Genomic DNA, 115,343 nt, shown 5'->3' with positions numbered 1-115,343 from the left:
CAGCGGCATAGGCCAGGCCTTTATCGATCAAAGTCTGAATCATATTGAGCATAGGCTGCATAGCTTCGGTGGCACGAGGCTCAAGATCTGGTCTTAGTACACCTAAAGCATCTGCATCAGCATGCATTTCATTGATATAGCGATCGGTCAACGTCTGAATTGTTTCGCCGTTTTCCGCTGCCCGTTTAATGATCTTGTCATCTATATCGGTGATATTACGGATGTAGGTCACGTCATAGCCACTGGCCCGCAGGTAACGCGTCACTACATCAAACACCACCATCACCCGCGCATGACCGACATGACAGAGATCGTAAACCGTCATGCCGCAGACATACATTTTAACTTTGCCTGGCTCTATCGGTTTAAAGACTTCTTTCTGCTTGGATAAAGTATTGTGAAGTTTTAACATTTTTTATTTATCTGAAGTATCTTTTAAGCCAATGGTCAGATTGAATACCGGCGTATCAGCGGTGTGATCATAACGATCACTGACAAAATAGCCTTCTCGTTCAAACTGGAAAACAGTTTCCGGTTCACAATTCACAATGGCCGGTTCGGCAATTGCTTTAATGACCTTTAACGAATCGGGGTTCACATCATCAAGATAGTTACCCGTTGCTTTTCCGGGTGCTTCCGCCAAAAACAATCTGTCGTATAAACGCAACTCGACTTCTTTGCCTTCTGTGGCTGAAACCCAGTGAATCACGCCACGTGGTTTCATCTCAGGGGGCGGATTTTGGCCGACAGTATCGGGCACTAATGAGGCAATCACTTCAATGATTTCACCGTTATCATCCTTGATAACATCATCAGCCTTAATGACATAAGCACCACGTAACCGCACATAATCACCAATCACCAGACGCTTGAACTTTTTCCGGCTCAGACTGGTGTCTTCGGTAAAGTCGCTGGCATCAATAAAAATTTCTTTGGTGAACGGCAATGCACGCTGTCCCATGGCTTCCTGTTGCGGATGGTTCGCGACTTCCAGCCATTCAACGCTTTCAGCAGCATTAGAGATGGTCACCTTCAGAGGAGTCAAAACACACATGGCACGTGCTGCGTTTTCATTTAAATCTTTGCGGATCTCAAATTCCAGCTGGGCAATATCAACAATACCATCTGTTTTGGCCACGGCCAGATCGTCACAAAAAGCGCGCAACGCCGCAGCCGTATAACCGCGCCGTCTCATACCTGAAATGGTTGGCATTCTGGGATCATTCCAGCCAGCAACTATTTGCTCATCGACCAGTTGTTTTAAATTGCGCTTACTGGTCACCGTATAGTTCAGATTGAGACGGCCAAACTCATACTGCTTTGGTTTTGAAGGAACGGGCAGATTTGCAATAAACCACTCATACAACGGACGATGGTCCTGAAATTCCAGCGTACAGATACTGTGGGTGACGCCTTCAATTGCATCGCCTTGCCCGTGGGCAAAATCATAACTGGGATAAATACACCATTTGTCACCGGTTTGATGGTGCGATTTCTTGCGAATACGATAAAGAATCGGATCACGCAGGTTCATATTGGGCGAAGCCATATCGATTTTTGCGCGCAACACACAAAAACCTTCAGCAAAATCGCCTTGCCGCATTTTTTCAAATAAAGTGAGATTTTCTTCTACGCTGCGATCACGAAATGGCGATTCTTTACCCGGCTTGGTCGCCCAGCCACGGTATTCACTGGCTTGTTCAGCGGTGAGATCACAAACATAGGCTTTGCCTTGCTTGATCAGATGGACAGCCCAATCATAAAACTGCTCAAAATAGCTTGATGCATAACGTACGTCACCCGCCCACTTAAAGCCCAGCCACTGGACATCTTCCATGATGGCTTCAATGTATTCCTGCTCTTCTTTGGCTGGATTAGTATCATCAAAGCGTAAATGACAATCACCGCCGAATTCCTCAGCCAAACCGAAGTTCAGGCAAATAGACTTGGCATGACCAATATGCAAGTATCCATTGGGCTCAGGGGGAAAGCGAGTAACGACTTTTCCGGCGACCCTGCCAGAATCAATATCTTCCTGAATAATGGGACGTATAAAATTATGATTGGCAGCAGATTCTGACATAGTGAATGTTTACAGTTAAATGTGAACGCGCATTATACGCTGTCAGCAGCGTCGGGTGACAGTGCTGTTTAGGTATGTTGGATCTGAAAAGGTCTTTAATTGTCTTCACCTGAATTGCTTTGATGCTCTATCATGATGGTTTTTGCAATTTTTGGACAAGCTACCATGAAATTACTCTATCGCCATCTGGCCCCCCTGTTTTTTGCTTCGTTTTCGCTGGCTGCCCACGCGGAAGGCGGCGGCGCACAACCCAAAGTGAAACTCAGCACTAATCATGGCGATATTGTTATCGCACTGAATGCTGATAAAGCACCGGAAACCGTTAAAAACTTTATTCAATATGTTGAATCCGGTTTTTACGATGGCACTATTTTCCATCGTGTCATTGAAAATTTTATGATCCAGGGTGGTGGGTTTGATGAATCCTTCAAACAAAAGAAAACCGAAGCGTCCATCCAAAATGAAGCCGATAACGGCTTGAGCAATAAGAAAGGCACTGTCGCGATGGCGCGGACAGGTGATCCGCATTCTGCTACGGCACAGTTTTTTATTAATACCAAAGACAATGACTTTCTGGATCATCGCGATAAAACCATGCAGGACTGGGGTTATGCTGTGTTTGGTGAAGTCATTGAAGGTATGGATGTGGTCGATGCGATTCGCAAAGTAAAAACTACTATGCGTGGTGGTCATCAGGATGTTCCTGCAGAAGCTGTAGTCATTGAAAAAGCGTTTGTGGTCGAATAATTGATCCTTCAAATTCAATGAAAACCCTGTTTATTTCAGATTTGCATCTTAGTCCTGACCAGCCGGAGCTTATCCGGCTGGCCACTGATTTTGTTGCCCAGCAGGTTAATGTCGATGCGTTTTATATAGTTGGAGATATTTTTAATACCTGGTTGGGAGATGATTTAGTCCCGACTGAGTTTGATCCATTTATTCAGGCATTACAAAATCTTCAGCAGCAAGGCAGCAAAATTTATCTGATGGTTGGCAATCGGGATTTTATGCTGGGTAAAGATTTTGCCAGACGGGTGGGCGGTACCTTACTGGATGATCCGGTCATGATTGATGTATACGGACATAAAATCTTATTAATGCATGGGGACAGTTTGTGCACTGATGATGTGAGTTATCAACGTTACCGAAAAGTGGTGCGTAACCGCTGGTTACAAAAACTATTCCTGGCAATGCCCTTAACGGTTCGCCAAGGAATTTCCGATAAAATCAAAGCCAAAAGCAAACAGCAGAAGCAGTACAAGCAAGCTCAGATTATGGATGTTAATCCTGCATCTGTCAGACAGGTAATGCAGCAATACAATGCGACTCTACTGCTGCACGGTCACACTCACCGTCCCGCTATTCATACACTGCAATCTTCGCAAAATAATTCAAACTATCGAATCGTATTAGGGGATTGGCAACCTGATGCGAGTTATATTGAAATTACCCCTGAGAAAATACGCTTAGTCGATAAACGTTTGTCTGAGGGGCAATCTATACTCTCACTCAATTAGCCGAGATATTCATCCAGAATTTCACGCAATTTCTGCGGTGGCACATATCCGGGTAACATCTGACCATCTTCAAGGAAGATTGCCGGCGTACCACGCACTCCCAACTTGCTACCAATTTCAAACTGCTCGGCGACAGGATTGTTTTCACAGAGAGATGTTTTTTTCACTTCGCGCTGGGCTTTTGCATCCGTCATGGCTTTCTGCTGATCCTTGGCACACCAGACTTCAATTAATTTATTAGCTGATTCGGATTCTGCCCCCGCCCGAGGATAAGCCATATAACGAATGGTGATTCCCAAATCATTGTAGTCTTTGACCTGACGATGCAACTCACGGCAATAGCCACAATCAACATCGGTAAATACGGTAACAGTGTAGTCCGGCTTTTTGGCGGCAAAAATAATCAGATCATCTTCATCTACACGATCCAGTAAAGCCTTTTTCACTTCAATACGCCGTGCTTCTGTAATGTTTTCACGCGTTTCCAACGCCAGTAAATCACCTTGAATCAAAAATTGACCATCTGCTGTGAAGTAATAAATACGATCATCAATGACTGCTTCATATAAACCACTTTTGCCAACTGGTGATAGTGATTGCAATTGCATATCAGGTAATTGTTTATTAAGTTCAGCTTTGAGTTCTGTCATCTCATCTGCATGCGCCAGACTCATGCAAAGCAATAACGGCAACCATACCAATCGGCTTAAATTCATTTATTGGTTCTCTTAATCTCGAAAATTATTGAATTGCAACGGCATATCAATCGAATCATGACTTTTCAACAGTGCCATAACCTGTTGCAAATCATCACGTTTTTTGCCGGTTACTCTGACACTATCGCCCTGTACTGCTGCCTGAACTTTAATTTTGCTTTCTTTAATCAGTTTGACGATGGTGCGTGATAGATCTTTTTCGATGCCTTCACGAACCAGCACATCCTGCTTTCGCATCTTGCCATAACCCACAGGATCCTTAAGTTCAAGACAACTGATATCAATACCACGTTTCACCAGTTTCATTCTAAGAATATCGAGCAACTGATCTAATTGAAAATCACTGTTGGCAAACATGGTCAGTGTTTTGTCTGACTGCTCGACTTTGGCATCGGTTCCGCGGAAATCAAAGCGATTATCCAGTTCACGGTTTGCCTGATCAACCGCATTGGTCAGTTCATGCTTGTCTACTTCAGAAACAATATCAAATGAGGGCATCTAGCTTCTCCCAATCAAATTAAATTTTAGCCGGACAGTTTACCATCAGCTTTCATGGCAGCGGAAAATCAACCACGTGGATGATGCTGATTATGCATTTGCTGGAGTCTGGCTTTGGCAACATGGGTATAAATTTGGGTAGTGGATAAATCAGCATGGCCAAGTAAAAGCTGAACCACTCGTAAATCTGCTCCATGATTCAGCAAATGGGTGGCGAAAGCATGTCGTAACGTGTGTGGAGAAAGCGGCTTATCAATCAGCGCCAGTTTGGCGTAACGTTTGATAATGTACCAGAATGCCTGTCGGGTCATTGAATGTCCCCGCCGGGTCGGAAATAAATCATCCGTCACTTGACCTTGTAATAACTGAGGTCGACTTTCAAGCAAATACAATTGCAACCAGTCCAATGCCGTTTCGCCTAAAGGGACCAATCTTTCCTTATTGCCTTTACCAATGCAGCGTATTAAGCCCTGACGCATATTGAGTTGTTCAAAGGTTAAAGCCACCAGTTCAGATACCCGTAAGCCAGTGGCATAAAGTACTTCCAACATCGTTCTGTCGCGCATACCCAAGGCTGTCTCAGTATCTGGTTGCGCTAACAGATTGATAACATCTTCTTCTGACAAGCTTCCCGGCAATGATTTACCCAATCTCGGAGACTCAAGCATTGCGGTAGGATCTGAATCACGAATGGCTTCACGACATAAATAGCGGTAAAAACGGCGAAGGCTGGATAACAGGCGTGCATCGCTGCGTACCTTTTTACCCTCTCGCATTCGTTGCTGAAGATAGCGCTGAATATGTTCACGTTGCGCATTGGCCAATGTCACATCAAACGGCTGCAACCAACTGGCAAAAGCCACTAAATCATGTTGATAGGCCGTTACTGTATTATCGCTAAGCCCTGATTCAAGCCATAAAGAATCAAGAAAACTCTGTAAATGACGTTCGTGTTTATCAACAGCTTGTTTCATTGAATTGCTTCAGTTTGACTATAGTGCATGTCGATTTAACCGCATAAAAAAAGGACAAAGCTGAAAATCAACTTTGTCCCTTTTTCTGTAATAACGGATCAATCGATCCGCTGAATTACAATTTTTCTTTAATACGTGCCGCTTTACCAGTCAAATCACGCAAGTAGTAAAGTTTCGCACGGCGAACGTCACCACGGCGTTTCAATTCAACACTGGCGATGGTTGGGCTGTGAGCCTGGAAAACACGCTCAACACCAACACCGTTAGAGATTTTGCGAACAGTGAAAGCTGAATGCAAACCACGGTTACGTTTAGCGATAACAACGCCTTCAAAAGCCTGTTCACGTTCACGCTCACCTTCTTTAATACGAACCTTGACAACAACTGTGTCACCGGCAGAAAAATCCGGAATATCGGTTCTTAATTGTTCAGCGTTAAGCTGATCGATAATGTTACTCATTGTTTGCTCCCAACTAATCCTGCCCGCGCTCGGCAATAAATTCTTCCAATAAAGCAGCCTGTTCTGTTGATAATGTCATCGATTCCAACAAATCAGGTCGCCGTAACCATGTTCGTCCTAAGGACTGTTTGAGGCGCCACTGACGTATTGCCTCATGATTTCCACCTAACAGTACGGCTGGTACTGTCTGGCCATTTAACTGTTCCGGGCGGGTGTAATGTGGATGGTCCAGCAGACCACTCATAAACGAATCCTGCTCAGCAGATTCGGCATCACCCAACACCCCGGGTAATAAACGGGCAATACCATCAATCATCACCATGGCTGCCAGCTCACCCCCACTGAGGACATAGTCACCTATCGACCATTCCTCATCAATTTCCTGTTCAACCAGTCGCTCATCAATACCTTCGTAGCGACCGGCCAGCAAAATCATCGATCCACGTTTGGCCATTTCGCCTAACGCGTGCTGATTCAGCTTTTGTCCCTGTGGTGATAAATAAATGACTTTCACATCATCACCAAGTTGTTGTTTTGCTGTTTTAATCGCATCCAACAAAGGACTGACTTTCATTACCATTCCGGGACCACCACCATAAGGTCGGTCATCCACGGTTTGATGTTTGTCGGTTGTAAACTCTCGCGGGTTTAAATAACTCAGGCTTAATCTGCCCTGTTTTACCGCCCTGCCGGTTACACCATATTCTGTTATCGCCGCAAACATCTCCGGAAACAATGAGATTACTGACAGCTTCATTTTAGTTCATCAAAGATAGTCAGCTTGCCAATCGACCTGAATCTGCTTGTTTTCCAAATCAACTTTTAAAACAGTTCGATCCAGAACAAACGGAATCAGATACTCCGTATCTGGCTCTGTTCCACTTACCACCAGAACATCATTTGCACCTGTTTCTAACAGATGATCAACGATTCCCAGTTTTTCATTTTCAGCATTAATAACTGTCAGGCCAACCAAGTCAGCCCAGTAAAACTCATCTTCATCAGTTTCCAGCAATTGTGAACGTTTTATCGCCAGTTCTGAACCAATCAATGTCATGGCCTGATTTCGGTCAGTGACCTTCTCCAGACTCATCACAACCGCCTTACCCTGTAACTGACCACCATTCACTTCGATTGGTATCCAATCTCCATGACGATGCACATAAAGCGGTTTATATTCCAGAATGTTGTCGCGAGGGTCGGTATATGAAAAAACTTTAACCCAACCCTTTACGCCGAAAACACCTGATATTTTCCCTACCGGGATGTATTCGCTGGCATCAGCCATCACGAGACTCCCGGATAGAAATTAAGCAGACTTTTGTGCTTGCTTGATCAGCTGGGCAACACGCTCAGAGGTTTGTGCACCTTGGCTGATCCAATGTTTAACGCGCTCTAAATCAATGCGTAGCTCTTCTTCCTGGCCTTTAGCAATCGGGTTAAAGAACCCCAGACGCTCGATGTAACGACCATCACGTTTACTACGTGAATCTGTTACGACAATGCCGTAAAAAGGACGCTTTTTTGCGCCGCCGCGTGTCATTCTGATTGTTACCATAAACCTACCCGTTGAAAATCTGGATGGAAAAATAGAGTTATTTTACGCACTTATCCAAGGTTTGCAAAGCTGTAAATGCGATTGTGTTAAAAAGGCATGCCACCGCCGCCCATTGGCAGTTTTCCACCAAGGCCGCGCATCATTTTAGCCATACCACCTTTCTGTCCCATTTTCTTCATCATTTTCTGCATTTGTGAGAACTGTTTCAGTAGGCGGTTAACATCCTGGATCTGTGTGCCAGAGCCAGCTGCAATACGTTTTTTCCTGGAGCCTTTGATTAATTCAGGACGACGCCGCTCTTTCGGAGTCATTGAATTGATCATCGCTTCCATTCTGACCAGTTCTTTATCATTGGCCTGATTTTTAACGGCATCTGGAATTTGTCCCATTCCAGGCAACTTATCCATCAATGTGCCAATGCCGCCCATTTTGCTCATTTGCTGTAGTTGATCGCGAAAATCTTCAAGGTCAAAACCTTTGCCTTTCTTGAGTTTGTTAGCGAGTTTTTCAGCTGAGTCGGTATCAATTTTGCGTTGTGCTTCTTCGACCAGAGAAAGTACGTCGCCCATTCCCAAAATTCGCGAAACAATACGATCAGGATGAAACACTTCCAGCGCAGTAGTCTTTTCACCGACCCCCATAAATTTAATGGGCTTACCGGTGATATGCCGAATGGATAAGGCCGCACCACCTCGTGCATCACCATCGGTTTTAGTCAGAATCACACCGGTCAGTGGCAATGCTTCATTAAATGCCTTGGCGGTATTTGCCGCATCCTGACCAGTCATGCTATCAACTGTAAATAAGGTTTCAGTTGGATTAATTGCTGCGTGGATGCGTTTAATTTCGCCCATCATGTCGTCATCAATGTGCAGCCGACCAGCCGTATCAATAATGACTACATCAACATATTCTAGTTTTGCTTGTGCCACTGCAGCCTGAGCGATTGCTACCGGATCCTGACTGGCATCACTGGGAAAAAACTTGGCTTCAACATCACTTGCCAACGTTTTAAGCTGCTCAATCGCGGCTGGACGATAAACGTCAGCACTGGCGACCATCACCGATTTTTTTTGTCTTTCTTTCAGAAAACGGGCCAGTTTGGCCACACTGGTTGTTTTACCGGCACCTTGTAAGCCTGCCATCAAAATAACAACCGGCGGCTGACTATTCAGATTAAGACTATTGTCTTCATCGCCCATAACGGCGACCAGTTCGTCGTTAACTATTTTGACGAAAACCTGGCCAGGACTGAGGCTGCGCATCACATCCTGTCCCATTGCCCGTTCTTTTACTCTTTCAATAAATTCACGAACAACCGCTAAAGCAACGTCGGCTTCAAGCAGAGCCATACGTACTTCACGTAAAGTTTCTTTAATATTATCTTCGGTGATTCGACCCTGACCACGTAATTTTTTGAGGCTGCCGGCGAGTCTGTCACTTAGGCTGTCAAACATAATGTATCCTGCATCGTTTCGTTACTGAAAAATCAGTACTATTTGGATAGGGTCTGTTTATTTTCAGAAGCATATGAAAGTTAAACAGACTCTAGATATTGCATTATAACTGATATGATATCCGGTGAAGCAGTTTACCGTTTATGATTAAGCTTGAAGGTTTAACTGGATAATCATTATTGGAACTTAAGGATCTCCCCTCATGGCCATTGCCAACGCATTAGCCTTTCTACTGTATTTAAGTAGCAGCGTTATTTTGATCCGAGACTTTGTCAAACGCGATCATAACGCCAATAAACTTGCCTTACCGATAGGCATATTGACCACTTTAGCGCTGTTATTTCATGCTGCAGATATTTATTTCACCATGAAATTTGCTCAAGGCTGGGATCTCAGTCTGATGAGCATGTTATCTATCGCAGCCTGGTTAATGGCATTTATCGCGATGTTAGCCGGTTTGCGATCTCCCGTAGCCCATCCTGGAATTGTAGTATATCCACTGGTCGCCTTATGTTTAATGTTCAGGGTCGAGGCTCCGGGTAGTAGCCAACAAACTCTTAGTGATCCCGCTTTGGAATGGCATATTTTATTATCACTTACAGCATATGCTCTGCTGGCACTTGCTGCTATGCAATCGATCATCCTGGCGATTCAGGAAAAACAGTTACGTAATAAACATGCCGGCGGCTGGGTCCGTAAACTGCCTCCACTGCAGACAATGGAAAAGACATTATTTCAATTACTTTATGCCGGCTTCATTTTACTGACGTTGGGTCTGATTACTGGATTTCTGTTTGTTGATAATTTCGTCGCTCAGCATCTGGCCCATAAAACCGTTTTTTCAATTATCGCCTGGCTGGTTTTTGCAGGATTGCTATGGGGCCGTAAACAGTATGGCTGGCGAAGCCAGACAGCGGTTAAATGGACTTTATCCGGTTTTGGTTTTTTATTGCTGGCATATGTTGGCAGCAAACTTGTTATTGAATTTTTGATTAAAAGTTAACTGATGGAAGATATTTCTTTAATTGGCCTGTTTATAATTCTGTTTTGTCTATTAGTGTTGTCGGCGTTTTTTTCAAGTTCCGAAACAGCATTGATGTCATTAAATCGCTATCGATTAAAACATCTTGCTCAACAAGGACATCGCGGCGCAATGATTGCCAGCAGTTTGCTAGCCAGACCTGACCGTTTGATTGGCCTCATCCTGCTGGGCAATAACTTTGTGAATATTTTTGCCTCAGCTATTGCTACCGTCATTGGAATTAAACTGCTGGGTGAGAACGGTATTGTGGTAGCAACCTTCACCTTAACGTTGGTCATCTTGTTATTTGCTGAGGTCACCCCCAAAACGCTTGCAGCCTTACACCCCGAGCGAGTCGCTTACCCTGCCAGTTTTGTATTAAAGCCATTATTATTCTTTTTGTATCCCTTGGTATGGTTTACCAGTGCGATTACTAACCGATTGCTGAGCCTATTTGGTGTGTCTCGTGAAGATGCGACGTCTACGGCTATTAACATAGAAGAATTAAGGGTGGCGCTGATGGAAGCAGGCAGTATGATCCCAAACCGCCACAAAGATATGCTAATGAGCATTCTGGATCTGGAGCAGGTTACGGTAAACGATGTAATGGTGCCGCGTAATGAAATTGAAGGTATCGACATCAATCAGCCATTTGCTGAAATTGTAAAGCAGCTTTCACATTGTGGTTACACCAGGTTGCCAGTCTACCGCGACAGTATGGATAACATTGTTGGTATCTTGCATGTACGCAAGGCATTAAATCTGATGACTCAGGACAACCTGAATCAACAAACCTTTGAGAGTATTGTAAAAGAAGCTTATTTCGTTCCAGAGGACACACCTCTGAATACTCAGCTGATTCAGTTTCAGCGTAAATTGCGTCGCACAGGTCTTGTAGTGGATGAATACGGCGATTTACTGGGTTTGATTACATTAGAAGATATTTTTCGGGAGATTGTGGGGGAGTTTACCGCCAATACCATTGATGATGAAAAGGAAATTCATCCACAAAGTGATGGCAGTTATCTGATTAATGGCTCAGCCAATATCCGTGAATTGAATCGAACACTGGATTGGCTATTACCAACCGATGGTCCTAAAACGATCAACGGCCTGGTGCTGGAACATCTGGAAAGCATTCCTGATCCCGGGGTAAGTTTGCGTATTGATGATTACATTATCGAGGTGATTCAAACCGCAGATAATGCCATCAGAACTGTGCGACTACGGCAATTGCAGCCTTCCAAACCAACAGCTGAGACGGAGCAAAGTTAAATTGGCTAATCTGCAGATACGATGCTTCGGCTTCACTGACGCAGATCATCAACAGCTGCAAGCCCTGTTATCGCAGTACAACTCATCATTAAACCACCAATGGCAAATAAGTCGTTTAGGTCATGCTGTTTTGTATTTTTATAACGTTGATAACGCGGAAGGTTTAAAAAGCTGGCAGCAACGTGATGTCGAACTGCTGAATATATACTGTAGCCGGCGCAAAACCACTCATCAGCAAAACTTGCTGCAGATAAAATTACCCTTAACCAGCAGTAATTTATTTTCCCTGTTCGCTTTTGCTGAAAGACATTTTGCTCAATCAAGAAAATTATCCGCTAAAGGGTTTCATTTTCTGCAATCACCGGCAAAAGTGATTAATCCCCGTTTATTCAGTATGTGGCTTGGTAATGCTCTCTTACGTAACCAGTCCAAACCAGCTGCCGATCTCCCCAAACTAAATTTATTGATCTCTGTCGTAACGGATGAACGACGAGGTGACATTATTACTGATCCTGCTTTATTAAAAACCTGGTTATCCCAACTTACCGATGATTTATCTCAACGCCTGTCAATTTTGTTAGCAAATCTGCAGGCAATCAAACATCACCATATCTCTGAAACTCGACAGATAAATCTTTTGGATGTCTATTTCCACGAACTCAAACGTCTTTTACTGACCCGTGACAGCAAAGTTATCGCCGCAGAGTCCAGCCTGAAAAGACCCGCTCAAAAAAACCTGAGCAATTTCAGTCAGACCATACGCTGCCTCGCTGAGTTATATTTCAACCTGGCTGACAAACATTATCAACGTGGTGAACGGCCTGCAAATTCCCCCCGTTTTCTATTCTGTTTGAATCGTGGCAGCGAATTAATTTCGTTACAGATTCTGCATGCTTATCTGTATTACAGAGCTGCACCAAAGGATTGCTGGTTACAATTAAACCAATTATTGATATATCTTGAAAAGGCAAAAGCTCTGCAGCAGGAGCCGGATGTTTCGCCACTTGGCAGCAGTGATAATTTTGAGCATATATATAAGCGTATTGCACTAACAGCCATTGCAGATCCCTACAGCTTGTCTAAATACTCCGTCATTCGCCTTTACTCAATGATAGCGGAGGTCGTTAATAAGGCTGTGATTACCGATATCCCCCCTCAACAACAAGTTCTGGAAAATGCTTTTTTATTAACCGGATATTTTTGTGTTGAAGCAGAACAAGATCAAGCGCCAAAAGCCTTGTCGAAAACACCACAATTAACACGCCAGGCGTCTGATAACCGCATGCTACAAACTCAGGATGTTTTAACCATCCTCGGACAAAAACTTATTCTATCCAACAAGCGGGAAAATGCTTTGGATTTGCAACTGATTCGACAGGTAATGCCCCAACTTGCAGCCAATTACCAACGACAATCCCCCAGAAAACAGTTAATTGATAACGGTTCTGTAGAAATCGTCCACGGTTACGACAATATTGTGGATTTTCTTAATGGGGCTTCCAGTAACAGCATGCAGGCAAAAGTGCTGAACGACTCCGAACATGGCAGCTTATTGCTTATTAATAAATGCGAAGACACGATTGATGTAAACGAACTGGTTTTACTGAAACTGCAAAATAAATTGCAATTAGCAACTATTTGCTGGTTCTGTAACGATTGGCAGAACAACGCTCAGGCAGGTCTAAGCTTAATAGAAGGTACGCCGGAAGTTGTAACCTGCCAGCCAATACCCGGAAATTTCCTCTATCCAGGGATACAACTCAACACACAGCCCCCGGCACTTATTACCCAAAAAGGGGTCTTTAGTCCTAAACGCCAACTGACAATATCTAACTCCAAAGAGGCTTCAATCAATGCTGAAACCAAAGACCTGTTTTCAGCGACATTGGACTATGAACGTTTCACCTATATTGTCAAAGCCGGTTCATAAACCCTGTCAAATGACTTATCATCTTGGCAATACACCCATCTAAAGTACAGGATAAAAGCATGCGCACCTTTATCAAAGTGATTATTGCAATAATCATCATCGCTATTGCTGCTCTCGCAGCACTTCCCTTCATTATCGATCCAAATGACTATAAAGATGAGATTGCAGCGCAGGTTGAAAAAACCACAGGGCGTAAATTGACTTTGCAAGGTGATATCGAGCTATCGGTGTTTCCCTGGATAGCTTTAGAACTCGGACCATTATCACTTAGCAATGCCAGTGGCTTTAAAGCCGAATCTTTTGCCAGCGTCGAAGCTGCCGAAATTCGCATTAAACTGATGCCTCTGCTGAAAAAACAGCTGGAAATGGACACCATTGTGCTCGACGGTCTGTTGCTGAATCTGGAGACCAATAAAGAAGGTGTGACCAACTGGGATGATCTGACAAAAACCAGTGATGAAGTAGAACAACCCCCTTCAGCTGAAGCTGACAGTGTTTCGGACGAGCCATCCAGTGGATTATCTGCAGTAAAAATTGCCGGCATTAAACTAACCAATGCCAATGTATTGTGGTCTGATGCCAGCAAAGATGAAAACTTCCAGTTACGTAATCTTAATCTGGAGACCGATCCTCTGGCTCCCGGCGATCCCACTTCACTTACAACGTCGTTTGATTTGATCAGCAGTAAGCCTGAAGTCAAAGCACATATCGAACTTGAGAGTAAGGTAATCGTCGATCTTGAAAAGCAGATCTACGCACTGGAGTCACTGAAGCTCAATACCGTTGCCAATAGTTCTGCAATGCCATTGCAACAGGCTAATCTGGACCTTCAAGCTGACATTCATGCCAACATGGCGAGTGAATTGGTGACAATCCAAAATTTAGCAATTAATTTACAAGCTACCGGATCTGAACAAAATATCGACGCCAATATAGAGGGTTTAATCGAAGCCAATCTGGCATCGCAACAACACAGCATTACAAATCTTGTTATCAGCGCGGATATTGAAGATAAAAATCTACCCGGTGGCAAAAGCAAACTGGATGTCACAAGCAACCTCATAGCTAATCTCGCAGATGAAACATTGCAGGTTAATGATCTTGCCATCAAATTTGCAGATCTGACGATGAATGGACGAATACTGGCGGAGAAAATCCTGTCTGATGATCTGGCATATAATGGCAATATCCAGGTGAAACCTTTCAACCTGCGTAAATTAGCCGAAGATTTAAAAATTGAACTGCCTGAAATGGCCGATAATAGTACATTGGAACTGGTTCAGCTGAGTAGTGAAATCAGTGGCAGCAAACAATCGCTTAATACCAAAGATTTACAATTGACCCTGGATCAAAGTCAATTAACCGGTCAATTTGGTATCAACAATTTCGAAAAACCCGCTTACACATTTAATCTGATGCTGGATCAAATTGATGCTGATCGCTATTTACCACCAGCGAAAGAAGAAGTTGAGGATAAAACGGCTAAAGAAGTTTCTACACCTGCTTCATCTGCAGCCGGCGGCTCCAGTGAATTACCATTGGAAACACTGCGGGACATCAACGCCAAAGGCAGTTTGAAAATTGGCAAACTCAAAGTCAGTGGCATTAACAGTGAAAACATTGTCATTACTATTGATGCAAAAGATGGTCTGATCAAACTGAGTCCCCTGGCTGCAGAGTTATATCAGGGAAAGTATCAAGGTAATGTCAATCTTGATGCCCGTGGTGACAATTTGAAGCTTGCAGTAGATGAAAACCTGCAAGGGGTTCAGGCCGGTCCCCTATTAAAAGATCTGACCGGTAATGATCGTATTGCCGGCACAGCAAATGCCAATGTAAAGCTCAATGGCAGTGGTAAAGATATTGATGCCATCAAACAAAGTCTGAACGGTAATGGTGCATTTTCTTTTACGGATGGCGCATTAAAAGGCATTAATATTGCAGAAGCCATTCGCCAGGCTAAGGCTGTTCTGTCCGGACAAAAAGCTGCAGAGACTAACGAACCGGTGCAAACTGATTTCAGCAGCCTGAAAGGCACATTCACCGCCAATGAAGGCATCGTAAATAATCAGGACCTTGAGTTAATGTCTCCATTATTGCGAGTCACCGGTGCGGGTGATATTGATCTCCCCAGAGAAGTCATTGATTATGCTGTTCGCGTTTCAATCGTCGGTTCAGCTGAAGGCCAGGGAGGCAAAACTCTTGAAGATCTGAAAGGGATTACCATTCCGGTAAAAATTACCGGCAGTTTTGATAATCCAAGACCCAAAGTGGATTTGGCCTCTGTCTTAAAAGAACAGGCCACTGGTGAAATTAAAGCCAAAGCTGAAGAAAAACTAAAAGAAAAACTGGGTGATGAGCTTGGTGGATTACTGGGTAAGAAACTGGGTGGCGATTCAAAATCTTCAACTTCTGATGAAACTACTGAAGAGCCTGCTACCGATGAGCAAACATCCGATGAGGCAGACTCTGCAGATGAACCCTCAGAAGAGGACTTGTTGAAGGAAAAACTGAAAAGTTTATTCTAGGCCGTGTTCACAAAGGAACATGGCCTGATTCTATTTTGACTAACAGCTTCAGTGAACGTTTATTAGCCTGGTATGACCATCACGGTCGTAAGGATTTGCCATGGCAGCAAAAACCATCGGCTTATCATGTATGGCTTTCTGAAGTGATGCTTCAGCAAACTCAGGTTGCTACCGTTATTCCGTATTACCAGCGTTTTATTGATCGTTTCCCGGACATTAACGCTCTGGCAGATGCCCATATAGATGATGTCCTCGGCTTATGGTCAGGGCTTGGATATTATGCCCGTGGACGAAATCTGCATAAGGCAGCTGTTCAGATGCAACAGCATCATGACGCAAAGGTGCCAGAGGATTTTCAGGCGCTTTTGGATTTGCCAGGAATTGGTCGTTCTACTGCCGGAGCCATTATGGCGCTGGCCTTTCATCAGCGCTATCCGATTCTGGATGGCAACGTAAAACGCGTTTTGGCGCGATATGATGCCATTAATGTCTGGCCAGGTGAGAAACACGTAGAAGCTGCAATGTGGCAGCGAGCCGAGACATTATTGCCCGAACATCGCATTGCTAATTATATTCAGGCACAAATGGACCTGGGAGCCACCTTGTGCACCCGCAGTCGCCCAGCCTGCCAGCAATGCCCTCTTCAAACTGATTGCCAGGCTTTTGCATCCGGTGAGCCGACTTTATTCCCGGTACGTAAAGCTAAAAAAATCCAACCTGTACGTCAGACCAACTGGTTTATCTATATAGATCAAAATAACCACATATTATTGGAACAACGTCCGCAAAATGGCATATGGGGGGGGCTATGGAGTTTTCCAGAGGGTAAAACTGCAGAGGCAGCAGATAACCGTTTGCCGATAAAAAATACCTTACTGGAATCGTCATTGCCTGAAATCAAACATGTTTTCAGTCACTTCAAATTAACTATAACCCCTTATTTGTTTACTGCTGAGCCAATCCACCTTGTGGCTGAGAATAATAGACATATCTGGGTTAAAATAGATCAGGCGTTAACTTTGGGCTTACCTGCTCCGGTTAAACAATTAATTCAATTTTTATCATCAACCGAGAGGATGCTATGACACGTACTGTGCATTGTGTAAAACTCAACAAAGAAGCAGAGGCACTCGATTTTCCCCCTTATCCTGGTGAACTGGGGAAAAAAATCTATGAAACAGTCTCTAAAGAAGCCTGGCAAATGTGGGTAGCGCATCAAACCATGTTAATTAATGAGTATCGTTTATCATTGGCTGATCCAAAATCCCAGACTTTTCTGAGAACCGAATTAGAGAAATTTTTCTTTGGAGACGGCTCTGAAAAGCCAGCTGATTTCAAGCCGGTTTAGCCTATGTTAAAGGCAAAATCGCGCATTTTATCCGCTTTTACAGCTGCCAAACTGAGATTCAGAATAGTTATTAAAAATGAATTTTTTGAATACTGCCTTACCGGTAAACATAATAGATTCAACGGTTAAGCGTTTTTTTTCCGCTTTCTTAACGTGTTTTTCAAGCAAAAAAAAAGTTGTTATGGTCAAAATAAATGTGACTTTTTGTTAAATTTTGGGCGTACAATGCGATTAACCCCTTTTTTAAGGGGTAGTGTAAGCTGACTTAGGAGTTAAGTTAGCAGAAGATTTAAGATATTGAGGTTGATATGGCAGAGCAAGTTACAGGCACAGTGAAATGGTTCAATGACGCAAAAGGATTCGGTTTTATTGAACGCGCCGATGGTCCAGATGTATTTGTACATCACAGCGCGATTAAATCAGATGGTTTTAGAACTCTGAAAGAAGGCCAAGCTGTCACTATGGAAGTGACACAGGGTCAAAAAGGTCCACAAGCGGAAAACGTTGTCCCTAGCTGATAACCAGATCCGATAGACATGAAAAGCCGGTTAAGCAATTAACCGGCTTTTTTTTGTGCGTTATTCCAATTGATAATAATGGATAACTTGACGCTTATAGAGTCATACAGGCACTATCGAAGCTGAACAGGTAAGGATTTACAGCATGAAATTTTCAGTAATGGTTACTTCGGCACTTTTTATATTTTTTTTAATGGCAACATCACCCAGCCATGCTGACTGGAAAAAATTCCTCGAAGACTTCAGTAAATCTGGTACTACCGCGCTGGGCACATCGGAAGGCACGGATTTAAGTTCTGACACGATTGCCAACGGCCTAAAAGAAGCGTTAGAAGTCGGCACCAGAAAAGCTGTCGAAAATGTCAGTAAAGAGGGAGGTTATCTAAACAACCCGAAAATCCACATTCCATTACCTCCTCGCGTACAACAAGCAGCTGGATTAATGCGTCAGCTGGGCCTGAATAAAATGGCAGATGATTTTGAACAAAGTATCAATCGGGCGGCAGAAAAAGCCGCACCACAGGCAACCTCAATCATGATCGATGCTATTAAAAGTATGACCATTGACGATGCCCGTAATATTTTGAATGGCGAGAATGATGCTGCCACACGGTTTTTTGAAGATCGTACTCGTGGCAAGCTCGCTGACTTATTTGAGCCTGTAATCGATACATCATTGAATGAAGTGGGTGCAACCCGCTATTACAATCAGCTAAACGATAAACTCAGTTCAGTGCCTGTAGTAGGTCAGGAGTTGGATATGGATCTGCAGGATTATGTAACTGACCAAGCGCTCAATGGATTGTTTGTTATGTTAGCAGAGGAGGAGCAAAAAATCCGTGACAATCCTGCGGCACGTACTTCGGAGATTTTGCAGCAGGTTTTTGGCAAATAAATAGTTTTTTTACTACTCAGTAAAAGCGCTATGTACTAAAATAAACACAATAAAAATAAGGGAAACAACATGGCAAGAAATCACAACCTGAATCTCGCAAGTCAAGGCACCTCATTAAAAGCACTTTTTACCGGTTATTTGGTTGTGGTGGCAGTAGGTTACCTGATGGCAATTGTGCAAATTCAGCTTACCCATGGTCTGGCTGACGGTAAATATGGTCTCTCAGTTGATGATATCGTTTACAGCTATTACGGAAACAGAACTAATTCACTGCTCGAAAATAAACTGCATGGTTCGATGAAACCGATGGCAACCGACGATGAACGTGAAAAAATCATTAGTTGGGTACATGCTGGAGCAACAGAAGAAGCCTATGAAAATGACGGCATCAGACAGATTTTTGATGCCAAATGTATTATCTGTCATAACGCTGAAGCTGGTGGTGCCGTTCCAGACTATTCCGATTTCAAACAGATAAAAGAACGTGCTGTCGTTGATACCGGTGCCAGTATTGCATCACTTGCCCGTGTTTCGCATATTCACTTATTTGGTATCGCCTTTATCTTTATGTTTGTTGGCTTGATATTCAGTTTGGCAGCAGGTGTACCTAAACCTTTGAAAGTTATCGTCATTTCCATGCCATATATCTTTTTGTTAATCGATATCAGCGCCTGGTGGTTGACTAAACTGCATCCTAATTTTGCCTGGTTCGTTATCATTGGTGGTGGCGCAATGGCATTATCATTTGCATTTATGTGGGTGGTATCCATGTATGAAATGTGGATCTTGCCACGCATCCGCGAAGATAATCGTGATGCGTTATTAGACGAATAAAATAACAAAAAAGAGCCGCTGTCTTGTTACCAGGACAGCGGCTTTTTTATTTTAGGGCTTGTTTATCTTTCATCTCCGCCTCTGGTGTGAGCTGAAAAAGCGTCAATCAAGGCACGAGGAGCGCCTTTTGTGAGATACATCCATGTATCTCCCCCATTGGCTTGCGTCTGTAAATTTCAGATTAGGCGTTTTGCAACGCTTCCAGTTCTGCCCATTTATCAAAGGCTGCTTCCAGAGATTTTTCTAACTCTGCCATCTGTGTTTGAACTTGTTTAATCTTATTAGCATCCTGCTGATAAAAATCAGCTGCTGCCATTTTTTCTGTTAACGCCGCAATTTGTTGCTCCAGTCGTTCAATCTCTAGCGGCAACGCTTTCAAATCCAGTTGCTGCTGATACGTTAGTGTCGACTTTTTCTTAACCGATTTTGCAGCAGAAGCAGGTTCAAGTTTGGCTGCAGGCTTTTCCTGTTTAACAGTCTTTTGGCGTTGTGCCAGCCAATCATCATAACCACCAACATATTCACGGACCTGTTTATCTTCATCGAATACGATACAACTGGTCACCACATTATTCAGAAAGCTTCGATCATGGCTGACCAACAGCATGGTGCCGGTAAAGCCCAGCAACAAGTCTTCCAGCAATTCCAGCGTTTCCGCATCCAGATCATTGGTTGGCTCATCCAAAACCAATAAATTGGCTGGCTGAGTAAATAATTTTGCCAGTAAGAGACGGTTACGCTCACCGCCAGACAAGGCTTTTACCGGTGTTCTTGCACGATCTGGGGTGAACAGGAAATCTTGCAGATAACCAATCACATGTTTAGGACTGCCATTAATTTCAACAAAGTCTCTACCCTGCCCGACGTTATCTACAACACTGGCCTCTTCATCCAACTGGCTACGTAATTGATCAAAATACGCCACTTGCAGATTAGTACCTAAGCGCACCGTACCCGATTGAGGTTCAGCCCGACCCAGTAGAATCGACAGCAACGTACTTTTACCACAGCCATTGGGTCCGATAATACCAATGCGATCACCGCGCTGAATGACCGTTGAGAAATCTTTGAATAACTGTCGGCCATCAAAGGCCTGACTGATATTCTCAACTTCGACCACCAGCTTGCCACTCCGATCGCCTTCCTGGATCTTCATCGACACATTGCCTAACACCTCACGGCGTTGACCACGTTCCCGGCGCAGCTTCTCCAACGCTCTCACCCGTCCTTCATTACGTGTGCGACGTGCTTTGATGCCCTGACGAATCCAAACTTCTTCCTGAGCCAGTTTTTTATCAAACTGTGCATTTTGCTCTGCTTCGGCCGACAGTAAAGCTTCACGTTTCTCCAGAAAGCTTTTGTAATCACCCGGGAAACTCACCAGTTGCCCACGATCCAACTGCACAATACGGGTGGCCAAGGCCTGTAAAAAGCTGCGGTCATGTGTAATGAACAATAAGGTACCACCATAACTTTTCAGAAAACCTTCTAGCCAGGTGATAGAACTGATATCCAGATGGTTGGTTGGCTCATCCAGTAATAAAATATCCGGTTGGCGTACCAGTGCCTGAGCCAGGAGAACCCGTCTTTTCATCCCGCCGGATAAACTGGAAAACTCAACATCTGCATCCAGCGATAAACGGGAAATGACGGTTTCAACCTGCTGTTCCAGACTCCAGCCATCCACTGCTTCGAGTTTATGTTGAGCTTTTTCCAGCTTGTTGAGGATTTGTTCACTGCTATCGTGTTCGAGTTGCTGAACAATATGGTGATATTCCACTAGTAGAGGCCCAACTTCGCCCAGTCCGGCAGCGACAACATCAAACACACTGCCAGCCGTGCCAGCAGGTACTTCCTGCTCCAGCCGGGCAATTTTCAATTCTTGCAAGCCCACCATCTCACCACCATCAGGGGTGATCTCTCCCGCAATGACTTTCATCAAGGTGGATTTACCAGCGCCGTTACGGCCAACCAGACAAACCCGTTCACCTTTATCGAGCTGAAAGTCGACTTTATCAAGTAAATTTGGGCCACCATAACTGACGGTCAGCTGTTTTAAAGACAATAATGCCACGGATTAAACCTCTGCAGTTTCTGCGTTTTCAAGTATTTCACTGGCTTCAAGCCAGTCCATTTCAGCCTGTTCCAATGCCGCCTTGGTGGCAGCTTGCTGTTGTAACAGGTCTTTGAGCTTTTCTTTATTGGCCGCTTCATACAGCGTTGTATCAGCGAGTTGTAATTCAATTTTGGCAAGTTCAGCATTCTGTTTATCGAGGACTTGCTCTGCCTTTTTAACCTGGTTACGCAAAGGCTGTAATTTCTGACGCTGTTGTGCTGCCGCCTGTCGATCCAGTTTTTTGCCATTGTTGACGGCAGGACTTTTATCAGCAGACGCATTAACCGTTTCACGGCCTAAACGCAGCTGCCGGTAATCATCAAGGTCACCTTCAAAAGCAGCGGCTTTGCCATCAGCTACCAGCCAGAGATCATCGGTGACATTGCGCAGGAAATAGCGATCATGCGAGACCACTACTAATGCTCCTTCGTACTCCTGCAAAGCCATGGTCAACGCCAGCCGCATTTCCAGATCAAGATGATTGGTAGGTTCATCCAATAACAATAAAGCCGGACGCTGATAAACCAGCAGGGCCAGAACCAGCCTGGCTTTTTCGCCACCAGAAAATGGTGCAACCGGTTCCAGAGCAGTATCACCATTAAAGCCAAAACCGCCCAGAAAATTACGGCAATCCTGTTCGGTCGCCATGGGGTCCAATCGCTGCAAATGCTTCAACGCACTCTCATCAGGACGTAATTGTTCTAATTGGTGTTGGGCAAAATAGCCGATAACAATATCTTTGCCTTCCCGACGTTTACCACTGAGCGGTTCCAGTTCACCGGCAATCAGTTTGATTAATGTCGATTTACCGGCACCGTTAGGGCCTAACAAACCAATACGATCGCCGGGAGCAAGGTGGAGCTTGATATTATCAATTAACGGTGTTTGCTGGTAACCAACACTGGCTTTATCCAGCGCTAAAATTGGAATGGTTAAACGTCGCGGCTGAAAAAAGCTGAAATGAAACGGCGAATCAACATGCGCCGGAGCGATCTTTTCCATGCGCTCCAAGGCTTTGATACGACTTTGAGCCTGCTTGGCTTTAGTCGCTTTTGCCTTGAATCGATTAACAAAATCACGGATGTGGGCGATTTCAGATTGTTGTTTCTGATAAGCCGACTGCTGATTTGCCAGATGCTCGGCACGAGCGATTTCAAAGTCAGAATAATTACCGGTATACAGTTTGATGCGTTGTTGTTCGATATGGGCGATATGGGTAACCACTCGATCGAGAAACTCACGATCATGGGAAATTACCAGCAGCGTTCCCGCATAACTGCGTAGCCATTCTTCTAACCAATAGACAGCTTCGAGATCCAAATGATTGGTGGGCTCATCCAGCAACAATAAGTCACTACGGCACATCAATGCCTGGGCAAGGTTAAGTCGCATACGCCAGCCACCTGAAAAGGTTCTGACCGGGTGTTCCTGCTGCTCAGCAGTAAACCCTAATCCATGCAATAATTTTGCAGCCCGGCTTCTTCCGGTGTATCCATCAATCAAGCCTATTTTGTCATGCAGCTGGGTTTGCAAATGACCATCATTGTTCTGTTCTGCTTGTGCCAATTGTGTGAGAAGTTGACTCAGTTCAGCATCGCCCTGCAACACATAGTCAAGAGCAGTTGTATCAACCGCGGGCGTTTCTTGTGCAACATGAGCAATCACCCAGGATTCAGGAAACGTCAGATCACCGCTGTCAGCATGTATTTCATTGCGGATCATCGCAAACAGACTGGATTTACCGGTGCCATTGGCGCCGGTCAAACCGATACGTTGTCCGGGATGAATCACCAGATTGGCAGCTTCAAACAGTAGTCGGGGTCCGCGGCGTAAAGAAAGTTGGCTGAAATTTATCATGGCGCGAATTGTATCAAGCCTGCCCATCGGCTGTATTGGATAAATCTCTGCTGTTGGTTAAATCTAAACAAAAAATCTAAACTGATGACGGTAACTGCCAATCAATAGGTGTTTGTCCGTGTTGCTGTAAATAGTCATTAGCCTGGCTGAAATGCTTGCAACCGAGAAAACCGCGGTGAGCTGACAATGGTGATGGATGCGGTGCTTTTAAAACCAGATGCCGCTGGTTGTCAATAGCAGCCCCTTTTTTCTGGGCATAACTGCCCCACAGCATAAACACCACATTATCACGCTGTTGATTGACCACACTGATCACTCGATCAGTAAATTGTTCCCAACCTTTTCCCTGATGCGCATTGGCTTGTCCATGTTCCACCGTCAATACAGCATTCAGTAATAAAACACCTTGCTTGGCCCAAGCTTCCAGGTAACCATGTTTTGCAGGAGCAATACCAAGGTCATTATTCAGTTCTTTATAGATATTCATTAACGAAGGTGGAATTGCCACACCGGGTTTGACTGAAAAGCATAAACCATGCGCCTGTCCTGGCTGGTGATAGGGATCCTGTCCGAGAATGACAACTTTTACGTTAGATAGCGGCGTTGTTTCCAGGGCATGAAACCAGTTGGATGAGTGAGGATATATCACTTTCTGCTGGTTTTTCTGCTGCTGTAAAAAAGCCTTTAGCTGCTGCATATAAGGCTGTTCAAATTCCCTCTCAAGTAAAGCCTGCCATTCAGGCGCTTTCTGCAGAACCATTTTTGCTACCCACCCCAAAGTTAAAATCACATCATACTTGCTTCGATTTTATTACTCATCATTGCAACTCAACTATCAGGTTTTCAGTCAGAGCTTATTAATTTGCAACAATTTGATTTACCCCAGATTATTGAGACGGATAGACAAGTAATATAGTTACTGTTATTTTCAGCAGCTACCATTTGCAGTCAACAAAGGATTGCCGCAACAGTATCTGCACACAAGGAATCGCGATGGATAATAGCGCCAATGTTTTAATCGTCGATGATGTACCTGACAATATTCAGGTAGCGATGAATTTTCTTAAGGAAGAGCCTTACAACCTGTCATTTGCCACCCGAGGTCAGGAAGCCCTTGCGCTAATGAAAACGCATGAATATGACCTGATTCTGCTTGATATTATGATGCCTGAAATGGATGGTTATGAAGTTTGCCGACGCATCAAGGCAGAACCCCGCCTTCAGGATATCCCGATTATTTTTGTTACGGCCAAGGTCGACGTAGATTCGATAAGCCAGGGATTTCATGCTGGCGCAGTCGACTACCTCTGTAAACCGTTTCATGCCGAAGAACTGCTGGCCAGAGTCAATACTCATCTTTCTTTATATCGCGCTAAAAAACTCCTGCAACAAAATAACCTTTCTCTACAGCACAAATACGAACAGAATCAGCAACGGCTGATGACCGAGCTGGAACAGAATCAACTGGAAATGATTTATGTGCTGACTGAGTTAATGGAGTCAACTTCAGATGAAACCGGCAAACATATTCGTCGGGTAGCCGAGTGTTCCAGGTTATTAGCGTTATATCATGAAAGTCTGACAGACGAAGATGCCGATATCCTGTTTCATGCCGCGCCAATGCATGATATTGGTAAAATCACTATTCCCCACTCGATTTTGCATAAACCCGGTAAACTCACTGAAGATGAATTTGCCATCATGAAAACGCATACCACGCGTGCCTTTAAAATTCTTCATAATTCCAAACGCAAATACACCAAAGCTGCCGCTATCATCGCTCACCAGCACCATGAAAAATGGGATGGCAGCGGTTATCCCCAAGGACTCAAAGGACAGGATATTCATATCTACGGTCGTATCGTTGGTTTGATTGACGTGTTTGATGCGTTAATGCATAAACGGGTCTACAAAGAAGCCTGGTCCCTTGAAGACACCTTGGACTACATCAGGAAACATAGCAGTAGCCAGTTTGATCCCTATCTGGTGAGCATACTGCTGGAACATATTGATGAATTTGTGGCTATTTCCGATCAAAACTAACTGGTTATTATTTTTTTTCCTGCTGTTTATCAGCTGCCGATTATCGGCACTGACATTTACTGAACAAGAACAGGCCTGGATTGCCGCTAATCCTGAAGTCACACTGGGTGCCGATTTCAGTTGGGCACCCTATGATTTTCTCAATGAAGAAGGCGAACATGATGGTATCGCCTCTGATGTGTTAGCGCTCATTAGTGAAAAAAGCGGTCTTAGAATCACCGTGGTAGCTGATGTCTGGGCCAACACCATGGAAAAAATGCGAGCAGGCGAAATCATGGGCCTGAGCTGCGCCGCGGCGACTCAACAACGTCAGGAATTTTTGTTATTTTCCAAGCCCTACGTGAGCCTCTCACTGGGTATTATTGTTCAGCAACATCGTGATGATATTCAGTCAATGGATGATTTGATTGGCCTTACTGTTGCTGTAAATGAAGATTCCTACCTGCATACCTGGCTGAACATCAATTACCCGAATTTGGATCTGCTGCTGACTGATTCCAATGATGAATCACTGGAAGCCGTTTCGTTTGCTCAAGCCGACGCCTATATCGGGAATATTGCTGTTGCTACCAATGTCATCAAACAGCGTTACCTTTCCAATCTTCGAGTGGTCGCCAAAGTACCGAGCTTCACAACAGATACCTCCGTCGCAATTGATAAACGTTATCCATTACTGCATAGCATTATTGATAAATCGTTATCGGCAATTACCGCGGCTGAAAAACAGCAAATTATTGACAAATGGTACGCAGTTGTCAGTGATAGCAGTGCATTTGAAGTCTTACCTTATGAGCAAAGCCGACTGGATTTAACCGAAAAAGAACAACAGTGGATAGACCAACACTCCGTTGTCAGGATTGGGGTTGATCCGTATTGGCCACCATTTGATTTTATTGATAAAAATGGTCAGCACAAAGGCATCAGTGCTGACTATCTAAATCTCATCAGCAAACAGACCGGCCTGCAATTTCAGCTCGAACCCTTCACTGACTGGCAGTCTGTTATTGATGCAGCCCAAACCAAAGAGATAGAGCTCATTGCCGCCCTTTCACGCAATACGTTTCGTGAAACCTTTCTCGATTTATCGATTCCCTATCTGGATTACCCACTGGCCATCGCTACAACCAAATTCGGTCATCTCACCAGCCTGGCTGACTTCAGTAACAAACCTGTCGGTGTGGTGAAAGGTTATTTTGCTGAATCTATTTTGCTGGCCTATTACCCGGAAATCGATATTGTTTATGTCCCTTCTGTACGTGAGGGACTGTCGATGTTAGCTGCCGAAGAAATAGATGCCTATTTTGATATTATCGCAACCATCACCTATACCGCCAGTCAATCCGGATTAACACATCTCAATACCAGCATTATCAGGGAATACTCTCCTGCTTTGCATATGGGCATCGTCAAGGGGCATCCCGAGCTATTAACAATTATCAATAAAGCCCTTGCATCAATTACAGCCGAAGAGAGGCGCACAATCGATCAGCAATGGATGTCAGTTAATACCATTGAACGTACCAATTACACGCTGTTGATCCAGGTTGTAACAATCTTGCTGATTTTCCTGCTTGCCAGCTTCTACTGGAATCGTCGCTTACGTGCTGAAGTAGATAAACGCCTTATTTCAGAGCAGAAACTTCGGGATAGTGAGGCGCAGCTATTGCATTTGATTAATGTGATGCCAATGAGCCTGATGGTTACTTCCGCAGAGGATGGCCATATTCTGCTAGCCAATGAGCATTGTTATGAAGAATTAGGATTTTCAGCTAAGTTACAGAAAACCATCAAAGTTCAGGAGTTTTATGCAGATATTACGCAACGTAAACAAGTCCTGGAACAGCTTGCTTCGGAGGGCGAAATTAATGGAATGATGCTCAAAATCAAAACTCGGAATGGACAGATCATCCAGGGATTATTTTCAATAATTTCGATTCAATATCAAGGCAAGCCGGCTTTTCTGGGTTTTTTCATGAATATGGATGATCGTATTGCACTTGAAGATTCACTAAAAGAATCCAAGACCCATGCTGAAGCAGCGAATTTGGCCAAATCACAATTTCTCGCCAATATGAGTCATGAAATCCGCACCCCAATGAACGCTATTCTGGGGTTTACCGAACTGCTGGACGAGCAGGTTACAGAGCCCAGGCTTAAATCATTTATTAAAACCATCCGCAGTGCAGGTAATACCCTTTTACTGCTGATCAACGATATTCTTGATTTATCGAAGATTGAAGCCGGAAAACTGCAACTCAATAAATCCGCTACCGATCCTCATCAGCTGTTTGATGAAATAGCCAATATGTTTGTTCTGCAAATCCGCAATAAGGATTTGGCGTTACATTTAGATATAGATCCCGATTTACCCCATGGCCTGTTACTCGATGCCACTCGTCTCAGACAGGTGTTATTTAATTTAATCAGTAATGCTGTCAAATTCACTGATACCGGTCATATACGTATTCACGTTCATGCCGATAATGTAGATGATCATCTCAGTAAACTGGATTTACATATCCGGGTTGAAGACACTGGTATTGGTATTCCCGAAGCTGAGGTTGAACATATATTTGAAATTTTTGCCCAGCAATCAGGCCAGGATGTTCGCAAATACGGTGGGACCGGTCTTGGCTTGTCAATCACCCGCCGCTTGATTGAGATGATGGGTGGTCATATCCATCTGCAGAGTAAAAGTGGTGAAGGGTCAGTATTCAGTATTGATTTACCAGGAATTGATATTGCCGCCATTGCCAGTGACAAAATTCGTCAGCAGGCGTTAGCTTTTGATGCCAGCCATATACGTTTTGAGCCGGCCCATATGCTAATCGTTGATGATGTCGCGCATAACCGGGAACTGATACGTCAGCATTTTATCAACAGCCTTATTCAAACCAGTGAAGCTGAAAATGGTCAGCTGGCTGTGGATTTTGTTAAAAAGAATCCGGTAGATCTCGTGTTGATGGATATTCGTATGCCAGTGATGGACGGTTATGAAGCCGCAAAACAAATCAAAATGATTAAACCGGATTTACCTGTGGTTGCACTGACAGCTTCAGTAATGAAAGACGCCTATGAACAGGATAGATTGGACCATTTTGATGCCTATCTGCGAAAACCTGTTTTACGCAACGAACTGTTTCATGCGCTGAGCGTATTTTTACGATACCAGACGGTTGACGTTGACGTTATAAAAGCACCACAGCAGGATTGGTCAATGCTGGACAAAGAACAGCTGTTATCGATTTTTAATCATTTTCAAACCGATATCGATGAAATATGGCGTTTAGCCACCCAAAGTAACAGCATGACCGACATTAAAAACTTTGCCCACGAAATCGCCAGACTGGCTGGCAATCATCAAATTGACACACTGGATCGATATGCCAGCCAGTTGCTGGAACGGATTGATGCGTTTGATATTGAGGGCATGCAGATTTTGTTAAAACAATTTCCTTCAATGCGCAGCGCGATCCAACAGGCGATCCGAAGTCATTAGCACACAAGTGTGCTTTGCTTTGCAGTTTTTTATACAATGCCCGACACGTTGCAATGAGATGAGCAAAATGAACTCCGATTTAAAAACGGATGCACAGTGGCGCCAACAACTTAACGAAGAACAATATCGCATCACCCGGCAGGCGGGCACAGAACCAGCTTTTTCCGGGGAATATGTCGATCACGATGAGAATGGGTGTTATCACTGTGTTTGCTGTGGCCAGGCCTTATTTGCTTCTGATGACAAATTTGATGCCGGTTGCGGTTGGCCAAGTTTTTCCTCACAGCTGGAGCATGGAGTGGTGACTCATCATCCGGATTACAGCCACAATATGGATCGTACCGAAGTTCGCTGTCAGCAATGTGAAGCCCATTTGGGTCATGTATTTGATGACGGCCCCGCCCCTACTGGCCTGCGCTATTGTATTAATTCGGTGGCGCTTGAATTTAATGACAAAGACTGAATGGACGCTGTATATCATTCAAGCTGCTAATGGTTATCTTTACACCGGTATAACCACTGATTTAGAACGTCGTTTAAAACAGCATCAAAACCATAACGGTGGGGCGCGTTTTTTTCATACCAGTGATGCTCAGAAAGTGGTGTATCAGGAACAGCATCCTGATCGCAGCAGTGCCAGCCGTCGGGAAGCTGCAATCAAGAAACTCAGCAGGCAACAAAAACTGAACCTTATCGGTAACCCATCAGACCATGTATAATGGCGGGTTTTTTCAGCACGTCTGAATTTCTCCTTTAGATACAGGATTTTAACTTTGTTAAGCACTGCTAACATTACCATGCAATTCGGGGCCAAGCCCCTGTTCGAAAACGTCTCGGTCAAATTCGGTGGCGGCAATCGCTACGGTCTGATTGGCGCCAATGGTTGCGGGAAATCGACGTTTATGAAAATTCTGGCCGGCGTCCAAGAGCCCACCTCCGGTAATGTGAGTTACGACCCCAATGAATCTTATGCCGTATTAAAACAGGATCAGTTTGCTTACGAGGATCAACGCGTTATTGACGTGGTGATTATGGGGCAACCTGATTTATGGGATGTGCATCGTGAGCGCGATCGCATTTATAACCTGCCGGAAATGAGTGAAGAAGATGGTCTGAAAGTCGCTGAACTGGAAGGTCAATATGCGGAAATGGACGGTTATACTGCTGAATCCCGAGCTGGAGAATTATTATTAGGCGTCGGTATTCCGGTTGAACAGCATTATGGCCCGATGAGCGAAATCGCTCCCGGTTGGAAACTACGTATTCTGCTGGCTCAGGTACTGTTTGCTGATCCCGATATTATGTTGCTCGATGAGCCGACCAACCATTTGGATATCAATACTATTCGCTGGCTGGAAGAGGTATTAAGCCAACGTAGCAGCACCATGATCATCATTTCGCATGATCGCCATTTCCTCAATCGCATCTGTACTCATATGGCCGATATGGATTACGGCGAATTACGTATTTATCCGGGTAATTATGATGAATACATGATTGCTTCCACCCAGGCACGTGAACGTCTGCAATCAGACAATGCGAAGAAAAAAGCGCAGATCAAAGAGCTGCAGGAATTCGTCTCACGATTCTCTGCCAATGCTTCCAAAGCAAAACAGGCAACGTCCCGTCAAAAACAAATGGAAAAAATTCAGCTGGATGACATTAAACCTTCCAGCCGGGTGAATCCGTTTATTCGTTTTAATCAGGAAAAGAAACTGTTCCGAAATGCACTGGAAGTCAGCAAGCTGACACAGGGCTACGATAACGAAAAACCGCTGTTTGAAAACTTCAGTTTTATGGCAGAAGTGGGTGAAAAAATTGCCGTGATTGGTCCTAACGGTATCGGTAAAACCACCTTTGTGAAAACACTGGTCGGTGAACTGGCCCCAAAATCCGGCAATGTAAAATGGTCGGAAAATGCCAATATCGGTTATTACGCACAGGATCATGATCATCTGTTTAAAAACAATATGACTCTGTTTGAGTGGATGTCCCAATGGGGTAGCCCTGAAGATGATGAACAGGTTATTCGTGGCACTCTAGGCCGCCTGCTGTTCTCCGGTCATATGATCGATAAAAAGGTCAATGTGCTGTCTGGTGGTGAAAAAGGCCGCATGTTGTTCGGCAAGCTTATTTTGCAAAAACCCAATATTCTGGTGATGGATGAGCCGACCAACCATATGGATATGGAATCTATCGAATCACTTAACCTGGCATTGGAAAATTACGAAGGCACATTGATCTTCGTCTCCCATGACCGTGAATTTGTATCGTCATTGGCAACACGTGTGTTTGATATGGAAAATGAAGGTATCACTGACTTTACCGGCAGCTATGATGAGTACCTTAAAAGTCTTGGTATTAATAACTAGGGCTTGTTGGTCTTACATCTCCGCCTCTGTTGTGAGCTGAAGGGCTGTGACTATTTTTGCGGCCGCCTGCGTTGTATGAAATACATCCCTGTATTTCACCGCTACGCGGCCAGCTAAGCTGTTCAAATGAGTTCCAGACTCATTTGTCAATCACTTATGTAGGAAGGCTACACTGCGTGCTTTCCGCCTTGTCGGACACAAAAATAGCCGCCAGCAGTGGTGGATATGAAAGAGCAACAAACCCTAGGCTCGACACTTCTAATCCGGGTCAATGCGCTTTATCGGCGCATTGACCGACCTACTTCCCTGTATTCATTTCGCATGCTATTTTGAAATCCCAATAACGTCGTTGAGGATTTTCAGCATGTTATACCGACAAATGTTTTATCTCCCTGTTTTATTAGCGATATTTTTCGCTTTTGCATTGTTTACTCTATCTGCACCATCCCAAGCAGCATCTGCCACTGAAATTGATATCAAAGTCGATGAAGCTCTGAAACGTTTCAAGAGTGAAGTTTCTGGTGGAGATCGTTTCCTCGAAAAAGCAAAAGGCGTATTAGTTTTTCCGGATGTCATTAAAGCCGGATTTGGTATTGGCGGTGAATATGGTGAAGGTGCACTTCGCATCGGCGGCAGCACTGTGGATTATTACAATACTGCGGGTGCCTCTATCGGCTTTCAATTGGGAGCCCAACAAAAAACGGTGATCCTGGTATTTATGAATGATCAGGCTTTAAAACAATTTCGTGACAGCGAGGGTTGGAAAGCCGGGGTTGATGGTTCGGTAGCAGTAGTTGAATGGGGCGTGGGTGAAGATATCAATACTACTGATATCAAAGATCCGATTGTTGGCTTTGTCTTCAGTAACAAAGGGTTGATGTATAACTTGACGCTCGAAGGCGCCAAGTTTACCAAGCTCAATAAGTAGTATTGGAGGCCTGTTTTTAGCCTTCGATACGAAAACCGATTTTGATAGTGACCTGCCAGTAACGGACTCCGCCGTTTTCGATATAACCGCGAGTGTCCGTTACTTCAAACCAATGCAGGTTTTTAACGGTCTCAGCAGCTTTTGCAATCGCGTTCTCAATGGCTTTATCTGAACTTTCAGCAGAGCTGCCAGTGATTTCAATATGTTTATAAACATGTTCAGTCATAATAATTCCTTGTTATTTGCGTAAATAGATAAACCAGTAAAACAGGCCGACAAAGATACTGCCTCCCAGCATATTGCCCAATGTCACCGGGATCAAGTTATGCCAGAAAAAACCACCAATCGTTAACTGTTCTGAAATGACGAGTGAGGTTCCTGCTTGTGTTTCTGCCAGTAACCCAGCCGGAATAAAAAACATATTAGCAACAGAGTGTTCAAATCCAAGAGCGACAAAGGCGGTAATAGGAAAAATTACTGCCAGCACTTTATCAGTCACACTGCGCCCCGCCATACACAACCAGACGGCCAGACATACAAGGATATTGCACAATACACCACGAGTGAACGCCTCAATCCAGCTCATATTCACTTTACTGTCAGCAATCGCCACCACTTTATGGCCAAGAGCCCCATCGCCCTGCCACCATAAGCCACTTAAATACATCAACAATAAAATGCCAATTGCCCCCATAAAATTACCAATATAAACAATTGCCCAATTCTGAATCAGTTGCCTAAAACTAATCAGGCCATCGATACAGGCCATCACCAATAAGTTGTTACCGGTAAATAATTCTGCCCCGGCAACCACCACCAGAATCAATCCCAGGCAAAATGCCAATCCGCCAATTAGTCGCATAATTCCAGCAGGCATATTGCCAACGTCAAAGGTCACCAGTGTAAAGAATGCCGCTCCCAGCGCGATAAACGCTCCAGCTAATAATGAAAGAGCAAAAACTCTTAATGGATCTACAGTACATTTGCTCATACTGATTTTTTCCAGACGACGAGCAATTTCTGCCGGGGTATAAGCATCAACTGAAAATGGATCCATGATATTTTCTCAATTATGAAAAACAAGTTAGATGATAATCACATACATGTGCTTACAGCACCATGCCCATCGAAATAAATGAATGATTTTGCTATCTTTTCATTGAGTGGGCACGTATAATTGCATGCTCGCAAATGTCACTTTTACAGCTTTGTTTCCAAAGCTGCCCATCACAGGTTATTCAATGTCCACACCAGAAAACGATTCAACACCCTCATTCGCTGAGTTAGGGTTAGCTGCTCCAATTTTACAAGCTGTACAACAAGCCGGTTATGAAACACCTTCGCCAATTCAGGCGCAAAGTATTCCACCTTTACTTGCTGGTAGAGATTTACTTGGTCAGGCCCAAACCGGTACCGGTAAAACCGCTGCCTTTGCCTTACCGCTGTTAAGCCGTATAGATCTGAAAAACAAAGCCACCCAAATGTTGGTGTTAGCACCGACTCGTGAATTGGCTATTCAGGTTTCAGAAGCGATCCAAAGCTACGCTCGTCACCTGAAAGATTTCCATATTCTGCCAATTTATGGCGGTCAAAGCATGGGCATCCAATTACGCTCATTACAACGTAAACCACAAGTTGTTGTCGGTACGCCGGGTCGTATTCTGGATCACATTCGTCGTGGCACATTGAAGCTGGATAAACTTGAAGCATTAGTGCTTGATGAAGCTGATGAAATGCTGCGTATGGGCTTTATTGATGATGTAGAAACCATCCTTAAAGAAACCCCCGAAAAACGTCAGGTAGCTTTATTCTCCGCTACCATGCCTGGTCCTATTCACCGTGTTGCACAGAAATATCTGAAAGATCCGGTGGATGTACGCATTCAATCCAAAACATCAACTGTCACCACCATTAACCAGCGTTACTGGCAAGTAACCGGTATGCACAAACTGGATGCGTTAACCCGCATTCTGGAAGTCGAAGACTTTGATGGCATGATCATCTTCGTGCGCACCAAAAACGCCACTGTTGAGCTGGCTGAAAAGCTGGAAGCTCGTGGTTATTCTGCTTCGGCGATTAATGGCGATATGAATCAGGCATTGCGTGAAAAAACCATCGAACGCATGAAAAAAGGCAGTATTGATATCCTGATTGCCACCGACGTCGCTGCACGTGGTCTGGATATCGAACGCATGAGCCATGTGGTCAACTACGATATTCCTTACGATACCGAGTCCTATGTGCATCGTATTGGCCGTACCGGTCGTGCTGGTCGTAAAGGTGAGGCCATTCTGTTTGTCTCCCCTCGCGAAACACGTATGTTAAGTGCCATCGAGAAAGCCACGCGCCAGGTAATTACCAAAATGCAATTACCGAGCAGTGAAGATATTGCTGATCGCCGTGTTCTGCAATTCATGGAACAACTCAGTGAAACCATTGAGTCTCAGGAACTGGCTTATTTCGAAACCTTAATCAGTCAATATCAACAGGAACATAATGCCGACCCGATTGAAATCGCTGCCGCATTAGCCTTTTTGGTACAGAAAGACCGTCCGTTAAAACCGGTTAAACATGTTACACAACGACCAGCTCGTGAAGAACGCGAACGCGGACCACGTCAGGAACGTGGTGAACGTCCTGCCCGGGGCAGCCGTGAAGACCGTCCACCAAGAGAAAAACGGGCTCCACGTCCACATCCAAATGAGCCGGATATGGATACTTACCGTGTTGAAGTCGGTCGCGCCGACAAAATTGAACCACGGAATCTGGTAGGCGCAATTGCTAATGAGTCAGGTATCGAAAGTCAATTTATCGGCCGTATTACCATTAATGAGGATCATAGTCTGATTGACTTGCCACAAGGCATGCCAAAAGATATGTTCCAGCAAATACGCAAGGTTTGGGTCAATAACAAACAACTGAATATGAGCCTGGCGACTGATGAAGCTGTTGCGGAAAGTGCGGCAGCCCGCCCATCACGCCGTAACTTCAGCAAAGATCGCAAAGACGGTCCAAAAAGCAAACCAGCCAGGAAGTTTAAGAAAAGCTAAAAACTAAACTCTCTCAATAATAAAAAGTCACTGCCAGCAGTGACTTTTTTTTTGAGCATGCCACAATAGCGTTCATGCTGAATATCATCTGGGTCGCCTTTTTTCTCATTGCCTTTGCAGTAGCTTTATTTAAGCTGCTGGTGTTAGGCGACACCGAAATTTTCAACCAGATCATGCAGGCAATGTTTGCCCTGTCCAAAACAGCTTTTGAAATTGCACTTGGCCTGACCGGTATTCTTGCCCTGTGGCTGGGTATTATGAAAATTGGCGAACGCAGTGGCTTTGTCGAATTATTGACCCGAGGATTATCCCCGCTTTTTACACGGCTGATGCCAGAGGTACCAAAGAATCATCCGGCCCTCGGAGCGATGGTGATGAACATCTCAGCCAATGCGCTTGGACTGGATAATGCCGCGACTCCATTAGGTATTAAAGCAATGCAGGAACTGCAAAAGCTTAATCCGTTAAAAGATACCGCCAGTAACGCCCAGATCTTGTTTCTGGTAATTAATACCTCTGCCGTTACGTTATTTCCAGTCACTATTTTTACCTATCGCGCTCAGATGGGTTCTGCCAATCCTACAGACGTATTTATACCATTGTTAATTGCCACCTATTTTTCCACCTTGATTGGTTTAATCACTGTGGCGGCAGTACAGAAAATTAACCTTCTGGACCGGGTAGTGTTGATGTATCTGGGGGGATTCAGTGCCTTTGTATTTGGTCTGTTAGCCTATTTTTCCAGTCTGGAACAATCACAGATGCTGGTGCAATCCGCCATTATCAGCAATGTCGTCATTTTTTCATTGGTCATCGCATTTATAGTGGCGGCGGCATGGCAACGGGTCAATGCTTACGAGGCTTTTATTGAAGGGGCCAAAGAAGGTTTCTCGACGGCAGTAATGATTATTCCCTATCTGGTTGCCATGTTGGTGGCAATTGGCGTTTTCCGTGCCAGTGGGGCGCTTGACTTGATTGCAGATGGTATTCGTTCCGGCGTACTGGCGCTGGGAATGGATGATAGGTTTGTCGATGCATTACCCACTGCGTTAATGAAGCCTTTCAGTGGTAGCGGGGCTCGTGCCATGATGATCGATACCATGGAAGTACATGGGGCAGATTCATTTGCCGGAAGACTTGCTTCAATAGTTCAGGGCAGCACTGAAACCACTTTTTATGTGTTGGCGGTTTATTTTGGTGCGGTTGGAATTCAGAAAATCCGTCATGCTGTTGCCTGTGGACTGGCAGCAGATGTTGCCGGCATCACCGCAGCCATTCTGGTCGCCTACTGGTTTTTCGGTTGAAAGATTATTGCCTGATTTTTTTTGCTGCCAGCAATAACGACACCAGCACAAAATAATCCTTCAAAGAAAATCAAATTCTGCTACATTCTATCGCCCGTTCAATGGCTTAGCTATGTCAATTAACCATAACAAAGTTACTCACTCTTCTGGAGAATCGCTTCTTTGAACGCTCAGTCTGTTGTTGATTATGCCGTATTTGATCTGATTGCTGATGCGCTGACCACCCACGGTTATTGCATCCTGCCACAATTATTGCCTCCCGCTTTAACCCATGATCTATACCGCAGAGTTGCCCGTCTGGATGAGCATAATGACTTGAGTCAGGCAGGAATAGGCCGGGAACAACAACATCAGCTAAATGAGAAAATCCGCACCGATGAAACCCGTTGGCTAGACCCGGATAATAGCATCGACCTGGCATATCTCACCCATATGGCAGATTTCCGGCTGGCAATGAATCAACGGTTGTTTCTCGGCTTGTTTGATTATGAATCACATTACGCCCATTATCCTTCAGGGGCCTTCTACAAACGTCATGTCGATGCATTTAAAGGTCAGTCCAACCGTGTATTAACAACGGTGATGTATTTAAATCCATTCTGGCAAACTCAGGATGGTGGCCAATTGCAGATCTATGACATCAATGATGATAATCTGATTCTATCTGTTGAACCTGAAATGGGCACATTTGTGGTTTTTTTAAGTGAGCAGTTTCCGCATGAAGTTCTCCCCTCGAAACGGGATCGTTACAGCATTGCAGGCTGGTTCCGGATTCAGGATCCATTGCAGGCCCCGATAATATGAACACATCTTTTAACATTCTGGAATTAGGTCAGGATGATTTACGTCGAATTGCCCCGCCGGTATCCGAGATAAACGACCCTGTATTACAACAAAAAATTGATGATCTGATCACCTTTGTTCAACAGCGTGGGGGTATGGGGATTGCCGCCACGCAAGTTGGTATTAACCAACGCTTTTTTATTATGTCGAGTCATCCTAATGAGCGTTATCCCTATGCACCCGAGATGCCGGCAACCTGTGTAATAAATCCCGAAATTGTCTGGCACTCAGCGCATACAGAAAAAGACTGGGAAGGTTGTTTGAGTGTTCCCGGTCTTCGAGCTCTGGTACCACGTTATCAGCAAATACAAGTGCGCTACTGGTTGCGTGATGCTACTCAGGTTGAAACCACATATGAGGGCTTTATGGCTCGATTGTTTCAACATGAACTGGATCATCTGGACGGAAAAGTTTTTGTCGATCGGGTGGAATCGACAATGGAAATGATGACCGAATCCAGCTGGCGTTCAATGCTGGCTGAAAAATCCAAGGGCAGAGACAATAATGGCACAACAGTTTGATTCGCTATCTGATCGTTTGATTGAGTTTATTCATCAACAACATCTGTTTTTTGTAGCAACAGCGACGGCTGACAGCCGTGTTAATGTTTCCCCAAAGGGAATGGACTCGTTAAGAGTTTTAAACAGTAATCGTTTAGTCTGGCTGAACGTGACCGGTAGCGGCAATGAAACAGCTGCGCATATTGAGGAATCCCCTCGAATGACCATCATGTTTTGTGCATTTGAAGGAAAGCCATTGATTCTAAGAGTCTATGGTCAGGCTCGTGCAATACATCAAAAAGATCCTGAGTGGCAGAGTCTGTATGGCTTATTTGATCCGTTACCTGGTGCCAGACAGATTTTTATTCTGGATATTGATCTGGTTCAGACTTCATGTGGTATGGCTGTACCTTATTTTGAATTTGTCGGTGAACGCGAACTACTGAATAACTGGGCTGAACGCAAAGGTGAAACTGGTATTAAAGAATATTGGCGGGAAAAAAATCAATTCAGCCTGGATGGAATTGAAACTGATATTGTAAAAAAGAATATTTGATCCTATTGACCGAACATTTCCCCAACGGCTTTTGCCAGAGTTTCCGAACGTTTTGGATTACGCAAAGCCTGCATAACCGGCTCTCGCATCCCTGGTATAAATAACAGATCGGCCAATAACTGGCTGAAACCGGCCTGGCCAGCATCGTTATGAGCAAGTTGCTCAAGATACAGCTCACAGATTGGCTGTTTGGCCAGTGCCAACCAGATTCGACCACTTACTATTGCCAGCACTTCAATTTCGCGACTGCAACGATGTTTCAGCACCTGAGTCACCATACGCTCCACTAAACCACGAGCAGGACTATTGGAAGCTGCCCGTAAACAGGAAATGATTTTGGCTGTATCGGGTTGTTTTTCCTGTAGCTGATTATCTACTTGCTGTGCCAATACTTCGACTACCCCTGCTGCAGGGCTTGCATGCTCCAGCAAAACGCATAAATTATGAAATGGTTCCTGAGGCAATTTAGGCAATGTATTAATCAATCCTAATGTACCTTCATTGGTATCCAGACGAATAGCAAAATCAGCTAATCCCTGCATCGCCAAGCCAGGCCATTTATCCAAAGGGAGATCGCCAGTGAAGTAACGATAGGCGGCATCGTAATATTTGGAGGGGCGCTGTTTCAATGCATGCGTAGCGTGAGCATTAAATGCGGCCATTCGATCCTGACGTGGCTGAAAGGTGAACGGACTGTCCTGCAGAGCTCCCTGAATTTTTTCACCATCGGCGGCGGCCAACATTGCTTCGCCGAGCCTTTCCAATAACATCTTCAGAAAAGCATCACGGGCATCTGGAACCAGCAGTCCCTGCTCATCCAGCGGAAACTTAAGAAACCATACATAGTGATTTTCTGGGGCATCCGGATGCCAGAAGATAATGCCTATTTGGGCGTGACGTTTGAAAGGATAAGGGTAAGGCTGCTGGCAATTATCAAAACTGACAAACTGTTCCGGGGTTAATTTACCAACCCGGCGCCCCATATCAAACACCCGGTATTGTGCACCACTTTGCCTGAGAAACTTGCTAAGTGTGTTGAACTGTCCAATATCCATATCCTGCTCCGTATCAGGTACGGTATTCTGCGTTTATCTTGACGTAATCGTAAGAAAAATCACAGGTCCAGACTGTTTTGGCAACGTTGCCTCTACCCAGTTTTACCCGAATGGTTATTTCAGATTGTGACATGACCTGCTGGCCTTTTTCTTCAGTATAGTCAGCAGCAGGCTGGCCCCCATCGACAATACATACGTTATCCAGGTAAATGGCGATTTTCGATAAATCCAGACTGGGCAAGCCACTTCGACCGACCGCTGCCAGAATTCGCCCCCAGTTTGGGTCAGAGGCAAACAATGCAGTTTTTACCAACGGTGAATGAGCAATGGTATAGGCGACCTGCCGACATTCATCTGCATCAGCACCCTGTTGAACATCAATGCTGATAAATTTGGTTGCGCCTTCGCCATCGCGAACAATGGCCTGGGCCAGGAAGCGACTTAAACTATTTAAGGCCTCAATAAATTGTTGTGCATCACTGCTATCAATATCATCAATAATCGAATTACCTGCCAGACCAGTAGCAATCAAGACACAGGCATCATTGGTTGAGGTATCGCCATCAACGGTAATACTGTTAAAAGACTGCTCCATCGAAACGTCAAGCATCTTTTGTAATGTGGAGGCACTTATAGCGGCATCCGTGGCGATATAAGACAACAAGGTCGCCATATCTGGTCGAATCATGCCTGAGCCTTTTGCGATGCCTGTCAGTGTGATTGGCTGTCCATTTAACGACAGTTCAACTGAACGCGCTTTGGCAATGGTGTCGGTGGTCATGATGGCGTGTGCTGCAGCAAACCAGTTATCAGCAGCTAGTTTGGTAAACGCCTCAGGTAACGCATTGGTAATTTTATCAACAGGTAACGGCTGCCCTATAACGCCGGTGGAAAATGGCAATACAGCACGGGTATCACATTCTGCTAGCTGAGCCACCGCCTGGCAACATGCTTTTGCTGCCGCCATACCCGCGTCACCGGTTCCAGCATTGGCGTTTCCAGAATTGATCAGTAAATAGCGTGTAGATGATTGTTGCTGATGCTCTCTGGCTAATAATACCGGGGCTGCACAAAATGCATTACGGGTATAAACCGCTGCGGTATGACTTCCAGATGCCAGCTCAATTAAAACCACATCCTGACGCCCAGGCTTTTTAATCCCAGCGCTCGTAGTGGCAAGGCGAACACCTTTTACAGGCTTTAATTCAGCAGCAATTGGAGCAGATAAATTTACTGCCATTATTTGACAGCGCCGTGGCAATTCTTGAATTTTTTACCACTGCCACATGGGCATGGATCATTACGACCAACTTTTTTACCATCTCGCGTTAGCGGCTGGTTCGCAGTAGGATGTTCTGCCTCGGCTTCTGCTTCAGAGGAGGCACTTTCATGCTGATATTCCACATCAGCAGATTGACGGCGTTGCTCATCAACCGCCGCGACATCTTCCGGCGCACGCACTTTAACACGGGAAATCAGGCTGATAACTTCATGTTTCAGGCTGTCCAACATAGCAGTAAACAACTGGAAAGCTTCACGTTTGTATTCCTGCTTGGGATCTTTTTGGGCATATCCACGCAGATTGATACCCTGACGTAAATAATCCATTTGAGCCAAATGTTCTTTCCACTGCGTGTCCAGAGTTTGCAGCATGATGGCTTTTTCAAAATGACGCATCAACTCAGCCCCGACAGTAGCTTCTTTTGCCTGACAGGCTGCTTCGGCTTCCTCGATAATTCTTTCACGCAAACTTTCTTCGTGCAGATTATCATCTGCCTCCAACCAGCCGCTGATATCTAGTTCCAGAGCGAAATCATCGCGTAAAGCCTGTTCCAGTCCACTGACATTCCATTGTTCATCAATACTATTAGGTGGAATGTACAGACTGATAACGTCGTTAATGACGCTGCTACGCATTGAAACAATTGTTTCTGATACATCATCCGCGGCCATTAATTCATTACGCTGCTCATAAATTACTTTACGTTGATCGTTGGCAACATCATCAAACTGCAGTAACTGTTTACGAATATCAAAGTTGTGTCCTTCAACCTTACGTTGAGCATTTTCAATGGCTCTGCTGACCCATGGATGCTCAATAGCTTCACCCTCTTCCATACCCAGTTTCTGCATCAATCCGGCCATGCGTTCAGAAGCAAAAATCCGCATCAGGTTATCTTCGAGCGACAGATAAAAACGGGTTGAGCCCGGATCACCCTGACGACCGGAACGACCACGCAGCTGATTATCGATACGACGTGATTCATGTCGTTCGGTACCGATAATATGTAAACCACCCGCTTGCAAAACCAAATCATGACGTTGTTGCCATTCGGCTTTCACTTTAGCTTTAGCAGCTTCATCAGCCTCTTCACTCAGCTTGTCCAGCTCTGCTTCAAGACTGCCACCGAGAACAATATCTGTACCACGACCCGCCATATTGGTTGCGATAGTGACTGATCCCGGTTTACCCGCTTCAGCGATAATATGTGCCTCTTTTTCATGAAATTTTGCGTTCAGAACTTCATGTGGAATTTTGGCTTTGGTCAGTAATTTATCCAGATATTCTGAGCTTTCAATTGAGGCCGTACCGACAAGAACAGGTTGTTTTCGCTGCACACAGTCCTGAATATCAAGCAATATCGCATCAAACTTTTCTTTTGCTGTCAGATAAATTCTATCGGCTTCGTCTTTACGCTGCATTGGACGATGTGTCGGAATAACCACAACTTCCAGACCATAGATTGACTGCAATTCATAGGCTTCAGTATCCGCTGTACCGGTCATGCCGGACAGCTTTTTGTAAAGACGGAAGTAATTCTGGAAAGTAATGGAAGCGAGGGTCTGGTTTTCGTTTTGAATTTTGACCCCTTCCTTGGCTTCAATAGCCTGGTGTAAGCCTTCTGACCAGCGACGTCCGGGCATGGTACGACCGGTAAATTCGTCGACAATGATTATCTGATCATCCTGAACAATGTATTCAACATCCCGATGAAATAATACATGTGCACGAAGCGCTGCAGTTACGTGATGCATCAAACCAATATTGGCCGCATCATACAGGCTGGCATCTTCATCCAACAGGCCTGTTTCGGTTAATAACTGCTCAATTTTTTCATGGCCAGCTTCGGTAAAATGTACCTGTTTGTTTTTTTCATCAATGGTGTAATCACCCGGTACAGTGATATCTTCATCTTCACCTTCCTGTAGGGTCAGACTGGGAATCAACTTGTTTATCTGCACATAACGCTCAGAACTGTCCTCAGCTGGCCCAGAGATAATCAATGGCGTGCGGGCTTCGTCAATTAGAATGGAGTCAACTTCATCGATAACAGCAAAATTTAATGGACGCTGCACTCTATCTTCGAGACGAAAGGCCATGTTATCGCGCAGGTAATCAAAACCAAATTCGTTATTGGTACCGTAGGTAATATCTGCAGCATATGCTGCACGCCGTTCGTCACCACTCAGTCCACTGACAATGACGCCTGTGGTCAAACCGAGGAAACCATAAAGTTTGCTCATCCAGGCCGCATCACGTTTGGCAAGGTAATCATTGACGGTAATAACATGGACGCCTTCCCCGCTCAGGGCATTCAAATATACTGCGAGCGTAGCTACCAGCGTTTTACCCTCGCCGGTTTTCATTTCGGCAATTTTTCCGTCATTCAGCACCATACCGCCTATCAACTGCACGTCAAAATGGCGCATTTCCATAATGCGTTTACCGGCTTCACGTACGACAGCAAATGCTTCTACCAGGATATCATTCAGTGTTTGCCCATCATCCAGTCTTTGTTTGAATTCTATGGTTTTGGATTTTAAAGCGGCATCGTCAAGCTTTTCATACTCGCTTTCCAATTCATTGATGAGGCTGACCTGTTTTTGCAGTTTTTTGATTACACGATCGTTACGACTGCCAAAAACCTTACTGAAAAACTTGCCTACCATGACTTAAACTACCTGTTGAATGTGCCGAATTGACGACAGTTTGATTAAACGCGTGATTATAACGCGTACTGTTGGGAAGATCGAAGACTCACCGCATTTTTTTAAGTGGTGTCTGATTTTTCAAATACAAGAGGAATTATTCGATGTAATTAAACGGATTAACGGATTTACCGTCTCTTAATACTTCGAAATGAACATGAGGTCCAGTTGAACGACCAGTTGATCCCATCAGCGCAATAACATCTCCTTTGTTAACACGATCTCCGGTACTGACATTGATGGTTTTGTTATGCGCATAGCGGGTTACATAGCCATTTCCATGGTCAATTTCAACCAGTCCACCGTATCCACCACGCATGCCCGCCCAGCTGACAATTCCATCCGCCACAGAAATCACTGAGCTACCGGTTTTTCCGGCAAAATCGAGTCCATCATGGAAAGCTTTTTTCCCATTAAATGGATCAACGCGATAGCCATAGAAAGAAGATAACCAGCCATCAACCACAGGACGACCACTTGGTATGGCTCCGGCGATATTCTCATTTGTAATCAGAAACTCTTGTAATGCCGTCAAGGTATCCTGTTGATCAGCAAAATCCTGTGAGAGACGAACCAGACTTTCTTCAAATTCGGCGTTTGATAACCAGTCACCGGAATTTTCAATTCCCCCCATCCCGGGAGCAAATTCCAAATCAAAGTCAGAAAGTTCAAAACCTGCAATTTCAGCTAATCGCTGACTAAGCATTTTCAGACGAATGGCCTCAGCCTGTAAGCCCCCTAACTGCTGCGCGTAAAAACCCTGAATGGCTTCATTTGCGGTTGTGTCATCACTGATAGAGAGGGGATCGGTTTTCGGGGTGAGGAGTCGAGCGGTTGGGAAAAATTTTGAGTCTACTGTATCGTTAATAGCTGTCTTATCTTTTATATAATTCATTGTAGAGACAGTTATCGCAATCGTCATGGTTAATAGAAATGTGACTAGCAGCATCAATTTCGTTCGGCTTAAATGCCAATGCTTGTGGCCGGTATTGTCGGCGGATATTATGATAATCTGCATACTTATCCTCGTCCCGGATTGAGACATGTCAAATAAACCGCTTCATTTCAGTACTGTTTGCCAGGCAAACCAGCAATTACAACAAATTTCGAAGCGCGCTCAAAAATTAACCCAGCTTAACAGCATTCTGCAAGAAATTTTACCTTCGCAGTTCGCAGGACATTGCCAGCTGGCGAATATGAAAGACAATAAAATCATCATACATACAGAAAACGCGGCAATTGCCAGCTTATTACGCTTTCATTCCGCTACTATTTGTAAAACCTTTTCCAGCGAGTTGTCTACGCAAATTGAACGTGTTGAGGTAAAAGTAAAACCTCAGCACCCGACCGAGAAGTCGGCAAAATCTAATATGATCGATATGTCTAATAACAACGCAGCGCTGATTGCTCAGACCGCCGCCGGGTTAGACGATGGTCAGCTCAAAACAGCGCTGCATAAACTCGCTAAGCGAGGTAATACTCGTGACAACTCCTAGCTAACAATTGAAGCGGCAGGCCGACTGAACACAATAGGTGCATCAGCATCTTCTTCAAAAGTTACCAGTTCCCAACAATCTTCCTGAGCAATGAGTTTGCGTAACAGGCGATTGTTCACTTCATGACCGGATTTATGTCCGACGAATGCACCGATCAGACTATGGCCCAACAGGTATAAATCACCGATCGCATCAAGTACTTTATGACGGACAAACTCGTCTTCATAACGAAGACCATCTTCATTTAAAACACGGAAATCATCTACAACAATGGCATTATCCATACTACCACCCAGCGCCAGATTCATTTCCCGCAGTTTTTCGATATCTTTCATAAAACCGAAGGTTCTGGCACGACTGACTTCACGAACAAATGATGTGGAGGAGAAATCAACATCAACCTGTTGTGGTCTGCCGGTAAAGGCCGGGTGCTCAAAATCAATGGTAAAAGAGACTTTGAATCCCTCAAATGGCTCGAACTTGGCCCATTTATCACCATCTTCCAGTAATACAGGCTTTTTAATACGGATAAATTGCTTAGCAACTGCCTGTTCTTCAATGCCGGCAGATTGCACCAGAAACACAAAAGGTCCGGCACTGCCGTCCATGATAGGAACTTCTGCTGCATTGAGATCAATATAAGCATTATCGATACCCAGCCCGGCAAAGGCTGAAAGTAAATGTTCCACTGTTGAGACGCGCTGACCATTCTGAATCAATGTGGTTGACAGGGCTGTCTCACCCACATTTTCAGCTTTGGCCTCGATTTCAACAACCGGATCCAGATCGACTCGTCGGAAAATAATGCCAGTATTAGGGGCAGCCGGACGCAGCGTTAAATAGACCATTTCACCGCTGTGCAATCCCACACCTGTGGCACGAATCACATTTTTCAATGTTCGTTGCTTTATCAAGGTGCTTTACCCCCTTTTCTAGTTTAATTATCTGACAATAATATCATAGGCTTATACGACTTCACCATCTACATTAATCAGCCTGTCTTCGCAAAAATGCCGGAATGTCCAGATAATCCATGTTGACATCACCATTAGCCACTTGTTTATGTTCGTTGTTACGACCATTTCGTAAAACAGTTGGTTCATCATAGTCAATGTCAACAGGCTTCTTAACAATTTCGATTTGCGGTGCTGCGGTTGTCGTCTCAACGGGTTTTGCTACTGCCGCTCTTGCAACGCCCAATCCGGTTGCCACTACGGTTACCCGTAACTCATCGGTCATATCAGGATCAATCACCGTACCAACCACTACTGTTGCGTCCTCTGAAGCAAATTCTTTAATAGTGTTACCCACTTCTTCAAATTCACCAATACTCATATCCAGCCCAGCGGTGATATTAACCAGTACGCCACGCGCACCCGCCAAATCAACATCTTCCAGTAACGGGCTTGAAACAGCCAGTCTGGCGGCTTCTGCAGCGCGGTTTTCACCTGAAGCCCGGCCGGTTCCCATCATAGCCATACCCATCTCAGACATAACTGTGCGTACGTCAGCAAAGTCAACGTTAATCATACCTTCACGGGTAATCAGTTCGGCAATACCCTGAACTGCACCCAGCAGGACATCATTAGCTGATTTAAACGCATTAAGCAGGCTCATTTCCTTACCCAACACTTTCAGCAGTTTTTCATTTGGAATAGTAATCAGTGAATCTACATGCTGACTTAACTCTTCAATACCAGCTGTAGCCACTTTCAGTCTTTTGCCGCCTTCAAAAGGAAATGGTTTGGTGACAACTGCAACCGTTAAAATCCCCATCTCTTTAGCAACTTGTGCGACTACTGGCGCAGCTCCGGTACCTGTACCGCCGCCCATACCAGCAGTGATGAAGACCATATCAGCGCCGCTGATGACTTCCATAATACGTTCACGGTCTTCCAATGCAGCTTGTCGACCTACATCAGGGTTGGCACCGGCACCCAGCCCTTTAGTAATATCAGTACCTAATTGTAAATGTGTAGTGGCATTACTTTTACGTAAAGCCTGTGCATCCGTATTGGCACAGATAAAATCAACACCTTCGATTTTATTGGCCACCATGTGTTCCAAAGCGTTACCGCCACCGCCACCTACACCGATGACTTTGATAACCGCATTTGCTGTATATGTATCAATCAATTCAAATGTCATGATTTTCTCCCCTCTTTATTTACTAACAAGGCTTGCTCAGAAATTGCCCTGAAACCAACTTTTCATTCTGGCAAGCATTCCTTTAAAACCATCCGAGATCACAGATTCACTGTGTCCGGTACTCACTTGTTCATTTCCAAACAGTAATAAACCCACACCTGTGGCGTGGATTGGATTACGTACTACATCTACTAAACCACCAACATGCTGGGGTACACCAAGCCTTACCGGCAAATGGAAAACTTCTTCTGCCAGTTCGATTGCACCTTCCATTTTTGAACTGCCTCCGGTCAATACCACTCCGGCAGCTAACATTTCTTCAAAGCCACTGCGACGCAGTTCAGCCTGTACCAGCATTAATAATTCTTCATAACGTGGTTCAACCACTTCGGCCAGTGTCTGTCTCGCTAGTTGACGAGGTGGTCTGTCTCCGACACTTGGCACTTCTATGGTTTCATCTTCCCGTGCCAGTTGTGTCAGTGCACAGGCATATTTGATTTTGATTTCTTCGGCATACTGGGTGGGCGTACGTAAGGCCACCGCAATATCATTAGTAACCTGATCGCCAGCGATCGGAATCACAGCGGTATGACGTATGGCACCATCAATAAACACGGCAATATCCGTTGTACCTCCACCGATATCGACGATGCAGACACCCAGTTCTTTCTCGTCCTGTTCCAGTACCGAGTAGCTGGAAGCCATCTGTTCCAATATGATTCCATCAACAATCAATCCACAGCGCTCGATACATTTGGTGATGTTTTGAGCGGCACTGACAGCCCCGGTAATCAGATGCACTTTGGCTTCCAGCCGTACTCCTGACATGCCGATAGGCTCACGTATACCTTCCTGGTTATCGATAATGAATTCCTGAGGCAATACATGCAGTAATTGCTGATCGCCAGGGAAATGAACTGCCCGAGCGGCATCCAGTACCCGGTCCAAATCACCCTGTGTCACTTCCTTATCTCGAATGGCTACGGTGCCATGTGAGTTCAGACTACGAATATGACTTCCGGCAATCCCGGCAAATACAGAGTGGATCTGGCATCCAGCCATCAGCTCGGCTTCTTCTACCGCTCGCTGAATGGATTGCACAGTAGATTCAATATTGACCACTACCCCTTTTTTCATGCCTCTGGCCGGATGCGAACCGATACCGATAATTTCCAGTTTATTGTCATTGGGACCGGCATCCAGAATCGGCGCTGCCACGATCGCTACCACTTTGGAAGTGCCGATATCCAGTCCGACAATCAGTTCTCTTTCAATTCGTTTCGACATTACACAATTCCATTAAAATCAGGTTGCTTACCGGTTTTCCAAACAACTGCAAGTCCGTTGGTGTAGCGCATATCCACAATTTTGATTTGATCGCGGTAACTGGCCAACGGGCCTTCAAATACTCGAATAAATCGGGCTAATCGCTGCTCACTTTCTGCACGTCCCAATTGCAGCTGCATATCATCTGTAAATTTCACCTGCCAGGAACGGCGCTCATCCATGGTCAGACTTTTCACCCTTAATCCAAGCGAATCTACAGACTGCTGTATAGTCACAAGTTGCCGTGACATCAACTCACTGCTGCCTTCAGGCCCAAATAACTGAATAAGTCCGGCAGGCATTTTTCCGCTCTCGGGATAAAACACCTGGCCACGTGTATTGACCAGACCATCTTCATTCCACAGTGCAATTGCCTGATGCTCACTGACCATTAAATGCAAGGTATCCGGCCAGACACGTCTTACCTGTATTTGTGATACCCAGGGAAGTGCTTCACCTGCCGCACGAATTCCTGCCACGTTTACATCAAGGAAACTACCGGTCACATATGGGGTTACCGCCTCAATCAAATCCTGTTTATCGGTATTGATTAATTCACCTTCTACCGTGACATGCTGAATCGGCAGCGTATCTGTGTTGTTTAAATAAACGACACCGACAATCAGTATCAATAGAACCAACACAGTACTGACATTTCGCAAGTTACTTTGCCAGTTCATTTGTTCGCGTGGTTTCACCACACGGGTCCGTGTTGCTCCGGCTTTTGGACGTTGTCTGATAGCCATCAGCGTTTGCCCTCCAGACTGCTCTTTAACACCTGCCCAACCAGATTTTCAAAACTGATTCCTGCCTGACGAGCTGCCATTGGCACCAGGCTGTGGTCAGTCATACCGGGCACACTATTCGCTTCCAACAAATAAAAATCACCTTGCTGATCCGCCATAACATCAATGCGCCCCCAGCCAGACATGTTGAGCGCATTGAAAGCGTTGATTGCCAATTGCTGACAGCGTTTTTCATCAGCATCACTTAAACCACACGGGCACAAATATTCGGTTGAATCCGCCAGATACTTGGCTTCAAAGTCGTAAAACTCTCTGGGTGTTGTTAATCGAATAACCGGCAGCGCTTCTCCATTTAAAATGCTCACCGTGTATTCCGCCCCATGCACCCATTGTTCAGCGATAACTTCATCGTCATAGTCAAAAGCAAGGCTAATGGCTTGTTGCAGTGCTTCGGTTGATGTCACCTTACTCATACCGATGCTGGACCCTTCGTTGACCGGCTTGACGACTATCGGCAAACCCAATTCTTCAACAATTTTCTGAGGGTTGGACTGACGATTTAAGCGCACATATTTTGGTGTTGGTAAACCCTGACTTTGCCAAATCTGTTTGCTCAAACGTTTATTCATTGACAGTACCGCACCGGTGATGCCGCTACCGGTATAAGGAATTTGCAATGACTGCAAAACACCCTGAATTTCACCGTCTTCACCGCCACGGCCATGCAGGATAATAAATGCCCGATCAAATTTATCCTGACGCAAACGTTCACTAACCGTTTTATCTACATCCAGCTCAACAGCATTGACACCGAGTGACTGTAAAGCAGCTAATACCGCACGGCCGCTTTTCAACGAAATCTCACGTTCTGCTGAACGTCCACCCATCAACACGGCAACCCGACCAAAACTTTGTGGAGTAATATTTATTTCGCTCATGCGTGCTCTCCGATAATGTGAACTTCGGGGATCAATCGCACTTTTGTCTCTGCTTCTACACGTTGTCTGACTAAATTAATCAAATCTTCAATATCAGCCGCGCTAGCAGCCCCGTCATTGACAATAAAGTTGGCATGTTTTGCCGACACGCTTGCCCCACCAACTCGCAACCCCTTCAAACCGCACTGCTCGATTAAGCGCCCGGCATAATCGCCTTGTGGATTACGAAATACTGAACCGGCACATGGTTGATTGGTGGGTTGGCTGTCGTTACGTTTTTTCAGCAGCTGTTTAATTAATGCTGTTTCAGTTTCTGCATCTCCCAGCTGTAGTTCCAGTGTGGCTGAGACAAACCATTCTTTTTCTGGCAGTTCGACATGACGATAGTCAACGTTAAAGTCACTGGCAGGACGCTTTTTCAACTCGCCCTGACGCGTTACGGTTGTTGCCTCTTTGACCAACTGCCAGGTTTCCCAGCCATGAGCACCGGCATTCATCGCCAATGCACCACCAAATGTGCCTGGAATACCTGCCAGAAAGGCTGCCCCACTTAAACCCTGTTTGGCGGATTGCTTGGCAACTTTGCTGCAGTAAACACCTACTTCAGCGGTAACTCTTTGATCATCTATATCTAGCGCCTGCATGGTTCCGGCCATGCTGATAACCGTGCCAGCAAAACCGCCATCGCGTATTAATAAATTGCTACCCAAGCCTAACCATAATAAAGGTTCATCAGCTGGCAACTGGCGTAAAAAAGACGCCAGATCATTTTTATCTTTTGGCTGATAAAAACGCTTTGCTATTCCGCCTACTCGCCATGAAGTGTGCTGAGATAACGGCTCATTTATTTTCAATTCGCCTTGCAACTCGGTAAACATGGAGACCATTAGCTCATCTCCTCAAGTTGTTGATCCAACTCTTTAGCGATGGTTCCGATATCGCCCGCACCAAGGGTAAGCAATAGATCCTGATCCTTTAGTAATCCCGGAAGTACAGAAAACAAGGCTTGTTTATCTTCCACAAATACCGGTTCAACCTGTCCACGTAATCGTATGGCACGGCATAAACTGCGAGCATCAGCACCCGCAATTTTATTTTCGCCTGCAGGGTAAACTTCCAGCACAACCAAAACATCTATCGTTGACAGCACACGGGCAAAATCTTCGAACAAATCACGCGTTCTGGTATATCGATGTGGCTGGAAAACAACCACTAAACGACGATCCGGCCAGCCTCCGCGGCTAGCGGCAACTGTCGCTGCAATTTCTGTAGGATGATGACCATAATCATCTACCAGTAACACCTGCCCCTGGCCGATGGTTTTCTCGCCAAGAATATTGAAGCGTCTGCCAACACCATCAAACTTCAATAGCGCCCGTTGGCAAGCGGCTACGTCAACACCCAAGTTACGGGCGACGGCTAAAGCAGCTGTCGCATTGAGTGCATTGTGCAGACCGGGCATATTTAAACGAACCTGATATTGCACACCACTTTGAGCTTCACTGACTGTAAACTCACTTTGCCCCTGGTACTGCTGCAGATCACTGATTCTAAAGTCGGCTCGTTCATCCTGGCCATAGGTTGTAATGGGACGAGTCACTTCAGGCAATATGCTCTGAACCTCTTCATCATCTATGCATAACACCGCAAGACCATAAAACGGCAAGTGATGCAGAAATTCAATAAAAGTGGCTTTAAGCTTTTCAAAATCCCCTTCGTAGGTCGCCATATGATCATCATCAATATTGGTCACAATGGCGATCATCGGCTGCAGGTATAAAAAGGACGCATCACTTTCATCTGCTTCAGCGACTAAATAACGTCCGGTACCTAATCTTGCATTGGAACCCGCACTGTTTAATCGACCACCTATCACAAAGGTTGGATCCAACTCGCCTTCACTTAACAATGCAGCAGTTAAGCTGGTTGTAGTGGTTTTACCATGCGTACCCGCCACGGCAATGCCATAACTGAAACGCATTAATTCAGCCAGCATCTCTGCACGAGGCACTACTGGAATACGCTGTTCACGAGCCGCCATGACTTCAACGTTGTCAGCGCTCACTGCGGTTGTTACTACCACCACATCAGCACCTTTCAGGTATGCCGCGTCATGACCAATCATGATATTGGCCCCAAGCTGGCGCAGGTGTTGAATCAAACTGTTTTCATTCAAGTCCGAACCACTGACCTGATATCCCAGATTCAGCAGTACTTCGGCAATTCCGCCCATACCGACACCACCAATTCCGATGAAATGGATATGTTTGACCCGACTTTGCATTGCTGAGGTTAATTTAGCCATTTGCCCACTCCAGACAGATATCTGCTATCTGCATTGCTGTTCCGGGGTTTGCCAATGTTCTTGCCTGTATTGCCATTTGTTCCAATTGTTTTCGGTTTGCCAGTAATGGCCGTATTACTGCTGCCAGATCTTTTGCGTTAAGTGCTGAATCGGCTATCAGTAATGCAGCGCCTGCGTCTTTTAATGCCTGAGCATTGTGAGTCTGGTGGTCATCTACTGCATACGGATAAGGCACCAGAATTGCCGCAATACCTGTTGCTGCGACCTCGGCCACGGTCAGTGCACCTGCCCGGCAAATAATAAGATCTGCCTCGCTATAGGCTTTCGCCATATCGTCAATAAACTTGGTGACCGTACCCGCTACTCCTGCCTGTTCATAAGCAAGCTGACAGTCAGCCAGATGTTTTTCACCACATTGATGAATGACATTGATTGTGTGTTCTTTACTGAGTAATGCCAGCGTCTGCGGTACAACCTGATTTAAACTTTTTGCTCCCAGGCTGCCACCTAGCACCAATAGTTTTAACGGTTTCTGAGCCCTTGCCTGATAACGAATCTGTGGCTCAGGTAACTGTTCAATTTCTTTTCTAACTGGATTGCCAACCCATCTGGTTTTCTTACTGCTGACAAAACTGTTTTCAAATCCCTGCAATACCTGTTTGGCAATTTTTGCCAGCAAGCGATTTGTTAATCCGGCAATAGCATTTTGTTCATGTATTAATAACGGTTTGCCGGAAAGCCATGCTGCCAGACCACCTGGGCCTGAAGCAAAACCTCCCAGGCCGATCACCACATCAGGCTGAAAACGTTTAATCACTTTTTTGGATTCGAGTACTGCACGTAAAATCCTGAACGGCGCTACCAGCCAACCGAAAAGGCCATTGCCACGTAAGCCTTTAATCGGAATTAAATTTAATTTAAAGGAAGCTGCTGGTACTAAACGGGATTCAATACCACGCTCTGTGCCAATCCATTCAACATCCACCGAACGTGAACGTAGTTCTTCAGCCAAGGCTAATGCTGGAAATACATGTCCGCCAGTTCCACCAGCCATAATTAATACGCGAGTCATCGTTTGACCCTCGCTGAAGCTTTTTCTGGTTGACGGGTTTCCAGATCTACTCGCAATAACAGACCAATGGCAACACAAACAATAACCAGACTACTACCGCCATAACTCATTAATGGCAATGTGAGGCCTTTGGTAGGTAACACGCCCATATTGACGCCAATATTGACGCAAGCTTGTAACCCCAGCCATACCGAAATGCCAAAGGCGATTTGTGCGCCAAATAATTGACCCGCTTCTTCTGCTGCTCGGCCTATCGCCAACGCACGCCAAATCATGGTCAGAAACAAAGCGATTACTGCCACAGCACCAATTAACCCGAGTTCTTCTGCCAGAATTGAAAATAAAAAGTCTGTATGTGCTTCGGGCAGATAAAATAATTTTTGCATGCTGCTGCCTAAACCCACCCCCAGCCAATCACCGCGACCAAATGCAATTAGTGCCTGCGTTAACTGGAAACCGCTTCCAAACGGATCGGCCCAGGGATCCATAAAACTTTGTAGACGTTGCAGACGGTAAGGCGCCAGCCAGACCATCATAGTAAACAACCCTGCCAGAATGGCGATCAAGCCAATAAATACGTCTAATCTGGCACCGCCCAGAAACATCATCACCAATACGGTGGACAAAATGACGACGATGGAGCCCATATCAGGCTGCATTAACATCAATACTGCTGCTACGCTCAACAACAGTAATGGAGACAATACCTTTAATAGGGATGTGTTTAGTTGTCCATGATGGCGTTGCAGATAATCTGCCACGTAAATAATGGCAAACAATTTAATCAGTTCGGCTACCTGAAGGTTGACTGGCCCCAAAGGTAACCAACGTGAACTACCGTTAACTTCTCTGCCGATCCCAGGAATCAAAACCAATACTAATAGACCAACACCGACCATCAATAACATCGGTGCCATTTGTTGCCAATGAGACAATCTTATCGACATCACACACCAGGCAAAAAACAATCCAAGTCCGGCAAATGCCAATTGTCTGATAAAGAAATATAATGGTTGTCCGGTTTTGTTCTCAGCAATGGTTATGGAAGCTGAACACACCATAATCAAACCAATCAACAATAAGGCCAATGCGGCCATTAAAAGCTTTGAATCGAAGTAGGTGCTTACACGACTCATGCCGCCAACTCCCTGACAGCCTGTTCAAAATGGTCGCCACGATCAGCGTAATTGGCAAACTGATCAAAACTCGCACAGGCTGGTGAAAGCAGAACCTGCTGACCCGCTTGTGCAGAAATATTTGCCGCCTGAACCGCAGCTTTCATATCTGCTGCAAAATGGACCTGAACTGTTTCCGGTACATGTCGTGCTATTTCTTCAGCAGATTGACCAATCAATACGATAGTGCTGACATAGTCATTGAGGATCGGTCTTAACGGCGCAAAATTCTGTCCTTTGCCAACACCACCGGCAATCAAAACAATCTTGCCATTCTCTGCAATACCCTCTATTGCAGCGATACTGGCGCCAACGTTAGTGGCTTTAGAATCATTAAACCAGCGTACTCCGTGTAATTCGCGTACAAACCGGCAACGATGTGGCAGCCCTTTGAACTCTTTTAAGGCTTTTAACATGGCATCCATCGGCAGTCCCATTACAGACCCCAGAGCTAATGCTGCCAATGCATTAGCAATATTATGGCTGCCGGCAATTTTCATATCACTGACCAGCATTAACGGCGTATCGCCTTCAGCCAGCCAGAGATGTCCTCTCTGGGTCAGTACACCAAACTCATAACCGGTTGATTCATGCAGACTGAAACCAAGCTGATCTCTTCCAGCCTCAGCCATCGCAGAAACAATAGGATCATCTCGGTTTATCACCATGACACCGCTACCGCTATAAACCTTTTGTTTAGCACGCTGGTAATCTTCGATCGAATCGTAACGATCCAGATGATCGGGACTGACATTGAGTATCACTGAAGCAAATGCATTCATAGAATGCACTGTTTCCATCTGAAAACTGGACAACTCAAGTACATAGAAATCTGGAGCAGGATCAGTCAACAAATCCAATGCCGGTGTGCCAAGATTACCGCCAACTGCAACTTTTTTATCGGCCATTTGTGCCATTAAACCGACTAAAGTGGTGACGGTACTTTTACCATTCGAACCGGTTATTGCAATGATGGGGGCGTTGGCGTGGCGTGCAAATAACTCAATATCACCAATAATCTCAATCCCGGCTTCTGCTGCCTGTTTAATCTGGGGCAAACGCGGATCAACGCCGGGGCTCAATACAATACTGTCAGCTCGCATTAACCAATCGGCAGGGATACCACCTGTTTTCACGACAACTTCTGGATAGTCTTTTTGCAGAGCATTCAGACAGGTAGGTTTTTCACTGCTATCAATTACCGCCACAGCATTACCCTGCTGCAATAAAAACCGTGCGCATGACAATCCTGTCTGCCCAAGTCCAACAATCAGGCTGTAATGCGAACTATGTTGCTGTAATTCTGCTGTCATCGTATTTTCAACGTCGCTAAACCGACCAGCACCAGAAATACGGTGATGATCCAAAATCGAACAATAATGCGTGGTTCCGGCCAGCCTTTTAATTCATAGTGATGATGAATTGGCGCCATCAGGAACACTCGCTTGCCACGTAATTTATATGAGGCCACTTGAATCATTACTGACAGAGTTTCAATGACAAAAACCCCGCCCATAATCAGTAATACCAATTCCTGGCGTACCAGAACCGCAACCGTTCCCAGCGCTGCGCCCAGTGCCAAAGCACCGACATCACCCATAAAAACCTGGGCTGGATAGGTGTTAAACCAGAGGAATCCCAATCCAGCACCCACCATTGCGGCACAGAATACGGTTAATTCTCCAGCCCCAGGGATATGTGGAATTTGCAGATAATTGGCAAACTCAAAGTGTCCTGCAACATAACTGAATAGCCCTAACGCTGCCGCGACCATTACCGTAGGCATAATCGCTAAACCATCGAGACCATCTGTCAGATTCACAGCATTACTACTGCCAACTATGACCAAATAGACCACCAGCAGATACCATGCCCCCAGAGGGATAATGATTTCTTTAAAAAATGGCACGATAAGCTGCGTTTCGGCGGGTGTCTGGACTGTCATGTACAGAAATATTGCTGCCCCCAAACCCACTACTGATTGCCAGAAATATTTATAACGGCTTAACAGTCCTTTGGGATCCTGACGAACCAGCTTGATGTAATCATCAACAAAACCAATTGTGCCAAACAGCAGCGTAACCAGTAACACCACCCAAACGTAACGGTTTGTCAGATCAGCCCACAGTAGGGTACTGACGGCAATTGCAACCAGTATTAAAGAACCGCCCATGGTGGGCGTACCTGTTTTACTGATATGGGATTCAGGTCCATCATTTCTGACTACCTGGCCAATCTGTCTGAAACTGAGATGTCGGATCATCGTAGGACCCACAATCAGTGCAATTCCCAATGCGGTCATTACCCCTAAAATGGCCCGTAATGTCAGATATTGAAAGACATTAAAGCCGGTGTAATACTGGCTCAGATATTCACTCAGTATTAACAGCATCAGGCTTCTCCTCCAACGGCCAGTGCATCCGCCAGCTTATCCAGCTTCATAAAGCGAGAGCCTTTAATCAAGCACGCCACATCTTTATTCAGTGCATTTTTCAGTTCCGCTTCCAACTCTGACAGCTCATTGAAATGCTGTGCATTATCAGCAAACTCTGCCGAGGCCAGCTGGCTTTGCTGCCCAATGGTAAACAACCGTTTCACACCAGCTGACTGTGCATCTCGACCTAACTGTTGATGAATAGCAGTACTTTCTGGTCCGAGCTCGCCGAAATCACCCAGTACCAACCAATGTTCCCCCGGGAACTGCATCAAGGTTTGCAGGGCCTGACGAAACGATCCGGGATTAGCATTGTAGGTATCATCAATCACTAATGCGTTATTAACCGCTTCGCGTAATTGCAAGCGATGCGGAACAGCTTTGATTGCAGCCAAACCTTTAACAATTGCTTCCGGCTCAATGTTGAGCGCTGAACAAACCGCAATGGCCGCTAAGGCATTGCTGACATTATGAATTCCGGGTAACGGTAAAAAGATAAAATGACAAACCCCATCCAGTCGCACCATAAAATGACTACCGGTAATGGCTAACTGCAGGTCTAATGCGACAATATCTGCGGGTTGCTGCAGCCCAAAGCTGATGTGTTGGCGCGCTCCCAGTATTTGTTTCCATAAATCGCCATAAGGCATATCGGCATTGATTACCGCAACGCCATCAGCTTTCAGGCCGGCATAGATCTCACCTTTTGCTTCAGCCACGCCCTGCAATGAACCAAAACCTTCGAGATGCGCTGCGCCGACATTATTGATTACAGCAACATCGGGCTCCGCCATGGCAACCAGAGTGGCAATCTCACCTGAATGATTTGCGCCCATTTCGATCACCGCATAATCGTAGCTATCATTAAGACGCGTCAGGGTAAGCGGAACACCAAGATTATTATTCAGATTTCCTTTTGTAGCCAACACGTTGCCGGATTGCGCCAGAATGGATGAAATCATTTCCTTAAGCGTGGTTTTACCGTTACTACCTGTTACCGCGACAACTTTTGCATGACTGTTTTCCCGCCATAGTCTGGCAATCGCTCCGTAGGCTTTGGTGACATCATCAACCACAATCTGAGGCAGTTCATTGGCAATATACCGATTAACTAATGCACCACTCGCACCCGCCAAACGTGCCTGCTCTATAAAATCATGGCCATCCATATTCTCGCCGGACAGCGCGACAAACAAATCACCATTTTCAATCTGACGGCTATCAATCTTGCTGCCTGTCATCACGGCATCTTCGCCGTGTAACTCGGCGTTCAGTTGCTCAGCAATTTTGCTCAGGTGAATAGTGGTCATAAAGTTACCCTTGTTGCTGAGTGACGTTTGTGTATGGCCTGCATCGCTATCTCGTTATCATTAAAAGGTGTTTTTACGCCAGCGACTTCCTGAAATTGTTCATGGCCTTTTCCGGCTATAAGGACCATGTCATCAAGAGCAGAATCGATAATGGCGTATTCGATCGCTAGCTTTCTATCAGCTTCAATATGAATATCTGCTTGTTTGTGGCAACCAGCCAGGATCTGCTCGATGATTTTCATACTTTCCTCACCACGCGGGTTGTCATCAGTAACGACCAGTTTGTCGGCTAACTCACTGACGATTTTCCCCATCAAAGGCCGTTTGCCTTTGTCGCGTTCACCGCCACAACCAAATACACACCAGAGTTTCGAACGACTATCCATATGTTGACGCATACCCAGCAGAGCTTTTTCCAATGCATCTGGAGTATGGGCAAAATCAATCACAACTGATGGTTGCAGACTGCTCGCCAACAGTTGCATGCGTCCATTTACACTGGTTAATTGATTTAATCCGTCGGCAATTTCATCCGTTGACCAACCAACTAACGCAAGTACACCGGCGGTTGCCAATAGATTTTCGACATTGAATCTGCCGAGTAAACGGGTTTGAATGGCCACTGTTTGCTGCGCATTATGTAAATTGAATTGCAAGCCATTAGTTGTCGCCTGAATATCACTGGCAAACACATTTGCTTTGGAATTACTGCAGCTATACTCCACACTGTTAATCTGATTTTTTTTAAGTAAAGACAATATCTGCTGACCAAAGTCATCGTCAGCATTGACTACTGCAGCCTCTAGCGATGCAAAATCAAATAAACGTTGTTTTGCCGCCGCGTACTCCAACATACTCTGGTGATAATCAAGATGATCCCGACTTAAATTGGTCAATACGGCATAGTTAATATCAACAAAATTCAGCCGTCCCTGTTCCAAAGCATGTGAAGATGCTTCCAGAGCGACGTACTGGATTCCGTTGTCACGCATTTCTGCAAGCATTGCTTGTAAACGCACGGGGTCCGGCGTTGTCATGCCGTGATCTTTTATCTCAGTTATTCTTCCACTGCCCAATGTTCCTATAACACCACAAGGTTGACCGGCGTTTTCCAGTGCCTGAGCGATAAACTGGGTGACAGAAGTTTTACCATTGGTACCGGTGACCGCTATGACCGTCATTGTTGCCGAAGGATATTGATAGAATGCCGCAGCCAGGCGAGCGGTTTGCTCCTTCAAATCATTAACAGCAACCATTTCAATTTGCCGCTGTTGGAGATGTTTTCTCAGCTCCGGTTCCAAAGGTGCTTCTGCTGAATAGCAAACAGCTGCAATTTCGGCTGTAGCTGCCTGCTTGATATGTTGGTCTCGGATTTCCAGATCTGTAGCTAAGGCAAAAAACAAATCTCCTGATTTGAGCCGACGGCTATCCAGACTCAGACCGCTAACCACTGTTGTCGACACCGTGTCACTATCAACCAGTTGCATTAAATCAATAAGACGCATTTGATAGTTCATTGATGCGCCACCTGTAATTGCGTTTGGGGAAGTGCATCAGGCGCAATATTCAGTAAACGCATGGCACCCACCATAACATCAGCAAATACTGGTGCGGCTACTGCACCACCGTAATACTCTTCGCCTGTTGGTTCATCAATCACCACCACCATTGCCAAGCGGGGATTTTTGGCCGGTATCAAACCAGCAAACAGCGATTGATACTCACTCTCGGTATACCCTCCCGCCATAGCTTTTTTAACCGTGCCGGTTTTTGCGGCTACACTGTAATTTGGTACCGCCGCCCGTTGGGCAGTCCCACCTGGAAGCACAACCAATTCCATCAAACCGCGTACGGTTTCCATTAAATCTTTGGAAAAAACTCGACGTCCCTTGGGTGTTTTATCCTGTTTGATAAACGTGACATTGCGCATAATGCCGCCATTACCAATGATGGTATAAGCTCTGGCGAGTTGTAACGTATTTGTTGCCAATCCATAACCGTAAGCCAGCGTGGCCCGATCCAAGGTTCGCCATGTCCGCGGATCAGGTAAAGTTCCCATGGCTTCCCCCGGGAAATAGGCGCCACTTTCAGCGCCCATGCCAAAACTGGCAAAATCCTGCCACAATTCCATTGGTTCAAGTTCCAACGCAATTTTGCTGGCCGCAACATTACTCGACTTTTGAATTGATGTGGCCAAATTAATGATGCCGTAATCGCGGAAATCACGGATAGTATGCCCACTGACCCGCATCGTACCCGGATGTGTATTGATCATCGTGTTGAGATCAAATTTGCCTGATTTCAAACCACTGGCAACGGTAAAAGGTTTTACTGTTGAACCTGGTTCAAACAGATCGGTCACAGCACGATTACGTAAGTCAGCCGACTGCACACCATAACGATTATTTGGATTAAAAGCTGGTTGATTAACCATCGCTAAGACTTCACCAGTCTGAACATCCAGAATCACCGCAGAGCCTGATTTCGCGCCATGCTTATCAACCGCGTTTTTAAGCGCGTTATAACTCAGATACTGCAAACGCAAATCGATACTTAACTGGATGTTTTCACCAGCTTTTGCCGGGCGAATAGGATCGCCACCACCAACAAAATTACCTTTACTGTCTCGCACCATGCGACGCAGTCCAGGTACACCGGTCAGTAATGGCTCGTAGGTAAGTTCCAGTCCTTCCTGACCAACATCATCAATATTGGTAAAGCCCACCACATGGGCTGTTACTTCACCTGTTGGATAATAGCGTTTGTATTCGCGTTGCAACGCAACGCCACCAATTTTTAATTGTTTTACCTGATCCGAGATTTCCGGCTTGACCCGACGTTTTAAATAAAGAAATTCACGTTCAGGGTTCTGATAAATCCGTTGACGAATATTATTGGCATCAATGCCCAGAATAGAAGCTAATTTGGTCAGCTTTGGATCTTCTGCATCTGTTACCTGAGGGTTTAACCAAACAGAATGGACTGGGGTACTTATCGCCAAAGGTTCGCCATGACGATCCAGAATCATTCCCCGATGGGCCACAATTGGAACATTACGCAGATGCCGGGCATCGCCTTGGTTACGCAGAAAATCAGGGTTTAACACCTGAATATCCACCAGTCGCCATAACAGACCCAGACCAATCAGGATAAAGGACAGTCTGACCAGATTCAGCCGCCAGCTGCCGGTTTGCTGATATCCGTTTTGCTTGCGCCGACTCATGGTTTGACCACCACGGTTTGTTCATTACTGGGTACCTGCATATTCAGGCGGGTACGGGACTGCTGTTCAACTCTGGCTGGACTGGCCCATGTGCTCTGTTCCAGTAACAATTTGCCCCACTCTTCATTCAATTGATCACGTCTGTTTTCCAATTGCTGCAACGCGACAAATTCGCTACGACCCGCATGCTTGGTATAGATCACTGCAACTGATGAGACCAGCACCAATAAAGTCATGACTAGCACAGGCAAATCAATACGGATATGTTCGAAAAACGTAGGCCAGATCATGCAAGTTTCTCCGCCACACGTAAGACCGCACTGCGAGAGCGAACATTCACCGATAACTCAGCTTCATCCGCTTTGATGGCCTTGCCGATAATTCTAAGACGAGGATTTAATTGGTCTGCTGTCACCGGAAAATGCGCGGGCAAATCATCACCTTTCGCCTGGTCGCGGAAAAAACGTTTGACGATGCGATCTTCCAGCGAATGAAAACTGATAACGACCAATCTACCGCCCACAGCCAGGATCTCTAAAGCCTGTTCCAGTGCACTGGTTAATTCTTCCAGTTCACTATTGATGAAAATACGAATGGCCTGGAAAGTACGCGTCGCCGGATGTTTGAATTTATCGCGGGTTGGACTCGCTTTATCCACCAAATCAGCCAACTGTTTTGTTGTGGTGATAGGGGTATGTTCACGTGTTTCCACAATGGCGGAAGCAATACGTTTACCGTAACGTTCTTCACCCAGCGTTTTAATCACAGTAGCAATTTCGCTCATTTCAGCACTGGCAAGCCATTCGGCCGCACTCATGCCGGATGTCGGATCCATCCGCATATCCAATGGGCCATCATGTTGAAAACTGAATCCACGTTCAGCCTCATCAAGTTGTGGTGAAGACACACCGATATCCATCAAAATACCGTTTACCTTCCCTTGCCAGAGCCGGGAATGGATAACCGTTGAAAGTTCAGAGAAAGCACAATGTTCAATCGCAAAGCGCGTATCCATTTTCGCCAATGCCTGACCTGCTTCCACTGCAGTTGGATCACGATCCAATCCTAATAAACGACCGTTTGCTGAAAGTTGTTGGAGAATGGCACGAGAGTGACCACCACGACCAAAAGTCGCATCCACATAGATACCGTCAGGCTGAATAAACAGTCCCTCGACGGTCTCTTTCAAAAGGACCGGTTGATGTGTTGGGAGTTGGTTTGTCATGACTCCGCCCTATATCGACAGCGTTTCGAGTTCGGCTGGCAGTATTGCGTCAAAGTCTTCCTGAAGACATGCGTCCATCAATGTATTCCAGCTTTGTTCATCCCACAGCTCAAACTTGTTTCCCTGACCAATCATCACGATATTTTTATCTAAACCTGCGAATTCACGTAGTTTTGCCGGCAACAAGATGCGACCGTTGCTATCCATTTCACACTCGGTGGCATAGCCGAGCAGCATGCGTTTGAGGCGACGAACCTGAGGATTCAAACTTGGTAGCGCAGATAGTTTTTGTTCAACCGTTTCCCATTCTGGCAGTGGATAAACCTGTAGACAGTGGTCTGAGTGATCGATGGTGATCACCAAACGGCCCTCGCAGCAGACATCAAGATGCTTACGGAACTTGGCTGGAATGGCCATCCGTCCTTTTGCATCCAGATTGAAAGTTGCTACGCCTCGAAACACTGTTAGTCCTCAAATTGAAGGATCCACAAAGATCCACTTTTCCCCACTTTCCGACACTATAGGAGTGCAACATAACGAAGTCAAGCATCAAAATTAAGAAAATCCTCTTTTTACGACAAGGACTTAGCGCAATTTCATGAAAGTGGGGAGAAAGTGGATCAAGGTGAAAACGAGGACTTATTTCTTATCAAAAAACTGGCATCGGAAGTTAAAGTAGATTCTAGAATAAAGGCAGAATTTGACTCGCAGAAAAAATATTTTCAGATGGGTGAAACAGAAAAAGTTTGAGATGGCCGATAAGCCGGGTTCTGTCGTGGACAATCATTCATCTGGGACAGATGTCACCATCTGCCTCAAGCAACCTACCCGGGAACCATGCGGGCCGCATGTCATGCCGAAGCATTTGTTCCTCTATTTGGTCTTGCTCCTGGTGGGGTTTACCATGCCACTTCTGTTACCAGAAGCGCGGTGCGCTCTTACCGCACCCTTTCACCCTTACCTGAACTTACATTCAGGCGGTTTACTCTCTGTTGCACTGGCCGTGGACTTACGTCCCCCAGGCGTTACCTGGCACCTTACCCTTTGGAGCCCGGACTTTCCTCACTTTTGCAAGCGCGATTGTCTGGCCATCTCAACGCACTATTTTACCGGAGCAGCATTATTTTTGCTGAAGTTTCAACGCCATTTCATAGGCTTTGTTTTTCTTGATACCGAGAATGGAGGCTGTAATGGCAGCAGCCTGTTTTAAAGACACCTCATCTAGCAGGATTTGTAACACTCTGACCTCTTCCGCCTCATCGCTATCGACAACTGCCGCCTGCCCCTCAACCAGCAACACAATCTCGCCTTTTTGGTGATTAGCATCATTGATAACAACGTCCACTAACTCTGCCAAAGGCAAGGTGACAATGGTTTCAAACATTTTGGTCAGCTCACGTGCCAGACAGGCTTTTCGATCGCCACCAAAGACTGTCAACATATCCTGCAAACTGGCTACCATGCGTTTAGGGCTTTCATAAAAAATCAGCGTACGGGGCTCATTTGCCAGACTTTTTAGGGCCTGGAGGCGTGCGGTCGATTTTGGTGGTAAAAAGCCTTCAAAGGCAAAGCGTTCTGCAGATAATCCTGAAGCGGATAACGCAGCGATAACGGCACACGCGCCCGGAATAGGAATTACTTTAATTCCCTGTTCACGCGCCATATTGACCAATCTATAACCAGGATCACTGATTAAGGGTGTGCCGGCATCCGAAATCAGAGCAATTGATTCACCTGCGGCAATGCGTGATAACAATAATTCACTGCGTTGCTGTTCATTGTGTTCATGCAATGAAATAGTGGAGGTTTCAATTCCATGATGCTGCAACAGATATTTGCTATGGCGGGTATCTTCAGCGGCAATCACATCTACTGAGGACAGAACTTCAATAGCGCGCGCTGAAATATCCGCCAGATTTCCAATTGGGGTGGCAACGATATAAAGTGCGGCTGTTGTATCTTTCACGGTAACTATCCTGAAAAAAAATATTGATTCTGGTCGTAATATACGCGAACAGGTAAGATGATGCCTTCTCCGAACTAAATTTGATGTAGCTTATGACGCAACGATTTTCCGCCCTGTTTATGTTGTTGGTATTACTGGCTTTAACCGCCTGCCAACCGATATCAATGGATACCAAACCATCAGCCCCAGAGATGACGTCGTTAATTTCTGAAGCAGAAAAACAGGGGGATTATGCGGTTGCTGCAGAAGATTATCTTGCCCAAGCAGCGGAATCTGAAGGTGCACTCAAATCGGCATTTCAATATCGCGCGGCAATGATGCAGTATGAGTTAGGTGAACTGGCTGAAGCAGATGCACTGCTCGCTGAAACCAACCTCGAACAACTTTCCTCACGTGAACAACTCACAGCCAATATGCTGCGCGCAGATATCGCCTTATTGAATCTGGATGGTCAGCAAGCACTAACCCATTTGGACAAGATTGATTTTGACAGTGCCAATGAAGCACAACAAAAACGCATTCTGGAACTGAGAATCACCGCTTACGATTTGACTGAAAACATGCTGGAAAAGGCTCTGGCTCATATCAAGTTAGATCCAATGCTGCCTGAGAGCGAACGGGAAAATAACCATCTCGCGTTGTGGCAGACATTACTGAAAATGACTCCACAGGCATTGGATTTATACAATCCTGGCCAACCACCCGCTGAAGATAGTGGTTGGTTTGCTCTGGCGTATGCCTTTAAGGCTTATGAAAATAATCCCGAAGCCATGGAAGTTGCGATTGAAGACTGGCAATACAGTTATCCAAATCACCCGGCTGATATTGAACAATTAAAAAAATCTATCAAAACGCCTCTTCGCCTTCCTCAACAACTGGATTTGATTGGTATCCTGTTACCTGATTCCGGCCCGGCGGCAAACGCTGCTCAAGCTATTCGTCAGGGCATCATTGCTGCCCATTTCAACGCTCGTTCCAATGTACGTTTGCAATTTTACGATGTTCAAACCGGTAACAATGCTAATTCCAATAACGTGATATCACAATACGATAAAGCCGTTACTGATGGTGCAAATATCGTTATTGGGCCGCTGGATAAAACCTCCGTTGAGTTGCTTGCGGCACATGACACATTAACGATTCCTGTGCTGGCTCTTAACCGAATCAATGAAGATATTGAGCAGAATAATTTTTTCCAGTTTGCTCTGGCGCCTGAAGATGATGCACGAAACCAGGCGGAATATGCCAATAAAATGGGATATAAACGGGCAATTGTCTTAAGTCCCCGCAGTGATTGGGGGGACAGGGTTGCTGAAGCATTTACCAATGAATGGCGCGATTCAGGCGGGCAACTTGTCACTCGTGCTAAATATGATGAAGCAGAAAATGACTATTCTCATATTCTGACACCAATATTGGGAGTAGACAGCAGTGTTCAGCGTTACCAAAACCTGCGTCGCACACTGGGGAAATCCCTGGAATTCGAACCAAGAAGACGTCAGGATGTAGATTTTCTGTTTATGGTGGGCAGGCCTTTAAAAGCACGCCAGCTATTAACCCAGTTACGTTTTCACCGCTCAGGTAAATTGCCAATTCTCGCTACATCCCATGCCTATGGTGGTGAGGCTAATGCACAACAGGATATTGATCTGAATGGGTTAATTTTTACCGATATTCCCTGGATGTTTACCGAGCAATCACAACAGGATCCTGCCTATACTGCTGTGCGTCGACAGGCCTCTGGTGATGTCGGCAGCTTTATCCGTTTAGCAGCATTGGGGGTTGATGCCTATCGCATGATTCCTTTCCTGACAGCGATGAGTGGTTCAGAAGATGAAAAATATAATGGAGCCACAGGGATACTGACTATTAATGAACAGGGTCAGATTGAACGTACTATGTCCTTTGCCACCATACGTAATGGATTGATTGAACCATTAAACATTGAATAAAGCCTATGGCAGAACATCTCCAGTCTGGTAAGCAGGCAGAACAATTAGCCTGTAACTACCTGGAAAAGCAGGGTTTAAAGCTTGTGCAGCGAAATTTTTATTGTCGTCGGGGTGAGATTGATTTGATCATGCAGGATGGACAAACCTTAGTCTTTATTGAGGTGCGTTATCGTCGTAATGGTTATCATGGAAGCGCTCTGGAAAGTATTACAAGCCGTAAACAATCACGTATCATCACCACAGCCCAACATTATCTGATGCAATCGGGATGGGCACACAACTGTCGATTTGATGCCATCGCCATCACCGCAAATCAACCCGATCAAATATTATGGATTCGCGATGCTTTTCAACTAAACTAACAGCATTTTTCAGCACCCACCCAACGAGGAAAATATTCATGTACCAATTCAGACTGGTTTTCTTACTGATACCCATTTTATTGTTGCAAGCCTGTGCAGCAGCAGTTGTGGGCGGTGCAGCTACCACGGCTGCGGTTGCCTATGACCGTCGGACAGCAGGCGCCATCCTTGACGACCAAAGCATCGAAATCAAAGCCAAATATGCCATTTTCCAGGATAAAGATCTCTATAACCAGAGCAATATTAATGTGACCAGTTATAACGGCTTCGTATTGCTCTCCGGCGAAACACCTACTGAATCACTTAAACAAAAAGCTACTACTTTGGTTAAAGATATTCCTAAAGTACGCAAAGTCTACAATGAGCTGGCGATTTCAGGCCCTAGCGCTTTAACTTCCCGTAGCAGCGACAGCTGGATCACCACCAAGTTAAAAACAAAAATGACCCAGGACGAAAATGTTGACCCTTTTTATGTGAAAGTAGTGACAGAAAGAGGCATCGTTTATCTTATGGGTAAACTCACCAAGGCTGAGGCAGATCAGGCTGTAGCCGTTGCTCGCTCTACCAAGGGTGTATTACGCGTAGTAAAAATATTCGAATATATAGATTGATTAATCTGTGTCATCAAAGCCCCTCTCCGAGGGGCTTTTTTTTAAAACGGTTTCACTACGGCCAGGATCATTACAGCAATTAAAATCAGTACAGGCATTTCGTTAAACCAGCGATAAAACACGTGACTGTGTTGATTTTTATCCGCGGCAAACTGTTTAAGCATTCGTCCACACATACCATGATATGCAAACAGTAATACCACCAGCGTTAGTTTGGCATGCAACCAGTGCATGGATTTTAATTGCTCCAGCGTGTAATAACTCATCAGCCAGATCCCCAGAACCAAAGCAACAATGGCACTTGGTGTCATGATGCCCCGGTAGAGTTTGCGCTCCATAATTTTAAAACGATCCCTGCCTTCCTGGTCTTCACACATGGCGTGGTACACATACAGCCTTGGTAAATAAAACAATGCGGCAAACCAGGTGACAACCGCCATTAAATGGAACGCTTTTACCCATAACATCTGCTATGACTCCTTATCAAAAAGAATGATAGTATCAGTCATATTAAACTGGAGATCACCGATGTCGGATGAACGAAGATATTTTAGTCGAATCCCTTTTACGGCGAATGCTCATATTTTAACGACTGAGGGTGATATGTATCTGAATTGTCGGGTCATTGATGTGTCACTTAATGGGCTGTTGATTGGCCGGCCAGAAAACTGGGCAGGCAAACTGACAGATCATTTTACCGTTGATTTGTTGCTCGACGAGGCACAGGTGGTGATTAAAATGCAGGCAGAAATGGCGCATATGGATGCCAACAGCATCGGTTTTCATTGCAAACTAATCGACCTTGACAGCATTACCCACCTGAAAAAACTGGTGGAATTAAATCTCGCTGACGAAGGCTTACTGCATCGCGAACTCTCGGCCTTAGTGGATATGCCCGAAAACTGAAGCCGTAATTACAACCAGCCATCTTTCAGTGCGTCAATGGCCTGTTGCAAATGATGTACAGCAATAACTTTAAGCCCTGGAATTGCTTTTCTTGGCGCATTGGCTGCAGGAACAAGTGCCACTTTAAAGCCATGTTTTCCTGCATCACGGATCCGTTCTTCCCCGGCCTGAACTGGCCGAATTTCTCCGGTTAGCCCCACTTCACCAAACACCACCCAGTCCTGCGGTATGGCTTTATTTCGTAAACTGGAAATCACCGCTGTCAGCACTGCCAGATCGGCACCGGTTTCGCTTAATTTCACGCCACCCACAACATTGATAAATACATCCTGATCATGGCAGGTAATACCACCATGTCTGTGTAGAATTGCCAATAACATGGCCAGACGATTTTGTTCCAGGCCGACTGAAACACGTCGTGGATTGCCCAACGGACTTTCATCAACCAGAGCCTGGACTTCAACCAGCATTGGCCGGCTGCCTTCTCGAATCACTGTAATCATACTGCCAGGAACGGCTTTTTCGCCTCGCGACAGAAATATCGCTGAAGGATTACTGACTTCTTTCAGGCCCAGCTCGGTCATGGCAAATACGCCGAGTTCATTGACCGCGCCAAAGCGGTTTTTGACAGCACGTAAAATACGGAACCGTGTCGAACTGTCACCTTCAAAATACAATACGGTATCAACCATATGCTCCAAAACCCTTGGCCCGGCTAAAGCTCCTTGCTTGGTAACATGTCCCACCAGAATCATCGTGATGCCACTGGATTTGGCAAACCTTACCAACTGGGCTGCACTTTCACGCACCTGTGCCACTGTTCCGGGCGCCGATTGCAACAATTCGGTAAATACCGTTTGAATCGAATCAATAACCATCACCTGCGGTTGACGCTGATGAGCAATAGCCATCATTTGTTCGGCATGAGTCTCTGCCAGTAAATCAACCGGGGTTTCCTGCAACTGTAAGCGTTCAGCACGCAAACGAATTTGCTGTAACGATTCTTCCCCACTGATATAAAGCGGATTAATACCACTAAGCTCGGCCATACTAGCCATAGCTTGCAGTAATAGAGTTGACTTACCAATCCCGGGATCGCCACCAATAAGCACGACAGAACCGGTTACCAGCCCGCCACCCAGAACCCGATCCAATTCCGGCAGTCCGGTAGACCAACGCACTGCCTGTTCAGAAGTAATGCTTTTTAATGCCTGTACAGTATTTTGTTGCTGGCCGGCATAACCCGTATGTTTGTTCATTGCCGTAGAAGGTTTGGCGCTACTCTGCACGGATTCTTCAAGACTGTTCCATGCACCGCAATCTGCACAGCGCCCAGCCCATTGTGGGGTCTGAGCGCCACACTCACGGCAGACATACACTCGCTTGGCTTTAGCCATTCAAATATTCCCTTTGAACTCTCGGTGTCACACAGGTTAATAATTCATAGGGTATGGTTCCGGCTTTATCGGCTAACCATTCAACCGCCAACTCGTTGGCCCCCCAGATAATCACCTCATCATCCAGTTGCGCCTGGGGACAATCATTCAGATTGACGCAGACGGTATCCATCGAGACGCGACCAATAATCGGCACATCTTTACCTCGAATCAAGACTTTGCCAAGATTGGATAAATGACGACTGTAGCCATCACCGTAACCGATGCTGACCACGCCCATACGCACGGGTTTATCAGCGGTCCACTGACCGCCATAGCCGACTTCATCCCCAGCTTTTAATTGCTGCGTCGCAATCAATTTGGAGATCAATTGCATGACCGGCTTGAGTCCAACATCAGCCCCTGATTTATTGGCAAATGGTGAGGCGCCATACAACATCAGACCGGGCCTTATCCAGTCATAATGCGATTCAGGCAAACTTATAATCGCTGCTGAATTAGCCATACACACTGGCAAGCCTGTTGTTTCAGCCAGATTTTTCATAACCGTTAATTGTTGAATATTACGTCCATCATTTAATACATCCGAGTTGGCAAAATGACTCATTAAACCAAGCTTGCTCACCAGATCTGAACGTTGTTCAAGTGCATCAATAATCTTTATTACGTCCTGTTGCGGTAAACCTAGACGGTGCATACCGGTTTCCAACATCAGCCATAAAAAAGGTAATGGCTGATGGATTTGCGCTTTTAATAAAAACTCAAGATGCTGTTGCTGATGCAAGACCGGCGTCAACTCAAATTCAGCAGCCAACTGCCATTCTTCTAGGGTGCTGACACCTTCAAAAATGGTAATCGGCTGGACAAATCCATGTTTTCGTAAGGTTAATGCTTCACTAAATCGGGCCACTGCAAATGCATCACTTTGCATGAGCGCCTGAGCAACCTGAATGACGCCGTGCCCGTAAGCATCAGCTTTAATGACCGACATCACTTTACTGTTTGGGGCGAAATGACGAACTTGTTGCAGATTATGTTTCAGTGCTGCCAGATCGATTCGGGCAAACGGATAGCGACTCACGATTCATTATCACCGTAATCTTGGTAGTACGCAGGGGCAAAGTTTTCAAACCGGGTGTATTTGCCCTGAAAGGTTAATGCCACGGTGCCAATAGGACCGTTACGCTGTTTACTGATGATGATTTCAGCTTTGCCTTTTTCTGCAGAATCTTCGTTATACACTTCATCACGATAGATAAACACAATGATATCGGCATCCTGCTCAATCGCACCTGACTCACGTAGATCCGACATAACCGGACGTTTATTTGGTCGCTGCTCCAGTGAACGGTTTAACTGGGATAACGCAATCACCGGCACATTGAGCTCTTTGGCCAGTGCTTTTAATGAACGGGAAATTTCTGAAATCTCATTGGTACGATTTTCTGCCTGACGACCGTTGGCACTGCCACTCATTAGCTGCAGGTAATCGACAATGATCAAACTCAGGCCATGCTCACGTTTTAAACGTCTCGCCCGGGCTCTCAGTTCAGAGGGAGTCAAACCACCGGTATCATCAATAAACAACGGAGCTTCATTTAATAACGCTATGGCTGAGGTTAAGCGTGGCCAGTCATCATCGTTTAATCGACCAGTACGTAAACGATGCTGATCGATTCGACCTAGCGAAGACAACATCCGCATTGCTAATGAGTCAGCAGGCATTTCCATACTGAATACGGCAACGGGCTGTTTGCTGTGAATCGCGGCATTTTCAGCAATATTCATTGCAAAGGTGGTTTTACCCATCGACGGTCGACCAGCGATAATGACCAGATCGGCAGGCTGTAAACCAGATGTCTGATCATCAAAATCAATAAAGCCGGTTGGTAAACCGGTGATACCGCTATCCTGTTCAAACAGCGTATCAATTTTATCGACGACCTTACTCAGAACATCTTTGACCTGAATAAACCCCCCGCCACGTTTGGCACCTTTTTCTGCGATTTCAAAAACGCGTCGCTCAGCAGTATCGAGCATTTCTTCGCTATTACGGCCTTCAGGCGTAAATGCCATATTAGCAATATTATTACCAATCTGGATAAGCTGACGCAGAATCGAACGTTCACGAACGATCGAGGCGTAGGCTTTGATATTTGCAGCACTGGGAGTATTGCGCGCTAAGGCACCGAGATAAGCCAATTCACCGACTTTATCCAGTTCACCGCGCTGATTGTGCCATTCTGCCAACGTGATCACGTCTACAGGATTGGCTTGTTCCATTAATTCGGCTATGCCACGGAAAATAAGTTGATGGTCGTGACGATAGAAGTCCTGCTCAACCAGGAGATCAGATACCTGTTCCCAGGCACTGTTATCAAGCATCAAGCCGCCTAAGACCGATTGTTCAGCTTCAACTGAATGCGGCGGGACCTTCAGGGCCTGAGTTGCGCTGTCTTGATAGCTTTCTGGATAAGTTATCTGTTCCACAGCATTCGTCCAAGCTGGTTAAACAAGCATTTGATTCAATATTAGCGAATCACAAAATTACTGGGACATGGAACACCATGTCCCAATTTTTAACTAATTTTTACTGCTCTTGCTCTTTGGCAATCGCTTCTGCTTCTTCACGTGCAGCATCACGTGCTTTACGAGCTTCTTCAGCAGCAGCAATGGCAGCCAGCTCAGCTTCAGAAGTGATATTGACTTTCACACTCACAACAACATCAGCATGCAATTGCACATCAATGTTGTATTCACCAGTGTGGCGTAAAGGCCCTGTTGGTAAACGGACTTCATTACGGTCTACATCAGCGCCTTTTGCATTGACCGCATCAGCGATTTCTGCAGCAGTAACCGAACCGAATAATTTACCTTCAACACCAGCGTTAGCCATGATATCGACTTCACCAGCTGCAACCAGCTTTTTCTCACGTTCCTGAGCTGCAGTAAGTAATTTGGCAGCAGCCGCTTCAAGTTCAGCGCGACGAGCTTCAAATTTTTCTCTGTTGTTTTTGTTGGCAGGCAAAGCCTTACCCGCAGGAACCAGGAAGTTACGACCATAGCCAGCTTTTACACTAACTTCATCACCCAGATTACCCAGCTTTTGAACTTTTTCCAGCAAAATTACTTGCATCGTTCTAACCCTCATTCGCAGTCTCAGACTGCTTATAAAATAACCGCGTTACGCGATTGCGCGTTTGCGAAAATTAAACCATTGTTCCAATATGCCCAGTGTGGCAGTTAAAATCATCATTTGTGGCAGCATTAACACCATCAGCACATACATTACGACTAACCAGGCGACCGACTTTTGTTTCAATCGAACGATTGCATGTGCAACCGCAATACCTTGTAATGCAAAAAGCACTAACAGCACCGGTAAACAATCAACCAGCAACGTCAAAGACCCCGCCATTCCAGTCAGGGAAAGCCCCATCAAGACGGCTGTCACAGTCGCCAGTGTTTTACCCAGAGTAATCTGAGTAAACTCACTGCCAAATGCACCCTCGTTATATAACGAGGCTTGCCATGCACGGCCAATCAAAATGCCCAGAATAATATTGACACTTACTGCTGCGGCAATCAGACCGGTCATCATGCTGGCCATTTGTACCAGAAAGTTTTGCGTTTCTGTGGCGTTCATCTGCCAACCGGATTGTTCAGATAGTAATTGAACAAATGGTGTCAGCATTTCCTGCCACCACAATGCCGGATTAGGCAAAAAGATATGTGATATCAGTACCACCAGAATACCGACTCCGGCCGCAGCCAGAAGCGCCCGTTCCAAAGAACGACTGTAACCCAGCACCAGGGTCACCAGATAAGCCGGTAACCAACTGGTCAGCAATAACGCCAATGCAATCCAGAGTTGTCCGAATAACAGTCCGGCGACGGCAGCAAACACTACCAAGGTTGCGGCCATTACCCGGAGGCCTTCTTGAGGGCCTACACGTAATGTGGCCAGCACAATTACCCCGCTAGCGAGATAATTGAGTGGTGGGAGCAACATTGCAGCGACCGATAGCAAAGCAGCTGCCAAAGCAGCCTGCCAGCGACCTTTCATTGCAAAATCAGCGATTCCCCGCAACATAATATTTTGATCTTAACCTTACAACTGAAAAGCTAAATTACTTGTGCATGTCACAGTAAGGCAGCAATGCCAGAAACCGTGCACGTTTGACACAAGTTGACAGCTGACGCTGGAAACGAGCTTTAGTACCGGTAATACGACTTGGAACGATCTTGCCTGTTTCAGTAACGAAATTCTTAAGCAGGTTTACGTCTTTATAATCGATTTGTTTCACACCTTCAGCGGTGAAACGACAAAATTTTCTACGTCTGAAAAAACGTGCCATCGTGATATCTCCTGATTAGGCTTTTGAAGCGGGTTTTTCGTCGTCTTTGCGCATCATAGGAGAAGCTTCTGTAACAGCTTCGTCCATGCTGACAACAAGGTGACGGATAACGGCATCATTAAAACGGAAAGCAGTTGTGACTTCGTTCAATTGCTCAACATCACATTCAACATTCATCAACACATAATGTGCTTTGTGAACTTTGTTGATTGGATAGGCCAATTGACGGCGGCCCCAGTCTTCCAGACGGTGAACCTGACCACCAGCAGCGGTCAAAGTTTGGGTATAGCGCTCGATCATACCGGGCACTTGTTCGCTCTGATCAGGGTGGACCAGAAACACGATTTCGTAATGTCTCAATTTGAGCTCCTCACGGTTTATACAGCTTGCTGAAAAATTTCAGAAAGCAAGGAGTTTTACCTATCAAAGGCAATCTGGCATTTTACTTTATTTTACTACCTGCTCACAAGCGGCGTTGACGATCCGCTTCAAATAAGCAGACGCCTGCAGCAACAGATACGTTGAGACTCTCGGCGGCTCCCTGCATCGGGATATACATAACCTGATCACAATGATCTCTGGTCAACCTGCGAATACCCTGCCCTTCAGCTCCCAAGATGATCGCTAACGGCCCCTTGAGATCGGCTTGGTAAAGACTTAACTCGCTCTCCCCAGATGTGCCGACCAGCCAGATCCCTCTTTGCTGCAGATCCCTTAATACCCGCGCAAGATTGGTCACCTGAATAAACGGCAGGCGCTCAGCAGCACCACTGGAAATTTTGATTGCTGTCGGCGTTAACCCTGAGGCACGATCTTTGGGTGCAATCACGGCATGCGCTCCGGCCGCCTCCGCGGTACGCAGACATGCGCCCAGATTATGAGGATCCTGGACACCATCCAGAATCAACAAAAACGGTGTTTGCTGTAAATTATCCAGTATTGTGTCTAGATCCGTTTCATCCAACACAGCTAATGGATGACAGCGGGCAACACAGCCCTGATGACGACTTTCCGGCACCATATCATCCAGTTGATGACGTTGGGTTTTATGTAAACGAATCCCCTGATCGCCAGCCAGCTTGTAAATGGTCTCCACACGTTGATCATGGCGTTCGTCAGCCACCCAGATTTCGGCCACACGTGAAACAGGCGACTCAAGAGCCGCCTGTACCGCATGTAAACCAAAAATCAAATCCTGAGATGGTGCCTGATTTCTTTCTGATGTGCCTTTACGGCGTTTGGTAGGCTTCAGCTTCCTGTCCCTCAACAATAGGTTTAACAATAATTTCTACACGACGATTCAACTGTCGCCCGGCTTCGGTATCATTTGTGGCTCGCGGCTCAAGTTCACCACGGCCCATTGGTACCAGACGTTCTTTCAGCACACCTCGTGACGCAAAGTAGTTTGTTACCGATTGCGCCCGGCGTTCAGAAAGTTGCTGATTATAACTTTCTGAACCTTTGCTGTCGGTATGTCCAATGACATGAATTATCGTTTTCGGATAACGCTGCAACACATCAGCGACTTTATTCAGAGTCGGTTCAAAGGCAGGTTTGATGGCTGAGCTGTCAAAGTCAAAAGAGACTTCATTAGAAATATCAATTTTTAAGGATTCATCCTGCAATTGTTGAATTTGCAATTCATTGCGCGCCTGTTCATCGGCCAGCGCCTGATTCATTTCACGCTGCTGATTATCCATATATCGACCAACACCTGCACCTGCCAGAGTACCTACTGCGGCACCGGCAATAACACCACCAGCTCCATCATCAATCGCGTACCCGATTATTGATCCTGCAGCTGCGCCAATGGCAGCGCCACGCTTAGTTCGCATGTTAGGATCATCTGCGGCACAACCAGACATCATGATTGCGGTTGAGATTGCTGAGACTAATAAAACTTTTTTCATTGTTATGACTCCTCACTATTGCGTTGCATTCTAGACCCTACGTCATATGGTGACTATACTTGTTTTTAATCTTTACATACGAGAACCACTGCTCATGGACCGTGACTTTATTGCTGTCAGAATTGCCATCCTAACGGTTTCAGATACCCGGACTGAATCCGATGATGTATCAGGAAAAACCTTAAAAGACCGTTTGCTTGCTGCAGGCCATGAGCTGGCTGACAAAAAGATTGTTACAGATGATATTTATCAGATACGTTCTGTTATTTCGCAATGGATATGTGACGAAAAGGTGGACGTTATTATCACCACTGGTGGCACAGGACTAACGGGTAGAGATGGCACACCGGAAGCTGTCAGTGTTTTATTTGATAAAGAAATCACCGGTTTTGGTGAGCTGTTCCGGCAGATTTCCTATGACATTATTCGCACATCGACTGTGCAATCCAGAGCAATAGCCGGCGTGGCAAATGGCACGTTTATTTTTTGTCTGCCTGGTTCTTCAGGCGCTTGTAAAAACGCTTGGGATGATATTTTACAATACCAACTGGATGTTCGGCATCGTCCCTGCAATTTTGTTGAACTCATCCCACGATTGCGTGAGACATGATTCAACTGCAATTATTTTCTACCGCTGGTTGTCATTTATGCGAATTAGCGGTGGAGCAAGTTCATAACTTACCAGCTGCTGACAACATTCAATTGCAGATTATCGAAATTGGTGATGATGATCAGCTGGTAGAGCAATATGGCATCCGCATCCCGGTGATTAAATTTTCTGACGATAGTGAATTGAACTGGCCCTTCACACAGCAAGATATTCTGCAGAAAATTGCTGCTGCAGATCTGGAACTTTAAGTCGACTCACCGCTCTTAACTTTACTGTAAGTTAATCGCTCCGGAGTCACTTGATGAAAGCGTTAGTCTGGCCTCTTTTGGTTTTCTGGTCTGTTTCGACACCAATAATTGCCGCCGAATTTCCGGCTATCCCGGGCCAACGTTATGACGTGGGAGGTTACCAGTTACACATCAATTGCACTGGCTCAGGAAGTCCAACCGTTCTGGTGGATGTAGGGCTTGGCGATGATTCTACTGACTGGCTGCCAATTCAGCAGGCAATTTCTCAAAATTCCCGGATTTGTATATTTGATCGTGCCGGCTATGGCTGGAGTGATTTTGGTCCTGCGCCCAGAACCAGCAATAGAATTGCACAAGAACTGGAAATCTTATTAGAGGAAGCCGATATACCTGCTCCATATATTCTGGTTGGACATTCATTTGGTGGATACAATATTCGTATCTTTGCCGCTAACAATCCGGATATGGTTGCCGGCATGGTATTGGTTGACGCATCGCATGAAGATCAATACAACCAGTTTAAAATTAAACTGCCTAATAATTTCAATCGCCGCGGTACGATTATGATTTTGCCCAAATCGACTGACAGCATGGCGCATGCCAATAAGCCACCAATGTTACGTGAACGAGCATTTCATGCTGCCCGAGCAGAAATTTCTGCTCTCGAACAAAGCGCAGTTCAAGTTCAACAGAATTCTGCTATGCCTGTCGTGCCGCTGATTGTCATCAGTCGCGGTAAACCTGAATGGTATGGGGATCTGGTAATGCAGCAACGCGAAAAAACCTGGATTAATCTGCAGCAGGATCTCACGCATTTATCGCCCATCAGCCAACATATGTTTGCCCATCAGAGTGGTCATGCGATTCCCCATGAACAACCCGAAATCATCATTGAAGCCATAGAAAAGGTGCTGACCCAGGCGAACGCCCGCAATATCCTTTAAAAACAGTTATACTGAGCGCTTTTTTTAGCTGGATAACATGACTGTTCTTTACATTGATTCGGATGCTGCGTTAACACAATTTTGCTCGGAAATTCAGCACAGCAAATGGCTGGCCATTGACACGGAATTCCTTCGCGAAAAAACCTATTATCCCCAGTTGTGCCTGATCCAGATTGCCAATGACGATACCATTGCCTGTGTTGATCCCATCGCTATAAAAGATCTCACTCCTTTGCTGGATTTACTTTATCAACCGGATATAACACTGGTTTTTCATGCAGCCCGGCAGGATCTGGAACTGCTGTATCTGTTAAAAAATTCCCTTCCACCAAATCTGTTTGATACCCAGCTGGCCGCGACTATCCTGGGGGATGGCGATCAGATTGGTTATGGCAACCTGGTTAAACAACGTCTTGACGTCAGCCTTGATAAAGCCCATTCCAGAGCCGACTGGACACAGCGTCCATTAAGTCCTGAACAATTGGAATATGCAGCAGATGATGTACGTTATCTGCGCGAGCTTTATCATCAAATGTCTGCCGATCTGGAAAAACAACAGCGTACGGAATGGCTTAAAGAAGATTTTGCCGCCCTGTCCAATGCAGATAATTACGTTGCTGATCCTGAAACAATCTGGCGCAAAATTCGTGGCGCGGGTAAATTAAAAGGTGTTCAACTGGCCATATTACAGCAACTGGCAGCATGGCGTGAACAGCGCGCAATGGAGCGGGATCGCCCAAGGCGTTGGATTCTCAAAGATGAAGTGATGCTGGATCTGGCAAGATTTGCCCCTGAAAAACCGGAAAAACTCAGTCAAATCCGTGGGCTTGAAGCGCGTGATATTGAACGCAGTGGTCGAGCTATTATTGACGTTATCAGCAAAGCCAAACAAACTCCGCCCGAACAATGGCCAATATTGCTTAAACCTGAACCACTGAGCAATCAGCAGGAAGCTCTGATTGATGCATTGATGGCATTATTACGCAAATTCTGTGATGAGCAATCGATCACTCCTATTGCCGTGGCCAGCCGTAAAGACATTGAAAAGCTGGTACGTGGGGATAAAGATCTTACTTTATTAAATGGCTGGCGATATCAAATCGTTGGCCATCACCTGACTGATTTTATCAGTGGTCATCTGTCAGTTACTGCTGATGCACAACAGATTCATACAAAAGAGGTATAGCAACATGTCGGTACTTATCTGTGGCTCATTTGCCTACGACAATATTATGGTTTTTCCAGACCAATTTAAAAATCACATTCTGCCTGATAAAGTGCATATGTTGAATGTGGCGTTTCTTGTACCTGAATTACGCCGTGAATTTGGTGGTTGTGCCGGTAATATTGCTTTCAATATGAAACTGTTGGGTGATGAGCCAGTACCGATGGGAACAGTGGGCAGCGACTTCGCTACCTATGCTGCCTGGATGGATAAATTTTCGATTATCCGTCGTCATGTGCATGTTAAAGACGATCATTTCACTGCACAGGCTTATATCACTACCGATATTGATGATAATCAGATCACTGCTTTTCATCCCGGGGCAATGAACCTGGCTCATGAAACCAAAATCACCGAAGCGCAAAATATCAAGCTGGGCATTATCGCTCCAGATGGTCGTGATGGCATGATTCAACATGCCCAGCAATTTGCGGATGCCGGCATTCCGTTTATTTTTGATCCGGGTCAGGGTTTACCGATGTTTGATGGTGAAGATCTACTGCAATTTGCCAGACAGGCAACCTATATTGCATTGAATGATTATGAAGCCCAGTTATTTGAAGATAGAACGGGTCTGCCACCCGAAGAAATAGCCAAACTTGTTGAAGCATTAATCATTACCCGTGGCGCTCAGGGCTCACACATCTACACAGAAGGTAAACGTATAGATATCCCATGTGCTAAAGCTGAAAAAGTTGTAGACCCAACTGGTTGTGGGGATGCTTATCGTGCAGGATTATTACATGGTATTTTGCATGGCAAGGATTGGGAAATGACTGGGCGTATCGCATCGTTATTGGGCGCCATTAAAATTGAACAACATGGCACGCAGAATCATCAATTTACCAGTGAGAGTTTTGCTGAACGGTTTGAGCAAAACTTTGGTATGCAATTAAGTTAAATACATTGTAGCTCTGAGACTGCAATCTGGCAGTTTCAGAGCAAATAATAGCTAAGCTGTAATATAAACGCGGCTAACACGCCAGCGATTACATCATCCAGCATAATGCCAAAACCACCATGTAATTTACGGTCGGCCCATGATATTGGCCATGGCTTCCAGATATCAAAGAATCTGAACAATACAAAGCCCAAAAGCATCCACTGCCAACCTGCTGGCGCGGCAATCATCGTCACCAGATAACCAACAATTTCATCCCATACCACAGCAGAAGGATCGTCCTTTTCAAGCCAATTTACTGCTTGCTGACAAATCCAGATCCCAGCGATAAAAGCAACTACCGTAATGAGTAAATAACTTAACAGCCCGACATCTTGTATCAACCAGTAGATGGGTAATCCGACTAATGTACCCATGGTGCCCGGTGCTTTGGGGGATAATCCCGAACCAAAGCCATAGGCCAGCAAACAGGCTGGTCTTTTGAGCAATTGTGAAAAAGTGACCTTGTTATGCGAAGTGGTCATAGCCTGCCTTTATTTCTGAGAATGCCTGCCATTCACCTTGGGCATTCTGATAAAACATACCTACGTCTTCAGTGATTTCACCAATCACTTGAATCATCTCAGGAAACTGTTGTTTAAGTTTCGCCACATTGCCCGCCGTCGCGGTAAAGCATAATTCGTAATCATCACCACCCGTCAAAGCCAGTTGCGTTGCCATTTCTGTTGGCAATTTTTTTAAGGCATCAGAAAATGGTAAAGCAGATATATCCAGCTTTGCCCCTTTACCACTCGCATTAAGTATATGATTCAAATCAGCCAATAATCCATCTGAAATATCAATCGCCGCATGTGCTTTGCCGACCAGTTGCTGACCTATTTGATTACGCGGTGTGGGCATTTCCAACCGTTGTAATAGATATTCAAAATCTGTATCAGTTAACAATCCTGTTTCTAGTTGCCCCAATCTAAACTGCAGCCCTGCGGCGGCATCCCCCAGACATCCGGTTACACAAATCAAATCGGTTGATTCAGCAGCACTACGCTGCAATATATTTTGCTTGGTTACATGCCCATGCACCTGAATGGTAATGGTTAATGGACCACGGGTGGTATCCCCGCCCACCAGCTGGATTTGATATTTTTTAGCGATATATGCCAAGCCGGCTGAAAACTGTTTTAACCAGTCATCATTGATTTCAGGCAAGGTTAAGGCCAGAGTGAACCAGGCAGGTTGAGCCCCCATAGCGGCCAGATCACTGAGATTGACAGCCAGAGCTTTGATACCCAGACGATACGGATCAACATCGGCAAAAAAATGTATGCCTTGTACCAAGGTATCAATTGAAACTGCCGTGTAGGTATCCTGAGGATTGTTTAAAACGGCACAATCATCACCGATCCCCACAATCACATCTTCGCGATGAGTCGTTAACGCATGGAAATACTGCTGAATCAGTGAAAATTCGGGAGAAGGTTTCATTCAAAAAAAGCCCCGTCTGGATGATTTTATCTTTTCGGGGCAGTTAATCAATTCGCTTTTTTCTGAGCACGAGCGGCTTTGGCAGCCTGATATTCTGGCTGGCGTAAACGGGCGCCCATTTTATCGAGAACCCCGTTAACGTATTTATGGCCCTGTTCACCCCCAAATGATTTGGCCAGTTCAACGGCTTCATTCAAGACCACGCGATACGGAATATCCGGACGGTGCATATATTCAAAAACGGCCAGACGTAATACTGAAATCTCAACAGGGTCGACAGTGGCTAAACTTCTGTCTACCGCATGGGTCAGTTCGGCATCAATGGTATCGATTTCTTTAGTAACACCTTCCACCAGAAGTTGAAAATAGTTTTTGTCGATTTTATTGGCGTATTCCGCCATGACAAAATCCATGGTGTCTTTTTCAGGAGCCTGATTATTGACCAAAGATTGATAAAGCGCTTGCACGGCAGCACGTCGAGCCTGAGTCCGGGGCAGTCCACCAGCCATTTACTTGGCAGCTCCGATTTGACGCAACACGTTAACCATTTCAATCATGCCCATCGCTGCTTCAGCACCTTTATTACCGGCTTTAGTGCCAGCACGTTCAATCGCCTGTTCGATGGTATCAACAGTCAACACACCAAAAGCAATTGGAATATCCAATTGCAACGTCAGTTGGCCCAGCCCTTTTGAACATTCCCCAGCGACATATTCAAAATGCGGAGTACCGCCACGAATCACCGCACCCAATGCGATAATGGCATCATATTTACCGGTTTTACCCATACGTTGTACAGCCAGCGGGATTTCAACTGCTCCGGGAACGCGGGCAATTTCAATATCTTTTTCCGCAGCACCATGACGTAATAATGTATCTACTGCACCGGCAATCAGATTATCAACAATAAAATCATTGAAACGGCCTGCAACGATACCTACTCGTATGCCTTTTGCGGAAAAGTCACCTGAAAAGGTTTTGATATTGCTCATATTTCAGAAATGTCCAAAAGAGAAAAAAAGATATTGTACTGTGTTTAAAAATGAATGCCTAACAGTCAGTTACAGCCAGCGCTGTTTTTCAGCAGCCGTTTTATTGCCAGTATGCGGTAATCCATCGGCATCAGCTTCAACAACCGTCCATTGATAAGGCGTTTGATCAATTCGCACAGCCGTTAATTGCTCGCCCCAGACCGCGCCACTATCCAATGAAAACACATTGTCATACTGACCGGTGCCCAGTTGTGACCAATGGCCAAAGACTATTTTGTCATTGACGCTGGCGCGATTGGGCATCATAAACCAAGGCTTCTGACCCTCTGGTTTATCCTTGGGCGCGCCTTTGAATTTCAGCGCCAGGCTGCCGTCTTCATTGCAGTATCGCAGACGTGTAAAACAATTGGTAATGAAGCGTAATCTATCCCAGCCGGTTAACTCAGCAGACCAGCGCTTGGGTTTGTTGCCATACATATGTTTAAAAAATTCACGCCAGTCGTCTGATTGAAGCACCGATTCGACTTCAGCGGCTCTTTCCAATGCCTCATCGATGCTCCACTCAGGAGGTAAGCCAGCATGCACCATTGAAAACTGTAATTCCCTATCATGATAAAACAAGGGTTGTTGACGTAACCAGTTAATCAATTCATCACTGTCTTCAGCGGTCAAAACCGGTTCAATGGTATCCAGCCGATGAGTGAACTCATTATTTCCCGCAGCGTGGGCCAGCATATGCAAATCATGGTTGCCCAATACGACTTTTGCTGACTGCTCACCTAACTGTCGCACAAACCTGAGGGTGTCTAACGATTTTGGACCACGATTAACCAGGTCACCAGCTAACCAGATTTGATCCTGCTGCGGATCAAATCTCACAACCTCAAGTAATTTGATCAGCTCATCAAAACATCCCTGAACATCACCAATTGCATAGACAGCCATAGGATTAACGAATTAACGGCGACGGTATAACGGAACAGGTCTGAGCACTGTTGCCTGATAACTGTCACTGAAATCATCGAATGCCGCCAGGGCTTGCGTCAGATGGTCAGGGTTGGCCAGTTCAAAACTGTTGATACCGCATTGCGACATATAAAACAGCTGGTCGTATAGCACATCACCCTGGGCACGGATTTCACCTTTAAACTGGTACCTGTCACGCAACAGACGGGCGTAGGAATAGCAACGTCCATCAGTAAATGCTGGAAATAACAGTACAATCAGTTGAAAACGAGCCAAATCCGGCACAATTTCCTCAAGTGGGTCGTCGCCGGAAAGCCGAATGCCCAGACCACCTTCATGCTGGCTCAACGTTTCGTGCTGTTCCTGCCAACGGGTTATTGAAACAGTAATGTTGCCAGCAACCAATGCAGCTTCATCATCAAGATGCTGCCAATTGTCGTCAACGATCTCGCGATCTTTAATGATCTTCTGCATAAACACGCTCCTTGAAAGGATCTACGCCAACACGTCGTACCGTCGCGAGAAAGCTCTCATCTTCATGGCGCAGATCGATATAAGCATCCAATAAATGGGCAACAGTATCGACCACATCCGCTTTTGGAATCGCCCGGCCCAGACGCTCACCAAGTGACGCATCTGCTTCTGAACTTCCACCCAGAGTAAACTGATACCACTCTTCGCCTTTCTTATCGACGCCCAGAATACCTATATGCCCCACGCTTTGATGGGCACAGCCATTCATGCAGCCAGAAAACTTGATTTTGATATCACCCAGATCATGCAGATAATCCAAATCATCAAACCGTTGAGCAATCCCTTTGGATAACGGTATTGAAGTCGCATTGGCCAGACCACAATAATCCAGTCCGGGACAGCAGATAATATCGGTCAGAGTGTTAATATTTGGTGTAGCCAAATCCTCTGCATTGAGGCGCAGCCATAAGGCATATAAATCCGCTTGTTTCACATCGGCAAACACCAGGTTTTGAGTGTGAGTGGAACGCACTTCACTAAAGCTGAATTCATCCGCTAAATCCGCTACTACTTCAAGTTGTTCAGAAGTAATATCACCTGGAGCCTGGCCCGGTTTTTTCAATGAAACATAGACCGCACTGTAACCTGGAACTTTATGGTCGGCAGTATTTTGTTTAACCCAAAGGGCAAATTCTTTGTCTTGCGCGACTAAGTCAGCAAAACTGCTATCAGAATCAGCCGCATCCCGTTCATAAGCCGGCTCAGTAAAATACTGTTTTACCCGTTCAATTTCTTTTTTATCCAGTTTTAACTGATCGCGAATATGAACCCACTCAGCCTCGACCAATTCGCGGATGTGGTTAATACCATGTTCCCGAACCGTGATCTTGATACGGGCTTTATATTTATTATCACGACGACCTAGGCGGTTATAAACACGCACTATGGCTTCGAGATATGACAATAGATCCTGTTTTTCCAGGAAAGGACGAATCTGTTCACCAATGATTGGTGTACGACCTAAACCACCGCCTACAAGGACTTCGAAGCCAACGTCGCCTTCGTGATTTTTTACCAGATGCAAACCGATATCATGCAACTTGGTTGCTGCACGATCTTCTTTTGAGCCTACAACAGCAATTTTAAATTTGCGCGGTAAATAAGCAAACTCAGGGTGGAAGGTAGACCATTGGCGAATCATCTCAGCCCATGGGCGTGGATCTTCTATTTCATTGGCATTCACCCCGGCGAGCTGATCCGAAGTGGTATTACGAATACAATTACCACTGCTTTGAATGGCATGCATCTGGACCGTCGCCAGCTCCGCCAGGATATCTGGCACATCTTCCAGTTTGGGCCAGTTCATTTGAAAATTCTGTCGTGTAGTGAAATGCACAAAGCCTTTATCATAACGGCGTGCAACTTCTGCAATTTTACGAACCTGACGGGATGACATCATGCCGTAAGGAACAGCGACTCGCAGCATCGGAGCATGGATTTGAATATACAAACCATTCATCAGGCGTAACGGACGGAATTGCTCTTCAGTCAATTCACCGGCAAGAAAACGACGGGTCTGATCGCGAAATTGAGCTACCCGCTGATCTATCATCGTTTGATCATACTTATCGTACTGATACATTTATGGTCTCTAAACGGTTTCAATGGACCGCACATTATAACGATGACGACATATAACAGGAAATTATAAATGGCTATATCGTTATTAATTGCCGCCCAAAAAGCCACTAAAGCTAACCAAGTCAGTCCATGATTCATCGACGATAACAATAGCTTGGGAGGATGAATATATCTGAAAACCGATACCTTCTGCGATAAAAGCTTCGCTTCCAGACCGGTCGGACTGATTGGGATTTGCCGACACCACAGATTTGAGATGTGCCATATTACGCAAAAAAACTTACTGCACTGTAAGCAACGCAACCAGATAAAATGGTTACGGCGAATATTGGGTGTCAATTGCACCTTTCTGCTAAACAACAGCCAGTAAACTATTGGATTGAGCTATTGGCGGAGCAAATCGATAATGTCTAAACCAAAGCGTATGCAACAACGAGTGTGGATCATATTTGGCTTTGCCATTCTGATCTTTATGGGCAGTTTTTATGAGCCCGCACCGCAGAATAATCCCCCCGCAACGGCCAGTAATATTGAACAGCTCATTGAACAACGGCAAAGTGATGTTCAAATTGAGGTGTCGGGTACAGTCACCCGGCTACTTTCCGACGACAACGACGGTAGTCGACATCAACGTTTTATTATTGAATTAGCCAGCGGACAAACCCTGTTAATTGTTCACAATATCGATTTGGCACCCAGAATTGACGATATCAGAGAAGGTGATGAAGTCCGTGTTTACGGTGAATATATCTGGAATGATAAGGGCGGCTTAATTCACTGGACCCATCATGATCCGGCCAACCGTCATCCGCATGGCTGGATAAGACATCAGGACAGGCTCTATCAGTAAGGCTATGGAAAACAATCAAATTCTGGAACTAGCCACCAGCTTTCCACCAATTATTGGCACAACACCGAAAATCCTTATTCTCGGTTCCATGCCAGGGCTGGAATCATTAAAACAGCAGCGTTATTACGCCCATCCACGCAATGCGTTCTGGCCAATCATTACGTCGCTTTATGGTCACTCGGAGAAGTTAGACTATTCACAACGCTGTGAGTTATTAAAACAGCAGCAGATTGCTGTGTGGGATGTGTTGAAAAGTTGTTATCGACCGGGGAGCCTGGATCAAAATATTGAAACGCAGTCAATGATTGCTAATGATTTTGTGGCTTTTCTGCAGCTTCATCCATCAGTAACACAAATCTTTTTTAATGGTGGTAAAGCAGAACAGGTCTTCAAACGCTATGTGGCAAAACAACTGGAAGCTGCGAGAATTTCACCGTTATTCCACAGGCTACCCTCTACCAGTCCTGCCCATGCCGCTATGAACTATGAAACAAAACAACGGCTTTGGCATCAGGCCTTATCAGGGGCTATTACCCCTTCATAGCCGCCAGCAGTGGTGGATTTGAAAGATCAGCAAGCCCTAGCGCCACCAATCGGATGATACTGTTGCTAAAGATTCAAAACTTGGCCTGGCAAAATAAAATCCCTGGAATAGTTCAATTCCCATCTCTTGCAAAACGTGCAGTTCATCTGCAGATTCGATACCTTCCGCAATCACGGTAATATCTAAATCATCGCAAACCGCAATAATACCGCGAGTAATGGTCTGCCGGACTTTATCGTTATGAATATTGCGCACCAGGGCCATATCCAGCTTCACCAGATCGGTCTGCATATCTGCCAGCAGGTTCAAACCGGCATAACCGGCGCCAAAATCATCTATCGCCGTGATAAATCCCTGTTGCTGATAAGACTGGATAATATCCTGCAGATGAGCGTGATCATTTATCTGCTCACCTTCAGTTACTTCAAAAATAATCTGTTCGATGGGAAAATTGTAAATTTCAGCTGCTTCCAGCGTTGTCCTTATACACAGTTCGGGTTTATAAACCGCATTGGGCATAAAGTTGATGCTGAGTTTGCTCTGAATATTGAGCTCTGCTGCAAGTTTGATGGCTTTGACCCGACAGGCCTGGTCAAAACGATAGCGATTATCTTGATTAACGTTCTCAAAAACCTGACCGGCCCCCTGTCCTTCCAAGCCTCGAACAAGAGCCTCCTGTGCATAAACCGTTTGGCTGGTTGTATTGACTATCGGCTGGAATGCCATCGAAAAATCGAAGCCCAATAAACCACTGTTTAAACACTCACCACAACCTATCTTTCGAAAATCTGCTTGTTCTTTCATTATTCACCAATCCCGGTTCCGCAGAATGTAACCTAAATTACTGCCTGCTACTCAAACCGGTTCACATTATTCGCAAAAAATTTACAAAGTAACTTTAACAATCCTGTACACGATTGCAAAAATGAAGGAAGGCTTCAATAACATAAAGCAAACCGCATCCATGTAACGGAAAAATTTAACGGGATTTGAATGATTCAAAAGCGGGAGTTTTAGTAATTGTTGCAGAACAATTGATCATAAAATCAGGCCGCAAGCACGGCCTGATTTATTTGGATTTTACTTCAGCAGATCACTGATATCTTTGGCATCCCAGTGCGGGAAGTGCTTACGGACTAAGGCGTTCAATTCAACCTCGAATGCAGTAATATCAGTTGAAGTTGCAGTCTCATTGGTGATGCCGCTAATGGCTTCAGTAATCATGCCAGCGCCAATCGTAACATTGGTCAGACGATCAATAATGATAAATGCACCGGTGGTACGATTACGTTTATATGCATCAAACACAACAGGTTTATTTAATGAAAATTCACATAAACCGATTTCATTGAGTTTCAGCTCAGTCACAACATTATGCGCCAGCGTATTTACATCAATCTGATGATCAATTTGTGTCATGACACCTGTACTGTCAGAAACGCCGACCTTGATGTTAAATTGTTTATTAGCCACCAGTGGTTGCTCTGTCATCCATACAACCATGGCTTTAAAACGACTGGATACATGTGGCTGATGGTCACGATGCACAATCATATCGCCACGACTGACATCAACTTCATCCTGCAGGGTAACGGTAATTGATTCACCCGGTACAGCATGATCCAGTTCACCGTCGTAAGTGACCAATGCTTTTACTTTGCTTTCTCTACCCGAAGGCAATACTGTGATTTCATCTCCCGGCTTAAGGATACCGGCTGATAAAGTGCCACAGTAGCCACGGAAATTCAGATTCGGTCGGTTAACATATTGCACCGGGAAACGCGCGTCTTCGGTATTGGCATCTTTCCCAATCTCGATATTTTCCAGCAGCTCCATCATGGTGCTGCCCTGATACCAAGACATGTTTTCACTTCTGTTTACCACATTATCACCGTTCAAGGCAGACATTGGTACAAAGTGAATATCTTCAATTTCCAGTTCACGGGCAAATTCGCTATACGCTTTGCGAATATCGTTAAACACCTGTTCGCTGAAATCCATCAAATCCATTTTATTAATGGCCACGATGATATGTTTAATGCCCAACAATGAAGCAATAAAACTGTGGCGGCGGGTCTGCGTCTGCATACCATAACGGGCATCAATCAGAATAACCGCCAACTGACAGGTTGACGCGCCGGTGGCCATATTACGGGTATATTGTTCATGCCCTGGTGTATCGGCAATGATAAATTTACGTTTGGTCGTAGAGAAATAACGATACGCTACGTCAATGGTAATGCCCTGCTCACGTTCGGCCTGTAAACCATCAACAAGCAAAGCCAGATCAACCTGGTTTCCTGTGGTTCCGGATTTGACACTGTCACGTGTCACTGCTTCCAGCTGATCTTCATAAATCATTTTGGAATCGTGTAACAATCGCCCAATCAGCGTGCTTTTACCGTCATCCACATTACCGCAGGTCAGAAAACGCAGCAGTTCCTTGTTTTCGTGTTGTTTGAGATAGGCTTCGATATCGGTCGCAATCAGCGCATCAGTTTCATATGTCATGTTGAGTGCCTGGTTTAATTATCTTTACGGGTCAAGATGCCAATCAATTTGAGCATCGTATTCAATTCTATTTATTGGTTAGATAGGAACTAATAATCCTTTCACCAACAAAATCAGAAATAACCTTCCTGTTTCTTTTTCTCCATCGAGCCGGCTTCATCATGATCGATGGCCCGTCCTTGACGTTCAGAAGTCGTTGTCAGTAGCATTTCCTGAATGATTTCTGGCAAGGTATCGGCATCGGATTTCACCGCACCGGTCAGTGGATAACAGCCCAGTGTGCGGAAACGGACTTTTTCCATCCGGATTTTTTCACCTTCGGGAATACGCATACGGTCATCATCGACCATGATGGTCAGGCCATTGTAATTGACCACTGGACGCTCGGCGGCGTAATACAGCGGTACAATCGGTATCTGTTCCAGATAGATGTATTGCCAGATATCCAGCTCTGTCCAGTTCGACAGCGGGAAAACACGAATGCTTTCACCTTTATTAACTCTGCTGTTGTAAATGTTCCATAGCTCAGGGCGTTGTGCTTTAGGATCCCAGCGATGGTTTTTATCGCGAAATGAATATACACGCTCCTTGGCACGAGACTTTTCTTCATCTCGTCGAGCACCACCAAAAGCCGCATCAAAGCCATGTTTACTCAACGCCTGTTTCAAAGCATCCGTTTTCATGATGTCTGTATAGCGAGGATGGTCGAATGGGTTGATACCCGCTTCAACACCTTCCTGATTGGTATGTACGATAAGGTCCAATCCCAGCTCTTTTGCGCGCTGATCACGGAACCTGACCATTTCCTGAAACTTCCAGGTGGTATCAATATGCATCAACGGAAATGGCGGCTTGCCTGGATAAAATGCTTTCATGGCCAGATGCAGCATGACAGCAGAATCCTTACCAATTGAATATAGCATGACCGGATTTTCAAACTCAGCGGCCACTTCACGCATAATATGAATACTTTCGGCTTCGAGCTGTTTTAAGTGTGTCAGTTGTTTTTCAGTCATAATTTTTCTCTGTTACTTAGCCTTTACGTGTAAGCCACATTCTTTGGTTTCAGGATTTTCCCACCACCAGCGACCAGCCCGGATATCTTCGCCTGGGGTAATCGCTCTGGTACATGGCGCACAGCCAATACTGGCATAACCCTGATTATGTAATTCATTAAATGGAACATCAAAAGCGCGGATATATTTCCATACTTCGCCATTTGACCAGTCCGTCAGTGGACTGAATTTCTGTAACTCATGGTCTGCATCCCATTCAGATACCGGTAACTCATTTCGAGTAATCGACTGTGAGCGGCGCATTCCCGTCAGCCAGGCCTTTTTACCAGCCAAAGCACGATTTAACGGTGCAACTTTGCGTATTCCACAGCATTGTTTTCGCAGGTCGACACTGTCATAAAATGCGTTTGGTCCATTATGTGTCACAAACTGTTCAATACTCAGGGTATCGGGATAATAAACCTCAACCTCAAGCTGATAGTGCTTTTTAGCCTGCTGCATTAAATCATAGGTTTCTTTGGGCAGTCGACCTGTATCCAAAGTGAAGATGCCGATTTGCGGTGCAAATTTGGCAATCAAATCCATTAACACCATATCTTCAGCGCCATAACTGGTCGCCAAGACTGCAGGGCTATAATCAGCCTCAATCTGCTCCAGCAACTGTTTTACAGCATCAATTTTCAGTTGAAGCTTTTCATTAATTTCTGTCATTTTGAATTACTTTTTCATTCGTTTAGTTTGTTAAAGCAAACATTTGATCCCAACCATTAACAAAATGATTGCCAGCAACGGCCGTAAAATCTTATCTGAGATTCTCACCCCCAGATGTGAGCCAATATAAATGCCTGGTAACGATCCCATCAGCAAATAAGATAATAATGACCAATCTACCGTGCCCACTGCAGAATGGCCTAATCCGGCCACTGCCGTTAAAGGAACAGCATGTGCGATATCGGTTGCCACAATTTCTACACCACGCATCTTCGGATAAAGAAATAATAAAACAACCGCTCCCAATGCGCCGGCCCCTACCGAAGATAATGTCACCATCACCCCTAACAAAGCACCGATAATTACTGTTGCCGGCGCCTTCAAGGCTTCATCCTGTCGTAAACGATATAGATAATTCACTAAAGGATGCCCCTGACGTGCTTTCATTATCCCGGCCAGCCAGTTTTTCAGCAGTAATGCACTAGACGTTAAAATTAAAGCGATGCCCAGAGCAACCGTTATCAGATCATTGTGCTTACCTTCATGAACACCGGTTGCACTGAGAAACCATAAAGTCAGCAAGGTGGCTGGTAGACTCCCTGCAGCAAGCCGCCAGACCACACGCCAATGCACCACGCCATGACGCCAATAAGCCCAAATACCACCTGCTTTAGTTACTGCCGCAAACAATAAATCTGTCCCTACAGCGATTGCAGGTTGGATACCAAACCCAAAAATCAGAATTGGGGTCATCAACGATCCGCCACCAACGCCTGTCATCCCGACCATAATGCCTACGCCCAGGCCTGCCAGCAAATAACCCCATTCCATTAATAAATTGACCTTTACCCTGCTTTGTTGGCAGCAAGTTTACCAGTTGGCAATATTCAATCAATGAATATTATTTTCTATCTATATAACTTATGAGAATATAAAGAAATCCTTGCCATTTGAACTGAGAGCCAATCTTTAACATAGCCTTAACCTAAATTGACTGACACTGCTAATTGTTCACATTTCTTTCACGGTGTATAGACGAAGCTCTAACTCCAACTCCACTCTGGGATGAGAGGCTGAAGATGACAACTTATAGAATCTTGTTAGTTATAACAGCAGCATGTTCTGCATTGATAACATCTTTTTTTATTAATCCTGCCGATTCAAACCGGGTGTTTGAGCCTGCACAGATTATTTTTCCACCGGCTTCGATTCAAGCGCCGGAAACCTCTGATAATGAGGTTATAGAAAATGCAGATCCACTCACTTTGGCCATAAAAGTGTGTTTTCAAGATAAATGTGAATACCTGGCACAGTCTGAGATGCAACATATTTTAACCCGGGAAGGTGAATCTATGGCTGAAAGCGAACAGTATCAAACAACTGTGCCTTTCCAGCTTCCTCAGCAAGGTGTTCCAATCATTGAAATGTAAAACGTAACGCACCATAACTGGTCTTTTATCACTAAAAACTTATATATTTACTCTTACTAATAATAATTACGGATATAGTGGATGAAGTTGCAACAATTGAAATATGTTCGCGAAGTGGCTCGTCGTGGCCTCAGTATCTCTGCAGCGGCTCAGGCACTGCATGCTTCTCAGCCAGGTGTAAGTAACCAGATTCAGTTACTGGAAGATGAGCTGGGGCTGCTAATCTTCGAACGACATGGGAAACGTTTATCGGCTATCACACCGCTGGGAGAATCCGTTATTGCCATGGCTGAGCGGGTGTTACAGGAAGTAGACAATTTACGTGAACAGGCGGCTGACAGTCGTCATGAGAAAAAAGGCACACTTTCAATCGGCACCACACACACTCAGGCACGTTATGCTCTGCCAAAAGCTATCAAGGCCTTTTCAGAACAATATCCCGATGTGCACTTAAATATGGTGCAAGGTACCCCACCTGAAGTCGCTGAAATGGCGGCCACCGGTAAAGTGGACTTAGCGATAGCAACCGAGGGCTTATCAAAATTTGATAATCTGGCGATTTTGCCCTGCTACGAATGGAATCGTACAGTGATAACGCCACCGGGGCATCCGCTTTTGAATGAAAAAAAACTCACTCTTGAGGCTATTTCACAATATCCAATACTGACATACGTAATGGGCTTTACCGGTCGCGCGCAACAGGATCAGTCTTTTATTGAACGTGGTCTTAAGCCTAACGTTATTTTTACCGCCACTGATGCGGATGTAATTAAAACCTACGTAGAATTGGGGCTTGGTATTGGCATTATAGCCAGCATGGCATTTGATCCAGCAAAAGATGCTCCTTTACAAGCATTGGATGCCAGTGGTTTATTTAAACCAAGTACGACCCATATGGGAATTCGTAAAGGCAGTTATCTTCGCGGTTACAGTTATGCTTTTATTGAGTTTTTTGCTCCCCATCTTCAACGCTCAACTATTCAGAACGCGATCGCATTGTGAATTTTTCCCTTTAGCATTTCGGAAGGTAATGGTAGTTTAATCGGGCTAAATTTTGGCATTACAAATGAAATATAAGAAGGAAATATAATGAAAGCTGTATTAAAAGTCCTGGTTACAGGCTTCTTCCTGTTACCTGCGCTGGTATTTTCTCATGGCGCTTCACGTCTGCAAGTCGAAGAAACAGTGTTGATTAATGCTGATGCTGAAACTGTGTGGAACATGGTTAAAGATTTCGACAGCCTGCATAAATGGCACCCAGCCATCATTTCTACTAAAGCAGAAGGTGGGAATGAACCTGGCGCGACGCGCGTTTTAACCCTTAAAAATGATTCAACCATCACTGAAACGTTGAAAAAGTTTGACGAAGAATCAATGAGTTTTATGTATCAGATTGATGAAATGAGTTCTGTTGGACAGGTTGAAATTGAAGGCGAAATGCATGATATCCCTGCAGTGCCTGTCAGTAAGTATAAAGCCTGGTTAACTGTAGAAGCTGAAGGCGACCAAACCAAAGTCACCTGGTTGGCCAAATTTTTCCGTGGCTATACCGGCAACCATCATGAGCCTAAAGAGTTAAATGACGAAACGGCTACCAATGCTATTGAAGGTATTTTCCGTTCAGGCCTCGACACTTTAAAAGCCAAAATTGAAAATTAAGTCAGTATTGACTTGAACTTTAAGGCGTCTTCGGACGCCTTTTTTTATATCCTCTGAACAATCAAAGATGGGAAAACAACACTTTTTTCTGTATATTTCACCTACTTGCTAATACAAGCCTCGGGGTGGTCGAAAGGCCTGAGATTCACCAGTTGGTGAAGACCCGATGAACCTGATCCAGGTAATACTGGCGTAGGGACAGGCGGCAAACCCTTCTTGCTAGATCAATGCAAATGGCGTGATCCCCTGTTCTTTTTAAGAATTTAAAAAGGATAGTCATGAAACTCACCCTGCTTTCCATCGCAGTCACCAGCGCTTTATTTTCTCCCGGCGCAGTTGCACAAACCGAGACCGATAGCACTGATTTACCGTCCATGCTGGTCAGTGCAGATTTTCGTCCTGCAGAAGCCCAGGATATTCCCGTCAGTCTGACAACATTCGATGAGGAAATCATTGAATCACGTGGTGCCCAGCACATTGAAGATGTTCTCAATCTTGCACCCAATGTAAATCTTTCCAGCGGCGCTTCCCGTGGTCAGTTTTTTCAGATCCGTGGTATTGGTGAACGCAGTGAGTTTCTTGCTCCCCTAAACCCATCGGTAGGACTTTATATTGATGGTATCGATTTTAGTCGCAGTGGCGGCGCAGCCACACTATTTGATATTGAGAAAGTAGAAGTATTACGTGGACCTCAGGGTACGTTGTATGGAGCCAATGCATTAGCCGGTGTTATCAATATGCAAAGCAAACAGGCCACCAATGATCTGGATATGAATTTTCAGTCAACCGTAGGCAATTACGATACCCGAAGTGTCGGTGTAGCAGTAGGCGGTCCATTAATTAAAGACACTTTACTGGGGCGAATAGCTGTGCATACCCATCGTTCAGATGGCTACATGGATAATGATTTTCTAGGTCGTGACAATACGCAAAATCAGGATGAAATGACTGCCCGCGGACATTTGAAATGGCTGGTCAATAATGACCTGACCATTGATCTGAATTTGCTGCATTTAAATATCGACAATGGTTACGACGCATTCACACTTGATAACAGCCGTAACAGTCTTTCAGATGAGCCTGGCAATGACAAACAGCATACCAATGCATTTGCACTCAAATCCGACTGGCGAGCAAGCAGTAAAGTGCAATTACAATCTACTTTGACCTATTCCAAATCTGATTTGGAATATAGCTATGATGATGACTGGTCGTATAAAGGTCAGTTTGATCCCAGTTTATTTCCTTACAGTGGTTTTGATCAGTACAAACGCGAACGGGAAAACTACTCTATAGAATTCAGAGCCCTTTCCAATGAAGAGGGTCGTATTTTTGCTGATACAACTGATTGGTCAGTAGGTATTTATCTGGCCGATCAACGCCAAGATCTCAAGCGCAAATACTTCGATAACGATACACCTGATGTCTACCCTCTAAATAACACTTATGAAACATCTAACAGTGCCATTTTTGGGCAATTAGATACCGCTTTAACGGAAAAACTGACCCTGATAACTGGCTTACGTGCTGAACATTGGGACGCTGATTATGACGATTCGCAAGGATTGGATCTGGATGACAGCGATGTGTTATTCGGGGGGAAAGTCGGTTTGAATTATCAGTTCCGTCCACAACACCTTTTATACACATCATTATCCCGTGGCTACAAAGCTGGGGGGGTTAACACGGAAGCAGATCTGGCGCCAGGCTTACGCAAATTCAATAATGAATATTTATGGAACCTTGAAGCCGGTATGAAATCACTATGGCTGAATGGAAGCTTGGTGACCGATATCACGGCATTTTATGGTTTGCGAAAAGATGCCCAGGTAAAAACCTCTGTAGGTGTGCCACGCGACAGTGGTGGTACCCGTTTTATTGATTATCAGGATAATGCAGCGAAAGGCCGCAATATGGGGATTGAAGCAAGTGTTGATTGGTTGATCAATGAACGCTTAAGAACCTTTGCGGCAGTAGGTCTGTTGCATGCGACATTTGACGAATATGACAACCCTGAACTGGATGAGTCTGGATTAAATATTCAGGGCAGGAGGCAAGCTCATGCTCCTGCCTACACATTTAGTATTGGCAGTGAAGTCTATCTGACCCCACAATGGAATCTTCGCGCCAATGTTGAGGGCAAGGATGAGTTCTATTACTCCAACAGCCATAATGCGAAATCCAGTTCTTACGCCATTACCAATGCAAGTTTGCAGTACCAGCAGCAAAACTGGACATTTACCCTGTGGGGTCGCAATCTGTTTGATAAAGACTATTACACTCGCGGCTTTTTCTTTGGTATCGATCCATCAGCTGGCTATGAAGATCGAGTTTATACCCAATATGCTGATCCCCGTACTTTCGGTATGACTGTATCTTACGACTACTAATTTAACTGAGGTGCTTTAGTGCCCCTCCTTTCTTAAGGAAACTATCATGCGAATTTCTGTAGATATCAGCCTTTATCCGCTGACAGAGCAATTTGTTAAACCAATTCTGGCGTTTATTGCCAAGTTGGAAAACAATCCAAAATTGATCGTGCACCGTAATACATTGAGCACGCAGATTTTTGGCGAGTATCGTGATGTGATGGATGCGATGGACAGTGAAATTGAAGCGGTGTTTGCCCAGATGCCGCATAGCGTTTTTGTATTAAAACTGATCGGTAACGATCGTCATCAAGTCAAAGACTAATGTCTGAATCAGGCTGGTGGAATATTACGCTAGCTGGGCTGGCGTCAATGAGTGGCTGGGAAGTATTTGCCGCTCTGCTGGGAATTGGCTATATCCTGTTTGCTGCCCGAGAATCACAATGGTGCTGGCCATTAGCGTTTATCAGTACCATTATTTACACCATCCTGTTTTGGGAAAACCAGTTGCCAATGCAGGCCCTGCTAAACCTGTATTACATTGGTATGGCGATCTATGGCTTTATTCTCTGGCATCGTCATGAAAATCAGACCGCAGAACTGAATATTCACAGCTGGCCATGGCAATATCATCTGATCTTTATTGCCACTGGTGGATTTCTCAGTTTAGTGTTTGGCTATTACCTATCGGCTCATGCTACTCAATATCCCTATCTGGATGCATTTGTGATGGTGTTTTCGGTGATGAATACGTTATTGATGGCACGTAAAGTATTGGAAAACTGGTTATATTGGCAAGTTATCAACAGCTCAGCCATTGTGCTTTATGCATTAACCGGCTTTTACGCCACTATCGTGATGTTCAGTATTTATCTGTTTCTCGCTATGGCGGGGTATTTCAAATGGCGTAAGTTATTAGCAGCCCAACACCAGACTCGAACGGCTTAACTAAACCGTTCGGGATGGTTGAGCCAGGAATTCAAATCTGTCTCACCTAAAACATTCATCAAAAATAGTAATAATCGATAAGGCAACCGAACATTCGTCAGATCTGGGATGACCTGATAATTCTGATATTCAGCAGCAAACTGTTCTGCCTGTGATTGATCCAGCAAATATTCGAGCAAAACAAATTCTAACGTTCTTGGACCATAGACAATCGCATCCAGATCAACCAGTGCAGAAAGCTTATCTTGCTGCATCAAAAACTGATCCCACCGTAAATCGGGCATGATGGGCACAAATGTGTTTTCACATAGTAGTTCGGCCTGCTTCAAGGCCTGTTGTAAAACAGTTTGTTCAATTGAATCAGATTGTTGCTGCAAGGTTATTTTCAGACGCCGCGGCCAATCTTCTGCTGTATATTCTGGCTGTTGCAGACTCCCCCATCGTGGATGCTGCTGCTGATGCATCAAACCGATATGGTTAGCCAATGATTTAATCGTCAACGCTGTTACGGAAGATGGATCCACATCTTCACCAGGTAACCAACGAGCCAGCACGAATTCCGCTGCCATCGAATTAATCAGTGACGGGATGACCAAAGGACTAATAGTGGAAATACGTTGATAAACTTCTGCAATATTCCCCAATGATGTCGGAAAATTGATGGCAAACAGGCTATTCATTTTTTGCCAGAAAGCCGACTGCTCGATATTGGCATGATCACACAGCTTCAAAACCATCGGTCCATCGACGGTTTCACAAAACCAGAGTTGATGACTACTATCGCTAAACTGGGCAGGTATTCTACTTGGCGGCTTTTGCAGGTCCGGCAAGGCTTTTTGCTGCTGTTGTGAAAGCGATGGGTAGTTTACCAAGGCAACACTTCACCATTCATATGCCAGAAAGTACCGCTATTATCAATATTCAACTCTGCCATCCGATCCAGCAAGCCTTTTGCTGATTCATCCGCATCAATCAGACCACCATGTCCGGTCATATCAGTTCTGACCCAGCCCGGATGCAATATAGCCACCGCAATACCTTTGGGTTTCAAATCAATAGATAACGATTTGCCTGCAGCATTAACAGCAGCTTTGGACATGCGATACGCATAACTACCACCGGAGTCATTATCGGCGATAGATCCCATACGGCTGGTAATTATGCCTACCTTGCTACCCTGGGACATATGCTCAACTAACGCCTGAGTGGTTAACAAAGGACCAAGACTGTTGACTTCAAACATGCTTTTAAAACTATCAATGGCATTGGAGTCGATATCATTAAGCCCGAGACCTGCCGCGATACCGGCATTGTTAATCAACCAGTCGATCTTACGATCGCCAAGTTTTTCGGAAAGCGCTTTAAGACTTATAGGGTCGCTGACTTCTACATCTTCAATAATCTCTACATCCAGTTCAGCTAAAGCTGGAGAGCGATGGCGACAGGTCGCAATCACATCAAAGCCACGTTCTTTTAATTGCCGGCATAACTCAAGCCCGATACCTCGGTTGCTACCGGTGACAAGTGCGGTTTGTGACATATCCTGCTCCTTAATTATGCTTATGAAGGTTTTTCATTGTAGTCGTTGAGGGTGACAACACAACGCCTGCTTCGGTGACAATAGCGTTTATCAGCTCTGCCGGTGTGACATCAAAGGCCGGATTCGACACCTTCACCCCATCCGGCGCAATTTGCTGGTTGGCAATATGAGTCACTTCCCTTGATGGCCGTTGCTCGATTTCGATTTGTTTTCCGGTTTCAATTTGCCAATCAATAGTTGATAACGGTGCGACTACCATAAATTTTACCTGGTGGTATTTTGCTAATACGGCTAATGAGTATGTACCGATTTTATTCGCCACATCCCCATTGGCAGCAATTCGATCTGCACCAACAATAACCCAATGGATATTACCAGAAGCCATTAATGAAGCCGCAGTGACATCTGCCTGCAAAGTCGCGGGAATTTTGCCCTGCACTAATTCCCAGGCAGTTAAGCGCGCACCTTGCAACCAAGGACGAGTTTCATCAACATAGACGTGTTTTATTTTGCCATCTGAATACCCCTGACTTATTACACCTAATGCTGTCCCCACTCCGCCAGTCGCCAGTGCACCAGCATTGCAATGGGTTAATACCATACTGTCGGGAGCAATCAAATCTGCTCCCAGTTTCCCCATGGCTTGGTTGGCCGCAATATCCTGCTGATGAATGTGGAGAGCAGCTTCCAATAATGCCGTTTCTGGAGAATAGGTTTCGGGCAAGTTGAGATAAATCGCTGTCATTTGTTCGATTGCCCATGACAGATTTACCGCTGTAGGACGCGATGCTGCGAGTTTGACCAGGGGCTCATGCATTGCCTGCTTCCAGTTCACACCCGCCTTATTCCAAGCATCCCGGGCGGCTAAAACCACGGCATAAGCTGCTGTTATGCCAATTGCCGGTGCGCCTCTCACCACCATTTCACGTATAGCATCACTCACCTCACTTGCATGTTCGTATTTTAGCCAGAGCTGCTGTGTTGGAAGTAAACGCTGATCCAGCAAATGCAGCTGTTGGTCTTGCCATTTGATGGGTTGAATCATTTCACTGGTGCTTTGCACTGTGTTCTCCTGCCGATGGCGGTTATAATCGGACGCTATGAAAAACGTCGATCTGATCATTAATGCCCGCTGGTGTCTGCCGATGACGGCAGAACAACCCATTCTCGAAAATCATTCTATTGTTATCAATGAGGGCAATATTGTAGCGCTATTACCGCAAAATCAGGCGGAACAGCTTTATCAAGCTACTCAGACACAAGATATGGCTGAACATTGCGTGATGCCGGGATTAATTAACAATCATGGCCATACCGCAATGACATTATTCCGCGGTTTAGCTGATGATCTACCTCTGATGACCTGGCTAAATAATCATATCTGGCCCGCTGAGCAACAATTTGTTGGTGATGCTTTTGTAGAATCCGGTTCTGCTCTGGCTATCGCCGAAATGATTCGTGGTGGTACCACCTGTTTCAGTGATATGTACTTCTTTCCCGAAGCAACTGCCCGGGTGGTTGATAGCAGCGGTATCCGTGCCAGCCTCGGAATGGTTGTTCTTGAGTTTCCCACAAACTGGGCAAAAGATGTAAATGAGTACTTACATAAAGGCCAGGCCCTACATGATAAGTATCGGCACCATCCGCGTATAACCACCAACTATGCACCTCATGCCCCTTACACGGTTTCAGACCAAACCCTGCAAGCCATTATCATTAATGCCGAAGAACTGGATTTGCCAATCCAGATGCATATTCATGAGACCGCTGCTGAGGTATCAGACAGTGTGGCCCAGTATGGTAAACGTCCATTGGCAAGGTTAAAAGATTTAGGCCTGCTTTCCCCACGTTTGATTGCGGTACATATGACGCAGTTGACGGAAGAAGAAATGGACTGGTGCGCCGAAGCGGGTGTTCACATCGTGCATTGTCCAGAATCTAATATGAAACTTGCCAGTGGATTTTCTCCAATCGCCGAGCTCATCAAGCGTGGTGTCAATGTCAGCATCGGTACTGATGGCGCGGCATCTAATAACGATCTGGATATGTTTGCCGAAATGCGTCAGGCCGCGATGTTAGCAAAAGGTGTGGCAGGTGATCCCAGCGTGGTGCCTGCATATCAGGCATTACAGATGGCCACCATTAATGCTGCTAAATCCCTCGGCCTTGATTCCGTCACCGGTTCACTTGAAATAGGTAAAGCCGCTGATATTATCGCTATCGATCTCAGCGATATAGAAACACAACCTTTTTATGATCTACCATCACAATTGGTTTATGCCACTGGGCGCGATAAAGTTTCTGATGTCTGGGTAGCTGGAAAACAATTATTAAAACAACGCCAGCTCACCACATTAAATGCACAACATGTCTCTGCCCAGGCCCAACAATGGGCAAAAAAAATAAGGTCTGTCTCATGACAAAACATAACGTCGATCCAGCAGAAGTCGCTAAATTCGATGCACTGGCATCGAGCTGGTGGGATCCGGAAGGACAATCCAAACCGCTGCATGAAATTAATCCGCTGCGGCTCGCGTTTATTAATGAAAGAGCTCAGTTGAAGAATACCAAGGCAGTAGATGTAGGTTGTGGCGGTGGTATTCTCACTGAAGCCTTGGTCAAAAGCGGTGCTGAAACTTTTGGCATTGATATGGGAGAAATGCCACTCAATGTCGCTAAACTGCATGCGCTGGAAGCTGGCCTGAAAATCAAATACGAACTGACGACCGCTGAAGCCATGGCGGAAAAACATCCGGATGAATTTGATGTCGTAACCTGTATGGAAATGCTGGAACATGTGCCCGATCCACAGGCGATTATTAATGCCTGTGCGACAATGGCAAAACCGGGTGGTGATGTGTTTTTCTCCACCTTGAATCGCAATCCAAAAGCCTATCTATTAGCGATTGTCGGTGCTGAATATATTGCCAAAATGCTGCCCAAAGGCACCCACGATTACGCACGTTTTATTCGACCGGCGGAACTGGCACGTTGTTGTCGCGAGGCTGGTTTGCATGTATATGACATCACCGGTATCAGCTACAATCCGCTGACACGTCGTTATAAACTCAGCAGAGATGTTGATGTTAATTATCTTGTACATTGTCGACGGATCTGATGTTTATTTCTCCCTTTAATGTCGTGCTGTTTGATTTGGATGGCACATTGGTCGATACGGCACCTGATCTGGGCTATGCATTAAATACCTTATTAGAACAAGAAGGTCATCAGCCGCTGGATCATGCACGAATTCGTCCTGTGGCCAGCCATGGTAGTGCCGGTCTATTAAAACTGGGATTTGGCATTGAAAAAGAAGATCCTGTTTATCCGGCCCTACAACAGCGATTTTTAAGTCTTTATGCAGAAAATATCGCCCGCGAATCCGCTTTATTTATCGGCATGCAACAAGTACTTGATGGTCTTGCAGCCAATGAGATTCGTTGGGGAGTGGTTACCAACAAACCGTCCTTCCTGACAATGCCACTCATGGAAGCATTGCAATTAACCGATTCTGCCGCATGCATTGTTAGCGCCGATACCACACCCTATAGCAAGCCGCATCCAGCGCCAATGTTACATGCCTGTGAGCTGCTGGATGCCAAGCCTGTGGATTGTATTTATATTGGTGATGCAGAACGTGATATTCAGGCAGCACATAATGCCCAAATGCGTTCCGTCGTCGCTTTATATGGTTATATTTCCGAAACTGATGAGCCGGAGTCCTGGCAGGCAGACTGTCTGATTAATCATCCACATGAGATTTTACAATGGATTTAAGTCCCGAGTTTTTTTTGCAACACCAGGACTTATTGATCGTTTTGTTGGTTGGTATTTTGCTGGGCATTGTTATCGGTCTGTTTATTCGCAGTGGCAAAATTCGCACACTGGAAAAAAACAATGCTGAGCTGGATCTGACATTACAGCTGGAGCAAAAAAACAAACGGCAAATTGATGAGCTTCTATCTCAAACCCGTGAGCAATTAGCCAATACTTTTAATCAACTTTCCAATGAAGCGTTAACACGAAATAACACCAGCTTTTTGCGACTGGCTGAAGAAAATCTGAAACGTTTCCAAAGTGAAGCTAAAGCGGATTTAGGGTCGAAAGAAAAAGCCATTGAGCAAATGCTTAAACCAATCAATGAAGCATTGCAGCAGACCAGCAAGCAAATTCAGGAAATTGAAAAGGATCGCAAAGAGGCTTACGGCAGCCTGAATACAACCATTACCCAAATGAACCTGAGTCAACAGCAGTTGCAGCAGGAAACTCAAAATCTGGTGCAGGCACTACGCCGCCCAGAAGTCCGCGGCCAATGGGGAGAAATGACCCTAAAACGTCTGGCAGAGCTTAGTGGAATGGTGGCCCATTGTGATTTTTACGAGCAGACACATACGGCCACTGAAACGGGTAGTATCCGGCCCGATATGATTGTTCGCCTACCGGAAAAACGCGAAATTATTGTCGATGCTAAAACACCGCTGGATGCTTATTTATCGGCTATCCAGGCCAAAGATGATATGACCCGTAAACTGGAATTAAAGCGTCACGCTCAAATCATTCGCGGCAGGATTAAAGAACTGTCCCGCAAAAATTACTGGGCGGAATATTCTCAGTCTCCTGAATTTGTCGTGTTATTTATTCCTGGCGAACAATTCCTCTCGGCAGCATTGGAAGTGGATCCTGCCCTATTGGAAGACAGCATGAGTCAGAATATTATTCTGGCCACCCCCACCAACTTCATTGCCTTATTACGCGCCGTTTCCTATGGCTGGAAACAACAGGCATTGGCAGAAAATGCTGAAATCATTCGCGAACTTGGTGAAACACTTTATAAACGATTGGCTACTTTTGGTAATCATTTAAGCAAGCTGGGTAACAGTCTTGGCCAAAGCGTCAATCATTTCAATAGTGCTGTCGGCTCACTTGAGCGTCAGGTATTGCCGGGCGCGCGCAAGTTCATCGAGATGGGTATCAGTACCAAGAGTCAGATCACTGACTTACCTCCTCTCGAGCAGCAGCCACGCCAAGTGCAAGACAAAAACGATGCCGACTGATCGACAAGTTCAAGCCGCCTACCACTATTGCCAACAATTCGCGCGCGGTCACTACGAAAATTTCCCTGTTGCCTCACTTCTATTGCCAAAAAAACTGCGATTGCCGGTAGCGGCAATCTATACCTTTGCAAGACAAGCCGATGATATTGCTGACGAAGGGGATGCGACGGCAACGACAAGACTGCAACAGCTGGATGAATTCCATCGAGAACTTCAAGCAATAGCAAACCAAAATCTGACCACTGTTGCCCCGCTTTGGATAGCGCTGGCTGATAGCATTCAGCAGCATGACTTGCCTGTTTTACTATTTGCAGATCTGCTGAAAGCTTTTCGACAGGATGTCAGCGTGAAACGATATGCGAATTTGGCAGAGGTGCTTGAATATTGTCGTTATTCAGCTAATCCGGTAGGCCGTTTGGTATTACATCTCAATAACAGTCTTACCGACTCACAGTTGCATCAATCAGATTGCATCTGCACAGCGTTACAGTTGATCAATTTTTTCCAGGATATCGAGCAGGATTATCTGGAGAAAAATCGTATCTATTTACCGCAAGATCGTCTTGAAGCCGCAGGCATTGATGATTCACAACTGCTTGCCGGAGATACAAGAAAATTGTCTGTAGTTCTGCGCCCTCTTTATCAATATACGATGCAATTGATGCAAGAAGGGTATCAGCTTGGTATGACATTAACCGGCCGCCTCGGCTGGGAGATTCGTGCCATGACATTGGGTGGCATAGAAGTTCTATCATTGTTAATTCAGCAGCCAGACAATGAACTGCTTAGCCGACCAAGATTAACCAAACGGCAACATCTCTGCGTCCTAATAAACGCCTTATCAAAGCGTCGTTATCTTGCTCGCACGAACTGCTTGCTGCAGCAAAAGCATCTTCCTTTTTAACAACAAAAGCTTGCACCAGACTTTGAAAATCTTCTAATTAACTGCTCTGTTAGTTCTTATGCCTCGCACAAATTCATTAATTGTCATTACCGAGGGCATAAGGAATTAATATGCCTGCAAAAAAAGCATCTTCTTTCGCTAGCTTTATACTGTTCCTGCCGCTGAATACAAACCAGAGCTGAAACCTCTCTCGGCATTACAAAGCAAGTAGAAGCGCTTCAGCAGCAATTCAAAGCAGCTTAGAGCTGTCAAAAGGCCGAACAAAGTGCAGAACAAGCAGAAGTTTCAGTGGTCAATGAAAATTGGTGGTGCTATGCGTGCTAATTACGTTATCAGTGATTATCCCAGAAATGACTCTGGTGCTGCCTCGCGTGCTGGTGAAGATGGAGGATATATTAAGGTGGCAGACACCCATTATTCAGCGAACGATGAATACCGAAATATGCTCATGCTCTGCCAGATGGCTGGCATTGGCATGGAACAGATGATTCATGAAACCCGGAACATGTGATGCCATGACTACCAGGTCAGCACCGACTTCATTACCGACTTTTTCCAGCGCCCGATCCAGTTCTGCCACTGGATCATTGCAAGTCACGGCTTTTGACTCCATCGGATAACCACATTGTTCAGTGTGTGACTGGGTGAACTGATCCAGTTTCTGTGCGAACTCCTCCGGATTGTGAGCAACGCTGCTCGGGGCGGAGCTTACTACCCCAACTAGTATGACTTTAGAGTGGTATAGCTTACCAATATCAGCAGCGGTTCTGATTGCTTTTTCCATGGTGGCGGCATGTTCCAGATCTACCGGAACCATAATAGTTGAATACATGACTTTATCTCCTGCTCTGTCATTGAGAATCAAAGTAAAATTAAATTCCATCTTTAGCTTTTCTTTGACACTTTGACACCAAACTAAGGTTTAAAAGAGACTTTGTCCAATAAGACATTATCTGTTTAGAAATTGATCATGTTCAAAAAGTCCGATGCTCCAATTTTAAATGGGGCAAATTCTGGCCGCTGACTCTAGCAAGAAATACAACAGGCTGCCTCAGGTCTTGTCCTGCGAAGGCTCTTGTTTCAAACCGTACATCAAGTGATGACGACGACAAGAGGGTAAAGCGACTCTTTTTTGACAGGGATGATGACACGAGGATTGTGATCTTATAAATCTGCAACAGTTTGCACAGTTCAAGGTCGCTACTGTAGAGTTGATGTGAATTCACAGCTGTTTAAAGCAAGCGTGCAATCCATCATTAGCCACAATAGATAAGAATTCGATAGATGACCTTACTTACCTGCCGTCCCCCTGTTCGGGAAGAATTAAATTCAATCTCATCACTAAAAAAATGGGCTCATATCCCCTTTTTGAGTTTTCTTCTTTTCACTTCTGGAGCCGCTTTTGCTGCTAGCGAGGCAGAACTCAAAGAGCGTATTCAACAGCTAGAAGCCGAATTAAACTCGGTCAATGCTGAACTTGAAAGCATTCAAACCGAAAATAAAAATTTGGCGGAAACCAATGCCAAGCTCACCGATGCTGATGCGCCCATTAAGATAGGCAATTGGACAGTGGGCGGTGCTATTCGTGCCATGTACACAGTAGGTGATTACACCGCCAATGATAGCGGTGCTCCTGGTCGAGCCTGGGAAGATGAAGGTAATGTTGGCCTAGATACGCTGCGTGCAAATTTAGATTATAACAACGGACCTTACTCGGCTAAAATCGAGTATCGTTGGTATGATGGCTATAATTTCTTGCATACTGGTTGGGTGGGTTACAGCCCTGACGACAATAGTCAGATTCAACTGGGCGTTAATCGTGTGCCCTTCGGTCCCGGTGCATATGGTATCTCACAGGCTTGGTTATTTGACCAACACTACTACCTTGGCCTGTCGGATGATATGGACCTAGGGATTAAATACAGTACGCAACACGGTAAGTGGGCGTGGGATGTGGCCTATTACTCCAGTGACGAAGGCCATTATGCCGGTGCCAGTCGTGATAGCGCCCGCTATTCATATGATGTCGTCGATGAATCCGGTAATGGTTATGAAGAACGCAATCAAATCAATGTTCGGGGGATCTATTCGTTTAACAGCAGTGATGACAGCTCAACCGACCTAGGTTTCTCGCTTCAAGCAGGTGAACTCAAGAGCCGCGGGGTACAATCCGACGGTAACCACTACGCCGCCTCGGTACATATGGTCAATCAATGGGGCAACCTTAAGTTGGCTACACAACTGACACGCTACGAATTCGATGTCGACGTTGACCAGGCACTGGGTACAGATGATCTGGTGCAATTTGGTGCCTATGACTTCCCAAGTACAGCGGCTGCCAAAGGGTGGATACCTGCTGTTTCTCTAAGCTATTACCAACCTACCAATAACATTTCTTGGCTGGACTACGTTCTGCCTTATCTGGAATACAGTTCTATCGTGAAAGATCAGAGTGGATTCAACGACAGTGAAATGATCGTTGCCGGTGTGGCTCTGGCTCGCGGTGGTTGGTATATCTACAACGAAGTTGGCTTTTCCAACGGCAACGAGTTTGTCGGTGGTGATGCAGCCTTCGGCGATCGCCTCGGTGCCAACACCGACGACGAGTGGCAAACCCGCTTCCTGATCAATTTTGGCTATTACTTCTAAACCCCAATTTCTTAATGAGGATCGCCAACAGGCGGTGCTGAATTCTTGTAGTGTGCTTACACTTATACAAAAACTCTTAAATAAAAGGATAGCAACGTGAGTAGTCAATCCGATAACTCCGCTGAACCTGAATCAGCAGGTGTACGCGCACCCAATGGCGCAACCAATTTAATAGATACCGATTATCAGATTGGACAAGATAACTACCGAGCCAAACATTTCGGAATCACTGTTGATCTTCATGGTGTCGTTTTTATCTTCTCGGCAATTGTTGTGTTGGCTTTTGTCTTCCTATCGCTGGCCTTACCAGTACAATCCACTACGATCTTTGAAGCCAGTAAAAACTGGATCAATACCAACATGTCATGGTTTTTCCTGTTGTCTGCCAACATATTCGTAGTCTTGTGCCTGGGCTTGATTATTTCACCACTGGGTAGTATTCGCATCGGCGGGGTTGAAGCCAAGCCAGACTTTTCTCGGCTTTCCTGGTTTTCTATGCTGTTTGCAGCTGGCATGGGTATTGGACTAGTTTTCTACGGTGTATCGGAGCCGCTGTCTCACTATAACAGCGCCTTTGGTGGTACCAGCGTGGGCGCTGATGGTCTGAGAACCGATTGGGCACCACTCGGTGGCGCAGCCGGCGACCCTGAGGCTGCACGTCAGTTGGGCATGGCCGCCACTATTTTTCACTGGGGTCTGCATCCTTGGGCTATTTATGCCATTGTGGCGCTGTCACTGGCGATTTTTTCATTCAATAAAGGCTTACCACTCACGGTACGTTCTATCTTCTACCCTATATTGGGAGAGAGAATTTGGGGCTGGCCAGGTCACCTTATCGATATTTTGGCGGTGTTTGCCACACTCTTCGGTTTGGCAACCTCATTGGGGCTTGGCGCGCAACAAGCGGCTTCGGGGTTAGATTATCTGTTTGGCATAGGCGATGGCAACGTAGTGCTGGTTCTACTAATCGCAGCCATCACCGCAGTCGCTATTGTTTCAATTTTGGCCGGCGTCGACAAAGGTGTAAAACGGCTATCAGAAATTAACATGGTACTGGCATTTGTACTGCTCATGTTTGTGGTTTTTGTTGGTCCCACCTTGCTTATTTTTTCAAACTTTTTTTCTAACTTAAGCAGCTATTTAACTGAACTTCCTGCATTATCGAATCCCTTTGGTCGAGAAGATGCTAACTTCAGCCAAGGTTGGACGACATTTTACTGGGCATGGTGGATCAGCTGGTCGCCTTTTGTGGGCATGTTTATTGCCCGGGTAAGTCGTGGTCGTACAGTGCGTGACTTTTTAATCTCGGTGCTGTTGATTCCATCTATTGTCTCGGTTTTCTGGATGACCGCATTCGGCACAAATGCGATCACGCAACTGCAATCTGGCTTTGATGGTGTTGTGTCAGCAGATCTGCCACTAAAACTTTTCGTGATGCTGGAACAACTTCCTCTTGCAGAGATCACGTCGTTTATTGGCATAATCCTGGTCATTGTGTTCTTTATCACCTCTTCAGACTCCGGCTCATTGGTTATCGATACCATTACCGCCGGTGGTAAAATCGATGCACCTAAACCACAGCGTGTATTCTGGGGCGTTATCGAAGGCGCTATCGCTGTCGCCTTGCTGCTGGGGGGGGGACTCGCTGCACTGCAAGCGGCAGCCATCTCTGCGGGCCTTCCTTTCACAATCGTGCTACTGGTAGGTTGTTATGCCATTGTTCGCGGCTTAATGACCGAGCCCAGGTAGCCTGACCAACTCACTCCCATAATTGGCCAATGGCCGTTGTGGGAGAGTAATGTCTAGCCACCTGAGCTAAAAACAGCTCAGCCGTGGCCATGGCATCTACCTTGGCATGGTGAGCTGAATATGTTGGCAAACCATACCGCTGACGGCTATCATCGAGTCGAATTGACACAGGCTGTATACCCAACGTTTCTTTCAACTGGTTTTTCCAACCTCTGCGCTCCCAGCGCGCTTCGATTGCCATGGTATCAACCAATGGGAATAAACAATGTTCTCCCCATAATTTATGACAGGCCAAGTCCAGAAAAGGTCGCTCTATGTGTTGGTAATGAACAACCACTATACAACCACTCAATCGTTCCAGTAGCTCATCTAACACCTTTTCTAACGGCGGTGCAGTGGCCACCTGAGAGTGAGTAATACGATGAAAGGCAATAGACTCTTCAGACAAGTTACACTTCGGCTTCACCACCTGATAATAACCATCTGATGGTCGAATACTTCGCAAGGTAAAAGGCACTAGACCAAAGCTGACTATTTCGTTGTATCGTGGGTCTAATCCAGTTGTTTCAAAATCCAGAGCCATAAACGACACTTCTGACAGCGGCACCTCGGGATCCGTCAACGGCATTTGATAAAAGCGTTGTAGTATAGGATTCGCACAGGCTATCGCCTGCTGCGCTTGATAACGCTGCCACTCATCAATCACACTCTGTTGCGATCGTTTTTTAAACATTCACTATGCCGAGTATGGGTAACGATAAGGAAGAAAATTCTGTGCATTATTGACCACCTGGAAAGCCTCTTTCAAATTGTGACGCTCTGCTGTGTCAATATTTTCTGGTTCAATAGCGTTGTCTATCGCCTGATCATTGCGTAGTTCAAACGCTTGATGACGCATGCGCACTAAAGCAATAAACTCCAGCGCATACTGTAGTTTATCGACCTGGCCAGCAGGTAAAATGTTTGCCTGCTCAATATCCCGCAAACGTTCAGCGCTGTTCTGAGCTTTCGAGCCAACCGCTAACGCATGCACACGAATCACATCCGTTATAGGAGCCAAACCTCGACCCTTGATATTAATTACCTTGTGCTGACGACCATCGGTTTCCATTACAAAGGTACGAAAGAAACCCAAAGGTGGTCTTCGATTCGAGGCATTACGTGCCATTGCACCCAAAAAACGTGGATTATAACGCGCTTTGGTTGCAATCATATCTTGCAGGTTTTCCACTAAATATTCTTCACCATACACAGCATCCAGGTCGAAAAAAATACAGCTGTGTAAAAGCCGTTGAGGATCGGGATCGGCAATCCACTCATCGAAATAGCGTCGCCATTGCGCGAGGGGTTGCCGCCATTGCTCATTGGTGGCCATAATCCCGCCTTTACAGTATTCGTAGCCACAGGCATCCAAACCATCGCTGACTTTTTTCGCCAACATTTTAAAGTATTCATCGTGATGCTCCGGATCGAAACTATCATGCAATACAAGCGCATTATCCTGATCCGTTATTACTGATTGCTCGTGGCGAGCCAGAGAACCATGCACCATAAAGCAATAAGGTATAGGCGCTGGTCCTAACTCATCTTCAGCCAGCTCGATCAAACGCCGCATCAGGCTACGGCCGATACTGGACATTGCGTCGCCAATCATCTTTGCGTTAGATCCATCATCTACCAGGCGTATGAAAGCGGCGCGTATTTCTGGAATCAACCGTGACAAATCACGCACAGAGTTCCGGCTAAAAATATTACTGGCCAAATACAGGCTACTATTGGTTTCGTAACGAACGATATCAGACAGATGCAAAACACCAACCGGGCGACGTCGATGCAGCACTGGTAACCGCTGAATATGATTACGCAACATCATCAACATGGCTTCGTTGACCGATTCATCAGACTGAATAGTAATTAAGCGGCCATCACTAAGTTGACCTACTGGCCTATCCGTTTGAACTCCGGCAGCAACAACCTGAGACCTTAAATCTTCATCGGTAACCATGCCTTTCAGCCGCCAGAGTCCCCCATCATCACCTCTAAAGACACCATCACTATCTTCCTCATCTGCGGGCTCAATTAAAAGTACTGAAGAAACCACATTTTCTGTCATCAGGCGAGCAGCCTCCTGAATCGACACTGTGATTTCCACCATCAGGGGCAAACGACTGATCAACTTTCGTACCCGCGTCGTCATCATGTCATTTTCACGCAGGCTCTCGTCTATCGTGTTTTTTAAGCGTGAACCAGAGAGCTCAACGAAATCAGCAAAGCTATCATTGTCACATAGGCGATCAAAAATAGTCTTGGGGATTTGATAAAGCAAGGTATCCTCTATGGCCTTTACTGGAAAGCGGACCTTACCTTGTCGCAAAAGACCAAATTGACCAAAAATATCCCCTTCTTCCAAACGGTTATAGAGCTCACCATTATAGTGATAGGTCTCGACAGCGCCGCTGCGAATATATGAGAGTGCATCGATAGACTGCCCCCTGTTGAGGATCATCGAGCCTGCCTTAAAATAGGTAATCTCAATATTGCCCACAACATCATCTAACAAGTCATCCAGCAATTTATCAAATGGGGGATGTAAACTCAGGTGGTCGCGTATTTCTCGAAGTTCTGCTTCCATGAAAATCTCTAATAAACAGTGATAATGGTCGATTAACCACAGCGATATGTAAACTATAAGTATAGGTCAAGTAAATCAGGTCGCCGCTCAGTAGAAAAACCTGAGCCTATACCCGCAGGGTGGGCGATAAACCGTCACTATTTTGTTGAGGCCTTTGGCTATGATAGACGATCATTTAGCTAATTACAGTATGCTTGGCCTCAACAAAAGATTAACAGCAATTTAATAAATTGCCTTTCAGTACACTGGTATCTGGGATAGCCACAATGTTTGTCGTGACATTTTTTGTAACTTCATAGGATTCCGGCTCATTAGTTATTGATATCATCATTTACGGTGATTATCTCCCCGTACGACTACGCATATTCTGGGCTTTATCCAAAGGTCTTGTTCTTGTTATTGCAGTATTACTGATGGCAGGTGGCTAGGTGGCGTTTCAAACCGCCTGCATTATGGGCTTCTTTCCCTTTAGCATGCTCATGTAGATGATGTTTTACGTTTTGTATAAGGGATTAAAAATGAGTGGATAAAGCGTCGTATTATGGATATGCGCCTGCCACCACTTTAATTCTTATCAGAAAGTTGAGGACTAACCATCAGTATCAGCTATTGGTGAATACGATCAATTTTTATCTGCCAACGTTTTAGTCAATAAGCTGGGCATTTCTCAAAAAAACATGTCTGAAAACTTCATGTCTTTACTCTTTAACCATATAGAATGAAATACGGTTATTGATGGTAACTCAGTGCAATATCTTCAATACAAGTGAAAATATTGTGACTGCTGCAAAAGCACTTTTATGTTAACGTCTCATTTCTTTCTATACTGATTCTAAAATCCTTTTGAACCCGATATATTTATTTGCCCCTCTGGTTATTTTGTTGCTTTGTGTTTCTTTACTTAGTTTATCAAGTAAAGAAATATGGTGGGTTCGTGTACATGATTTTCCGCGAATGCAATATTTTGTATCCGCGATTCTATTGTTGATTGGCGAAATCCTCTTCATGGATTATGCAAATCTAAGTTTCTGGTTACTGCTCTTACCCACATTATTTGTTATTGCTTTTCAGTTATGGTGGATACTGCCTTACACTAAGTTTTATTCAAAAGAAGTATGTGAGACTTCTACTCTGGACTCTGAAAACAGTATAAAAATCATGACTGCAAATGTTCTGATGACTAACAGAAAAGCGGAGAAGCTGATTGAATTAATACAGAATAATAATCCAGATATTTTAGTTACCCTAGAAACAGACCAATGGTGGGAAACACAACTCAAACCAATTGAAGATGATTATCCTTATCGAATGAGCTGTCCTCAGGAAAACTTGTATGGTATGCATGTCTATTCTAGATACCTGTTATCGGAGTCGACAACTAAGTTTCTGGTGCAAGATGATATTCCATCAATGCACACATTGTTAACCTTGCCATCAGGACAAAATATTCGTGTACATTTTCTGCATCCGGCTCCACCCAGTCCGACAGAAAATGAAGAGTCTTCTAAGCGTGATGCCGAGCTAATTATGGTTGCCAAAAGCTTAGCAGACGCTGAATTACCAATAATCGTTACCGGCGATCTCAATGACGTCGCCTGGTCAACCACAACCAGGTTATTCCGCAAGATCAGTAAATTAATAGATCCACGTATTGGTAGAGGTATGTTTAATACCTTTCATGCTGATTATTGGTTTATGCGTTGGCCGCTAGATCATTTATTTCATAGTGCGCATTTTACGCTTTATGATATCCGTCGTTTATCCCATTTTGGCTCTGATCATTTTGCTTTGTTTACACAATTAAACTTTGTTCATTCTGATACCATCAAATCACAGCCCGAAGTTAAGGCTGATAACGATGATAAAAGATTTGCAAGAGAAAAACTGACCTCAGAAGAGGTGAGTGAAAACGATGTACCTACTCCAAGTTAGCGTAGTGCATATTTGTATTTAATAATTTACTTTAAGGAATTCCATTTTGAATTTTCATAAATGGCTATCAGCAGGACTCATTTTAATTTTTGGTATGTTGTCGGGATGTGGGCACTATAAGCATGGACACATGCCACCAGGCCATGACCCAGCCGGTCCGGGAAACAGCGAAAATGCACCAGGACACAATAAAGATAAAAAATATTAATTTAAATATGGTTGAACCATTATTACTAATGATTAGATCTAATATTTAAGCGATTTCTATTTAACTATTTGAAGTTACGATACACTCTTTTGAATATAAAAGGACTCGTCTAAAACAACTGCCTTTATTCTTGTCAGGATACAATCAACAGTGACCTAATTTAGGGGGTATCCGCCTCTTTCGAGCACCTGCGGCTGCTGGGATGACTTATGCCAACCGAGAAGCTTGGTTGTTATGTCGACCTACTCTGATGAAGTACATCCCTGCATCTCACTCTTCGAGCGCCTATCGGCATCCTTTGTCGCTGCTGGCGATTATGACACCTGCTTTGTGCTCAGGCTCAAGTGCAATGATTACAATCTGGCTAGACAAAAAAATACCCGGGCCTCTATGAGGATAACCGGGTATTTTTTGTCTTAAAGCCTGCCAGTTATTCACAGGGATGTGATGTATGCCGATAACGCAGGAGCAGTTATCGGTGACCTACTTTATCAACCACCGCCCTGTGGCTGCCCCTACGGGCTCGCTTCGCTCATGCAAAAACGTTTATCTCCCTGGATGGAGTGTAT

Annotated in this window: 114 protein-coding genes, 1 other RNA gene and 1 riboswitch (1 of these 116 running past the window's edge); of the genes, 48 read left to right on the top strand and 67 right to left on the bottom strand. The window is 45.2% G+C overall.

Annotation, left to right across the window (positions count from 1 at the left end):
* Together cysS and B3S93_RS02065 are read right to left on the bottom strand one after the other, a co-directional pair.
* Positions 1 to 412: the 5' portion of a cysteine--tRNA ligase gene (gene cysS / locus B3S93_RS02070; protein ID WP_292403954.1), read on the bottom strand. Its footprint begins 971 nt before the window's first position; 412 of the gene's 1,383 nt are visible here — the first part of the coding sequence; its start codon is at positions 410 to 412; its stop codon lies off the left edge, out of view.
* A gap of 3 nt (positions 413 to 415) precedes the next feature.
* Complete coding sequence (locus tag B3S93_RS02065; protein ID WP_292403958.1) at positions 416 to 2,083, bottom strand: glutamine--tRNA ligase/YqeY domain fusion protein; 1,668 nt, start codon at positions 2,081 to 2,083, stop codon at positions 416 to 418.
* Positions 2,084 to 2,248: 165 nt separating this feature from the next.
* Here B3S93_RS02065 and B3S93_RS02060 point away from each other — a divergent pair, with 165 nt between their 5' ends.
* Both B3S93_RS02060 and B3S93_RS02055 read left to right on the top strand, forming a co-directional pair.
* A complete protein-coding gene (locus tag B3S93_RS02060) occupies positions 2,249 to 2,830 on the top strand; it encodes a peptidylprolyl isomerase (RefSeq protein WP_292403961.1) in 582 nt (193 codons plus the stop codon).
* A gap of 17 nt (positions 2,831 to 2,847) precedes the next feature.
* Positions 2,848 to 3,600, top strand: coding sequence for a UDP-2,3-diacylglucosamine diphosphatase (locus B3S93_RS02055; protein ID WP_292403964.1), 753 nt, complete (start codon positions 2,848 to 2,850; stop codon positions 3,598 to 3,600).
* Here the strand turns inward: B3S93_RS02055 and B3S93_RS02050 are convergent.
* The 8 genes from B3S93_RS02050 to ffh form a co-directional block, all read right to left on the bottom strand.
* Positions 3,597 to 4,316, bottom strand: a complete 720-nt coding sequence (locus B3S93_RS02050) for a thioredoxin fold domain-containing protein (RefSeq protein WP_292357922.1) — start codon at positions 4,314 to 4,316, stop codon at positions 3,597 to 3,599. The genes B3S93_RS02055 and B3S93_RS02050 overlap by 4 nt on opposite strands.
* A 12-nt stretch (positions 4,317 to 4,328) precedes the next feature.
* Positions 4,329 to 4,814 carry a YajQ family cyclic di-GMP-binding protein gene (locus B3S93_RS02045; protein WP_014706277.1) on the bottom strand — a complete coding sequence of 162 codons (486 nt, stop codon included), beginning with the start codon at positions 4,812 to 4,814 and terminating at the stop codon, positions 4,329 to 4,331.
* Between the two features lie 68 nt (positions 4,815 to 4,882).
* The gene (gene xerD / locus B3S93_RS02040; protein ID WP_292357919.1) at positions 4,883 to 5,788 is read right to left on the bottom strand and encodes a site-specific tyrosine recombinase XerD; all 906 of its coding nucleotides are present in this window, start codon (positions 5,786 to 5,788) and stop codon (positions 4,883 to 4,885) included.
* Between the two features lie 115 nt (positions 5,789 to 5,903).
* Positions 5,904 to 6,248 (bottom strand): 50S ribosomal protein L19, encoded by a 345-nt coding sequence (rplS, locus tag B3S93_RS02035; protein ID WP_292357917.1) that lies wholly within the window; start codon positions 6,246 to 6,248, stop codon positions 5,904 to 5,906.
* A gap of 13 nt (positions 6,249 to 6,261) precedes the next feature.
* The gene (gene trmD, locus B3S93_RS02030; RefSeq protein ID WP_292357915.1) at positions 6,262 to 7,005 is read right to left on the bottom strand and encodes a tRNA (guanosine(37)-N1)-methyltransferase TrmD; all 744 of its coding nucleotides are present in this window, start codon (positions 7,003 to 7,005) and stop codon (positions 6,262 to 6,264) included.
* A gap of 9 nt (positions 7,006 to 7,014) precedes the next feature.
* Complete coding sequence (gene rimM, locus B3S93_RS02025) at positions 7,015 to 7,536, bottom strand: ribosome maturation factor RimM (protein ID WP_104934432.1); 522 nt, start codon at positions 7,534 to 7,536, stop codon at positions 7,015 to 7,017.
* Between the two features lie 21 nt (positions 7,537 to 7,557).
* A complete protein-coding gene (rpsP, locus tag B3S93_RS02020) occupies positions 7,558 to 7,806 on the bottom strand; it encodes a 30S ribosomal protein S16 (protein WP_292357911.1) in 249 nt (82 codons plus the stop codon).
* Between the two features lie 86 nt (positions 7,807 to 7,892).
* Positions 7,893 to 9,263: a signal recognition particle protein gene (gene ffh / locus B3S93_RS02015; protein WP_292403966.1), complete on the bottom strand. Its 1,371-nt coding sequence runs from the start codon at positions 9,261 to 9,263 to the stop codon at positions 7,893 to 7,895.
* Positions 9,264 to 9,465: 202 nt separating this feature from the next.
* Between ffh and B3S93_RS02010 the strand changes: the two genes are divergently transcribed.
* The 9 genes from B3S93_RS02010 to B3S93_RS01970 all read left to right on the top strand — a co-directional run bounded on the left by B3S93_RS02010 (position 9,466) and on the right by B3S93_RS01970 (position 19,612).
* Positions 9,466 to 10,266, top strand: coding sequence for a cytochrome C assembly family protein (locus B3S93_RS02010; RefSeq protein ID WP_292357907.1), 801 nt, complete (start codon positions 9,466 to 9,468; stop codon positions 10,264 to 10,266).
* Positions 10,267 to 11,559, top strand: coding sequence for an HlyC/CorC family transporter (locus tag B3S93_RS02005; protein ID WP_292358136.1), 1,293 nt, complete (start codon positions 10,267 to 10,269; stop codon positions 11,557 to 11,559). It begins immediately after the preceding gene.
* A gap of 1 nt (position 11,560) precedes the next feature.
* Complete coding sequence (locus B3S93_RS02000) at positions 11,561 to 13,489, top strand: hypothetical protein (protein WP_292357905.1); 1,929 nt, start codon at positions 11,561 to 11,563, stop codon at positions 13,487 to 13,489.
* A 59-nt stretch (positions 13,490 to 13,548) separates the two neighbouring features.
* Positions 13,549 to 16,017, top strand: a complete 2,469-nt coding sequence (locus tag B3S93_RS01995; protein WP_292403968.1) for an AsmA family protein — start codon at positions 13,549 to 13,551, stop codon at positions 16,015 to 16,017.
* Positions 16,018 to 16,052: 35 nt separating this feature from the next.
* Complete coding sequence (gene mutY / locus B3S93_RS01990; protein ID WP_292403971.1) at positions 16,053 to 17,102, top strand: A/G-specific adenine glycosylase; 1,050 nt, start codon at positions 16,053 to 16,055, stop codon at positions 17,100 to 17,102.
* Positions 17,099 to 17,365, top strand: a complete 267-nt coding sequence (locus tag B3S93_RS01985; RefSeq protein ID WP_292357899.1) for an oxidative damage protection protein — start codon at positions 17,099 to 17,101, stop codon at positions 17,363 to 17,365. Before mutY ends, B3S93_RS01985 begins: the two co-directional genes overlap by 4 nt.
* Before the next feature lie 308 nt (positions 17,366 to 17,673).
* Positions 17,674 to 17,883: a cold-shock protein gene (locus B3S93_RS01980; RefSeq protein WP_014706264.1), complete on the top strand. Its 210-nt coding sequence runs from the start codon at positions 17,674 to 17,676 to the stop codon at positions 17,881 to 17,883.
* 145 nt (positions 17,884 to 18,028) lie between these two features.
* The gene (locus B3S93_RS01975) at positions 18,029 to 18,778 is read left to right on the top strand and encodes a DUF4197 domain-containing protein (RefSeq protein ID WP_292403973.1); all 750 of its coding nucleotides are present in this window, start codon (positions 18,029 to 18,031) and stop codon (positions 18,776 to 18,778) included.
* Positions 18,779 to 18,847: 69 nt separating this feature from the next.
* Positions 18,848 to 19,612 (top strand): elongation factor-1 alpha, encoded by a 765-nt coding sequence (locus B3S93_RS01970; protein WP_292357894.1) that lies wholly within the window; start codon positions 18,848 to 18,850, stop codon positions 19,610 to 19,612.
* Positions 19,613 to 19,793: 181 nt separating this feature from the next.
* Here B3S93_RS01970 and B3S93_RS01965 read toward each other — a convergent pair whose 3' ends face one another.
* The 3 genes from B3S93_RS01965 to ung form a co-directional block, all read right to left on the bottom strand.
* Complete coding sequence (locus B3S93_RS01965) at positions 19,794 to 21,686, bottom strand: ATP-binding cassette ATPase Uup (protein WP_292357892.1); 1,893 nt, start codon at positions 21,684 to 21,686, stop codon at positions 19,794 to 19,796.
* A gap of 3 nt (positions 21,687 to 21,689) precedes the next feature.
* Entirely contained in the window at positions 21,690 to 23,585 is a 1,896-nt protein-coding gene (locus tag B3S93_RS01960) for an ATP-binding cassette domain-containing protein (RefSeq protein ID WP_292403976.1), read from the bottom strand.
* Positions 23,586 to 23,661: 76 nt separating this feature from the next.
* Positions 23,662 to 24,345, bottom strand: coding sequence for a uracil-DNA glycosylase (gene ung / locus B3S93_RS01955; protein WP_292357889.1), 684 nt, complete (start codon positions 24,343 to 24,345; stop codon positions 23,662 to 23,664).
* Between the two features lie 233 nt (positions 24,346 to 24,578).
* Between ung and B3S93_RS01950 the strand changes: the two genes are divergently transcribed.
* From B3S93_RS01950 to B3S93_RS01925, 6 genes are all read left to right on the top strand, one after another.
* The gene (locus B3S93_RS01950; RefSeq protein WP_292403980.1) at positions 24,579 to 25,628 is read left to right on the top strand and encodes a response regulator; all 1,050 of its coding nucleotides are present in this window, start codon (positions 24,579 to 24,581) and stop codon (positions 25,626 to 25,628) included.
* Positions 25,597 to 29,127 (top strand): transporter substrate-binding domain-containing protein, encoded by a 3,531-nt coding sequence (locus B3S93_RS01945; RefSeq protein ID WP_292403984.1) that lies wholly within the window; start codon positions 25,597 to 25,599, stop codon positions 29,125 to 29,127. The genes B3S93_RS01950 and B3S93_RS01945 overlap by 32 nt, the downstream gene beginning before the upstream one ends.
* Before the next feature lie 58 nt (positions 29,128 to 29,185).
* Entirely contained in the window at positions 29,186 to 29,590 is a 405-nt protein-coding gene (msrB, locus tag B3S93_RS01940; protein WP_292357884.1) for a peptide-methionine (R)-S-oxide reductase MsrB, read from the top strand.
* Positions 29,577 to 29,846, top strand: coding sequence for a GIY-YIG nuclease family protein (locus B3S93_RS01935; RefSeq protein WP_292403988.1), 270 nt, complete (start codon positions 29,577 to 29,579; stop codon positions 29,844 to 29,846). Before msrB ends, B3S93_RS01935 begins: the two co-directional genes overlap by 14 nt.
* Before the next feature lie 54 nt (positions 29,847 to 29,900).
* Entirely contained in the window at positions 29,901 to 31,499 is a 1,599-nt protein-coding gene (locus B3S93_RS01930; protein ID WP_292357881.1) for an ABC-F family ATPase, read from the top strand.
* A gap of 364 nt (positions 31,500 to 31,863) precedes the next feature.
* Positions 31,864 to 32,427, top strand: a complete 564-nt coding sequence (locus B3S93_RS01925) for a BPSL1445 family SYLF domain-containing lipoprotein (protein ID WP_292357879.1) — start codon at positions 31,864 to 31,866, stop codon at positions 32,425 to 32,427.
* A 16-nt stretch (positions 32,428 to 32,443) separates the two neighbouring features.
* Here B3S93_RS01925 and B3S93_RS01920 read toward each other — a convergent pair whose 3' ends face one another.
* Both B3S93_RS01920 and B3S93_RS01915 read right to left on the bottom strand, forming a co-directional pair.
* Positions 32,444 to 32,653: a dodecin gene (locus tag B3S93_RS01920; RefSeq protein WP_292357877.1), complete on the bottom strand. Its 210-nt coding sequence runs from the start codon at positions 32,651 to 32,653 to the stop codon at positions 32,444 to 32,446.
* Between the two features lie 12 nt (positions 32,654 to 32,665).
* Complete coding sequence (locus tag B3S93_RS01915; RefSeq protein WP_292403992.1) at positions 32,666 to 33,484, bottom strand: formate/nitrite transporter family protein; 819 nt, start codon at positions 33,482 to 33,484, stop codon at positions 32,666 to 32,668.
* A gap of 184 nt (positions 33,485 to 33,668) precedes the next feature.
* On the opposite strand from B3S93_RS01915, the gene B3S93_RS01910 reads away from it, so the two are divergent.
* From B3S93_RS01910 to B3S93_RS01890, 5 genes are all read left to right on the top strand, one after another.
* Positions 33,669 to 35,477 carry a DEAD/DEAH box helicase gene (locus B3S93_RS01910; protein ID WP_292357873.1) on the top strand — a complete coding sequence of 603 codons (1,809 nt, stop codon included), beginning with the start codon at positions 33,669 to 33,671 and terminating at the stop codon, positions 35,475 to 35,477.
* Between the two features lie 74 nt (positions 35,478 to 35,551).
* Positions 35,552 to 36,781: a nucleoside recognition domain-containing protein gene (locus tag B3S93_RS01905; protein ID WP_292357871.1), complete on the top strand. Its 1,230-nt coding sequence runs from the start codon at positions 35,552 to 35,554 to the stop codon at positions 36,779 to 36,781.
* A 162-nt stretch (positions 36,782 to 36,943) separates the two neighbouring features.
* On the top strand, positions 36,944 to 37,585 hold the full coding sequence (locus B3S93_RS01900; RefSeq protein ID WP_292403994.1) for a 2OG-Fe(II) oxygenase: 642 nt from the start codon (positions 36,944 to 36,946) through the stop codon (positions 37,583 to 37,585).
* Positions 37,582 to 38,145 (top strand): peptide deformylase, encoded by a 564-nt coding sequence (gene def / locus B3S93_RS01895; protein ID WP_292403995.1) that lies wholly within the window; start codon positions 37,582 to 37,584, stop codon positions 38,143 to 38,145. Before B3S93_RS01900 ends, def begins: the two co-directional genes overlap by 4 nt.
* Positions 38,129 to 38,680: a pyridoxamine 5'-phosphate oxidase family protein gene (locus B3S93_RS01890; RefSeq protein WP_292403998.1), complete on the top strand. Its 552-nt coding sequence runs from the start codon at positions 38,129 to 38,131 to the stop codon at positions 38,678 to 38,680. The genes def and B3S93_RS01890 overlap by 17 nt, the downstream gene beginning before the upstream one ends.
* A 2-nt stretch (positions 38,681 to 38,682) precedes the next feature.
* Here the strand turns inward: B3S93_RS01890 and B3S93_RS01885 are convergent, their stop codons facing one another.
* From B3S93_RS01885 to B3S93_RS01870, 4 genes are all read right to left on the bottom strand, one after another.
* Complete coding sequence (locus B3S93_RS01885; RefSeq protein ID WP_292404000.1) at positions 38,683 to 39,735, bottom strand: DUF3549 family protein; 1,053 nt, start codon at positions 39,733 to 39,735, stop codon at positions 38,683 to 38,685.
* Positions 39,736 to 39,748: 13 nt separating this feature from the next.
* Complete coding sequence (argJ, locus tag B3S93_RS01880) at positions 39,749 to 40,975, bottom strand: bifunctional glutamate N-acetyltransferase/amino-acid acetyltransferase ArgJ (protein WP_292357861.1); 1,227 nt, start codon at positions 40,973 to 40,975, stop codon at positions 39,749 to 39,751.
* The gene (gene secA, locus B3S93_RS01875; protein ID WP_292404004.1) at positions 40,975 to 43,686 is read right to left on the bottom strand and encodes a preprotein translocase subunit SecA; all 2,712 of its coding nucleotides are present in this window, start codon (positions 43,684 to 43,686) and stop codon (positions 40,975 to 40,977) included. Before secA ends, argJ begins: the two co-directional genes overlap by 1 nt.
* Positions 43,687 to 43,822: 136 nt before the next feature.
* Positions 43,823 to 44,620: a M23 family metallopeptidase gene (locus B3S93_RS01870; protein ID WP_414673336.1), complete on the bottom strand. Its 798-nt coding sequence runs from the start codon at positions 44,618 to 44,620 to the stop codon at positions 43,823 to 43,825.
* A gap of 148 nt (positions 44,621 to 44,768) precedes the next feature.
* On the opposite strand from B3S93_RS01870, the gene B3S93_RS01865 reads away from it, so the two are divergent.
* Positions 44,769 to 45,221, top strand: a complete 453-nt coding sequence (locus tag B3S93_RS01865) for a DUF721 domain-containing protein (RefSeq protein WP_292404007.1) — start codon at positions 44,769 to 44,771, stop codon at positions 45,219 to 45,221.
* Here the strand turns inward: B3S93_RS01865 and lpxC are convergent.
* The 19 genes from lpxC to rsmI all read right to left on the bottom strand — a co-directional run bounded on the left by lpxC (position 45,218) and on the right by rsmI (position 65,089).
* Complete coding sequence (lpxC, locus tag B3S93_RS01860) at positions 45,218 to 46,135, bottom strand: UDP-3-O-acyl-N-acetylglucosamine deacetylase (RefSeq protein ID WP_292357853.1); 918 nt, start codon at positions 46,133 to 46,135, stop codon at positions 45,218 to 45,220. The genes B3S93_RS01865 and lpxC overlap by 4 nt on opposite strands.
* Positions 46,136 to 46,208: 73 nt before the next feature.
* Entirely contained in the window at positions 46,209 to 47,369 is a 1,161-nt protein-coding gene (gene ftsZ / locus B3S93_RS01855; protein WP_292357852.1) for a cell division protein FtsZ, read from the bottom strand.
* 36 nt (positions 47,370 to 47,405) lie between these two features.
* Positions 47,406 to 48,656, bottom strand: coding sequence for a cell division protein FtsA (gene ftsA / locus B3S93_RS01850; protein ID WP_292357850.1), 1,251 nt, complete (start codon positions 48,654 to 48,656; stop codon positions 47,406 to 47,408).
* Positions 48,656 to 49,441, bottom strand: a complete 786-nt coding sequence (locus B3S93_RS01845; protein WP_292357848.1) for a cell division protein FtsQ/DivIB — start codon at positions 49,439 to 49,441, stop codon at positions 48,656 to 48,658. Before B3S93_RS01845 ends, ftsA begins: the two co-directional genes overlap by 1 nt.
* Positions 49,441 to 50,379 carry a D-alanine--D-alanine ligase gene (locus B3S93_RS01840; RefSeq protein ID WP_292404009.1) on the bottom strand — a complete coding sequence of 313 codons (939 nt, stop codon included), beginning with the start codon at positions 50,377 to 50,379 and terminating at the stop codon, positions 49,441 to 49,443. The genes B3S93_RS01845 and B3S93_RS01840 overlap by 1 nt, the downstream gene beginning before the upstream one ends.
* On the bottom strand, positions 50,376 to 51,266 hold the full coding sequence (gene murB, locus B3S93_RS01835) for a UDP-N-acetylmuramate dehydrogenase (protein ID WP_292404012.1): 891 nt from the start codon (positions 51,264 to 51,266) through the stop codon (positions 50,376 to 50,378). The genes B3S93_RS01840 and murB overlap by 4 nt, the downstream gene beginning before the upstream one ends.
* A complete protein-coding gene (murC, locus tag B3S93_RS01830) occupies positions 51,266 to 52,684 on the bottom strand; it encodes a UDP-N-acetylmuramate--L-alanine ligase (protein WP_292404014.1) in 1,419 nt (472 codons plus the stop codon). Before murC ends, murB begins: the two co-directional genes overlap by 1 nt.
* The gene (gene murG, locus B3S93_RS01825; RefSeq protein ID WP_292404016.1) at positions 52,677 to 53,756 is read right to left on the bottom strand and encodes an undecaprenyldiphospho-muramoylpentapeptide beta-N-acetylglucosaminyltransferase; all 1,080 of its coding nucleotides are present in this window, start codon (positions 53,754 to 53,756) and stop codon (positions 52,677 to 52,679) included. Before murG ends, murC begins: the two co-directional genes overlap by 8 nt.
* The gene (ftsW, locus tag B3S93_RS01820) at positions 53,753 to 54,892 is read right to left on the bottom strand and encodes a putative lipid II flippase FtsW (protein WP_292404019.1); all 1,140 of its coding nucleotides are present in this window, start codon (positions 54,890 to 54,892) and stop codon (positions 53,753 to 53,755) included. The genes murG and ftsW overlap by 4 nt, the downstream gene beginning before the upstream one ends.
* A complete protein-coding gene (gene murD / locus B3S93_RS01815; protein ID WP_292404022.1) occupies positions 54,889 to 56,244 on the bottom strand; it encodes a UDP-N-acetylmuramoyl-L-alanine--D-glutamate ligase in 1,356 nt (451 codons plus the stop codon). Before murD ends, ftsW begins: the two co-directional genes overlap by 4 nt.
* Complete coding sequence (gene mraY / locus B3S93_RS01810; protein WP_292357836.1) at positions 56,241 to 57,323, bottom strand: phospho-N-acetylmuramoyl-pentapeptide-transferase; 1,083 nt, start codon at positions 57,321 to 57,323, stop codon at positions 56,241 to 56,243. The genes murD and mraY overlap by 4 nt, the downstream gene beginning before the upstream one ends.
* Entirely contained in the window at positions 57,323 to 58,675 is a 1,353-nt protein-coding gene (locus B3S93_RS01805; protein WP_292404025.1) for a UDP-N-acetylmuramoyl-tripeptide--D-alanyl-D-alanine ligase, read from the bottom strand. The genes mraY and B3S93_RS01805 overlap by 1 nt, the downstream gene beginning before the upstream one ends.
* On the bottom strand, positions 58,672 to 60,192 hold the full coding sequence (locus tag B3S93_RS01800; RefSeq protein WP_292404030.1) for a UDP-N-acetylmuramoyl-L-alanyl-D-glutamate--2,6-diaminopimelate ligase: 1,521 nt from the start codon (positions 60,190 to 60,192) through the stop codon (positions 58,672 to 58,674). Before B3S93_RS01800 ends, B3S93_RS01805 begins: the two co-directional genes overlap by 4 nt.
* A complete protein-coding gene (locus tag B3S93_RS01795; protein ID WP_292357830.1) occupies positions 60,189 to 61,898 on the bottom strand; it encodes a peptidoglycan D,D-transpeptidase FtsI family protein in 1,710 nt (569 codons plus the stop codon). Before B3S93_RS01795 ends, B3S93_RS01800 begins: the two co-directional genes overlap by 4 nt.
* Positions 61,895 to 62,188 carry a cell division protein FtsL gene (gene ftsL / locus B3S93_RS01790; protein WP_292357828.1) on the bottom strand — a complete coding sequence of 98 codons (294 nt, stop codon included), beginning with the start codon at positions 62,186 to 62,188 and terminating at the stop codon, positions 61,895 to 61,897. Before ftsL ends, B3S93_RS01795 begins: the two co-directional genes overlap by 4 nt.
* A complete protein-coding gene (gene rsmH, locus B3S93_RS01785) occupies positions 62,185 to 63,123 on the bottom strand; it encodes a 16S rRNA (cytosine(1402)-N(4))-methyltransferase RsmH (RefSeq protein ID WP_292357827.1) in 939 nt (312 codons plus the stop codon). Before rsmH ends, ftsL begins: the two co-directional genes overlap by 4 nt.
* Before the next feature lie 9 nt (positions 63,124 to 63,132).
* On the bottom strand, positions 63,133 to 63,585 hold the full coding sequence (mraZ, locus tag B3S93_RS01780; RefSeq protein ID WP_292357825.1) for a division/cell wall cluster transcriptional repressor MraZ: 453 nt from the start codon (positions 63,583 to 63,585) through the stop codon (positions 63,133 to 63,135).
* Between the two features lie 281 nt (positions 63,586 to 63,866).
* Positions 63,867 to 64,219: RNase P RNA component class A (rnpB, locus tag B3S93_RS01775), an RNA gene on the bottom strand.
* A 24-nt stretch (positions 64,220 to 64,243) separates the two neighbouring features.
* Complete coding sequence (gene rsmI / locus B3S93_RS01770) at positions 64,244 to 65,089, bottom strand: 16S rRNA (cytidine(1402)-2'-O)-methyltransferase (RefSeq protein WP_292357823.1); 846 nt, start codon at positions 65,087 to 65,089, stop codon at positions 64,244 to 64,246.
* Between the two features lie 92 nt (positions 65,090 to 65,181).
* Between rsmI and B3S93_RS01765 the strand changes: the two genes are divergently transcribed.
* Genes B3S93_RS01765 through B3S93_RS01755 form a run of 3 tightly spaced genes read left to right on the top strand, consistent with a single transcriptional unit; the run spans position 65,182 to position 68,014 of the window.
* Positions 65,182 to 67,041 carry a penicillin-binding protein activator gene (locus B3S93_RS01765; protein WP_292404033.1) on the top strand — a complete coding sequence of 620 codons (1,860 nt, stop codon included), beginning with the start codon at positions 65,182 to 65,184 and terminating at the stop codon, positions 67,039 to 67,041.
* A gap of 5 nt (positions 67,042 to 67,046) precedes the next feature.
* Positions 67,047 to 67,403, top strand: a complete 357-nt coding sequence (locus B3S93_RS01760; RefSeq protein WP_292357820.1) for a YraN family protein — start codon at positions 67,047 to 67,049, stop codon at positions 67,401 to 67,403.
* Between the two features lie 38 nt (positions 67,404 to 67,441).
* The gene (locus B3S93_RS01755; RefSeq protein WP_292357818.1) at positions 67,442 to 68,014 is read left to right on the top strand and encodes a BON domain-containing protein; all 573 of its coding nucleotides are present in this window, start codon (positions 67,442 to 67,444) and stop codon (positions 68,012 to 68,014) included.
* 41 nt (positions 68,015 to 68,055) lie between these two features.
* Here B3S93_RS01755 and hemJ read toward each other — a convergent pair whose 3' ends face one another.
* Complete coding sequence (gene hemJ, locus B3S93_RS01750) at positions 68,056 to 68,481, bottom strand: protoporphyrinogen oxidase HemJ (RefSeq protein ID WP_292357816.1); 426 nt, start codon at positions 68,479 to 68,481, stop codon at positions 68,056 to 68,058.
* A gap of 61 nt (positions 68,482 to 68,542) precedes the next feature.
* On the opposite strand from hemJ, the gene B3S93_RS01745 reads away from it, so the two are divergent.
* A complete protein-coding gene (locus B3S93_RS01745) occupies positions 68,543 to 68,920 on the top strand; it encodes a PilZ domain-containing protein (RefSeq protein WP_292357815.1) in 378 nt (125 codons plus the stop codon).
* An 8-nt stretch (positions 68,921 to 68,928) separates the two neighbouring features.
* Here the strand turns inward: B3S93_RS01745 and radA are convergent, their stop codons facing one another.
* The 9 genes from radA to B3S93_RS01700 form a co-directional block, all read right to left on the bottom strand.
* A complete protein-coding gene (radA, locus tag B3S93_RS01740) occupies positions 68,929 to 70,317 on the bottom strand; it encodes a DNA repair protein RadA (RefSeq protein WP_292357813.1) in 1,389 nt (462 codons plus the stop codon).
* Positions 70,310 to 71,398, bottom strand: a complete 1,089-nt coding sequence (gene alr / locus B3S93_RS01735) for an alanine racemase (protein WP_292404036.1) — start codon at positions 71,396 to 71,398, stop codon at positions 70,310 to 70,312. Before alr ends, radA begins: the two co-directional genes overlap by 8 nt.
* Positions 71,395 to 72,807 (bottom strand): replicative DNA helicase, encoded by a 1,413-nt coding sequence (dnaB, locus tag B3S93_RS01730; protein WP_014706209.1) that lies wholly within the window; start codon positions 72,805 to 72,807, stop codon positions 71,395 to 71,397. Before dnaB ends, alr begins: the two co-directional genes overlap by 4 nt.
* A gap of 100 nt (positions 72,808 to 72,907) precedes the next feature.
* Positions 72,908 to 73,453 (bottom strand): 50S ribosomal protein L9, encoded by a 546-nt coding sequence (rplI, locus tag B3S93_RS01725; protein ID WP_349676187.1) that lies wholly within the window; start codon positions 73,451 to 73,453, stop codon positions 72,908 to 72,910.
* Positions 73,454 to 73,501: 48 nt separating this feature from the next.
* The gene (locus tag B3S93_RS01720; protein ID WP_292357808.1) at positions 73,502 to 74,410 is read right to left on the bottom strand and encodes a DUF2232 domain-containing protein; all 909 of its coding nucleotides are present in this window, start codon (positions 74,408 to 74,410) and stop codon (positions 73,502 to 73,504) included.
* A gap of 37 nt (positions 74,411 to 74,447) precedes the next feature.
* The gene (rpsR, locus tag B3S93_RS01715; protein WP_292357806.1) at positions 74,448 to 74,675 is read right to left on the bottom strand and encodes a 30S ribosomal protein S18; all 228 of its coding nucleotides are present in this window, start codon (positions 74,673 to 74,675) and stop codon (positions 74,448 to 74,450) included.
* 15 nt (positions 74,676 to 74,690) lie between these two features.
* On the bottom strand, positions 74,691 to 75,035 hold the full coding sequence (gene rpsF, locus B3S93_RS01710) for a 30S ribosomal protein S6 (RefSeq protein ID WP_292357805.1): 345 nt from the start codon (positions 75,033 to 75,035) through the stop codon (positions 74,691 to 74,693).
* A gap of 103 nt (positions 75,036 to 75,138) precedes the next feature.
* Positions 75,139 to 75,867: a 23S rRNA (guanosine(2251)-2'-O)-methyltransferase RlmB gene (rlmB, locus tag B3S93_RS01705; RefSeq protein WP_292358134.1), complete on the bottom strand. Its 729-nt coding sequence runs from the start codon at positions 75,865 to 75,867 to the stop codon at positions 75,139 to 75,141.
* A 37-nt stretch (positions 75,868 to 75,904) separates the two neighbouring features.
* A complete protein-coding gene (locus tag B3S93_RS01700) occupies positions 75,905 to 76,585 on the bottom strand; it encodes an OmpA family protein (protein ID WP_292357804.1) in 681 nt (226 codons plus the stop codon).
* Positions 76,586 to 76,679: 94 nt separating this feature from the next.
* On the opposite strand from B3S93_RS01700, the gene moaB reads away from it, so the two are divergent.
* From moaB to B3S93_RS01675, 5 genes are read left to right on the top strand one after another with little or no spacing between them, the layout of a single operon-like run.
* Positions 76,680 to 77,195, top strand: coding sequence for a molybdenum cofactor biosynthesis protein B (gene moaB, locus B3S93_RS01695; RefSeq protein WP_292357802.1), 516 nt, complete (start codon positions 76,680 to 76,682; stop codon positions 77,193 to 77,195).
* Positions 77,192 to 77,443, top strand: a complete 252-nt coding sequence (locus B3S93_RS01690) for a glutaredoxin family protein (protein ID WP_292357801.1) — start codon at positions 77,192 to 77,194, stop codon at positions 77,441 to 77,443. The genes moaB and B3S93_RS01690 overlap by 4 nt, the downstream gene beginning before the upstream one ends.
* A 53-nt stretch (positions 77,444 to 77,496) precedes the next feature.
* Positions 77,497 to 78,387, top strand: a complete 891-nt coding sequence (locus B3S93_RS01685; protein WP_292357799.1) for an alpha/beta fold hydrolase — start codon at positions 77,497 to 77,499, stop codon at positions 78,385 to 78,387.
* A gap of 37 nt (positions 78,388 to 78,424) precedes the next feature.
* Positions 78,425 to 79,573 carry a ribonuclease D gene (rnd, locus tag B3S93_RS01680; RefSeq protein WP_292357797.1) on the top strand — a complete coding sequence of 383 codons (1,149 nt, stop codon included), beginning with the start codon at positions 78,425 to 78,427 and terminating at the stop codon, positions 79,571 to 79,573.
* Positions 79,574 to 79,577: 4 nt separating this feature from the next.
* Complete coding sequence (locus tag B3S93_RS01675; RefSeq protein WP_292404039.1) at positions 79,578 to 80,513, top strand: carbohydrate kinase family protein; 936 nt, start codon at positions 79,578 to 79,580, stop codon at positions 80,511 to 80,513.
* Between the two features lie 35 nt (positions 80,514 to 80,548).
* Here B3S93_RS01675 and B3S93_RS01670 read toward each other — a convergent pair whose 3' ends face one another.
* The 8 genes from B3S93_RS01670 to B3S93_RS01635 form a co-directional block, all read right to left on the bottom strand.
* Complete coding sequence (locus B3S93_RS01670) at positions 80,549 to 81,037, bottom strand: phosphatidylglycerophosphatase A family protein (protein WP_292404042.1); 489 nt, start codon at positions 81,035 to 81,037, stop codon at positions 80,549 to 80,551.
* Positions 81,021 to 81,995, bottom strand: coding sequence for a thiamine-phosphate kinase (gene thiL, locus B3S93_RS01665; protein WP_292404045.1), 975 nt, complete (start codon positions 81,993 to 81,995; stop codon positions 81,021 to 81,023). Before thiL ends, B3S93_RS01670 begins: the two co-directional genes overlap by 17 nt.
* A 47-nt stretch (positions 81,996 to 82,042) precedes the next feature.
* The gene (gene nusB, locus B3S93_RS01660) at positions 82,043 to 82,504 is read right to left on the bottom strand and encodes a transcription antitermination factor NusB (protein ID WP_292357789.1); all 462 of its coding nucleotides are present in this window, start codon (positions 82,502 to 82,504) and stop codon (positions 82,043 to 82,045) included.
* Positions 82,505 to 82,987 (bottom strand): 6,7-dimethyl-8-ribityllumazine synthase, encoded by a 483-nt coding sequence (ribE, locus tag B3S93_RS01655; RefSeq protein WP_292357787.1) that lies wholly within the window; start codon positions 82,985 to 82,987, stop codon positions 82,505 to 82,507.
* A 69-nt stretch (positions 82,988 to 83,056) separates the two neighbouring features.
* Positions 83,057 to 83,932 (bottom strand): symmetrical bis(5'-nucleosyl)-tetraphosphatase, encoded by an 876-nt coding sequence (locus tag B3S93_RS01650; RefSeq protein WP_292404048.1) that lies wholly within the window; start codon positions 83,930 to 83,932, stop codon positions 83,057 to 83,059.
* 12 nt (positions 83,933 to 83,944) lie between these two features.
* Positions 83,945 to 84,427, bottom strand: coding sequence for a DUF934 domain-containing protein (locus B3S93_RS01645; protein WP_292357783.1), 483 nt, complete (start codon positions 84,425 to 84,427; stop codon positions 83,945 to 83,947).
* Entirely contained in the window at positions 84,411 to 86,069 is a 1,659-nt protein-coding gene (locus B3S93_RS01640) for a nitrite/sulfite reductase (protein ID WP_292404050.1), read from the bottom strand. The genes B3S93_RS01645 and B3S93_RS01640 overlap by 17 nt, the downstream gene beginning before the upstream one ends.
* A gap of 84 nt (positions 86,070 to 86,153) precedes the next feature.
* Positions 86,154 to 86,333 (bottom strand): hypothetical protein, encoded by a 180-nt coding sequence (locus B3S93_RS01635; RefSeq protein WP_292404053.1) that lies wholly within the window; start codon positions 86,331 to 86,333, stop codon positions 86,154 to 86,156.
* Between the two features lie 141 nt (positions 86,334 to 86,474).
* Here B3S93_RS01635 and B3S93_RS01630 point away from each other — a divergent pair, with 141 nt between their 5' ends.
* Entirely contained in the window at positions 86,475 to 86,918 is a 444-nt protein-coding gene (locus B3S93_RS01630) for a DUF3465 domain-containing protein (RefSeq protein ID WP_292357780.1), read from the top strand.
* A 4-nt stretch (positions 86,919 to 86,922) separates the two neighbouring features.
* Positions 86,923 to 87,462: a DNA-deoxyinosine glycosylase gene (locus B3S93_RS01625; protein WP_292404055.1), complete on the top strand. Its 540-nt coding sequence runs from the start codon at positions 86,923 to 86,925 to the stop codon at positions 87,460 to 87,462.
* 36 nt (positions 87,463 to 87,498) lie between these two features.
* Here the strand turns inward: B3S93_RS01625 and B3S93_RS01620 are convergent, their stop codons facing one another.
* The 5 genes from B3S93_RS01620 to B3S93_RS01600 all read right to left on the bottom strand — a co-directional run bounded on the left by B3S93_RS01620 (position 87,499) and on the right by B3S93_RS01600 (position 92,531).
* The gene (locus B3S93_RS01620) at positions 87,499 to 88,266 is read right to left on the bottom strand and encodes an EAL domain-containing protein (RefSeq protein ID WP_292357778.1); all 768 of its coding nucleotides are present in this window, start codon (positions 88,264 to 88,266) and stop codon (positions 87,499 to 87,501) included.
* Positions 88,267 to 88,542: 276 nt separating this feature from the next.
* Positions 88,543 to 89,973 (bottom strand): sulfate adenylyltransferase subunit CysN, encoded by a 1,431-nt coding sequence (gene cysN, locus B3S93_RS01615; RefSeq protein ID WP_292404057.1) that lies wholly within the window; start codon positions 89,971 to 89,973, stop codon positions 88,543 to 88,545.
* 113 nt (positions 89,974 to 90,086) lie between these two features.
* Positions 90,087 to 90,989 carry a sulfate adenylyltransferase subunit CysD gene (cysD, locus tag B3S93_RS01610; RefSeq protein WP_292357774.1) on the bottom strand — a complete coding sequence of 301 codons (903 nt, stop codon included), beginning with the start codon at positions 90,987 to 90,989 and terminating at the stop codon, positions 90,087 to 90,089.
* 12 nt (positions 90,990 to 91,001) lie between these two features.
* On the bottom strand, positions 91,002 to 91,700 hold the full coding sequence (locus B3S93_RS01605) for a phosphoadenylyl-sulfate reductase (RefSeq protein WP_292404060.1): 699 nt from the start codon (positions 91,698 to 91,700) through the stop codon (positions 91,002 to 91,004).
* 30 nt (positions 91,701 to 91,730) lie between these two features.
* Positions 91,731 to 92,531, bottom strand: coding sequence for a sulfite exporter TauE/SafE family protein (locus tag B3S93_RS01600; protein ID WP_292404063.1), 801 nt, complete (start codon positions 92,529 to 92,531; stop codon positions 91,731 to 91,733).
* Positions 92,532 to 92,779: 248 nt separating this feature from the next.
* Between B3S93_RS01600 and B3S93_RS01595 the strand changes: the two genes are divergently transcribed.
* From B3S93_RS01595 to pnuC, 6 genes are all read left to right on the top strand, one after another.
* Positions 92,780 to 93,130, top strand: coding sequence for a hypothetical protein (locus tag B3S93_RS01595; protein ID WP_292404067.1), 351 nt, complete (start codon positions 92,780 to 92,782; stop codon positions 93,128 to 93,130).
* Positions 93,131 to 93,211: 81 nt separating this feature from the next.
* On the top strand, positions 93,212 to 94,132 hold the full coding sequence (gene cysB, locus B3S93_RS01590) for an HTH-type transcriptional regulator CysB (RefSeq protein WP_292404069.1): 921 nt from the start codon (positions 93,212 to 93,214) through the stop codon (positions 94,130 to 94,132).
* A gap of 87 nt (positions 94,133 to 94,219) precedes the next feature.
* Positions 94,220 to 94,789: an SRPBCC family protein gene (locus B3S93_RS01585; RefSeq protein WP_292404071.1), complete on the top strand. Its 570-nt coding sequence runs from the start codon at positions 94,220 to 94,222 to the stop codon at positions 94,787 to 94,789.
* Between the two features lie 111 nt (positions 94,790 to 94,900).
* A riboswitch (TPP riboswitch) is annotated at positions 94,901 to 95,006 on the top strand.
* A gap of 61 nt (positions 95,007 to 95,067) precedes the next feature.
* The gene (locus B3S93_RS01580) at positions 95,068 to 97,179 is read left to right on the top strand and encodes a TonB-dependent receptor (RefSeq protein ID WP_292357762.1); all 2,112 of its coding nucleotides are present in this window, start codon (positions 95,068 to 95,070) and stop codon (positions 97,177 to 97,179) included.
* A gap of 46 nt (positions 97,180 to 97,225) precedes the next feature.
* Entirely contained in the window at positions 97,226 to 97,483 is a 258-nt protein-coding gene (locus B3S93_RS01575; RefSeq protein WP_292357760.1) for a YkoF family thiamine/hydroxymethylpyrimidine-binding protein, read from the top strand.
* Positions 97,483 to 98,106 carry a nicotinamide riboside transporter PnuC gene (gene pnuC, locus B3S93_RS01570; RefSeq protein ID WP_292357758.1) on the top strand — a complete coding sequence of 208 codons (624 nt, stop codon included), beginning with the start codon at positions 97,483 to 97,485 and terminating at the stop codon, positions 98,104 to 98,106. Before B3S93_RS01575 ends, pnuC begins: the two co-directional genes overlap by 1 nt.
* On the opposite strand, the gene B3S93_RS01565 is transcribed toward pnuC, so the two are convergent.
* The 3 genes from B3S93_RS01565 to mtnA are packed head-to-tail and all read right to left on the bottom strand — an operon-like array spanning position 98,103 to position 100,709.
* Complete coding sequence (locus B3S93_RS01565) at positions 98,103 to 98,978, bottom strand: phosphotransferase (protein WP_292357756.1); 876 nt, start codon at positions 98,976 to 98,978, stop codon at positions 98,103 to 98,105. The genes pnuC and B3S93_RS01565 overlap by 4 nt on opposite strands.
* Entirely contained in the window at positions 98,972 to 99,646 is a 675-nt protein-coding gene (locus B3S93_RS01560; protein ID WP_292404075.1) for an SDR family oxidoreductase, read from the bottom strand. Before B3S93_RS01560 ends, B3S93_RS01565 begins: the two co-directional genes overlap by 7 nt.
* A gap of 10 nt (positions 99,647 to 99,656) precedes the next feature.
* The gene (mtnA, locus tag B3S93_RS01555; RefSeq protein ID WP_292404078.1) at positions 99,657 to 100,709 is read right to left on the bottom strand and encodes an S-methyl-5-thioribose-1-phosphate isomerase; all 1,053 of its coding nucleotides are present in this window, start codon (positions 100,707 to 100,709) and stop codon (positions 99,657 to 99,659) included.
* A 37-nt stretch (positions 100,710 to 100,746) separates the two neighbouring features.
* Here mtnA and B3S93_RS01550 point away from each other — a divergent pair, with 37 nt between their 5' ends.
* From B3S93_RS01550 to hpnC, 5 genes are read left to right on the top strand one after another with little or no spacing between them, the layout of a single operon-like run.
* Complete coding sequence (locus B3S93_RS01550) at positions 100,747 to 102,066, top strand: TRZ/ATZ family hydrolase (RefSeq protein WP_292404080.1); 1,320 nt, start codon at positions 100,747 to 100,749, stop codon at positions 102,064 to 102,066.
* Positions 102,063 to 102,764 carry a bifunctional 2-polyprenyl-6-hydroxyphenol methylase/3-demethylubiquinol 3-O-methyltransferase UbiG gene (gene ubiG, locus B3S93_RS01545; protein WP_292357749.1) on the top strand — a complete coding sequence of 234 codons (702 nt, stop codon included), beginning with the start codon at positions 102,063 to 102,065 and terminating at the stop codon, positions 102,762 to 102,764. The genes B3S93_RS01550 and ubiG overlap by 4 nt, the downstream gene beginning before the upstream one ends.
* A complete protein-coding gene (locus tag B3S93_RS01540) occupies positions 102,764 to 103,423 on the top strand; it encodes an HAD family hydrolase (RefSeq protein ID WP_292357747.1) in 660 nt (219 codons plus the stop codon). The genes ubiG and B3S93_RS01540 overlap by 1 nt, the downstream gene beginning before the upstream one ends.
* Positions 103,414 to 104,700, top strand: coding sequence for a DNA recombination protein RmuC (locus B3S93_RS01535; RefSeq protein WP_292404083.1), 1,287 nt, complete (start codon positions 103,414 to 103,416; stop codon positions 104,698 to 104,700). The genes B3S93_RS01540 and B3S93_RS01535 overlap by 10 nt, the downstream gene beginning before the upstream one ends.
* A complete protein-coding gene (hpnC, locus tag B3S93_RS01530) occupies positions 104,690 to 105,604 on the top strand; it encodes a squalene synthase HpnC (RefSeq protein WP_292357743.1) in 915 nt (304 codons plus the stop codon). Before B3S93_RS01535 ends, hpnC begins: the two co-directional genes overlap by 11 nt.
* Before the next feature lie 418 nt (positions 105,605 to 106,022).
* Here the strand turns inward: hpnC and B3S93_RS01525 are convergent, their stop codons facing one another.
* On the bottom strand, positions 106,023 to 106,436 hold the full coding sequence (locus tag B3S93_RS01525; RefSeq protein ID WP_292404086.1) for a universal stress protein: 414 nt from the start codon (positions 106,434 to 106,436) through the stop codon (positions 106,023 to 106,025).
* Positions 106,437 to 106,972: 536 nt separating this feature from the next.
* Between B3S93_RS01525 and B3S93_RS01520 the strand changes: the two genes are divergently transcribed.
* Together B3S93_RS01520 and B3S93_RS01515 are read left to right on the top strand one after the other, a co-directional pair.
* Entirely contained in the window at positions 106,973 to 108,253 is a 1,281-nt protein-coding gene (locus tag B3S93_RS01520) for a coiled-coil domain-containing protein (RefSeq protein WP_292404089.1), read from the top strand.
* 96 nt (positions 108,254 to 108,349) lie between these two features.
* On the top strand, positions 108,350 to 110,002 hold the full coding sequence (locus B3S93_RS01515; RefSeq protein ID WP_292404091.1) for a BCCT family transporter: 1,653 nt from the start codon (positions 108,350 to 108,352) through the stop codon (positions 110,000 to 110,002).
* A 10-nt stretch (positions 110,003 to 110,012) separates the two neighbouring features.
* On the opposite strand, the gene B3S93_RS01510 is transcribed toward B3S93_RS01515, so the two are convergent.
* Positions 110,013 to 110,735, bottom strand: coding sequence for a 3'-5' exonuclease (locus tag B3S93_RS01510; RefSeq protein ID WP_292404094.1), 723 nt, complete (start codon positions 110,733 to 110,735; stop codon positions 110,013 to 110,015).
* A 3-nt stretch (positions 110,736 to 110,738) separates the two neighbouring features.
* Positions 110,739 to 112,634 carry a DUF294 nucleotidyltransferase-like domain-containing protein gene (locus B3S93_RS01505; RefSeq protein ID WP_292404096.1) on the bottom strand — a complete coding sequence of 632 codons (1,896 nt, stop codon included), beginning with the start codon at positions 112,632 to 112,634 and terminating at the stop codon, positions 110,739 to 110,741.
* Positions 112,635 to 113,588: 954 nt separating this feature from the next.
* On the opposite strand from B3S93_RS01505, the gene B3S93_RS01500 reads away from it, so the two are divergent.
* Complete coding sequence (locus B3S93_RS01500; RefSeq protein ID WP_292404098.1) at positions 113,589 to 114,566, top strand: endonuclease/exonuclease/phosphatase family protein; 978 nt, start codon at positions 113,589 to 113,591, stop codon at positions 114,564 to 114,566.
* Positions 114,567 to 115,343 lie beyond the last annotated feature (777 nt).

It is taken from the genome of Methylophaga sp. UBA3613 (assembly GCF_002375415.1).
Taxonomy (GTDB): domain Bacteria; phylum Pseudomonadota; class Gammaproteobacteria; order Nitrosococcales; family Methylophagaceae; genus Methylophaga.
Note: the sequence above shows the minus strand (reverse complement) of the source record. Positions and strands in the feature narration are given on the sequence as shown.

What these genes read in the sequence shown, in the direction of transcription:
- murC (WP_292404014.1), bottom strand. Translation starts at nt 52,684, where the DNA reads ATGGCTAAATTAACCTCAGCAATGCAAAGTCGGGTCAAACATATCCAT.
- B3S93_RS01605 (WP_292404060.1), bottom strand. Translation starts at nt 91,700, where the DNA reads ATGACAGAAATTAATGAAAAGCTTCAACTGAAAATTGATGCTGTAAAA.
- B3S93_RS01685 (WP_292357799.1), top strand. Translation starts at nt 77,497, where the DNA reads ATGAAAGCGTTAGTCTGGCCTCTTTTGGTTTTCTGGTCTGTTTCGACA.
- B3S93_RS01970 (WP_292357894.1), top strand. Translation starts at nt 18,848, where the DNA reads ATGGCAAGAAATCACAACCTGAATCTCGCAAGTCAAGGCACCTCATTA.
- hemJ (WP_292357816.1), bottom strand. Translation starts at nt 68,481, where the DNA reads ATGTTATGGGTAAAAGCGTTCCATTTAATGGCGGTTGTCACCTGGTTT.
- ung (WP_292357889.1), bottom strand. Translation starts at nt 24,345, where the DNA reads ATGGTTCTGCAGAAAGCGCCTGAATGGCAGGCTTTACTTGAGAGGGAA.
- radA (WP_292357813.1), bottom strand. Translation starts at nt 70,317, where the DNA reads ATGGCTAAAGCCAAGCGAGTGTATGTCTGCCGTGAGTGTGGCGCTCAG.
- B3S93_RS01925 (WP_292357879.1), top strand. Translation starts at nt 31,864, where the DNA reads ATGTTATACCGACAAATGTTTTATCTCCCTGTTTTATTAGCGATATTT.
- B3S93_RS01650 (WP_292404048.1), bottom strand. Translation starts at nt 83,932, where the DNA reads ATGGCTGTCTATGCAATTGGTGATGTTCAGGGATGTTTTGATGAGCTG.
- B3S93_RS01550 (WP_292404080.1), top strand. Translation starts at nt 100,747, where the DNA reads ATGAAAAACGTCGATCTGATCATTAATGCCCGCTGGTGTCTGCCGATG.
- B3S93_RS01920 (WP_292357877.1), bottom strand. Translation starts at nt 32,653, where the DNA reads ATGACTGAACATGTTTATAAACATATTGAAATCACTGGCAGCTCTGCT.
- B3S93_RS02060 (WP_292403961.1), top strand. Translation starts at nt 2,249, where the DNA reads ATGAAATTACTCTATCGCCATCTGGCCCCCCTGTTTTTTGCTTCGTTT.
- B3S93_RS01600 (WP_292404063.1), bottom strand. Translation starts at nt 92,531, where the DNA reads ATGGAATGGGGTTATTTGCTGGCAGGCCTGGGCGTAGGCATTATGGTC.
- thiL (WP_292404045.1), bottom strand. Translation starts at nt 81,995, where the DNA reads ATGAAACCTTCTCCCGAATTTTCACTGATTCAGCAGTATTTCCATGCG.
- B3S93_RS01700 (WP_292357804.1), bottom strand. Translation starts at nt 76,585, where the DNA reads ATGAAAAAAGTTTTATTAGTCTCAGCAATCTCAACCGCAATCATGATG.
- B3S93_RS01630 (WP_292357780.1), top strand. Translation starts at nt 86,475, where the DNA reads ATGTCTAAACCAAAGCGTATGCAACAACGAGTGTGGATCATATTTGGC.
- B3S93_RS01595 (WP_292404067.1), top strand. Translation starts at nt 92,780, where the DNA reads ATGACAACTTATAGAATCTTGTTAGTTATAACAGCAGCATGTTCTGCA.
- B3S93_RS01805 (WP_292404025.1), bottom strand. Translation starts at nt 58,675, where the DNA reads ATGACCACTATTCACCTGAGCAAAATTGCTGAGCAACTGAACGCCGAG.
- B3S93_RS01985 (WP_292357899.1), top strand. Translation starts at nt 17,099, where the DNA reads ATGACACGTACTGTGCATTGTGTAAAACTCAACAAAGAAGCAGAGGCA.
- B3S93_RS01535 (WP_292404083.1), top strand. Translation starts at nt 103,414, where the DNA reads ATGGATTTAAGTCCCGAGTTTTTTTTGCAACACCAGGACTTATTGATC.
- pnuC (WP_292357758.1), top strand. Translation starts at nt 97,483, where the DNA reads ATGTCTGAATCAGGCTGGTGGAATATTACGCTAGCTGGGCTGGCGTCA.
- B3S93_RS01765 (WP_292404033.1), top strand. Translation starts at nt 65,182, where the DNA reads ATGACGCAACGATTTTCCGCCCTGTTTATGTTGTTGGTATTACTGGCT.
- cysD (WP_292357774.1), bottom strand. Translation starts at nt 90,989, where the DNA reads ATGACTGAAAAACAACTGACACACTTAAAACAGCTCGAAGCCGAAAGT.
- rplI (WP_349676187.1), bottom strand. Translation starts at nt 73,453, where the DNA reads ATGCAAGTAATTTTGCTGGAAAAAGTTCAAAAGCTGGGTAATCTGGGT.
- B3S93_RS01905 (WP_292357871.1), top strand. Translation starts at nt 35,552, where the DNA reads ATGCTGAATATCATCTGGGTCGCCTTTTTTCTCATTGCCTTTGCAGTA.
- B3S93_RS02065 (WP_292403958.1), bottom strand. Translation starts at nt 2,083, where the DNA reads ATGTCAGAATCTGCTGCCAATCATAATTTTATACGTCCCATTATTCAG.
- B3S93_RS01670 (WP_292404042.1), bottom strand. Translation starts at nt 81,037, where the DNA reads ATGACCACTTCGCATAACAAGGTCACTTTTTCACAATTGCTCAAAAGA.
- ribE (WP_292357787.1), bottom strand. Translation starts at nt 82,987, where the DNA reads ATGAGCAATATCAAAACCTTTTCAGGTGACTTTTCCGCAAAAGGCATA.
- B3S93_RS01995 (WP_292403968.1), top strand. Translation starts at nt 13,549, where the DNA reads ATGCGCACCTTTATCAAAGTGATTATTGCAATAATCATCATCGCTATT.
- murB (WP_292404012.1), bottom strand. Translation starts at nt 51,266, where the DNA reads ATGGTCTCCATGTTTACCGAGTTGCAAGGCGAATTGAAAATAAATGAG.
- B3S93_RS01500 (WP_292404098.1), top strand. Translation starts at nt 113,589, where the DNA reads ATGCAATATTTTGTATCCGCGATTCTATTGTTGATTGGCGAAATCCTC.
- B3S93_RS01505 (WP_292404096.1), bottom strand. Translation starts at nt 112,634, where the DNA reads ATGGAAGCAGAACTTCGAGAAATACGCGACCACCTGAGTTTACATCCC.
- B3S93_RS01640 (WP_292404050.1), bottom strand. Translation starts at nt 86,069, where the DNA reads ATGTATCAGTACGATAAGTATGATCAAACGATGATAGATCAGCGGGTA.
- ftsZ (WP_292357852.1), bottom strand. Translation starts at nt 47,369, where the DNA reads ATGACATTTGAATTGATTGATACATATACAGCAAATGCGGTTATCAAA.
- B3S93_RS01870 (WP_414673336.1), bottom strand. Translation starts at nt 44,620, where the DNA reads ATGAATTATATAAAAGATAAGACAGCTATTAACGATACAGTAGACTCA.
- B3S93_RS01760 (WP_292357820.1), top strand. Translation starts at nt 67,047, where the DNA reads ATGGCAGAACATCTCCAGTCTGGTAAGCAGGCAGAACAATTAGCCTGT.
- B3S93_RS01540 (WP_292357747.1), top strand. Translation starts at nt 102,764, where the DNA reads ATGTTTATTTCTCCCTTTAATGTCGTGCTGTTTGATTTGGATGGCACA.
- rplS (WP_292357917.1), bottom strand. Translation starts at nt 6,248, where the DNA reads ATGAGTAACATTATCGATCAGCTTAACGCTGAACAATTAAGAACCGAT.
- B3S93_RS01935 (WP_292403988.1), top strand. Translation starts at nt 29,577, where the DNA reads ATGACAAAGACTGAATGGACGCTGTATATCATTCAAGCTGCTAATGGT.
- ftsL (WP_292357828.1), bottom strand. Translation starts at nt 62,188, where the DNA reads ATGATCTGGCCTACGTTTTTCGAACATATCCGTATTGATTTGCCTGTG.
- xerD (WP_292357919.1), bottom strand. Translation starts at nt 5,788, where the DNA reads ATGAAACAAGCTGTTGATAAACACGAACGTCATTTACAGAGTTTTCTT.
- rnd (WP_292357797.1), top strand. Translation starts at nt 78,425, where the DNA reads ATGACTGTTCTTTACATTGATTCGGATGCTGCGTTAACACAATTTTGC.
- B3S93_RS01580 (WP_292357762.1), top strand. Translation starts at nt 95,068, where the DNA reads ATGAAACTCACCCTGCTTTCCATCGCAGTCACCAGCGCTTTATTTTCT.
- murG (WP_292404016.1), bottom strand. Translation starts at nt 53,756, where the DNA reads ATGACTCGCGTATTAATTATGGCTGGTGGAACTGGCGGACATGTATTT.
- msrB (WP_292357884.1), top strand. Translation starts at nt 29,186, where the DNA reads ATGAGCAAAATGAACTCCGATTTAAAAACGGATGCACAGTGGCGCCAA.
- B3S93_RS01745 (WP_292357815.1), top strand. Translation starts at nt 68,543, where the DNA reads ATGTCGGATGAACGAAGATATTTTAGTCGAATCCCTTTTACGGCGAAT.
- B3S93_RS02050 (WP_292357922.1), bottom strand. Translation starts at nt 4,316, where the DNA reads ATGAATTTAAGCCGATTGGTATGGTTGCCGTTATTGCTTTGCATGAGT.
- rpsR (WP_292357806.1), bottom strand. Translation starts at nt 74,675, where the DNA reads ATGGCACGTTTTTTCAGACGTAGAAAATTTTGTCGTTTCACCGCTGAA.
- B3S93_RS02055 (WP_292403964.1), top strand. Translation starts at nt 2,848, where the DNA reads ATGAAAACCCTGTTTATTTCAGATTTGCATCTTAGTCCTGACCAGCCG.
- trmD (WP_292357915.1), bottom strand. Translation starts at nt 7,005, where the DNA reads ATGAAGCTGTCAGTAATCTCATTGTTTCCGGAGATGTTTGCGGCGATA.
- B3S93_RS01960 (WP_292403976.1), bottom strand. Translation starts at nt 23,585, where the DNA reads ATGATAAATTTCAGCCAACTTTCTTTACGCCGCGGACCCCGACTACTG.
- nusB (WP_292357789.1), bottom strand. Translation starts at nt 82,504, where the DNA reads ATGGCTGGTGGACTGCCCCGGACTCAGGCTCGACGTGCTGCCGTGCAA.
- cysB (WP_292404069.1), top strand. Translation starts at nt 93,212, where the DNA reads ATGAAGTTGCAACAATTGAAATATGTTCGCGAAGTGGCTCGTCGTGGC.
- B3S93_RS01890 (WP_292403998.1), top strand. Translation starts at nt 38,129, where the DNA reads ATGGCACAACAGTTTGATTCGCTATCTGATCGTTTGATTGAGTTTATT.
- B3S93_RS01575 (WP_292357760.1), top strand. Translation starts at nt 97,226, where the DNA reads ATGCGAATTTCTGTAGATATCAGCCTTTATCCGCTGACAGAGCAATTT.
- B3S93_RS01915 (WP_292403992.1), bottom strand. Translation starts at nt 33,484, where the DNA reads ATGGATCCATTTTCAGTTGATGCTTATACCCCGGCAGAAATTGCTCGT.
- argJ (WP_292357861.1), bottom strand. Translation starts at nt 40,975, where the DNA reads ATGGCAGTAAATTTATCTGCTCCAATTGCTGCTGAATTAAAGCCTGTA.
- B3S93_RS01625 (WP_292404055.1), top strand. Translation starts at nt 86,923, where the DNA reads ATGGAAAACAATCAAATTCTGGAACTAGCCACCAGCTTTCCACCAATT.
- secA (WP_292404004.1), bottom strand. Translation starts at nt 43,686, where the DNA reads ATGGTAGGCAAGTTTTTCAGTAAGGTTTTTGGCAGTCGTAACGATCGT.
- B3S93_RS01690 (WP_292357801.1), top strand. Translation starts at nt 77,192, where the DNA reads ATGATTCAACTGCAATTATTTTCTACCGCTGGTTGTCATTTATGCGAA.
- B3S93_RS01885 (WP_292404000.1), bottom strand. Translation starts at nt 39,735, where the DNA reads ATGGATATTGGACAGTTCAACACACTTAGCAAGTTTCTCAGGCAAAGT.
- B3S93_RS02010 (WP_292357907.1), top strand. Translation starts at nt 9,466, where the DNA reads ATGGCCATTGCCAACGCATTAGCCTTTCTACTGTATTTAAGTAGCAGC.
- cysN (WP_292404057.1), bottom strand. Translation starts at nt 89,973, where the DNA reads ATGACATATGAAACTGATGCGCTGATTGCGACCGATATCGAAGCCTAT.
- B3S93_RS01675 (WP_292404039.1), top strand. Translation starts at nt 79,578, where the DNA reads ATGTCGGTACTTATCTGTGGCTCATTTGCCTACGACAATATTATGGTT.
- B3S93_RS01945 (WP_292403984.1), top strand. Translation starts at nt 25,597, where the DNA reads ATGAATTTGTGGCTATTTCCGATCAAAACTAACTGGTTATTATTTTTT.
- B3S93_RS01975 (WP_292403973.1), top strand. Translation starts at nt 18,029, where the DNA reads ATGAAATTTTCAGTAATGGTTACTTCGGCACTTTTTATATTTTTTTTA.
- hpnC (WP_292357743.1), top strand. Translation starts at nt 104,690, where the DNA reads ATGCCGACTGATCGACAAGTTCAAGCCGCCTACCACTATTGCCAACAA.
- moaB (WP_292357802.1), top strand. Translation starts at nt 76,680, where the DNA reads ATGGACCGTGACTTTATTGCTGTCAGAATTGCCATCCTAACGGTTTCA.
- B3S93_RS01865 (WP_292404007.1), top strand. Translation starts at nt 44,769, where the DNA reads ATGTCAAATAAACCGCTTCATTTCAGTACTGTTTGCCAGGCAAACCAG.
- B3S93_RS01980 (WP_014706264.1), top strand. Translation starts at nt 17,674, where the DNA reads ATGGCAGAGCAAGTTACAGGCACAGTGAAATGGTTCAATGACGCAAAA.
- ffh (WP_292403966.1), bottom strand. Translation starts at nt 9,263, where the DNA reads ATGTTTGACAGCCTAAGTGACAGACTCGCCGGCAGCCTCAAAAAATTA.
- rimM (WP_104934432.1), bottom strand. Translation starts at nt 7,536, where the DNA reads ATGGCTGATGCCAGCGAATACATCCCGGTAGGGAAAATATCAGGTGTT.
- B3S93_RS01720 (WP_292357808.1), bottom strand. Translation starts at nt 74,410, where the DNA reads ATGTTGCGGGGAATCGCTGATTTTGCAATGAAAGGTCGCTGGCAGGCT.
- rsmH (WP_292357827.1), bottom strand. Translation starts at nt 63,123, where the DNA reads ATGACAAACCAACTCCCAACACATCAACCGGTCCTTTTGAAAGAGACC.
- B3S93_RS01840 (WP_292404009.1), bottom strand. Translation starts at nt 50,379, where the DNA reads ATGAGCGAAATAAATATTACTCCACAAAGTTTTGGTCGGGTTGCCGTG.
- murD (WP_292404022.1), bottom strand. Translation starts at nt 56,244, where the DNA reads ATGACAGCAGAATTACAGCAACATAGTTCGCATTACAGCCTGATTGTT.
- B3S93_RS01560 (WP_292404075.1), bottom strand. Translation starts at nt 99,646, where the DNA reads ATGTCACAAACCGCACTTGTCACCGGTAGCAACCGAGGTATCGGGCTT.
- B3S93_RS01910 (WP_292357873.1), top strand. Translation starts at nt 33,669, where the DNA reads ATGTCCACACCAGAAAACGATTCAACACCCTCATTCGCTGAGTTAGGG.
- B3S93_RS01800 (WP_292404030.1), bottom strand. Translation starts at nt 60,192, where the DNA reads ATGAACTATCAAATGCGTCTTATTGATTTAATGCAACTGGTTGATAGT.
- B3S93_RS01645 (WP_292357783.1), bottom strand. Translation starts at nt 84,427, where the DNA reads ATGCAGAAGATCATTAAAGATCGCGAGATCGTTGACGACAATTGGCAG.
- B3S93_RS01950 (WP_292403980.1), top strand. Translation starts at nt 24,579, where the DNA reads ATGGATAATAGCGCCAATGTTTTAATCGTCGATGATGTACCTGACAAT.
- B3S93_RS01620 (WP_292357778.1), bottom strand. Translation starts at nt 88,266, where the DNA reads ATGAAAGAACAAGCAGATTTTCGAAAGATAGGTTGTGGTGAGTGTTTA.
- B3S93_RS01635 (WP_292404053.1), bottom strand. Translation starts at nt 86,333, where the DNA reads ATGGCACATCTCAAATCTGTGGTGTCGGCAAATCCCAATCAGTCCGAC.
- B3S93_RS01845 (WP_292357848.1), bottom strand. Translation starts at nt 49,441, where the DNA reads ATGGCTATCAGACAACGTCCAAAAGCCGGAGCAACACGGACCCGTGTG.
- ubiG (WP_292357749.1), top strand. Translation starts at nt 102,063, where the DNA reads ATGACAAAACATAACGTCGATCCAGCAGAAGTCGCTAAATTCGATGCA.
- rpsP (WP_292357911.1), bottom strand. Translation starts at nt 7,806, where the DNA reads ATGGTAACAATCAGAATGACACGCGGCGGCGCAAAAAAGCGTCCTTTT.
- B3S93_RS01795 (WP_292357830.1), bottom strand. Translation starts at nt 61,898, where the DNA reads ATGAGTCGGCGCAAGCAAAACGGATATCAGCAAACCGGCAGCTGGCGG.
- ftsA (WP_292357850.1), bottom strand. Translation starts at nt 48,656, where the DNA reads ATGTCGAAACGAATTGAAAGAGAACTGATTGTCGGACTGGATATCGGC.
- mraY (WP_292357836.1), bottom strand. Translation starts at nt 57,323, where the DNA reads ATGCTGTTAATACTGAGTGAATATCTGAGCCAGTATTACACCGGCTTT.
- def (WP_292403995.1), top strand. Translation starts at nt 37,582, where the DNA reads ATGAACACATCTTTTAACATTCTGGAATTAGGTCAGGATGATTTACGT.
- B3S93_RS01585 (WP_292404071.1), top strand. Translation starts at nt 94,220, where the DNA reads ATGAAAGCTGTATTAAAAGTCCTGGTTACAGGCTTCTTCCTGTTACCT.
- B3S93_RS01510 (WP_292404094.1), bottom strand. Translation starts at nt 110,735, where the DNA reads ATGTTTAAAAAACGATCGCAACAGAGTGTGATTGATGAGTGGCAGCGT.
- ftsW (WP_292404019.1), bottom strand. Translation starts at nt 54,892, where the DNA reads ATGAGTCGTGTAAGCACCTACTTCGATTCAAAGCTTTTAATGGCCGCA.
- B3S93_RS02045 (WP_014706277.1), bottom strand. Translation starts at nt 4,814, where the DNA reads ATGCCCTCATTTGATATTGTTTCTGAAGTAGACAAGCATGAACTGACC.
- B3S93_RS01755 (WP_292357818.1), top strand. Translation starts at nt 67,442, where the DNA reads ATGTACCAATTCAGACTGGTTTTCTTACTGATACCCATTTTATTGTTG.
- B3S93_RS01525 (WP_292404086.1), bottom strand. Translation starts at nt 106,436, where the DNA reads ATGTATTCAACTATTATGGTTCCGGTAGATCTGGAACATGCCGCCACC.